103 protein-coding genes, 1 tRNA gene and 1 riboswitch (2 of these 105 only partly in view) are annotated in these 109497 nt (G+C 67.8%); of the genes, 54 read left to right on the top strand and 50 right to left on the bottom strand.

Annotated elements, in window-relative coordinates:
- Window positions 1–1196, bottom strand: partial view of an aromatic amino acid transaminase gene (locus ACRSCF_RS22660; protein ID WP_198818677.1) — the 5' portion only. 10 nt of this gene lie to the left of the window's left edge; only the first 1196 of its 1206 coding nucleotides appear in the window; the start codon lies at window positions 1194–1196; its stop codon lies beyond the left edge, outside the window.
- Window positions 1197–1271: 75 nt separating this feature from the next.
- The gene (locus ACRSCF_RS22655) at window positions 1272–2705 is read right to left on the bottom strand and encodes an amino acid permease (RefSeq protein ID WP_034365342.1); all 1434 of its coding nucleotides are present in this window, start codon (window positions 2703–2705) and stop codon (window positions 1272–1274) included.
- 138 nt (window positions 2706–2843) lie between these two features.
- On the opposite strand from ACRSCF_RS22655, the gene ACRSCF_RS22650 reads away from it, so the two are divergent.
- A complete protein-coding gene (locus tag ACRSCF_RS22650) occupies window positions 2844–3314 on the top strand; it encodes an Lrp/AsnC family transcriptional regulator (RefSeq protein ID WP_016448991.1) in 471 nt (156 codons plus the stop codon).
- 24 nt (window positions 3315–3338) lie between these two features.
- Here the strand turns inward: ACRSCF_RS22650 and ACRSCF_RS22645 are convergent, their stop codons facing one another.
- Window positions 3339–3659, bottom strand: coding sequence for a YkgJ family cysteine cluster protein (locus ACRSCF_RS22645; protein WP_026062772.1), 321 nt, complete (start codon window positions 3657–3659; stop codon window positions 3339–3341).
- A gap of 195 nt (window positions 3660–3854) precedes the next feature.
- On the opposite strand from ACRSCF_RS22645, the gene ACRSCF_RS22640 reads away from it, so the two are divergent.
- From ACRSCF_RS22640 to ACRSCF_RS22630, 3 genes are read left to right on the top strand one after another with little or no spacing between them, the layout of a single operon-like run.
- Complete coding sequence (locus ACRSCF_RS22640) at window positions 3855–4211, top strand: FeoA family protein (protein ID WP_034365345.1); 357 nt, start codon at window positions 3855–3857, stop codon at window positions 4209–4211.
- Window positions 4208–6151, top strand: a complete 1944-nt coding sequence (gene feoB / locus ACRSCF_RS22635; protein ID WP_016448988.1) for a ferrous iron transporter B — start codon at window positions 4208–4210, stop codon at window positions 6149–6151. Before ACRSCF_RS22640 ends, feoB begins: the two co-directional genes overlap by 4 nt.
- Before the next feature lie 14 nt (window positions 6152–6165).
- Window positions 6166–6360, top strand: a complete 195-nt coding sequence (locus ACRSCF_RS22630; RefSeq protein WP_034365348.1) for a hypothetical protein — start codon at window positions 6166–6168, stop codon at window positions 6358–6360.
- 38 nt (window positions 6361–6398) lie between these two features.
- On the opposite strand, the gene ACRSCF_RS22625 is transcribed toward ACRSCF_RS22630, so the two are convergent.
- From ACRSCF_RS22625 to ACRSCF_RS22610, 4 genes are all read right to left on the bottom strand, one after another.
- On the bottom strand, window positions 6399–6746 hold the full coding sequence (locus tag ACRSCF_RS22625; protein ID WP_034365357.1) for a YkgJ family cysteine cluster protein: 348 nt from the start codon (window positions 6744–6746) through the stop codon (window positions 6399–6401).
- A 94-nt stretch (window positions 6747–6840) separates the two neighbouring features.
- Complete coding sequence (locus ACRSCF_RS22620) at window positions 6841–7059, bottom strand: hypothetical protein (protein ID WP_016448985.1); 219 nt, start codon at window positions 7057–7059, stop codon at window positions 6841–6843.
- A 41-nt stretch (window positions 7060–7100) separates the two neighbouring features.
- The gene (gene argF / locus ACRSCF_RS22615) at window positions 7101–8033 is read right to left on the bottom strand and encodes an ornithine carbamoyltransferase (RefSeq protein ID WP_016448984.1); all 933 of its coding nucleotides are present in this window, start codon (window positions 8031–8033) and stop codon (window positions 7101–7103) included.
- Between the two features lie 10 nt (window positions 8034–8043).
- The gene (locus ACRSCF_RS22610) at window positions 8044–9240 is read right to left on the bottom strand and encodes an aspartate aminotransferase family protein (protein ID WP_034365360.1); all 1197 of its coding nucleotides are present in this window, start codon (window positions 9238–9240) and stop codon (window positions 8044–8046) included.
- 349 nt (window positions 9241–9589) lie between these two features.
- On the opposite strand from ACRSCF_RS22610, the gene ACRSCF_RS22605 reads away from it, so the two are divergent.
- Complete coding sequence (locus ACRSCF_RS22605) at window positions 9590–9907, top strand: DUF3579 domain-containing protein (RefSeq protein ID WP_012204103.1); 318 nt, start codon at window positions 9590–9592, stop codon at window positions 9905–9907.
- Window positions 9908–10142: 235 nt separating this feature from the next.
- On the opposite strand, the gene rpsT is transcribed toward ACRSCF_RS22605, so the two are convergent.
- Window positions 10143–10442: a 30S ribosomal protein S20 gene (rpsT, locus tag ACRSCF_RS22600; RefSeq protein WP_016448982.1), complete on the bottom strand. Its 300-nt coding sequence runs from the start codon at window positions 10440–10442 to the stop codon at window positions 10143–10145.
- 181 nt (window positions 10443–10623) lie between these two features.
- Between rpsT and murJ the strand changes: the two genes are divergently transcribed.
- A complete protein-coding gene (gene murJ, locus ACRSCF_RS22595; protein WP_016452589.1) occupies window positions 10624–12189 on the top strand; it encodes a murein biosynthesis integral membrane protein MurJ in 1566 nt (521 codons plus the stop codon).
- Window positions 12190–12239: 50 nt separating this feature from the next.
- Window positions 12240–13085, top strand: a complete 846-nt coding sequence (locus ACRSCF_RS22590; RefSeq protein WP_016448980.1) for a SirB1 family protein — start codon at window positions 12240–12242, stop codon at window positions 13083–13085.
- Between the two features lie 19 nt (window positions 13086–13104).
- On the opposite strand, the gene ACRSCF_RS22585 is transcribed toward ACRSCF_RS22590, so the two are convergent.
- Together ACRSCF_RS22585 and purM are read right to left on the bottom strand one after the other, a co-directional pair.
- Window positions 13105–14163, bottom strand: a complete 1059-nt coding sequence (locus ACRSCF_RS22585; protein WP_016448979.1) for an AI-2E family transporter — start codon at window positions 14161–14163, stop codon at window positions 13105–13107.
- A gap of 17 nt (window positions 14164–14180) precedes the next feature.
- Complete coding sequence (purM, locus tag ACRSCF_RS22580) at window positions 14181–15233, bottom strand: phosphoribosylformylglycinamidine cyclo-ligase (RefSeq protein WP_074921603.1); 1053 nt, start codon at window positions 15231–15233, stop codon at window positions 14181–14183.
- Between the two features lie 323 nt (window positions 15234–15556).
- Here purM and hda point away from each other — a divergent pair, with 323 nt between their 5' ends.
- From hda to folK, 4 genes are all read left to right on the top strand, one after another.
- Entirely contained in the window at window positions 15557–16255 is a 699-nt protein-coding gene (hda, locus tag ACRSCF_RS22575; RefSeq protein ID WP_026062235.1) for a DnaA regulatory inactivator Hda, read from the top strand.
- Window positions 16256–16343: 88 nt separating this feature from the next.
- Window positions 16344–17045, top strand: a complete 702-nt coding sequence (locus ACRSCF_RS22570; RefSeq protein WP_016448977.1) for an HAD family hydrolase — start codon at window positions 16344–16346, stop codon at window positions 17043–17045.
- On the top strand, window positions 17042–18625 hold the full coding sequence (pcnB, locus tag ACRSCF_RS22565) for a polynucleotide adenylyltransferase PcnB (RefSeq protein WP_034365363.1): 1584 nt from the start codon (window positions 17042–17044) through the stop codon (window positions 18623–18625). Before ACRSCF_RS22570 ends, pcnB begins: the two co-directional genes overlap by 4 nt.
- Window positions 18600–19115 carry a 2-amino-4-hydroxy-6-hydroxymethyldihydropteridine diphosphokinase gene (folK, locus tag ACRSCF_RS22560; protein ID WP_034365366.1) on the top strand — a complete coding sequence of 172 codons (516 nt, stop codon included), beginning with the start codon at window positions 18600–18602 and terminating at the stop codon, window positions 19113–19115. Before pcnB ends, folK begins: the two co-directional genes overlap by 26 nt.
- A gap of 84 nt (window positions 19116–19199) precedes the next feature.
- Here the strand turns inward: folK and ACRSCF_RS22555 are convergent, their stop codons facing one another.
- Window positions 19200–20168, bottom strand: coding sequence for a Bug family tripartite tricarboxylate transporter substrate binding protein (locus ACRSCF_RS22555; RefSeq protein WP_026062233.1), 969 nt, complete (start codon window positions 20166–20168; stop codon window positions 19200–19202).
- A gap of 100 nt (window positions 20169–20268) precedes the next feature.
- On the bottom strand, window positions 20269–21321 hold the full coding sequence (locus tag ACRSCF_RS22550; protein WP_016448973.1) for a CDP-6-deoxy-delta-3,4-glucoseen reductase: 1053 nt from the start codon (window positions 21319–21321) through the stop codon (window positions 20269–20271).
- Between the two features lie 68 nt (window positions 21322–21389).
- Between ACRSCF_RS22550 and ACRSCF_RS22545 the strand changes: the two genes are divergently transcribed.
- Entirely contained in the window at window positions 21390–22409 is a 1020-nt protein-coding gene (locus tag ACRSCF_RS22545) for an SDR family oxidoreductase (RefSeq protein ID WP_016448972.1), read from the top strand.
- A 1-nt stretch (window position 22410) separates the two neighbouring features.
- Here ACRSCF_RS22545 and ACRSCF_RS22540 read toward each other — a convergent pair whose 3' ends face one another.
- Complete coding sequence (locus ACRSCF_RS22540) at window positions 22411–23109, bottom strand: DUF4124 domain-containing protein (protein ID WP_034365410.1); 699 nt, start codon at window positions 23107–23109, stop codon at window positions 22411–22413.
- Here ACRSCF_RS22540 and ACRSCF_RS22535 point away from each other — a divergent pair.
- From ACRSCF_RS22535 to ACRSCF_RS22525, 3 genes are all read left to right on the top strand, one after another.
- A complete protein-coding gene (locus ACRSCF_RS22535; RefSeq protein ID WP_432675088.1) occupies window positions 23083–23673 on the top strand; it encodes a hypothetical protein in 591 nt (196 codons plus the stop codon). The two genes, ACRSCF_RS22540 and ACRSCF_RS22535, sit on opposite strands and share 27 nt — an antisense overlap.
- Before the next feature lie 421 nt (window positions 23674–24094).
- Window positions 24095–24263, top strand: a riboswitch (FMN riboswitch).
- A gap of 109 nt (window positions 24264–24372) precedes the next feature.
- Window positions 24373–24915, top strand: coding sequence for a 6,7-dimethyl-8-ribityllumazine synthase (locus tag ACRSCF_RS22530; RefSeq protein ID WP_016448969.1), 543 nt, complete (start codon window positions 24373–24375; stop codon window positions 24913–24915).
- A gap of 158 nt (window positions 24916–25073) precedes the next feature.
- Window positions 25074–26204 carry a branched-chain amino acid ABC transporter substrate-binding protein gene (locus ACRSCF_RS22525; RefSeq protein ID WP_016448968.1) on the top strand — a complete coding sequence of 377 codons (1131 nt, stop codon included), beginning with the start codon at window positions 25074–25076 and terminating at the stop codon, window positions 26202–26204.
- Window positions 26205–26251: 47 nt separating this feature from the next.
- Here ACRSCF_RS22525 and ACRSCF_RS22520 read toward each other — a convergent pair whose 3' ends face one another.
- Window positions 26252–27208 carry a LysR family transcriptional regulator gene (locus ACRSCF_RS22520; protein ID WP_016448967.1) on the bottom strand — a complete coding sequence of 319 codons (957 nt, stop codon included), beginning with the start codon at window positions 27206–27208 and terminating at the stop codon, window positions 26252–26254.
- 123 nt (window positions 27209–27331) lie between these two features.
- Between ACRSCF_RS22520 and ACRSCF_RS22515 the strand changes: the two genes are divergently transcribed.
- The 3 genes from ACRSCF_RS22515 to ACRSCF_RS22505 all read left to right on the top strand — a co-directional run bounded on the left by ACRSCF_RS22515 (window position 27332) and on the right by ACRSCF_RS22505 (window position 29781).
- Window positions 27332–27985: an NAD(P)-dependent oxidoreductase gene (locus ACRSCF_RS22515; protein WP_244386649.1), complete on the top strand. Its 654-nt coding sequence runs from the start codon at window positions 27332–27334 to the stop codon at window positions 27983–27985.
- 79 nt (window positions 27986–28064) lie between these two features.
- Window positions 28065–28454, top strand: a complete 390-nt coding sequence (locus tag ACRSCF_RS22510; RefSeq protein ID WP_016448965.1) for a VOC family protein — start codon at window positions 28065–28067, stop codon at window positions 28452–28454.
- A 100-nt stretch (window positions 28455–28554) separates the two neighbouring features.
- Window positions 28555–29781, top strand: a complete 1227-nt coding sequence (locus tag ACRSCF_RS22505; protein WP_016452582.1) for a sugar transporter — start codon at window positions 28555–28557, stop codon at window positions 29779–29781.
- A gap of 6 nt (window positions 29782–29787) precedes the next feature.
- Here the strand turns inward: ACRSCF_RS22505 and ACRSCF_RS22500 are convergent, their stop codons facing one another.
- Complete coding sequence (locus ACRSCF_RS22500; RefSeq protein WP_244386647.1) at window positions 29788–31026, bottom strand: cyanate transporter; 1239 nt, start codon at window positions 31024–31026, stop codon at window positions 29788–29790.
- 4 nt (window positions 31027–31030) lie between these two features.
- Window positions 31031–31492 (bottom strand): nucleoside deaminase, encoded by a 462-nt coding sequence (locus ACRSCF_RS22495; RefSeq protein ID WP_047217797.1) that lies wholly within the window; start codon window positions 31490–31492, stop codon window positions 31031–31033.
- A gap of 117 nt (window positions 31493–31609) precedes the next feature.
- On the opposite strand from ACRSCF_RS22495, the gene ACRSCF_RS22490 reads away from it, so the two are divergent.
- Window positions 31610–32488, top strand: coding sequence for a LysR family transcriptional regulator (locus ACRSCF_RS22490; protein ID WP_034365374.1), 879 nt, complete (start codon window positions 31610–31612; stop codon window positions 32486–32488).
- Between the two features lie 47 nt (window positions 32489–32535).
- On the opposite strand, the gene ACRSCF_RS22485 is transcribed toward ACRSCF_RS22490, so the two are convergent.
- From ACRSCF_RS22485 to ACRSCF_RS22475, 3 genes are all read right to left on the bottom strand, one after another.
- Window positions 32536–33510, bottom strand: coding sequence for a tripartite tricarboxylate transporter substrate binding protein BugE (locus ACRSCF_RS22485; RefSeq protein ID WP_016452578.1), 975 nt, complete (start codon window positions 33508–33510; stop codon window positions 32536–32538).
- A 141-nt stretch (window positions 33511–33651) separates the two neighbouring features.
- A complete protein-coding gene (locus tag ACRSCF_RS22480) occupies window positions 33652–34899 on the bottom strand; it encodes a CaiB/BaiF CoA transferase family protein (protein ID WP_034365377.1) in 1248 nt (415 codons plus the stop codon).
- Window positions 34900–35088: 189 nt separating this feature from the next.
- Complete coding sequence (locus ACRSCF_RS22475) at window positions 35089–36285, bottom strand: acyl-CoA dehydrogenase (protein WP_016448959.1); 1197 nt, start codon at window positions 36283–36285, stop codon at window positions 35089–35091.
- Between the two features lie 229 nt (window positions 36286–36514).
- On the opposite strand from ACRSCF_RS22475, the gene ACRSCF_RS22470 reads away from it, so the two are divergent.
- Window positions 36515–37462: a LysR substrate-binding domain-containing protein gene (locus tag ACRSCF_RS22470; RefSeq protein WP_012204131.1), complete on the top strand. Its 948-nt coding sequence runs from the start codon at window positions 36515–36517 to the stop codon at window positions 37460–37462.
- Window positions 37463–37582: 120 nt separating this feature from the next.
- Here the strand turns inward: ACRSCF_RS22470 and ACRSCF_RS22465 are convergent, their stop codons facing one another.
- Window positions 37583–38329, bottom strand: coding sequence for an LrgB family protein (locus ACRSCF_RS22465; RefSeq protein WP_016448958.1), 747 nt, complete (start codon window positions 38327–38329; stop codon window positions 37583–37585).
- Window positions 38326–38703: a CidA/LrgA family protein gene (locus tag ACRSCF_RS22460; RefSeq protein ID WP_017407068.1), complete on the bottom strand. Its 378-nt coding sequence runs from the start codon at window positions 38701–38703 to the stop codon at window positions 38326–38328. The genes ACRSCF_RS22465 and ACRSCF_RS22460 overlap by 4 nt, the downstream gene beginning before the upstream one ends.
- A 252-nt stretch (window positions 38704–38955) precedes the next feature.
- Between ACRSCF_RS22460 and ACRSCF_RS22455 the strand changes: the two genes are divergently transcribed.
- Complete coding sequence (locus tag ACRSCF_RS22455; protein ID WP_016452574.1) at window positions 38956–39177, top strand: hypothetical protein; 222 nt, start codon at window positions 38956–38958, stop codon at window positions 39175–39177.
- 638 nt (window positions 39178–39815) lie between these two features.
- Here the strand turns inward: ACRSCF_RS22455 and ACRSCF_RS22450 are convergent.
- Window positions 39816–39900, bottom strand: a tRNA-Leu gene (locus ACRSCF_RS22450).
- Between the two features lie 39 nt (window positions 39901–39939).
- Between ACRSCF_RS22450 and cysM the strand changes: the two genes are divergently transcribed.
- From cysM to ACRSCF_RS22435, 3 genes are all read left to right on the top strand, one after another.
- A complete protein-coding gene (gene cysM, locus ACRSCF_RS22445; protein WP_017407070.1) occupies window positions 39940–40845 on the top strand; it encodes a cysteine synthase CysM in 906 nt (301 codons plus the stop codon).
- 77 nt (window positions 40846–40922) lie between these two features.
- Entirely contained in the window at window positions 40923–41525 is a 603-nt protein-coding gene (locus tag ACRSCF_RS22440; protein ID WP_034365382.1) for an NUDIX hydrolase, read from the top strand.
- A 26-nt stretch (window positions 41526–41551) separates the two neighbouring features.
- Window positions 41552–41779, top strand: coding sequence for a sulfurtransferase TusA family protein (locus ACRSCF_RS22435; RefSeq protein WP_012204137.1), 228 nt, complete (start codon window positions 41552–41554; stop codon window positions 41777–41779).
- An 85-nt stretch (window positions 41780–41864) separates the two neighbouring features.
- Here ACRSCF_RS22435 and galU read toward each other — a convergent pair whose 3' ends face one another.
- From galU to ACRSCF_RS22420, 3 genes are all read right to left on the bottom strand, one after another.
- Entirely contained in the window at window positions 41865–42752 is an 888-nt protein-coding gene (galU, locus tag ACRSCF_RS22430; RefSeq protein WP_016448953.1) for a UTP--glucose-1-phosphate uridylyltransferase GalU, read from the bottom strand.
- A gap of 11 nt (window positions 42753–42763) precedes the next feature.
- Window positions 42764–45676, bottom strand: coding sequence for a valine--tRNA ligase (locus tag ACRSCF_RS22425; protein WP_244386644.1), 2913 nt, complete (start codon window positions 45674–45676; stop codon window positions 42764–42766).
- 146 nt (window positions 45677–45822) lie between these two features.
- Entirely contained in the window at window positions 45823–46452 is a 630-nt protein-coding gene (locus ACRSCF_RS22420) for a VOC family protein (RefSeq protein WP_012204140.1), read from the bottom strand.
- 248 nt (window positions 46453–46700) lie between these two features.
- Here ACRSCF_RS22420 and ACRSCF_RS22415 point away from each other — a divergent pair, with 248 nt between their 5' ends.
- Genes ACRSCF_RS22415 through ACRSCF_RS22405 form a run of 3 tightly spaced genes read left to right on the top strand, consistent with a single transcriptional unit; the run spans window position 46701 to window position 48253 of the window.
- A complete protein-coding gene (locus ACRSCF_RS22415; protein WP_016452504.1) occupies window positions 46701–47594 on the top strand; it encodes a cation diffusion facilitator family transporter in 894 nt (297 codons plus the stop codon).
- Window positions 47595–47631: 37 nt separating this feature from the next.
- Window positions 47632–47880, top strand: coding sequence for a DUF1272 domain-containing protein (locus ACRSCF_RS22410; RefSeq protein ID WP_012204142.1), 249 nt, complete (start codon window positions 47632–47634; stop codon window positions 47878–47880).
- A gap of 43 nt (window positions 47881–47923) precedes the next feature.
- Window positions 47924–48253, top strand: a complete 330-nt coding sequence (locus ACRSCF_RS22405; protein WP_237426677.1) for a hypothetical protein — start codon at window positions 47924–47926, stop codon at window positions 48251–48253.
- A 15-nt stretch (window positions 48254–48268) separates the two neighbouring features.
- Here ACRSCF_RS22405 and ACRSCF_RS22400 read toward each other — a convergent pair whose 3' ends face one another.
- The 3 genes from ACRSCF_RS22400 to ACRSCF_RS22390 are packed head-to-tail and all read right to left on the bottom strand — an operon-like array spanning window position 48269 to window position 49708.
- Entirely contained in the window at window positions 48269–48676 is a 408-nt protein-coding gene (locus tag ACRSCF_RS22400; protein ID WP_154835077.1) for a DUF2809 domain-containing protein, read from the bottom strand.
- Window positions 48677–48696: 20 nt separating this feature from the next.
- Entirely contained in the window at window positions 48697–49044 is a 348-nt protein-coding gene (locus ACRSCF_RS22395) for an antibiotic biosynthesis monooxygenase family protein (protein WP_016452503.1), read from the bottom strand.
- Between the two features lie 34 nt (window positions 49045–49078).
- Window positions 49079–49708 (bottom strand): FMN-binding negative transcriptional regulator, encoded by a 630-nt coding sequence (locus tag ACRSCF_RS22390; RefSeq protein WP_203399819.1) that lies wholly within the window; start codon window positions 49706–49708, stop codon window positions 49079–49081.
- A 100-nt stretch (window positions 49709–49808) separates the two neighbouring features.
- Here ACRSCF_RS22390 and ACRSCF_RS22385 point away from each other — a divergent pair, with 100 nt between their 5' ends.
- The gene (locus ACRSCF_RS22385; protein WP_244386643.1) at window positions 49809–51314 is read left to right on the top strand and encodes a PLP-dependent aminotransferase family protein; all 1506 of its coding nucleotides are present in this window, start codon (window positions 49809–49811) and stop codon (window positions 51312–51314) included.
- Window positions 51315–51378: 64 nt separating this feature from the next.
- On the opposite strand, the gene ACRSCF_RS22380 is transcribed toward ACRSCF_RS22385, so the two are convergent.
- The 7 genes from ACRSCF_RS22380 to hemC form a co-directional block, all read right to left on the bottom strand.
- Window positions 51379–51957, bottom strand: a complete 579-nt coding sequence (locus ACRSCF_RS22380) for a YceI family protein (protein WP_016448945.1) — start codon at window positions 51955–51957, stop codon at window positions 51379–51381.
- 69 nt (window positions 51958–52026) lie between these two features.
- Entirely contained in the window at window positions 52027–52599 is a 573-nt protein-coding gene (locus tag ACRSCF_RS22375; protein ID WP_016448944.1) for a YceI family protein, read from the bottom strand.
- A 92-nt stretch (window positions 52600–52691) separates the two neighbouring features.
- Window positions 52692–53285, bottom strand: a complete 594-nt coding sequence (locus tag ACRSCF_RS22370) for a cytochrome b (protein ID WP_034365387.1) — start codon at window positions 53283–53285, stop codon at window positions 52692–52694.
- Window positions 53286–53483: 198 nt separating this feature from the next.
- Window positions 53484–54791: a heme biosynthesis HemY N-terminal domain-containing protein gene (locus ACRSCF_RS22365; protein WP_034365389.1), complete on the bottom strand. Its 1308-nt coding sequence runs from the start codon at window positions 54789–54791 to the stop codon at window positions 53484–53486.
- A 19-nt stretch (window positions 54792–54810) separates the two neighbouring features.
- Window positions 54811–55953, bottom strand: coding sequence for a uroporphyrinogen-III C-methyltransferase (locus tag ACRSCF_RS22360; protein WP_034348890.1), 1143 nt, complete (start codon window positions 55951–55953; stop codon window positions 54811–54813).
- Window positions 55950–56759 (bottom strand): uroporphyrinogen-III synthase, encoded by an 810-nt coding sequence (locus ACRSCF_RS22355; protein ID WP_034365390.1) that lies wholly within the window; start codon window positions 56757–56759, stop codon window positions 55950–55952. Before ACRSCF_RS22355 ends, ACRSCF_RS22360 begins: the two co-directional genes overlap by 4 nt.
- A 13-nt stretch (window positions 56760–56772) precedes the next feature.
- Entirely contained in the window at window positions 56773–57711 is a 939-nt protein-coding gene (gene hemC / locus ACRSCF_RS22350) for a hydroxymethylbilane synthase (protein WP_074921588.1), read from the bottom strand.
- Window positions 57712–57823: 112 nt separating this feature from the next.
- On the opposite strand from hemC, the gene ppc reads away from it, so the two are divergent.
- Together ppc and ACRSCF_RS22340 are read left to right on the top strand one after the other, a co-directional pair.
- The gene (ppc, locus tag ACRSCF_RS22345; RefSeq protein WP_017406380.1) at window positions 57824–60673 is read left to right on the top strand and encodes a phosphoenolpyruvate carboxylase; all 2850 of its coding nucleotides are present in this window, start codon (window positions 57824–57826) and stop codon (window positions 60671–60673) included.
- Between the two features lie 126 nt (window positions 60674–60799).
- Window positions 60800–62908 carry an EAL domain-containing protein gene (locus tag ACRSCF_RS22340; RefSeq protein WP_016448937.1) on the top strand — a complete coding sequence of 703 codons (2109 nt, stop codon included), beginning with the start codon at window positions 60800–60802 and terminating at the stop codon, window positions 62906–62908.
- Window positions 62909–62944: 36 nt separating this feature from the next.
- Here ACRSCF_RS22340 and flhC read toward each other — a convergent pair whose 3' ends face one another.
- The 5 genes from flhC to ACRSCF_RS22315 all read right to left on the bottom strand — a co-directional run bounded on the left by flhC (window position 62945) and on the right by ACRSCF_RS22315 (window position 67558).
- Complete coding sequence (gene flhC, locus ACRSCF_RS22335; RefSeq protein WP_016448936.1) at window positions 62945–63487, bottom strand: flagellar transcriptional regulator FlhC; 543 nt, start codon at window positions 63485–63487, stop codon at window positions 62945–62947.
- 27 nt (window positions 63488–63514) lie between these two features.
- Window positions 63515–63841 carry a flagellar transcriptional regulator FlhD gene (gene flhD / locus ACRSCF_RS22330; RefSeq protein WP_012204159.1) on the bottom strand — a complete coding sequence of 109 codons (327 nt, stop codon included), beginning with the start codon at window positions 63839–63841 and terminating at the stop codon, window positions 63515–63517.
- Window positions 63842–64160: 319 nt separating this feature from the next.
- Window positions 64161–65069 carry a sulfurtransferase gene (locus ACRSCF_RS22325; protein WP_046986506.1) on the bottom strand — a complete coding sequence of 303 codons (909 nt, stop codon included), beginning with the start codon at window positions 65067–65069 and terminating at the stop codon, window positions 64161–64163.
- A gap of 93 nt (window positions 65070–65162) precedes the next feature.
- Window positions 65163–66068: a DMT family transporter gene (locus ACRSCF_RS22320; protein WP_016452492.1), complete on the bottom strand. Its 906-nt coding sequence runs from the start codon at window positions 66066–66068 to the stop codon at window positions 65163–65165.
- Window positions 66069–66418: 350 nt separating this feature from the next.
- Window positions 66419–67558 carry an aromatic ring-hydroxylating oxygenase subunit alpha gene (locus ACRSCF_RS22315; RefSeq protein WP_016448933.1) on the bottom strand — a complete coding sequence of 380 codons (1140 nt, stop codon included), beginning with the start codon at window positions 67556–67558 and terminating at the stop codon, window positions 66419–66421.
- A 340-nt stretch (window positions 67559–67898) separates the two neighbouring features.
- Between ACRSCF_RS22315 and xseB the strand changes: the two genes are divergently transcribed.
- The 5 genes from xseB to ACRSCF_RS22290 all read left to right on the top strand — a co-directional run bounded on the left by xseB (window position 67899) and on the right by ACRSCF_RS22290 (window position 73800).
- Window positions 67899–68135 (top strand): exodeoxyribonuclease VII small subunit, encoded by a 237-nt coding sequence (gene xseB, locus ACRSCF_RS22310; protein ID WP_016448932.1) that lies wholly within the window; start codon window positions 67899–67901, stop codon window positions 68133–68135.
- Window positions 68136–68143: 8 nt separating this feature from the next.
- Window positions 68144–69094, top strand: coding sequence for a polyprenyl synthetase family protein (locus tag ACRSCF_RS22305; RefSeq protein ID WP_034365416.1), 951 nt, complete (start codon window positions 68144–68146; stop codon window positions 69092–69094).
- Between the two features lie 203 nt (window positions 69095–69297).
- On the top strand, window positions 69298–71178 hold the full coding sequence (gene dxs, locus ACRSCF_RS22300) for a 1-deoxy-D-xylulose-5-phosphate synthase (protein ID WP_017405740.1): 1881 nt from the start codon (window positions 69298–69300) through the stop codon (window positions 71176–71178).
- A 264-nt stretch (window positions 71179–71442) separates the two neighbouring features.
- Window positions 71443–72525 (top strand): TRAP transporter substrate-binding protein, encoded by a 1083-nt coding sequence (locus ACRSCF_RS22295; RefSeq protein WP_034365392.1) that lies wholly within the window; start codon window positions 71443–71445, stop codon window positions 72523–72525.
- Between the two features lie 195 nt (window positions 72526–72720).
- A complete protein-coding gene (locus tag ACRSCF_RS22290; protein ID WP_016448928.1) occupies window positions 72721–73800 on the top strand; it encodes a TRAP transporter substrate-binding protein in 1080 nt (359 codons plus the stop codon).
- A 150-nt stretch (window positions 73801–73950) separates the two neighbouring features.
- Here ACRSCF_RS22290 and ACRSCF_RS22285 read toward each other — a convergent pair whose 3' ends face one another.
- The 3 genes from ACRSCF_RS22285 to ACRSCF_RS22275 form a co-directional block, all read right to left on the bottom strand.
- The gene (locus ACRSCF_RS22285; protein ID WP_016448927.1) at window positions 73951–75783 is read right to left on the bottom strand and encodes a TRAP transporter large permease; all 1833 of its coding nucleotides are present in this window, start codon (window positions 75781–75783) and stop codon (window positions 73951–73953) included.
- A gap of 17 nt (window positions 75784–75800) precedes the next feature.
- The gene (locus ACRSCF_RS22280) at window positions 75801–76409 is read right to left on the bottom strand and encodes a TRAP transporter small permease subunit (RefSeq protein ID WP_016452488.1); all 609 of its coding nucleotides are present in this window, start codon (window positions 76407–76409) and stop codon (window positions 75801–75803) included.
- Between the two features lie 176 nt (window positions 76410–76585).
- The gene (locus ACRSCF_RS22275; protein WP_016448925.1) at window positions 76586–77776 is read right to left on the bottom strand and encodes a helix-turn-helix domain-containing protein; all 1191 of its coding nucleotides are present in this window, start codon (window positions 77774–77776) and stop codon (window positions 76586–76588) included.
- A gap of 267 nt (window positions 77777–78043) precedes the next feature.
- On the opposite strand from ACRSCF_RS22275, the gene ACRSCF_RS22270 reads away from it, so the two are divergent.
- The 10 genes from ACRSCF_RS22270 (at window position 78044) to ACRSCF_RS22225 (ending at window position 89052) form a co-directional block, all read left to right on the top strand.
- Entirely contained in the window at window positions 78044–78520 is a 477-nt protein-coding gene (locus ACRSCF_RS22270; RefSeq protein ID WP_013803615.1) for a (2Fe-2S)-binding protein, read from the top strand.
- Window positions 78521–78549: 29 nt separating this feature from the next.
- Window positions 78550–80940, top strand: a complete 2391-nt coding sequence (locus ACRSCF_RS22265; RefSeq protein ID WP_046988109.1) for a xanthine dehydrogenase family protein molybdopterin-binding subunit — start codon at window positions 78550–78552, stop codon at window positions 80938–80940.
- A 10-nt stretch (window positions 80941–80950) separates the two neighbouring features.
- Window positions 80951–81742: an FAD binding domain-containing protein gene (locus ACRSCF_RS22260; protein WP_244386642.1), complete on the top strand. Its 792-nt coding sequence runs from the start codon at window positions 80951–80953 to the stop codon at window positions 81740–81742.
- 8 nt (window positions 81743–81750) lie between these two features.
- Window positions 81751–82689 (top strand): AAA family ATPase, encoded by a 939-nt coding sequence (locus tag ACRSCF_RS22255; RefSeq protein WP_244386641.1) that lies wholly within the window; start codon window positions 81751–81753, stop codon window positions 82687–82689.
- Window positions 82686–83951 (top strand): vWA domain-containing protein, encoded by a 1266-nt coding sequence (locus ACRSCF_RS22250; RefSeq protein WP_244386639.1) that lies wholly within the window; start codon window positions 82686–82688, stop codon window positions 83949–83951. The genes ACRSCF_RS22255 and ACRSCF_RS22250 overlap by 4 nt, the downstream gene beginning before the upstream one ends.
- A gap of 38 nt (window positions 83952–83989) precedes the next feature.
- Window positions 83990–84721, top strand: a complete 732-nt coding sequence (locus ACRSCF_RS22245; protein WP_016448920.1) for a CoxG family protein — start codon at window positions 83990–83992, stop codon at window positions 84719–84721.
- A gap of 129 nt (window positions 84722–84850) precedes the next feature.
- Window positions 84851–85918 carry an XdhC family protein gene (locus tag ACRSCF_RS22240; protein WP_034365394.1) on the top strand — a complete coding sequence of 356 codons (1068 nt, stop codon included), beginning with the start codon at window positions 84851–84853 and terminating at the stop codon, window positions 85916–85918.
- 106 nt (window positions 85919–86024) lie between these two features.
- Window positions 86025–88010 carry a helix-turn-helix domain-containing protein gene (locus ACRSCF_RS22235; protein ID WP_082254153.1) on the top strand — a complete coding sequence of 662 codons (1986 nt, stop codon included), beginning with the start codon at window positions 86025–86027 and terminating at the stop codon, window positions 88008–88010.
- 5 nt (window positions 88011–88015) lie between these two features.
- The gene (locus ACRSCF_RS22230) at window positions 88016–88708 is read left to right on the top strand and encodes an AzlC family ABC transporter permease (protein WP_034365397.1); all 693 of its coding nucleotides are present in this window, start codon (window positions 88016–88018) and stop codon (window positions 88706–88708) included.
- Window positions 88709–88713: 5 nt separating this feature from the next.
- Complete coding sequence (locus tag ACRSCF_RS22225) at window positions 88714–89052, top strand: AzlD domain-containing protein (RefSeq protein ID WP_034365400.1); 339 nt, start codon at window positions 88714–88716, stop codon at window positions 89050–89052.
- 2 nt (window positions 89053–89054) lie between these two features.
- Here the strand turns inward: ACRSCF_RS22225 and ACRSCF_RS22220 are convergent, their stop codons facing one another.
- Window positions 89055–89444 (bottom strand): nuclear transport factor 2 family protein, encoded by a 390-nt coding sequence (locus ACRSCF_RS22220; RefSeq protein WP_013803605.1) that lies wholly within the window; start codon window positions 89442–89444, stop codon window positions 89055–89057.
- Between the two features lie 422 nt (window positions 89445–89866).
- Between ACRSCF_RS22220 and ACRSCF_RS22215 the strand changes: the two genes are divergently transcribed.
- The 4 genes from ACRSCF_RS22215 to ACRSCF_RS22200 all read left to right on the top strand — a co-directional run bounded on the left by ACRSCF_RS22215 (window position 89867) and on the right by ACRSCF_RS22200 (window position 99700).
- Window positions 89867–91483, top strand: coding sequence for an efflux RND transporter periplasmic adaptor subunit (locus tag ACRSCF_RS22215; protein ID WP_133072819.1), 1617 nt, complete (start codon window positions 89867–89869; stop codon window positions 91481–91483).
- 46 nt (window positions 91484–91529) lie between these two features.
- Window positions 91530–94667, top strand: a complete 3138-nt coding sequence (locus tag ACRSCF_RS22210) for an MdtB/MuxB family multidrug efflux RND transporter permease subunit (RefSeq protein ID WP_432675087.1) — start codon at window positions 91530–91532, stop codon at window positions 94665–94667.
- 348 nt (window positions 94668–95015) lie between these two features.
- A complete protein-coding gene (locus ACRSCF_RS22205; RefSeq protein WP_034368301.1) occupies window positions 95016–98177 on the top strand; it encodes a multidrug efflux RND transporter permease subunit in 3162 nt (1053 codons plus the stop codon).
- A gap of 23 nt (window positions 98178–98200) precedes the next feature.
- On the top strand, window positions 98201–99700 hold the full coding sequence (locus tag ACRSCF_RS22200) for an efflux transporter outer membrane subunit (RefSeq protein ID WP_244451712.1): 1500 nt from the start codon (window positions 98201–98203) through the stop codon (window positions 99698–99700).
- 3 nt (window positions 99701–99703) lie between these two features.
- Here ACRSCF_RS22200 and ACRSCF_RS22195 read toward each other — a convergent pair whose 3' ends face one another.
- The gene (locus ACRSCF_RS22195; protein ID WP_034368314.1) at window positions 99704–100069 is read right to left on the bottom strand and encodes a hypothetical protein; all 366 of its coding nucleotides are present in this window, start codon (window positions 100067–100069) and stop codon (window positions 99704–99706) included.
- 13 nt (window positions 100070–100082) lie between these two features.
- On the opposite strand from ACRSCF_RS22195, the gene ACRSCF_RS22190 reads away from it, so the two are divergent.
- Window positions 100083–100856 (top strand): ABC transporter ATP-binding protein, encoded by a 774-nt coding sequence (locus ACRSCF_RS22190; protein WP_034368304.1) that lies wholly within the window; start codon window positions 100083–100085, stop codon window positions 100854–100856.
- Between the two features lie 36 nt (window positions 100857–100892).
- Here the strand turns inward: ACRSCF_RS22190 and ACRSCF_RS22185 are convergent, their stop codons facing one another.
- The 4 genes from ACRSCF_RS22185 to ACRSCF_RS22170 form a co-directional block, all read right to left on the bottom strand.
- The gene (locus tag ACRSCF_RS22185) at window positions 100893–101711 is read right to left on the bottom strand and encodes a LytR/AlgR family response regulator transcription factor (protein ID WP_244386636.1); all 819 of its coding nucleotides are present in this window, start codon (window positions 101709–101711) and stop codon (window positions 100893–100895) included.
- Between the two features lie 144 nt (window positions 101712–101855).
- On the bottom strand, window positions 101856–102944 hold the full coding sequence (locus tag ACRSCF_RS22180) for a sensor histidine kinase (RefSeq protein ID WP_034368306.1): 1089 nt from the start codon (window positions 102942–102944) through the stop codon (window positions 101856–101858).
- 29 nt (window positions 102945–102973) lie between these two features.
- Window positions 102974–103309: a 2TM domain-containing protein gene (locus ACRSCF_RS22175; protein WP_244386634.1), complete on the bottom strand. Its 336-nt coding sequence runs from the start codon at window positions 103307–103309 to the stop codon at window positions 102974–102976.
- Window positions 103310–103343: 34 nt separating this feature from the next.
- The gene (locus ACRSCF_RS22170) at window positions 103344–103754 is read right to left on the bottom strand and encodes a DUF2306 domain-containing protein (RefSeq protein ID WP_016454691.1); all 411 of its coding nucleotides are present in this window, start codon (window positions 103752–103754) and stop codon (window positions 103344–103346) included.
- Window positions 103755–104090: 336 nt separating this feature from the next.
- Between ACRSCF_RS22170 and ACRSCF_RS22165 the strand changes: the two genes are divergently transcribed.
- Entirely contained in the window at window positions 104091–106256 is a 2166-nt protein-coding gene (locus ACRSCF_RS22165) for a TonB-dependent receptor (RefSeq protein ID WP_324622693.1), read from the top strand.
- An 18-nt stretch (window positions 106257–106274) separates the two neighbouring features.
- Window positions 106275–107504, top strand: coding sequence for a PepSY-associated TM helix domain-containing protein (locus ACRSCF_RS22160; RefSeq protein WP_244386631.1), 1230 nt, complete (start codon window positions 106275–106277; stop codon window positions 107502–107504).
- Between the two features lie 328 nt (window positions 107505–107832).
- On the opposite strand, the gene ACRSCF_RS22155 is transcribed toward ACRSCF_RS22160, so the two are convergent.
- Entirely contained in the window at window positions 107833–108111 is a 279-nt protein-coding gene (locus ACRSCF_RS22155; protein ID WP_016454694.1) for a PsiF family protein, read from the bottom strand.
- Between the two features lie 193 nt (window positions 108112–108304).
- Between ACRSCF_RS22155 and ACRSCF_RS22150 the strand changes: the two genes are divergently transcribed.
- Window positions 108305–109132 carry an undecaprenyl-diphosphate phosphatase gene (locus ACRSCF_RS22150; protein ID WP_034368307.1) on the top strand — a complete coding sequence of 276 codons (828 nt, stop codon included), beginning with the start codon at window positions 108305–108307 and terminating at the stop codon, window positions 109130–109132.
- A gap of 183 nt (window positions 109133–109315) precedes the next feature.
- On the top strand, window positions 109316–109497 hold the beginning of the coding sequence (locus ACRSCF_RS22145; RefSeq protein WP_244386630.1) for an acetoacetate--CoA ligase. It continues 1807 nt past the right edge of the window; 182 of the gene's 1989 nt are visible here — the first part of the coding sequence; its start codon is at window positions 109316–109318; its stop codon lies beyond the right edge, outside the window.

Here is a 109497-nt window from a genome sequence, read left to right as displayed (position 1 = left end):
GACTCCAGCACCGTGGCAATGGCGTCGGCCACGTACTGCACGTTGGCGCCGGACAGGCCCGACATGCACATGCGGCCCGAGCGGATCAGGTACACGCCGTGCTCGTCGCGCAGGCGGTGGACCTGGGGCTCGGTGATGCCGGTGTAGCTGAACATGCCGCGCTGGGTCAGCAGGAAGCCGAAGTCGCGCCGCTCGCCAAAGCGTTCATGCAGCGCGCCGTGCAGCTGGGCGCGCATGTCCTTGATGCGCCCGCGCATCTGCGCCAGCTCCTGCGCCCATTGGGCGCTCAGCTCGGGCGATGCCAGCACCTGCTGCACCAGGCGTGCGCCACGGGTGGGTGGCGAGGAATAGTTGCTGCGCACCGTGGCCTTGAGCTGGCCCAGCACATTGCCGGCCGTGGACGCGTCGTTGCAGACCACGCTGAGGCCGCCCACGCGTTCGCCATACAGCGAGAAGTTCTTGGAAAACGAATTGGCCACGAAGGCCTGGGCGCCCGCGTCGGCCAGGGCGCGCACGGACCAGGCGTCTTCATCGAGCCCATCGCCAAAGCCCTGGTAGGCCATGTCCACAAAGGGGATCAGGCCGCGCTCCACGATCACCGGGATCAGTTGCTGCCACTGCTCGCGCGACAGGTCCACGCCCGTGGGGTTGTGGCAGCTGGCATGCAGCAGCACCACGCTGCCCGAGGGCAGTTCGCGTAGCGTCTGCAGCATGGCGTCGAAGCGCAGGCTGCCCGTGGCAGCGTCGTAGTAGGGATAGCTGTGGGTGCGCAGTCCCGCGCCCTGGAAGATGGCCAGGTGGTTGTCCCAGGTGGGATCGCTGAGCCAGACCTCGGCGCCGGGGAAATAGTGCTGGATGAAGTCCGCGCCCAGCTTGAGCGCGCCCGAGCCGCCCAGGGTCTGCACGGTGGCGATGCGCTGACTGCGCACGGCCTCATGACCAGCGCCGAACACCAGGTCCTGCACCAGCTGGCGGTAGGGAGCAATGCCTTCGATGGGCAGGTAGCCGCTGGGGCTTTGCTCGCGGGCCAGGGCATCGCCGGCCTGGCGCACGCAGTCCAGCACGGGCAGGCGGCCGGCCTCGTCGAAATACAGGCCGATGCTCAGGCTGACCTTGTCGGCGCGTGGGTCCTGCTGGAAGGCCTCCATCAGCGACAGGATGGGATCTCCGGGGTAGGGCGGGACGTGGCTGAACATCGAGGCGCGGGCGGTATCGAGGGGGGCAAGAGTCGTCATGTGTCTAAGGCAGAGAGAGAAACGGGAGGCCGGATGTCACCGGGCGGGAACCTGGGCTTGGGTGGATGTTGGGGTCTGGGTTGGGGTCTGAGGGGAGGGCTGGCCGGCCGGCCGGCGATACCAGATGGCGTAGACGGCGGCCAGCAGCAGCAAAAAGGGCAGGCCCGTGAGCACGGTCAGGCGGAACACGTCGGTGAACAGCGTGGACACCAGGGCGGCCAGCATCAGCGCCGCGCCCAGCAGCGTCAGCACCGGAAAGCCCCACATGCGAAAGGCCAGCGGCTTGTTGCCCTGGCGCACCCAGTGGATGCGGAAGAACAGGTGGGTCACGAAAATCATGAACCACGTGAACATGGCGCCGAACATGGCCACGGCCATCATCAGCATGAAGGACTGCTCGGGATTGATGATGTTGAACAGCGTGGCCACGGCAATGCCCAGGCAGGACAGCAGCAGCGCCGGCAGCGGCACGCCGCGCGAGTTCACGCGGCCCAGCACGGCGGGCGCATGGCCGGCGCGCGAGAGGCTGAACATCATGCGGGTGGTGATGTACAGCTGGCTGTTCATGGCCGACAGGGCAGCCACCAGCACCACGAAATTGACCACGCTGGCCGCGCCGGGCAGGCCGATGATCTCCATCACCTTGACGAAGGGGCTGCCCTCCTTGCCGGCGGCCGACCACGGCACGATGGCCAGCATCAGCGCGATCGTGGCCAGGTAGAACACCACCAGGCGCACCATGGTGGAGCGGAAGGCGCTGGTGACGGCGCGCTGCGGGTCCTTGGCCTCGCCGGCGGCCACCGCGATCATCTCGATGCTCAGGTAGCTGAAGATGGCGATGATCACGCCCACCCAGGTTCCCCACAGGCCGTTGGGGAAGAAGCCGCCGTTGTTGACGTAGTTGGCAAAGCCCACGCCGTCCGGACGGGCGCCGAACACCACCCAGGCGCCGACCACGATAAAGGCCGCGATGGCGATGATCTTGATCATGGAGAAGCTGTACTCCACGGCGCCGAAGGCCTTGACGCTCATCATGTTCACGCCGATGAGCGCGCCCGAGAAGATCACCACCCAGGCCCAGCGCGGCACCTCGGGGAACCAGTAGCCCATGTACAGGCCCACGGCCGTCACCTCGGTGCCCACGGCCAGCACCACGCAGGCCCAGTAGGCATAGCGGACCATGAAGCCGGCCATCGGGCTGATGTAGTGCTCGGCATAGGCGCCGAACGAGCCCGAGGTCGGGTGGGCCACCGTCATCTCGGCCAGGCAGCCCATGAGCAGCAGCGAGATCACTGCGCCGATGGCATAGCTGATCAGCACGCTGGGCCCGGCAAAGCCGATGGCAAAGCCGCTGCCCAGGAACAGGCCGGTGCCGACGGCACCGCCGATGGCGATCATGGTCATCTGTCCGGCGGACAGCTGCTGTTTGAGTCCGGCTTCGCGCTGGACGATGTCTTCGAAGGCTGGCATGGGTTGTTGTCTCCGTTGCTGTGGGGGGCTTCGGAGGCGGATGCTATGGACGGCCTTCGCGGGGCGTTTAGTAGTTATCCCTAAATCGACTTGATCTTGGATAAGTTATTCTGTGAAACATGAATTCATAGGTGGTTTATGCCAATCGACATCGACAGAACGGACCGGCTGCTGATCCGCGCCCTGCAGGACAACGCGCGGCTGACCTCGGGTGAGCTGGCGCAGCGTGTGCATTTGTCGCAGTCACCGTCATGGCGGCGCATCAAGCGGCTGGAGGACGAGGGCGTGATCACCGGCTACCACGCCGCGCTGAGCCGGCGCGCCATAGGCTTTGGCGTGCTGGCCTTCGTGATGGTGGGCATAGACCACCAGAACGAGGAGTCCTCGCGCCATTTCCAGGAAGCGGTCTGCGCCATTCCCGAGGTCGTGATGTTCCACGGCATCTCGGGGCCGGAGGACTTCCTGCTGGTCGTCGTGGCGCGCGATCTCGACGCCTATTCCGATCTGCTGCTCAGCCGCCTGCACCGGCTGCCCGGCGTGCGCCAGGTGCACACGCATTTCTCGCTGCAGGAATTCAAGGGACAGCTGGCGGGGCTGCCGGTGGAATGACGGCTGGTGGCGCCTGGCAGGCTGCTACAGCAGGCCGCTGTCCAGCGCCTGCATGCCATGGCGCACGCGCACGCGGTTGCAGGCATCGCTGCCGGCGGCGAACTCGCGGCAGGGCGAGGGGCGCCATTCATAGATGCCGCAATGGGCCTTCTCGCCCACCTTGCCGACCAGGGCCGCGCAGCGGGGACGCGCCCAGTCGGTTCCGCGCATGCGGCAGGTGTGGTCGGTGACTTCCTCGGCCAGCCCGGCTGGCACGCGGCCGCCCTGCGCCTGCGACTCGTGCACGGAAAAGTCCACGCGAAACGATGCGCAGCAGGCGCCGCAGCTCAGGCAGGGATGGGTCATGGCGTGGGGAGGGGAGTGCGCAAAGGCCGTGTCGGCGTCGGCCGCCATTGTGCCGCGCGCCGCCCGCCTGGGCCCGCCAGGGGGCAAAGCCGGGAACGCAAAACCCTGTCCCGCACTCCGATACCATGCGCGGTCCCGCCGCCCGGGTTCGATCAAAATCAAAATGAGAATAAAAATCAATTGATACAACACGCCATGCATTCGATGAACCCCGCGACGGACGCTGCGGCTCCGTCCACGCTGTCCGCGCCTCCCATGTCCTCCTCTGCTGCCGTTGCCGCCGTTGCTGCCACCACGGCCATCACCCTTGATGCCCTGCCCCGCCAGGTATCGGCGCGCGTGGTCGAGTTCCATGCCGCACGCGATGCCAGCGAGCAGGAACTGCTGCTGCGGCTCATGGAGATCGGCTTTCTGCCCGGCGAGCCCGTGCGCATCCTGGCCGCGGGCTTTCCGGGCGACGACCCGCTGGCCGTGCGCGTGGGCCAGACCACGTTCGCTTTGCGCCGCCATGAGGCGGCCCTGGTGCGCGTGGCGCCGGAGGCGGTGGCATGAGCGCGTCGTCCTCTCCCAAACTCATCCAGCCGCTGCAGCCTGCCCAGGGCGGCGGCGGCAGCGGTGATTCCGCACTGCGCCTGGCCTTGCTGGGCAACCCCAACTGCGGCAAGACGGCGCTGTTCAACCTGCTGACCGGCGCACGCCAGAAGGTGGCCAACTACGCGGGCGTGACCGTGGAGCGCAAGGAAGGCTGGCTGAGCACGGCCAGCGGCCGGCGCGTGCGCGTGCTGGACCTGCCGGGCACCTACAGCCTGCATGCGCACAGCGAGGATGAGCGCATCACGCGCGACATCGTCTCGGGTCGCCATGCGCGCGAGGCGCCGCCCGAACTGCTGGTCTGCGTCACCGACGCCACCCATCTGCGCCTGAACCTGCGCCTGGTGCTGGAGGCCCAGCGCCTGGGCCTGCCCATGCTGCTGGTGCTCAACATGAGCGACATGGCCAGGCGCCAGGGCATCGATATCGACCGCGAGGCGCTGTCACGCGCCCTGGGCATGCCCGTGCTGTCCACGGTGGGCGTGCGCCAGGACGGCGCGCGCGAACTGCTGCAATGGCTGGACGGCCCCGAAGCCCGCGCCCTGGCGGCGCCGCAGCTGCAGGCCCCGGCCCGCCCGGGCGATGCGCGCGAGCAGGTGCTGGCCCTGCACCAGCAGGTGGCCCGCATCATGGCCGACTGCGTCAAGGAGCCCGTGGTGGATACCCGGCGCGACGACCGCATCGATGCCGTGGTGCTGCACCCGCTGTGGGGCATGCTGCTGCTGGCGGCCACGCTGTTCCTGATGTTCCAGGCCGTGTTCAGCTGGGCGCAGCCGCTGATGGATGGCATCGAGGGCGGCGTTTCGGCCGTCTCGGCCCTGGTCAACGAGCACATGCCCGAAGGCGCGCTGCGCAGCCTGCTGGCCGATGGCGTGATCGCCGGCACGGGCGCCGTGCTGGTCTTCCTGCCGCAGATCCTGATCCTGTTCCTGTTCATCCTTGCACTCGAGGATTCGGGCTACCTGCCGCGTGCCGCCTTTTTGCTGGACCGCATCATGGGCAAGGTCGGCCTGTCGGGCCGCTCCTTCATTCCGCTGCTGTCCAGCTTCGCCTGCGCCGTGCCCGGCATCATGGCCACGCGCTCCATCACCAGCTGGCGCGACCGCCTGGTGACCATCATGATCGCGCCGCTGATGACCTGCTCGGCGCGCCTGCCGGTCTATGCGCTGCTGATCAGCGCCTTCATTCCCGAGCGCACGGTGGGCGGCATCTTCAACCTGCAGGGCCTGGTGCTGTTCGCGCTGTACGTGGCCGGCATCGCCAGCGCCATGGCCGTGGCCGGCGTGGCCAAGCTGGTGGGCCGCAGCGCCGGCCCCACGCCGCTGCTGATGGAGCTGCCCTCCTACCGCTGGCCCAGCCCGCGCAGCCTGGCCCTGGGCCTGTACGAGCGCGCCATGATCTTCCTGCGCCGCGTCGGCGGCATCATCCTGACCGTGAGCATCGTGCTGTGGTTCCTGGCCAGCTACCCGGCGCCGCCCGATGGCGTCACCGAAGCGGCCATCCGCTACAGCTTTGCAGGCCGCATCGGCGGCTGGCTGGAGGTGGTGCTGGCGCCGATCGGCTTCAACTGGCAGATCGCCATCGCCCTGGTGCCCGGCATGGCCGCGCGCGAAGTGGCCGTCAGTGCCATGGGCACGGTCTATGCACTGTCCGCTGCCAGCGACGAGGCCATGGCCGAGCAGCTGGGGCCGCTGATCGCCCATACCTGGTCCCTGGCCACGGCGCTGTCGCTGCTGGCCTGGTTCGTGTTCGCGCCCCAGTGCATTTCCACGCTGGCGGCCGTGCGGCGCGAGACCAATGGCTGGCGCTATCCGCTGCTGATGACGGGCTACCTGTTCGCGCTGGCCTACCTGGCCAGCTTCATCACCTACCGCGTGGCCCTCGCGCTGGGCGCGGGCTGAGGAGGGCCTTGAGCATGTGGCAAAACATCATCGTGGGCGTGATCGTGGTGGTGGCGGCCGTGTCCCTGGTCTGGCGCTACCTGCCGGCAAGTTGGCGGCTGAAGGCCGGTCAGCTGCATCCGTCGCTGGCGCCCAAGGACGGGGGAGGCTGTGGCGGCTGCAGCGCCTGCGGCGGAGACAGCTGCGCACCGGACAGGCGCCAGCCATAGCGCCAGGCCGGTCGCCGGGCCGCCGGCCGGTTGCACGCTCAGGCAGCGGCCAGCCAGATGCGGGTGCCGTCATCCAGCGCAGGCAGGCCATGCGCCAGGCGCGCAGCGTTGCAGCGGTCCGTGCCCATCTCGAATTCCCGGCAGGTCGATGAGCGCTGCTCGTAGATGCTGCATGCCACCTGTTCGCCGCAGCGGCCCGTGAGGGCCGTGCAGCGCACGGGGCGGCGCTCGGTGCCGTTCATGCGCCAGCGGTTGCCGTGGACCTCATGGGCCAGTTCATCGGGAACGGTGCCGCCCATGGAGCGCAGCTCGTAGACGGAAAATTCGACACGGAAGTGTTCGCAGCAGACGCCGCAGTTCAGGCAGGGATGCAGGGCTTCGGACATGGAAGTTCTTCTTCGGGAGACAGCAGGGCACGCACAGGCTTGCCGCGCCCGGTGCCCGGGGCGGCGCATAAGGCTGGGAAGAGGGGGTGCGGCCCTAGGTATGGCCCTGGAGGAACTTCAGATAGAAGGTGTGGATGCGCACGAACAGCGCACGCACCCGGGCCGCGAAATGCCGGCGCGGCCCGAAGAACGAGGGCACGCGCGTATGGCGTGCAATGTGCGGATGGCGCAATGCGCAGCCGCCCAACGGAAACACCGCCTGGGGGCGCTTGGCCTGCAGGCGGTGTCTGGAGTGTTCGTGGCTCAGGTGCATGGGTGTGAGGGAATGCGCCTGGGCCAAAGGAGTGGGCGTGATCAGCCCGGCTGGCGGCCCAGCAGCAGGTACTCCATCAGTGCCTTTTGCACGTGCATCCGGTTCTCTGCCTCATCCCAGACCACGGACTGCGGCCCGTCGATGACCTCGGCCTGCACTTCCTCGCCACGGTGGGCGGGCAGGCAGTGCATGAACAGGGCGTCGGCACGCGCGGCGGCCATCATCTCGGCATCCACGCACCAGTCGGCGAAGGCCTTCTTGCGGGCCTCGTTCTCGGCCTCGTAGCCCATGCTGGTCCACACGTCGGTGGTCACCAGGTCGGCGCCCTTGCAGGCATCCAGCGGGTCCTTGAAGACCTTGTAGCAGCCCTCGCGCGGCGCCTTGCCGCCAAAGGCCAGCTTCTCGTCCACTTCATAGCCGCCCGGCGTGCTGACGTGGACGGTGAAGCCCAGCAGGTCGGCAGCCTGCAGCCAGGTGTTGGCCATGTTGTTGCCGTCGCCGACCCAGGCGACAGTCTTGCCCTGGATCGAGCCGCGGTGCTCGATGAAGGTGAAGATGTCGGCCAGGATCTGGCAGGGGTGGAACTCGTTGGTCAGGCCGTTGATGACGGGCACGCGCGAGTACTCGGCAAAGCGCACGATCTTGTCCTGGCCGTAGGTGCGGATCATCACCAGGTCGGTCATGCGGCTGATGACGCGCGCGCTGTCCTCGATGGGCTCGGCGCGGCCCAGTTGGCTGTCGCCCGTGGTCAGGTGGACCACCGAGCCGCCGAGCTGGTACATGCCGGCCTCGAAGCTCACGCGGGTGCGCGTGCTGGCCTTCTCGAAGATCATGGCCAGCGTGCGGTCGCTGAGCGTGTGGTGCTTTTCGTAGTTCTTGAACTTCTTCTTGATCAGGGCCGCGCGCTCGAGCACATAGGCGTACTCGTCGGCCGTGAAGTCGGAAAACTGCAGATAGTGCTTGATGGCAGTCATAGGCAGGTCCTCATTCGGACAGGAATTGCACGATCAGGGGCTTGAGCTTGGCGACCACTTCGTCGGCCTCGGCCTCGGTCATGATCAGCGGCGGCACCAGGCGCACCACGGTGTCGGCGGTCACGCTGAACAGCAGGCCGGCTTCGGCGCCACGGCCCAGCAGGGCGCCGCAGGGCTTGTTCAGCTCGATGCCGATGATCAGGCCCTGGCCGCGAACATCGACCACGCCCTTGACGTCGGCCAGCTCCTTTTGCAGCGTGGACTTCAGGCGGTCTCCCACCTTGGTGGCATGGGCCAGCAGGCCGTCTTCTTCCATGATGCGGATGGTTTCGATGCCCGCACGCATGGCCAGCGGATTGCCGCCGAAGGTGGAGCCGTGGTTCCCCGGCTGCAGCACGGTGGCCGCCTTGCCATGGGCGACGACGGCGCCGATGGGCACGCCCGAGCCCAGGCCCTTGGCCAGGGTCATCACGTCGGGGATGATGCCGGCCCACTGGTGGGCGAACCACTTGCCCGTCCGGCCCATGCCCGCCTGGACTTCGTCGAACATCATCAGCCAGCCGTTGGCATCGCATAGTGCGCGCACCTGCTGCATGTACTCGATGCGCATGGGGTGCAGGCCGCCTTCGCCCTGGATGGGCTCCATCATCACGGCCACCACGTCGGGGTTGCCGGCCGTGGCCTGCTGCAGCGCTTCGAAGTCATTGACCGGCACGCGCAGGAAGCCGTCGAGCAGCGGGCCGAAGCCGTCGCGCACCTTGGGGTTGCCCGTGGCCGTCATGGTGGCGATGGAGCGGCCGTGGAAGGCATGCTCGTAGACCACGATCACCGGCTTGGCGATGCCCTTGTCCACGCCGTACTTGCGCGCGATCTTGATGGCGGCCTCGTTGGCCTCCAGGCCCGTGCTGCAGAAGAAGACATTGGTCATCTTCGCGCGCTCGGTCAGCAGCTTGGCCAGCGTTTCCTGGCCAGGCACATGGTAGTAGTTGGAGGTGTGGATCAGCTTGGCCACCTGGTCCTGCAGCGCAGGCACCAGCTTGGGGTGGTTGTGGCCCAGCGTGTTCACTGCAATGCCGCCCAGCGCATCGAGGTACTGCTTGCCGTTGACGTCCCACACGCGGCAGCCCTGGCCTCGCTCCAGAGCGATCGGTACGCGGCCATAGGTGTTCATCACGTGGGGCGAGGCAGCCTCGATGAAAGCGGTCATTGCAAAAATCTCCTGAGCTGGAAAGTAAACGGCATCCGGGCGTTGCCGCCGCAGATGCCTGAAAAACAGCGAAGCCCGATTCTAGGGGCCGCGCAATGGCCTACCGTTGCGGTTTGCGCATCACAGCCATGCAATGAACCTACGCCACACTTGGTTAGTGCACTGCACAACGGTCCAGCTCTTATATAAGAGATAAAATGCCTGCTTGGCCTGCCGGCAGCGATCCTGTCTGCGGGCTCTGACTTTTTTGAAGGACTTGCGCAAACAGGAAGTGGCAAGGTGCTGGGCCCCTTGGCAAGCCGCCTGTTTTGCTCCTTGTTGCGCAAGTCGTATTTTGGTGCGCATCCTGATGGTCTCTCCCTCCAGCAAAGAACTGTTCATCCAGGGCATCACCCACGAAGGCAAGACTTTCCGGCCCAGCGACTGGGCCGAGCGGCTGGCGGGCGTCATGAGCCAGTTCCGCCCCGGTGGTGCCCAGCGCGGCAGCCACCTGAGCTACTCGCCCTGGTGTGTTCCCACAACGCTCAACGGCGTCAAGTGCGTGGTCGTGCATCGCGACCTGCGCGACTACGAGCCCATGGCCTGGGATTTCTGCCTGAATTTCGCCAAGGACAACAACCTGCAGGTTGCCGAAGCCTGCCTGATACCGGACGAGCCGGCCCGCTGAGGCCGGCTTCTTTTTTTGCGGGGCCGGTTCCCGCCCGATGTGAAGCGCGCCTGGGGTGCGTTTTTTTTCGGCTGCGCTTTGCTGGAGCCGGGCTTTTCCTTCGGTGCGATTGCCGATGGCGGCGCTTTTGTCCAGGCACAAAAAAACCGCCCGAAGGCGGTTTTCTCGTTCGCTGACAGCGCACCCGTTACAAACGGCAGATGGCCGGGGCCATCCGTGCGGTTGCCTAAGTGGATTAGGCGGCGGGGGCTGCCAGGGCCTTGACCTTGGCGGACAGGCGGCTCTTGTCGCGAGCGGCCTTGTTCTTGTGGAAGATGCCCTTGTCGGCGATCGTGTCCAGAACGGATTGGGCTGCGGCAAACAGTTCGGTTGCCTTGGCCTTGTCGCCAGTCAGAACGGCCTTCTCGACCTTCTTGACGGCGGTGCGGTACTTGGAACGCAGCGAAGTGTTGGCTGCGTTGAGCTTGACGTCCTGGCGGGCGCGCTTGCGGCCGGATGCCAGGCGGGGGTTCTTCTTTACGGGCTTGGATGCCATGATATGTATTCCTAGTGTCTGAGGATGTTGTCGGCGAAGCGCGGGATTATAGCATGCAGTCCCTCCAGGGCCTGTGGGCCCCAGGCCGCGCAATCGGGCCTGTTGCAACGGAGTGCAAGAGCCGTCCGGCCCGCCCGGGCACGCAACTGCGGTGGCCGTGCCAGCGCATACACTCCCCACGGTGTCACTGTTCAAAGCCGCCTCCACCGTTTCCCTGCTGACGCTGGCCTCCCGTATCACCGGGCTGGTGCGCGATCTGCTCATGGCCTCCATGTTCGGAGCCAATGCGCTGACCGATGCGTTCAATGTCGCGTTCAGGATTCCCAATCTCTTCCGGCGCCTGTTCGCCGAAGGCGCCTTCAGCCAGGCCTTTGTGCCGGTGCTGGCCGCCAGCAAGGCCAAGGAGGGGGAGGAGGCCACGCGCAGGCTGATCTCCCATGTGGCCACGCTGCTGTTCTGGGTGCTGCTCGTGACCTGCGTGCTGGGCGTGGTCGGCGCGCCACTGCTGGTCTGGCTGCTGGCCAGCGGCCTGCGCCAGTCGCCCGAAGGCTATGACGCAGCCGTGCTGATGACGCGCTGGATGTTCCCCTACATCGGCTTCATGTCGCTGGTGGCGCTGTCGTCCGGCGTGCTCAATACCTGGCGGCGCTTTGCCGTCTCGGCCGCCACGCCCGTGCTGCTGAACCTGGCCATGATTGCCGCCGCCTTCTGGGGTGCACCCTGGCTGCAGGCGCGCGGCATAGAGCCCATCTATGCAATGGCCGGCGGTGTGATGCTGGGCGGCGTGCTGCAGCTGGCGGTACAGCTGCCGGCGCTGGCAGGCCTGGGCCTGCTGCCGCGCATCGGGTTTTCTCCAGCCGCCTTGCGCCAGGCCTGGCAAGAGGCCGGCGTGCGCCGCATCCTCAGGCTGATGGCGCCGGCGCTGCTGGGCGTGGGCGTGGCCCAGGTCTCGCTGATGATCAACACCCAGATCGCCTCCTATCTGCAGCCGGGCAGCGTGACCTGGCTGTTCTATGCCGACCGGCTCATGGAATTTCCGACGGCGCTGCTGGGCGTGGCGCTGGGCGTGGTGCTCACGCCCCAGCTGGCCGCGGCCAAGGCGGCCGACGACTCGGAGCGCTACTCGGCCATGCTGGACTGGGGGCTGCGCCTGGTGGTGCTGTTTTCCGTGCCCTGCGCGGTGGGGCTGCTCACTTTCGCCGAGCCGCTCGTGGCCACGCTGTTCCACCGTGGCGCGCTGCAGGACAGCGATGTGGGCCAGATCGCGCTGGCGCTGGTGGGCTACGGCGCCGGCCTGGTGGGCCTGGTGGCCATCAAGGTGCTGGCGCCCGGCTACTACGCAAGCCAGGACATCCGCACTCCCGTCAAGATCGCCATCGTGGTGCTGATCATCACCCAGCTGCTCAACCTGGTGCTGGTGCCCTTCATGGCGCATACGGGTCTGGCGCTGTCCATCGGCCTGGCGGCCCTGGTCAATGCGGGCTGGCTGCTGTGGGGGCTGCTGCGCCGGGGCGTCTACCGTCCCAAGCCCGGCTGGGGGCGGCTGGCCTTGCAGGTGATTGCGGCCAGCAGTCTGCTGGCCGTGCTGCTGACCTGGGGAAGCCAGCATTTCGACTGGATTGCGCTGCGTGCCAACGGATGGCAGCGCGTGGGCCTGCTTGCCGGCCTGATGGCGGCCTCGGCCCTGCTGTACTTTGGCGCGCTGTGGGCAGCCGGGCTCAAGCTGCGGGCACTGCTGCGGCGCTAGCCCGAACCCGCATAATTGCAGGCCTGGGCGCTGCAAATTCACAAGGCATCATGAGCTGGAGCTACGACGACACGCCAACGGCCCTGCAATACTTTGCAGCGCTGGTGCAAAGCGATGAACACCTGCCGCTGATGGAGGCGGCAATCAGCATCGCCCAGGATGCCGTGCCCGATCTCGACCTGCAGGCGGCCAGCGCCGAACTGGACCGGCTGCAGGTGCGCCTGGTCCAGCGCCTGGCTGGCGAAACCGATCCGCTGCAGTGCCTGCGCGGACTCAACCAGTTCTTCTACGGCGAGCTGGGCTTTGGCGGCAATCTCAACGACTACTACGACCCCGCCAACAGCTACATCCACCATGTGCTGCAGACGCGGCGCGGCATTCCCATCAGTGTGGCGCTGATCTGGCTGGAGCTGGCTGCGGCCATCGATCTGCCGGCGCAGGGCGTGAGCTTTCCCGGCCATTTCCTGGTCAAGATGCGCCTGCCCCAGGGGCAGGTGGTGATGGACCCGTTGAGTGGCGAGTCCTTTTCGGCCAACAGCCTGGCCGAGCGGCTGGAGCCCTTCTGGCAGAGCGCGGGCCTGTCGGCCGAAGAGGCCGCTCCGCTGGGCATGTACCTGCAGGGCGCCTCGCCGCGCGACGTTCTGGAGCGCATGCTGCGCAACCTGCAGGAAATCCACCATGCCCGGCGCGACTGGCCGCTGCTGGTGGCCGTGCTCAACCGGCTGGCCGTGCTGCGGCCCGACATGCCCGAGATCCTGCGGGACCGGGGGCTGGCCTATGCGCAATGGGGGGTGACCGAGCGTGCGCTTGAAGACCTGGAGCGCTTCCTGCAGTCCCAGCAGGGCGCGCAGGCCGTGGCCGTGCGCGAGGTGATCCGGCGGCTGAGAGGGCTGTAGCCGCCCGCGCGTGGGCTGATCAGACCAGCCGGACGGCTTCCAGCTCTTTCTTGAGATAGGCGTAGAACAGCGGAGCCGCCACCAGGCCTGCAGGGCCGAACACCGATTCGGCCACGAACATCACCGCCAGCAGCTCCCATACGCCCATGTGCGTGCGCTGGCCCACGACCTTGGCGTTGATCACGTACTCGGCCTTGTGGATCAGGATCAGAAAGCCCAGGCAGGCGGCGGCGGCCACAGGGGACACCGACAGGCCCACGATGGTGATCACCGCATTGCACAGCAGGTTGCCCACGATGGGCACCAGGCCTGCAATGAAGGTCAGCGTGATCAGGGCTGGCGTGTAGGGCAGGGTCAGGTTCCAGTGCGGCAGCACGCCCAGAAGGAAGATGGCCGTGAGAAAGGTATTGAAGGCCGCAATCCAGAACTGGGCCGCCACGATCTGGCGGAAGGCCAGTCCCATGAGCCGGATGCGCTCGCGCAGCGCTGCCACCAGGGGCGGGCGGCGCGTGACCATGGGACGCACGGCGGCCAGGGCGCCGATGATCAGGCCCACGTAGGCATAGAGCAGGCCGGTGAGCCAGGCGCGGCCCGCATGGGCCAGGGCGCCGGCCTTGGCGGCCAGGTAGCTGGCCAGCAGGTGCTGGATTTCCTGTGCGCCGTCCGGCAGCTGGTCGGCCATGTCGGCCGGCAGCTTGTCACGCAGCTCCAGCACCGTGTGCGCCAGATAGTCGAGCAGCTCGCGGTACTGCTGCGGCGCGTCGGTGATGTAGGTGCGCGTGTGCGACAGCGCGCCGCTGAGCAGGGCCAGCGGCGCAAGAATGACGATGGTGGCTGCCACCAGTTGCGTCCAGCGCGGCAGCGAGCCGCGCCGGGACTTGGGCTGGGCGCGTGACAGCAGCCCGGCAAGCGCGCGCGTGACCAGAAAGCCCACGCAGACGCACAGCATGCCCGGCAGCAGCCCCTGCCACATGATCAGCAGCAGGGCGCCGGCCATCAGCACATAGCTGGACAGCGTCACGCCGCGCGTGGGCGCGGGCTGCGGGGAGATGATGGGCGAGGGCAGGTGCTGGGTCATGCGCTGCGGGCCCGTGGTCAGCGGACCTCGACAGGCTCGCCCTCGCCGCGTGCGGCGATGCGTCCGATGGTGTGGACCGTCTCGCCCAGCTTCGCGAGCGTGGCGGCCGTGGCTTCGGCAGCCTCGGCGGGCACGACAACGACCATGCCGATGCCGTTGTTGAAGGTGCGGTTCATTTCCACGGCATCGATGCCGGCCGTCTTCTGCAGCCAGGCGAACAGCTCGGTCTGGGGCCAGCTGCCGGCATCCAGGTGGGCGGCCAGGCCTTCGGGCAGCACGCGGGGGATGTTCTCCAGCAGGCCGCCGCCCGTGATGTGGGCCAGCGCCTTGATGGGGTGCTGCTCCAGCGCCGCCAGCACGTTCTTCACGTACAGGCGCGTGGGTTCCATGATGGCCTGCTTGAACGGCTTGCCGTCCAGCGTGTCGGGCAGGCTGCCCTGGCTTTCGGCGCGCTCGATGCACTTGCGCACCAGGGAGAAACCGTTGGAGTGCACGCCGGCCGAGGCCAGTCCCAGCACCACGTCGCCAGCAGCCACGCTCTGGCCCGTGAGGATCTTGGACTTTTCGACGGCGCCGACGGCAAAGCCGGCCAGATCGTATTCGCCGGCCGGGTACATGCCGGGCATTTCGGCGGTTTCACCGCCGATCAGTGCGCAGCCCGACAGCTCGCAGCCGCGCGCAATGCCGCCTACCACGGCAGCGGCCGTGTCCACGTCCAGCTTGCCGCAGGCGAAGTAGTCGAGGAAGAACAGGGGCTCGGCGCCCTGGACCAGCACGTCGTTGACGCTCATGGCCACCAGGTCGATGCCGACGGTGTCGTGCATGTTCCACTCGAAGGCCAGCTTGAGCTTGGTGCCCACGCCGTCGGTGCCCGAGACCAGCACGGGCTCCTTGTAGCGCTTGGGCACCTCGAACAGGGCGCCGAAGCCTCCGATGCCGGCCATCACGCCTTCGCGCATGGTCTTCTTGGCCAGCGGCTTGATGCGCTCGACCAGCGCGTCGCCAGCGACGATGTCGACGCCGGCGTCTTTGTAGGAGATCGGGGTAGAGGAGGGGGCAGAAGAGCTCATGGATGGGTACGGTGCGGTAGGCCCGAGGCCGGGCTGGAACCCCGGGATTCTACGGCGCCGGCCGCCGGCAGGCGCGCGCGCCAGTGGGCTTCGAGGGGGCTTTCGTTGCACAAGCGGGCCGGCTGCCGCCGTGCCGTGCGCCGCGCAGACTAAAATCCCTGTTGCGCCCGGGAACGCCCCGGCGTCGCCCGCCTTGCCGCAGCGCTGCGGCAGGGCGGGCCTGTCTTTGCTATCAACCCAATGCCGTTGCCGATTCCTTTGCCTGCTTTTGCCGCATGGACCCGCCTGGACACAGGAAAGGGGGCGCTGCGCGTATGTCGCAGATGAAGCAGCTGGCTCTGGATATCAGCATGGCGTCGAGCCCGACGCTGTCGCGCTTTTTCGTCGGCCCCAATGCCGCGGTGATCGATCATTTGCGCCATTGGGTGGGCGATGGCCGCATGCAGACGGCCCGCACGCCAGTGCCCACTTATCTTTGGGGCGAATCGGGCTCGGGCAAGACCCATCTGCTCAAGGCCGTGCGCGAGGCCCTGCGCGAGCAGGGTGCCATGGTGGGCTGGATGGATGCCTCCACCCTGTTCCCGCCGCCCTTCGACGAGCGCTGGGCGGCGGTGCTGATGGACGATGTGGACATCTACACTCCGCTGCAGCAGGCGCGGGCCTTCAACTGGTTTGTGAATGCGACGAGCCCGGCCACGGGCTCGCCGCGCTGGGTGCTGGGGGCCGGCCCGCTGCCGCCGGCAGACCTCAAGCTGCGCGAGGATCTGCGCACGCGGCTGGGCTGGGGCCATGTGTTCCAGCTGCAGCTGCTCGACGAAACCGCGCGCCGCGCGGTGCTGCGCCAGGAGGCCGATGCCCGTGGCGTTTTTCTGGGCGACGATGTGATGGACTACATGCTCAAGCGCTTCTCGCGTGACCTGGGCAGCCTGATGCAGCTGCTCGACATGCTCGACGGCTTTGCGCTGCGCAACAAGCGCGCCATCACCATTCCGTTGCTCAAGACGATGCTGGAAACCGAATGAGCCCGCATTTTCTTGTGGGCAGGGACTGCGGGAGCCGGCGGAGCCTGCGTTGCAAGGGCAGCGCGGGACCCATTTTTTTAGGATATGCATGACCTCTGATCAGAAGCAACTCCGGCCCCGGCTGGCGTTGTTCGACCTGGACCACACGCTGCTGCCGCTCGATTCGGACTATGAGTGGGGCGAGTTCACGACGCGCATCGGCTGGACCGATCCGGTCGAGTTCGGCCGCCGCAATGCCGAGTTCTTCGCGCACTACCAGGCGGGCACGCTCGACGTGCACGACTATGTGCGCTTTGCCACCGAGGCCTTCTGCGCCCGTGGCGCGCAGCAGGCCGCCGAGGCGCACGAGCGCTTCATGCGCGAGGTGATCACCCCCGCCATCCGTCCCCAGGCACTGGAGCTGCTGCGCACGCACCAGCAGGCGGGCGACCAGATCATCATCGTCACGGCCACCAACGAGTTCGTGACGCGCCCCATCGCCGCCGCCCTCGGCGTGCAGGAATTGATCGCGGTGGAACTGGAGCGCGACGCGCAGGGCTGGTTCACGGGCGAGATCCGTGGCACGCCCAGCATGCGCGGCGGCAAGGTGCAGCGCATGCAGCAGTGGCTGGATGCGCGCGGCCTGCAGTGGAGCGGCGTGGAGACCTTCTTCTACAGCGACTCCTGGAACGACGTTCCCCTGCTCGAGCGCGTGGACCACCCCGTGGCCACCAACCCCGACACTCGGCTGCGCGCCCTGGCCCAGGAACGTGGCTGGCGCATTCTGGACCTGTTTGGCGAAGCACCATGATCAAGAACATCATCGACAAGCTGCTGGGCAAGGCCTCGGCCGCCCCACGGGCGCGCAAGTCGCCCTTCGGCAAGCGCCAGGAGGTGCCCGTGCAGGTGCACGGCATCGATCCCAACCTGGTGGACCGGCGTGCCCTCGACGTGGTCGAGACGCTGCAGGACGCGGGCTACGAGGCCTACATCGTCGGCGGCGCCGTGCGCGACCTGCTGCTGGGCCTGCGCCCCAAGGACTTCGACGTGGCCACCAATGCCACGCCCGAGCAGGTCAAGGGCCTGTTCCGCCGCGCCTTCATCATCGGCAAGCGCTTTCGCATCGTGCACGTGGTCTATGGCCGCGGGCGCGAGAACGAGGTCATCGAAGTCTCCACCTTCCGCGCCTTCCTGGACAACAGCGCGGCCGAGGCCGTGAGCGGCAACGAGCGCACCAGCAAGGCCCAGCTCGCCGGCATGCACCATGCGGTGGACGCCAGCGGCCGCGTGCTGCGCGACAACGTCTGGGGTCCGCAGGACCAGGATGCCACGCGCCGCGACTTCACGATCAACGCCATGTACTACGACCCGCGCACGCAGATCGTGGTCGACTATCACAAGGGCATTGACGACGCCAAGAAGCGCATGCTGCGCATGATTGGCGACCCGGCCACGCGCTACCGTGAAGATCCGGTGCGCATCATCCGCGCCGTGCGCTTCGCCGCCAAGCTGGCGGGCAAGGGCTTCAAGCTCGAGCCCAAGACGGCCAAGCCCCTGGTGGAGTGCGAGCCGCTGCTGGCCGATGTGCCGCAAAGCCGCCTGTTCGATGAAATGCTCAAGCTGCTGCAGACCGGCCATGCGCTGGCTTCGGTGGAGCAATTGCGCGGCCTGGGCCTGGCGCGCGGCATCTACTCGCTGCTGGATGTGGTGGTCGAGCGTGCCGAGCAGCCCTTCGTGCAGGCCGCTCTGACCGATACCGATCGCCGTGTCGAGGAAGGCAAGCCCGTGGCGCCCAGCTTCCTGCTGGCCTGCGTGCTGTGGCATGACGTGAAGACCGGCTGGGAGCGCCGCCTGAACCAGCGCCAGCACCCGTTTCCCGCGCTGCAGGAATCCATCGACGAAGTGTTCGACCAGCGCATCGGCGATGTCTCGGGCCGCGGCAAGCTGGCCGCCGACATGCGCGAGATCTGGGTCATGCAGCCGCGCTTCGACAAGCGCACGGGCGCCACGCCGTTCAGCCTGGTGGCCCAGCCGCGCTTTCGCGCGGGTTTCGATTTCATGCGGCTGCGCGCCGACATCGGCGAGGTCGAGGAAAGCCTGGCCAGCTGGTGGCAGGAGTTCCAGAATGCCGACGACGCGCGCCGCGACGACCTGATCGCCCAGGCGCGCGACGAGCAGCGCGCCCGCCAGCGCAGCGCCGAACCCAAGGTGCACCGCGTGCCCAAGGTCCGCCAGCCGCGCGATGGCGTGAACCTGGCGGAAGGCGTGCAGCCTGAGGATCCCGCACCGGCACAGGCTGGCGGCGAGGAGGCTGCAGCGCCCAAGAAGCGGCGGCGCCGCCGCCGCAAGCCCCAGGGCGGGGGCGATGGCGGCATGGGCTGCGATGAATGAGCCAGGCCACTGGGTCGCCATCGGCCTGGGCGCCAACCTCGGTGACTGCGGCCAGGCCCTGGGCCAGGCCTTGAAGGCCATCGGCGGCCTGACGGGCACGCGCCTGCTGGCCGTCTCCTCGCTCTACAGCACGGCGCCCATCGATTCCAGCGGTCCCGACTATCTGAACGCCGTGGCCGCTGTGCGCACCACGCTGCAGCCGCTGGCGCTGCTCGATGCGCTGCAGGCCATCGAACTGGCGGCCGGGCGCGAGCGCCCCTACCGCAATGCGCCGCGCACGCTGGACCTGGACATCGAGCTGTGGGGCGACGAGCGCATCGCACTGCCGCGCCTGAGCGTGCCGCACCCGCGCATGCACGAGCGCGCCTTCGTGCTCGTGCCGCTGGCCGAGATCGCGCCTGAGCGCGTCACGCCCGCGCAGCTGCAGGCCGTGGCGGGGCAGGGCATCTGCCTGGCGCACAAGCCTGGCTGGCATCTCCGGCAAGCCTGAATCCCGACAGTGGCCTGAATGAAAAAGCCGCAGCGCCCTGAGGGCGGCTGCGGCTTTTTGCCAGGCGGGACGCGATGGATCGGCTCAGTCCACCTTCGCTCCGGAGGCCTTGACGATGGCCTGGTACTTGGCGCGCTCGGCCGCCATGAACCTGTCGAACTCGGCGGGCGTGGAGGACACGGGCTCGGCCATCAGGGTCTCGAAGCGGGTCTTGGTCTCGGGCGCGGCCAGTGCGTCGGCAAAGGCCCGGCTCAGCTTGTCCAGCACGGGCTTGGGCGTGCCGGCCGGGGCGACCAGGCCCCACCAGGTATCGATGGCAAAGCCGGGGAAGGTCTTGGACAGCGCGGGCACGCCGGGCAGCAGCGTGGTGGGGTTCAGCGAGGTCACGGCCAGCGCCTTGAGCTTGCCCGAGCGGATATTGGGCGCAGCGGCAGCCAGGTTGTCGATGTTGAAGTCCACCTCGCCCGACAGCAGGGCCAGCTGGGCCGGGTTGGCGCCACGGTAGGGCACGTGCAGGGCGAAGATGCCGGCTTTTTGCTTGAGCATTTCGCCGGCCAGGTGGCCTGCGCTGCCGTTGCCGCCGCTGCCGTAGTTGAGCTTGCCGGGGTGGGACTTGGCGTAGGCGATCAGGTCGGCCACGCTGTGGATCTTGAGCTGCTCGGCACGGGCCGCATTCATCACCAGCACGTTGGGCACGCGCACCATCTGGGTGATGCCCGCGAAGTCCTTGCCCGCGTCGTAGGGCATCTTGGTGTACAGCCAGGGATTGACGGCATGGGTGGCCGTGGCGGCCAGGCCGATGGTCATGCCGTCCGGCGTGGCGCGGGCAATGGCGTCGGCGCCGATGTTGCCGCCGGCGCCGGCCTTGTTGTCGATGATCACCACTCCCAGGGAGTCACGCACCCGCTCGGCCAGCGCGCGCGCGGTGATGTCCAGCGGACCGCCGGGCGCATAGGGCACGATCAGGCGGATGGGCTCTTGCGCCAGGGCAAGCGGGGAGGCCAGGGCAGCAGCGGCCGCCATGACCGAGAGAAGGCTGTTTCTACGGTTCATAGGGGCGCTATTGTGCAAAAAAATTGCGACACCTGGCTGCGCGCAGGTATGGGAAGCAGTTTTTCTGCGTATTGCTTGATCCGTGCCACCTTCTGCGCACTCAGGAAGCCTTGTCGGCCTCGGAGGTGAACGCGTCCGCGTAGAACTCTTCCGCCGGCAGGCCGCGTTGCTCCACATAGGCATGGCGTGCCGAATCGACCACGATGGGCGCACCGCAGGCATAGACCTGATGGCCAGACAAGTTGGCAAAGTCGTCCAGCACGGCCTGGTGCACGAAGCCCGTGCGGCCGGTCCAGCCGTCTTCCGGCAGCGCGTCGGAGACCACGGGCACATAGCACAGCTGGGGCATGGCCTCGGCCTGCTCGCGCACCCAGGCGTCGAGGTAGAGGTCCTCGGGCCGGCGTCCTCCCCAGTACAGGGTGACGGAGCGGGTGATGCCCTTGTGGCGGATGTGCTCCAGCAGCGCCTTGATGGGGGCGAAGCCCGTTCCCGAAGCCAGGAAGATGAGGGGCTTGTCGCTGTCCTCGCGCAGGAAGAAGCTGCCGAACGGGCCCTCCACGCGCAGGATTTCCTTTTCCTTCATGGCGCCGAACACGTGGTCGGTGAACTTGCCGCCCGGCATGTGGCGGATGTGCAGCTCCAGCCCCGGTGCCGTGTCCTGCACATGGGGGGCCGTGGCCATGGAGTAGGCGCGGCGGGCGCCGTCGCGCAGGATGAATTCCACGTACTGGCCTGCGTGGTAGCGGAACTTGTCTGCAGCGGGCAGCTGCAGGCGCACCTGCATCACGTCGTGCGACTTCTTCTCCAGCGTGGCCACGCGCACGGGCATCTTCTTGATCGGGAAGGCGCTGGCATCGGTCACCTGGCGCGACTCCAGCACCACCGAGGTGCTGGGCGTGGCGCAGCAGGTCAGCACATAGCCGTCGGCCTCTTCCTGGGCGGTCAACGCTTTTTCCGAGTGGGCGCCATGGGTGACCTCGCCGAGCAGCTTCTTGCACTTGCAGGAGCCGCAGGCACCGTCCTTGCAGCCATAGGGCAGGCCCACGCCGCAGCGGATGGCGGCGGCCAGGATGGTCTCGCTGCCCTGCGTGGCGAAGGCGCGGCCGCTGGGCTGTACGGTGATTTCGTGGGAAGCGTTGGCTATCTCGGTCATGTTCTCGGTATCCTCGGGGGCGCTGGCGGCGTGTGGAGCGCGCCGGCGATCTTCTTTCCCGGACGGACATGCCGCTGCCGCGACCGGCGGCGCGCGGGTGGCCGCCCTCGCAACAGGCCAGGATTTTGCCCTCAAACCAAAACCCATTGGGCGCGCTGCCGGCGCGCTTTCGACGCGAACGCGTGCTCATCGTCGGCTGCGGCGACGTGGGGCTGCGCGTGGCTGGTGCATTGGCGGGCGCGCCCGTCGCCCGTTCGGGTGCCGCACGACGGGGCCCGCGCGTGCTGGCCCTGACGCGTGGCGCCGAGCGCCTGCAGGATCTGCGCGGGCGCGGCATCACGCCGCTGCTGGGCGATCTGGACGCGCCTGCCACGCTGCGCCGTCTGGCCGGCCTGGCCACGCGCGTCGTCCATTTGGCGCCGCCGCCCAATCCGCCTGCCGGCGAAGATGGCTGGTGGCTGGACCCGCGCACCACGGCTTTGCTGCGCGTGCTGCGCCTTCGCGGCCGGCCGGCCAGCCTGGTCTATGGCTCGACCTCCGGCGTCTATGGCAACTGCGAGGGCGCCTGGATCGACGAAAGCCGCCCGCCCGCACCGGCCACGGCGCGTGCCCAGCGCCGCGTGAACGCCGAGCGAGCCGTGCGCTTTGCCGGGCGCGGCGGCCTGCGCGCCAGCATTCTGCGCATCCCGGGCATCTATGCGCCGGACCGGGAAAACGGCACGCCGCGCGGGCGCCTGCTGCGAGGGACCCCCCTGCTGTGCGCCGCAGAGGATGTCTATACCAACCACATCCATGCCGACGACCTGGCCCGCGCCTGCGTGCGGGCGCTGTGGCTCGGCCGGCCGCAGCGCATCTACCACGCCAGCGACGATACGCAGCTGCGCATGGGCGACTACTTCGACCTTGCGGCCGATCTCTATGGACTGCCGCGCCCCGCACGCATCACGCGCGAGCAGGCGCAGCGCGAGCTGCCTGCCAGCCTGCTGAGCTTCATGGGGGAGTCACGCCGCCTGCGCAACCAGCGCCTGAAGGAGGAGCTGGGCCTGAGATTGCGCTACCCGACCGTGGAGCAGGGGCTGCGCGCCTGAATCAGCGCGGGTGGATGCCGCCGTTGGTGTCGTAGCAGCGGAACACGTTGCAGTGCGAGATAGGGGCCGAAGGCGGCAGCGGCTGCGGCGGCACGGGGCGCCCGACGATCCACGGCCGGTTGATGGCGTTGGGCTGCAATGCGCGCGATTGCTGCAGCTGTTCATAGGCCTTGGGGCCCAGGCAGGCCATCTCCATCTGCTGCTGGGCGGCCTGGCTGCGCGGGCCCCAGGTGGCGGGATCGGGATTGGCCTCGGCCAGGATGGTGTCCAGGCGGCGGCGCGCCTGCTGGCAGGCCGGGGAGTCGCCGCCGTCGCGCTGGGCCGAGTTCTCGCGCTCGCGCCGGCTGCGTGCCTCGCGCTCTTGCTGCTGGGCACGCGTGCGGCGCTCGGCCTCTTCGCGGGCCAGTTGCTGGTTCTTGCGCTCTATGGCGGCGGCGGACTGCGCGCGCTCGCGCTCCAGCTCTTCGGGGCTGGGGGCTTCCTGCACCTGCACGCGGTTTTCGCCGTCCTTGCAACTGCTGTTGGTGTAGGTGACGCGGCCGGTCTTGGCGTCCGTGCAGCGGATGACCTGGGCCGAGGCCGGGCCTGCAGTGAGCGCCAGCACCAGCGGTACAAACATCTGTACAAGCGCCGCCAGCGCCCAGCGCGCGGCCGCCGATGAACGGCGGCCGGTGTGGCCAAGGTCTTGGGTGCGGTGCATGGCGGTTTCCTTTCCCATCACAAGCGGCACAAGGATGTGGTGTATTGCCGATTATGGTGCGGCGCCCAGGGGCTGGAAATGCCGCCGGTCAGCCGTTCAGCGCCAGTGGCGCGGATCCTGGGTGGGGTAGGGGTTGCCACCGCCCTGGCTTTCGCGCTGCATGCGCTCGATGGCGCGTTGCTGCTGCTCGCGGTCACGCTGCTGCTGCTCCCGGTCCCGTTGCTGGCGTTCGCGCTCGCGCTGCTGCTGGCCCTGGTCGCGTTCGCGCTCCCGCTGCTGGCGCTCGGCTTCGCGGCGCTGCTGCTCCTGCATGCGCTCGCGCAACTGGCGGTCGCGGTCCTGGGCCTGGCGGTCACGGTCCCGGTCGCGCTCGCGCATTTCACGCTCACGTTGTTGGCGGTCACGCCAGGCATCGCGGTTGCGTTCCTGCTGGATGCGCTCGCGTTCGTATTGCAGGCGCTCACGTTCGCGCTGCAGGCGCTGGCGCTCGTACCAGCCGTTGTCCGGATAGGCGGGCTGCGTGGGATACGAGGGGTAGACGACGCCGCCCGACGGATGGGGTAGCCGGAGCCCATGTCCGAATAGCCATCGGGCGGCACGGCGCAGGCGGTGACCAGGGCTGCAAGGCCAAGGCCGGCCAGCAGGCGCAGGGGGCGCAGGCCAGGCTGCGGGCGCTGCTGCGTGGGGGAGGCGTTGGTTCGGGTCATGGTGTGGTGTCCGGGCAAAGACGTGTTTCCTGTCTGGATCTCTTCATATGACGTTTGACAGGCCTCAATGGTTGACCTGGATCGTCCTGACGAGGCAACGACGGCGACAGCGGGACTTCTATTTTGATAGCAATTGGTCCATGTGCTGTAGGTGCTTCCAGATGAAATCCGCAGGCACAGCGCGCAATGGCTGCGGTCGCCCCGATCGCCGCAATGGCATCTGCGCGGGACTAGAATGGCCGCTGTCTTTGGCGGCGCGCAGTCCGTGCGCCGCAAAGCAGCGTTCTCAGGGCGGGGTGAAATTCCCCACCGGCGGTATCTGGATCTGTCTTTCGGCATGTGTCCAGCAGCCCGCGAGCGCCCGGCTAGCCGCAAGGCCGGCCGGGGTCAGCAGATCTGGTGAGATGCCAGAGCCGACGGTCACAGTCCGGATGAAAGAGATCGCGCAGCACCTGCATGGCAGGCGCCATGCCCATGGTTGTCCCATGGGCTGTGCCGTGCCATGCGGCGCCATGGCGCGCGCCCTGATTCATTTGTCTCATCTCGAAAGAGCACCATGAATCAGACTCCTGTCTCCTTGAACTTCTCCGCACACGGCACGGCCTCGGGCACGCCGTGGAAGGCCGTCGCGGGCCGCAGCCGCGTGGCCGTGATCTGCGCGAGCTGGCATACCGATGTCGTGCATCAGGCGCGCGACTCCATGGCGGCCGAGCTGCAGGCCCAGGGAGTGGCCGCGCAGAACATCAGCCACTTCAACGTGCCCGGCGCCTTCGAGATCCCGCTGCTGGCCAAGAAGCTGGCCGACAGCGGCCGTTTCGACGCGGTCATCGCCTGCGCGCTGGTGGTCAACGGCGGCATCTATCGCCACGAGTTCGTGTCCTCGGCCGTGATCGACGGCCTGATGCGCGTGCAGCTCGATACCGAAGTGCCGGTGTTCTCGGCCGTGCTCACGCCGCGCGATTTCCACGAACATGGCGACCATGTGGAGTTCTTCCGTGCCCACTTCGTGAAGAAGGGCGTGGAAGTGGCGCATGCCTGCCTGGCGGCGCTGGACCAGCTGGCGCAGGTACAGGCACTGGGCCAGGCGCGCGCGGCGTGAGCCGGCCAGCCTCCCAGCACAGCTTTGGTTGGGGATGGATTCTCGTAAACACTGAGTTGGGGCCGAGTGTCGCGGTCCCGTCACGCGGCGTGACGCGCCATTGCCAAGCCGCGATGACGGGAATAACGTGACGGCCTGTTTCAACTGAGGAGTGCGCGATGAAGATGTCCCGGAAGTTGTGTATTGCGGCCGTCGTGGCCGGCATGGGTGGCGTGGCCATGGCCCAGGAGCAGGTGATCCGCATCGGCCACATCGGCCCCGTGTCCGGACCCCAGGCCAATTTCGGCAAGGACAACGAGAACGGCGTGCGCATGGCCATTGACGACCTCAATGCCAAGGGCATGGAGATCGCCGGCAAGAAGGTCAAGTTCCAGCTGGTGGCCGAAGACGATGTGGCCGATCCCAAGCAGGGCACGGCCGCTTCGCAGAAGCTGTGCGACGACAAGGTCGCCGGCGCCGTGGCCTTCCTCAACTCGGGCGTGGCCATTCCCTCGTCCAAGGTCTTCCAGGACTGCGGCATTCCCATGATCACGGGCGCGGCCACCAACCCCGACCTGACCAAGCCCGGCTGGAACACCACCTACCGCGTGATTGCCAATGACAACGCGCTGGGCGCGGCGCTGGCCAAGTACGCGGCCGAAACGCTCAAGCTCAAGACCGTGGCCATCATCGATGACCGCACGGCCTACGGCCAGGGCCTGGCCAATGTGTTCAAGAAGGATGCGGAAAAGCTGGGCGTGAAGGTCGTGGCCTCGGAGTTCACGAACGACAAGGCAACGGACTTCATGGCCATCCTGACCTCGATCAAGGCCAAGAAGCCCGAAGGCATCTTCTACGGCGGCATGTATGGCCAGGCCGGCCCCATGCTGCGCCAGATGGCCCAGCTGGGCATGAACGATGCCAAGTACTTCGGCGGCGACGGCCTGTGCGTGCCCGAGCTGGCCAAGGTGGCCGCCGGCGCCAAGCCGCTGGACAACGTGATCTGCGCCGACGGCGGCGCCTCGCTGGCCAAGATGCCTGGCGGCACGGAATGGAAGAAGCGCTACGACGCCAAGTACCCCGGCCAGTTCCAGGTCTACAGCCCGTACTTCTACGACGCCACCATGATGCTGGCCGACGCCATGAAGCGCGCCAACTCCTGGGACCCCAAGGTCTACATCCCCTTCCTGCAGAAGGCCGACTACTCGGGCGTGACCTCCAAGATCGCTTTCGAGAAGAACGGCGAGATGAAGAACCCTTCGTACACGCTGAGCGTGTTCAAGAACGGCCAGAAGACGGCCCTCGACTGAGAGCCTGTCCTCCCTTCGTTTTCATGCCCGCCTTGTGCGGGCTTTTTTTATCGGCCCGGGACCTCGGCCGGGGCCTGCGCCGGCGCATCGACCACGCCGGGCAACTGCGCCAGATAGGCCTGCAGCGCGGCAATGGCCTGGCGCACCTTGGCGGGCTGGGCCTGGCGCTGGGGGGTGACGGCCCAGATGTCCAGGCCGCCGAAGTCCCAGTCGGGCAGCAGGCGCACCAGGCGTCCTTCGGCCACCGCGTCGGCAACGTCCATGCTGCCCAGCAGGGCCAGGCCCAGGCCGGCCTCGCACATCTGCTGGAGGGACAGTTGGTTGTTGCTGGCCACATGGGGCTGCACCTGCAGGCTGTAGGTCTCGCCCGTGGCCGGGTGGCGTGCCTCGGCCCGCAGGGCCTGGCCCTGGCCTTCGCGCGCAAGGCCCAGCCAGCGCGCGCTGGCCAGCGGTGCCGGGTGGCGCCAGGCCGCGCCGCCGCCGTGCTCCTGTATCCATGCGGGCGAGGCGCACAGCCAGTTGCGCATGGCGCCCAGGCGCCGGGCCGCCCAGCCCGAGTCGGCCAGCCGGCCAAAGCGCAGCGCCAGGTCGATGCGGCTTTGGATGAGGTCGATGGGAGCATCGTCCACATCCAGGTGCAGGCGCAGTGCCGGATGCCGGGCCAGCCAGCTGCCCAGGGCCGGCGCGATGTGGCGCGCAAAGCCCACGGTGGCCGACAGGCGCAGTTCGCCGCCGGGCTCGTCGCGCGCAGCGGCCAGTTCGGCCCGCGCCTGGCTGGCGGCCTGTGCCATGGCGGCGCACTGCTGGTAGTAGCGCTCGCCCGTGTCGGTGAGGGCGATCTGCCGGGTGGAGCGGTGCAGCAGGGTGACGCCGCCGTCGCGCTCGAGCTGGCGCACCTGCTGGCTCACGGCCGAGGGGCTCATGCCCAGGGCGCGCGCGGCGGCGCTCATCGATCCGTGCTGCACCACGGCGGCGAAAACGGCCATGCGTTTGTAGTCGTCCATGGGCTGTATTGTGAAGTGGTGCTTCAAGCTGTTGGTGAAGACTGCCGTCTTCCGCAGCGATTGTGAACGGCGTAATCTCAATGCCATCGTGAACAGGCGCCCAGGCGCCGCAAAGGAATGAAGATGAAAGTGGCACTCATTGGCGCAACCGGCTTTGTGGGTTCGGCGGTATTGAAGGAGCTGCTGCAGCGCGGCCACGAGGTCGTGGCCCTGGTGCGCGACCCCGCCAGGCTGGCGGCCCAGCCGCATCTGCACGCCGTGCAGGCCGATGTGCTGGATGCCGCCGCCGTGCAGCGGGCCGTGGCAGGCGCGGACGCCGTGGTCAGCGCCTACAACGCGGGCTGGGGCAATCCCGACATCTATGAGGATTTCATGCGCGGCTCGCGCGCCATCGTGGCGGGCACGAAGGCGGCTGGCGTCAAGCGCTATCTGGTGGTGGGCGGTGCGGGCAGCCTCTACATCGCGCCCGGCAGGCAACTGGTGGACACGCCCGAGTTCCCGGCCGCCATCAAGCCCGGCGCCTCGGCTGCGCGCGATGCCCTCAACGATCTGCAAAAGGAGCAGGGCCTGGAATGGACGATGCTGAGCCCGCCGATTGCCCTGCACCTGGGTGACCATGGCGAGCGCACGGGCCAGTACCGCACGGGCAAGGATGAGCCGTTGATGCAGGCCGACGGCCAGCCCGGCACCATCTCCGCCGCCGATCTGGCCGTGGCCCTGGTCGATGCGCTGGACAAGGGCCTGCACCTGCGCGAGCGCTTTACCGTCGCTTACTGAGCACCGGGGGCTCCCGGCTGGTGCGCAGGCGGCCTCCATGGCATGCTGGTGCCTGTCACGAACAGGCAGGAGCGCCGCCATGATCGACCACACGGGAATCCTCGTATCGGACTTCGACCGCAGCCGGGAGTTTTATGCGCGGGCGCTGGCTCCCCTGGGCTACGAGATCCTGATGGAGCTGTCCGCCGAGCTCACCGGCCACGGCGACACGGCCGGCTTTGGCGAGCCGCCCAAGCCTGATTTCTGGATCACCGGCGGCGAGCCCAACCAGCCGCCCATCCATGTGGCCTTTCGCGTGGACAACCGCAACATGGTCGATGATTTCCACGCGGCCGCCCTGGCCGCAGGCGGGCGCTGCAATGGCGAGCCCGGCCTGCGACCGCACTACCACGACGACTATTACGCAGCCTTCGTGCTCGACCCCGACGGCCACAACATCGAGGCCGTCTGCCACCTGCCGCCCGCCTGAGTCTCCCTGGCGGCACTGGGGCCTGCGCGGCAGCTGACATCAGGCGGTCGCATGGCGCAGCACAATATTGCGCTGCAACAAAAAAGGCCCCACGTTCCCCATGCCCCCTTCCGTTTCCGCTGCGGCCGGCTCCGTTTCCGCGTCATCCACACCCACGGCCGCCCAGGCCTGGCTCAGCGTGATCGCGCTGGCGCTGGGCGCCTTCGTCTTCAATACCACCGAGTTCGTGCCCGTGGGCCTGCTCAGCAGCATTGGCGCGAGCTTTGGCATGCCCACCGAGCAGGTCGGGCTGATGCTGACCATCTACGCCTGGATCGTGGCCCTGGCCTCGCTGCCCTTCATGCTGCTCACGCGCAATGTGGAGCGGCGCAAGCTGCTGATGGGCGTGTTCGCGCTGTTCGTGGCCAGCCATGTGCTGTCGGGCGTGGCCTGGAGCTTTGCCTCGCTCATGGTCAGCCGCATCGGCATCGCGCTGTCGCATGCGGTGTTCTGGTCCATCACGGCCTCGCTGGCCGTGCGCGTGGCGCCGCCCGGAAGGAAGGCCGTGGCGCTGAGCCTGCTGGCCACCGGCACCTCCATGGCCATGGTGCTGGGCATTCCGCTGGGCCGGATCGTGGGCGAATGGCTGGGCTGGCGCACGACGTTCCTGGCCGTGGGCGGGGTGGCCGCCATCGTCATGGTGGCCCTGGCCCGGCTGCTGCCGCGTCTGCCCAGCGAGAACGCGGGCAACCTGGCCAGCGTGCCCATGCTGCTGCGCCGTCCGGCGCTGCTGTCCATCTACATCCTGCTGGTGGTCGTGATCACCGGGCAGTTCACGGCCTACAGCTATATCGAGCCCTTCGTGCAGGACATCGCGGGCTTCGAGGGCAAGGTGACCACGGCCGTGCTGCTGCTGTACGGCGGCATGGGCATCGTGGGCAGCGTGATGTTCAGCTGGTGGGGCCTGCGCCATCCGCGCGGCTTTCTGCTGGCCGCCATTGGCGTGCTGTCGGCCAGCCTGCTGATGCTGGTGCCGGCCTCGGGCCATGAGGCCTCGCTCTATGTGATGAGCTCGGTCTGGGGTGTCGCCATGATCTGCTTCGCCCTGGCCATGCAGTCCCAGGTGCTCAAGCTGGCAGCCGACGCCACCGATGTGGGCATGTCCATGTTCTCGGGCATCTTCAACATCGGCATTGGCGGCGGCGCGTTGCTGGGCAGTCAGGTCAGCATGCATGCGGGCATGCAGAACATCGGCTGGATCGGCGGCGGCCTGGTGGCGCTGGGCCTGGCCTGGTGCGTCTGGGCCTTCGTGCGCTGGTCTGCCGGCTTCCAGGCAACGGCGCACTGAAGCGGGTCAGCCGCCGGGTGCCCGCATGGCCTGGGCGTAGCGCTGCGGTGCCAGGCGGGACACCAGTACGCAGACCACGAGCACGGCGGCCATCTGTGCCAGCCAGCCGGCGCCGAATCCGCCCGTGAACTGGTGCAGCCGGGCGATCACATAGGGCGCCAGCGCCGCAATCAGAAAGCCGCCGCCCTGCATCAGCGCATTGAGCGCCCCGGCCTGCGTGGGGTGGGGAAGATGGTCGAGCGCCACCACCATCATCAGCGCGAAGCAGCCACCCAGGCCGATGCCGAGGATGACGATGTTGAGCAGCGGCGCCGCATCAGGCCACCAGGCCAGCGCGGCCAGACCGATGATCTGGCACAGCAGCGTGAACCCCAGCCATGGCCGCCGGTCGGCATGGCGCGCGGCCAGCACGGGCAGTCCCAGCGCGGCGCCGGCCTGTGCCACCGACAGCAGGGCGACCAGGCCGCCGCTTTGCGCGGGGCTCCAGCCGTGCGTCTGGTAGAAGGGTGCAAGCCAGGCCACCATGGCCGCATAGCCGCCGTTGATGAGGCCGAAGCAGGCCATCAGCATCCAGGTGCGCGGGCGCCGGCGCAGCCAGTCGGTGTCTTGCGTGGCGTTGGCCCCTGCCATGGGCGCCGGAGCCGGCAACGCACGCAGCGCATGCCGCGCCAGCGCCAATGCCAGCAGGGCGGGCGCAGTCCACAGCGCCAGCGCAAGGCGCCAGTCCAGTCCCCATTGCACGGCCAGCGGCGAAATCTGGGCGCCCAGGGCGCCGCCGCCCATGAGCGCGGCCGAGTACAGCCCCATCATCTGCGCCATGCGTGCGGGCGACTGGCGCTTGATCAGGCCCGGCAGCACGCCTTGCACCAGGGCCACGCCAGCGCCGCACAGCGCGGCCGTGGCCAGCAGGGTGGCCGCACTGGAGCCCGCCACGCGCAGCGCGCAGCCCAGCGCAATCACCGCCAAGGACCCGACCACGGCGCGGCGCGGACCCAGGCGCTGAAGCGCGGCCGGGGCCAGCCAGGCGCCCAGGCCCATCAACGCCATGGGCAGCAGGGTCAGCCAGGACAGCGTGGACAGATCCATGCCGGTGGCGGACTGGATCTGCGGTCCCAGCGGGCCGATGGCCGTGAGAAACGGGCGCAGGTTCAGCGTGACCAGCACGACGGTGGCCAGCCACAGCGCCGTTGGAATGGCGTGTGCCGCGGCAGGGGTCTCGGTGTGCGCAGGCGCAATGGACGACATGGCTTCAGGCCCAGGGGGCGTTGCCGTACAGCTGGGCCGCCGTGATGCCCGTGTCCAGCCGCCTCAGGGGCAGCGGTGGCGGCTGCAGCGGCATGCGCAGCCGCTGGTAGGCGCCCTCGCTGGACAGGCCATACGGCTGTGCATCCGCGTTGTCGAAGGCGAAGAAGACCTGCTCGGCCCCGGCCATCACCAGCGCCGCCAGGCACATGGGGCAAGGGTGGCCGCTGGCGTAGATGGTGCAGCCGGCCAGGCTGGCGTTGGCCTGGGCGCGCGTGCCCGCGCGCAGCGCCTGCATTTCTGCGTGGGCGCTGGGGTCATGGCTTTGCACGATCTCGTTGACGCCCGTGGACAGGATCTGCCCCTCGCGCGCGAGCAGGGCGCCGAAGGGCCGGCCGCCCCGCAGGCGGTTGTCGTGCGCCAGCTGCACGGCATGGCGCAGCAGGCGGATGTGTTCTTGTTCTTGCATGGGGATAGCTGGGCAATCGGGAGCTGAGGCCGCAGTCTAGGACGGGGGCCATCAATTGGAAAATTAAATGATCAAATGCCAGGCAGTGACAAAGCCACTGAAATTCGCCCAAGCCCCATGCAGCCCTCTTCCATAGACCCCACCCTGCTGCGCAGCTTCTGCGCCGTGGCCGAAACCGGCAGCTTCACGCGCGCGGCGCAGGGCGTGCACCTGACCCAGTCCACGGTCAGCCAGCAGATCCGCAGGCTGGAGGAGCAAATGGGCTGCACGCTGCTGGACCGCAGCGGGCGCCATGTGGAATGCACGCTGGAAGGAGAGCGCCTGCTGGCCTATGCGCAACGCATCCTCGCGCTCATGGACGAGGCCGTGGAGCAGCTGGCTGGCGCCACCGAGGCCGTGCTGCGCATCGGCGTTCCCGAAGACTTTGCGGCCGGCGCCGTGATGCCCGCCTTTGCGGCGCTGGCACGCAGCCAGCCGCAGTTGCGGCTGGAGCTGAGCAGCGGGCTGTCGCAGGCGATATGGCAGCAGTTCCAGTCCGGCGAGCTGGACCTGGCCATCGTCAAGCAGCGCAGCGGCAGCACGCCCGGCATGGCGCGCTGGCCTGAACCGCTGGCCTGGATAGACAGTGCGCGGCATCCCTGCCACGGGATGGATCCCTTGCCTTTGGTGGTGTTTCCACAGGGCGGCCTGTACCGCAGCGAGATGACGCATGCGCTGGATGCCGCAGGCCGGCGCTGGCGCCTGGCCTATGTGAGCGCCAGCCTGGCCAGCCTGGAAGCCGCCGTGGAGCAGGGCCTGGGCATCAGCCTGCTGCCGCGCCGGCTGGTCGGGCCCGGCCACCGCCTGCTCGACGGCATGGCCGGCTTCGCCCCCGTGCCTGATGTGGAAGTGGCACTGCACGTGCGGGCCCAGTTGTCTGCGCCGGGCCGGCGTCTGGCTGAGCGCCTGTGCGAGGTGTGCGAGGCGTTGCTGTCGCCTGCCGCTGGCGAAGCCTGAAAAAAATCCCCGCCGTGGCGGGGATGGTCAGTGGGTGACGCGCAGGCTCAATCCATCGTCAGGTTCTGCTTTTGCACCACGTCCTTGTAGACCGCCAGTTCGGCCTTGATCTCTTCAAAGAAATGCTCGGGCGTGTCGGCCACGATCAGCGAGCCGGTTTCCTCGATGCGCTTCTTGATGGCGGGGTCCTGCAGCACCTTGCGCGTGGCGGCATTGACCTTGTCCACGATGTCGCGCGGCAGGTTCTTGGGGCCGACGATGCCGTAGTAGGCCATGCGGTTGACGGGGGCCAGGCCCACTTCCTTGAAGGTGGGCACATCGGGCAGCGCTGCCAGGCGCTGGGGCGCGGCCACCACGATGGGCACCAGGCGCTTTTCCTTGACGAAGCCCAGGGCGGAGGGCAGGTTGTCGAAGATCAGCGGAACCTGGCCGGCCACGGCGTCGTTCAGCGCGGGGCCGCTGCCACGGTAGGGCACGTGGGTGATGTCGGTGCCCGTGGACAGCTTGAACATCTCCATCATCAGATGGGTGATGCTGCCGTTGCCGGGCGAGGCGTAGGAGTACTTGCCGGGGTTCTTCTTCACCTCGGCCAGGAACTCCTGGTAGTTCTTGCCCGCGAACTTGGGGTGGGCCGCAATGATGTTGGGCGTGGCCGCGATGTTCACGATGGGCGTGAAGTCGGTCAGCACGTTGTACGGGATCTTGGGGTTGATCGCCGGGTTGGTGGCCGTGGTGGACACGGTGGCAATGCCCAGGCTGTAGCCGTCGGGCTGGGAGCGCGCCGTCTCGGCCGCGCCGATGCTGCCGCCGCCGCCGCCCTTGTTCTCGACCACCACGGGCTGGCCCAGGGCGCGGCCCAGCGGCTCGGCCACGATGCGCGCGATCAGGTCGGTGGTGCCGCCGGCCGCGAAGGGCACGAGCAGCTTGATGGGTTTGGCAGGGTAGCCCTGGGCATGGGCTGCGCCCGACAGCGCGAGGGCGCCGAGGATGCCGGCGAGCGCGATGCGAGTGGTGTGAGTCATGGTGTTGTCTCCTTGAATGGATGTTGTGAGCGTTTGTTGTGAGGCACCGACGGGTGGGAAGGCTGGGATTTTTTAAGACATTCGTATGGCGGTGCTTGAGGAAAAAGATTTGGAGGAGGCGGTGTTGCCTGGCGCAGGCGATCAGACCACGCCGCGCGAGCGCAGCGCCTGGATGGCCATGGGCGCAATGCCCAGCTCGCCCAGTACTTCATCGGTGTGCTGGCCCAGGGAGGGCGGTGCGCTGCGCAGCACGGGCGGGGTGTCGCTCAGCCGCATGGGGCTGGCCACGCCGGCGATGCGCGAGATGCCGTCGCCGGCCGCGCGCGGCAGCTCGACGCGTATGCCGCGTGCGCGCACCTGCGGGTCGTTGAAGGCCTGGGCGATGGTGTTGATGGGGCCGCAGGGCACGGCCTTGTCTTCCAGCAGCGCAATCCATTCGGCCGTGCCGCGTGTCTTCATGAGGGGCACCATCCGCTCCAGCAGCGCCTGGCGATTGCGCACGCGCGCGGTGTTGGTGGCAAAGCGCTCGTCCTGCGCCCAGCCGGCTTCGCCGACGGCGGCGCAAAAGCGCGCGAACTGGCCGTCGTTGCCAATGGCCAGCAGCACGTTGCCGTTGGCCGTGGCGAAGTCCTGGTAGGGCGCCAGGCTGGGGTGGATGTTGCCGGCGCGGCCCGGCGATTCGCCCGTGGCCAGAAAGCCGGCGGCCTGGTTGGCCAGCACGGCCATGCCCACGTCGAGCAGGGCCATGTCGATGTACTGGCCCCGGCCCGAGGCCTGGCGCGCATGCAGCGCGGCCAGGATGGCATTGCTGGCATACAGGCCCGTGAACACGTCGATCACGGCCACGCCCACCTTGAGCGGGCCGCCTCCGGGCGCCTCGTCGGCATGGCCGGTGATGCTCATCAGCCCGCACATGGCCTGCACCATGAGGTCGTAGCCCGCGCGCTCGGCATACGGGCCGGTCTGGCCGAAACCCGTGACCGAGCAATAGATCAGGCGCGGGTTGAGCGCCTTGAGGCTTTCGTAGTCCAGCCCGTACTGGGCCAGGCCACCGACCTTGAAGTTCTCCACCAGCACATCGGCCCCGGCCGCCATCTGGCGAATCAGCTGCTGCCCATCGGGGGTGGACATGTCGATGGTGACCGAGCGCTTGTTGCGGTTGCAGGCCGTGAAATAACTGGCCTCCTGCGTGGCCTGCCCATCGTCGCGCGGCAGGAACGGAGGCCCCCAGTGGCGCGTGTCATCGCCGGCCACGGGCCGCTCGACCTTGATCACATCGGCGCCCAGGTCGGCCAGTGTCTGCGTGCACCAGGGCCCGGCCAGCACGCGGGAAAGATCAAGCACCTTGATGCCAGCCAATGCGGCCGGCGCGGAGGATGTGGAGGACATGAGAGGGAAGAAATATGAGCGCGCCCGATGCCGCTGGTAGTTCAGCTCAGGGCTTGAGCTTCCATCACCCATAGCGTGTGACATGGGCGTGGAGCAGGCCAGGGACGCCGAGCAAGAGCCGCCTCGCGGCGAGGGCGTCGTCCCCCTCCGCGAAGCGAGAAGGGGGAAGGCGCGAAGCGCCTCAGGGGGTCAGTTGGCAAAAGCTGCGATGCCGGTCTGGGCACGGCCCAGGATCAGCGCATGCACATCGTGCGTGCCTTCGTAGGTGTTGACCACTTCCAGGTTGACCAGATGGCGGGCCACGCCGAACTCGTCGCTGATGCCGTTGCCGCCCATCATGTCGCGCGCCATGCGGGCAATGTCCAGCGACTTGCCGCAGTTGTTGCGCTTGATCAGCGAGGTGATCTCGATCACGTTCTGGTGCTCGTCCTTCATACGGCCCACGCGCAGCGCGGCCTGCAGGCCCAGGGTGATCTCGGTCTGCATGTCGGCCAGCTTCTTCTGCACCAGCTGGTTGGCGGCCAGGGGGCGGCCGAACTGCTTGCGGTCCAGCGTGTACTGGCGCGCCGTGTGCCAGCAGAACTCGGCTGCGCCCAGGGCGCCCCAGGCAATGCCGAAGCGTGCGCTGTTCAGGCAGGTGAATGGGCCCTTGAGGCCGCGCACCTCGGGGAAGGCGTTTTCCTCGGGAACGAAGACATCGTCCATCACGATCTCGCCCGTGATGGAGGCGCGCAGGCCCACCTTGCCGTGGATGGCCGGGGCCGACAGGCCCTTCATGCCCTTGTCCAGGATGAAGCCGCGGATCTCGCCCACATGGCCGTCCTCGGTCACTTCCTTGGCCCAGACCACGAACACGTCGGCCACGGGGCTGTTGGTGATCCACATCTTGTTGCCCTTGAGGCGGTAGCCGCCGTCCACCTTGTAGGCGCGGCTGGACATGCTGCCGGGGTCGGAGCCGTGGTCGGGTTCGGTCAGGCCGAAGCAGCCGATGAACTCGCCGCTGGCCAGCTTGGGCAGGTACCTGTTCTTCTGGTCTTCGGTGCCGAATTCATTGATGGGCACCATCACCAGCGAGCTTTGCACGCTGGCCATGGAGCGGTAGCCCGAGTCCACGCGCTCGATCTCGCGCGCCACCAGGCCGTAGCTGACATAGTTCAGGCCCGCGCCGCCGTACTGCGTGGGGATGGTGGGGCCCAGCAGGCCCAGCTCGCCCATCTCGCGGAAGATGCTCACGTCGGTCTTTTCATGGCGGAACATTTCCAGCACGCGGGGCGCCAGCTTCTCCTGGCAGTAGGCATGGGCCGCGTCGCGGATCATGCGCTCGTCTTCACTCAGTTGCTGGTCGAGCTGGAAGGGGTCATCCCATTGGAAGCTGTTGCGGGCCATGGCGTGGTTTCTCCAAAAAACAAAGAGGTCAAGGGCGGGTCGCTGCCATATGCCAAAGCCGGGCAGGCTGTGACCATGGAGCGTTGTTGCGACGCATCTTAGAAGCGGGCCTGCGCGTGGCGCAAACGATGTTTGTTCATCCATGAATGCGTAAAGCGCATGTATGAATGGGTTGTTGCGGGTTATTCCCTATGATGTGATGCTCTGAAGTGCATTGAATTCATGAGATATGCGTAGAGCCCTGCCATCCACCCAAGCCCTGGCCTGCTTCGAGTCGGCCGCCCGCCACATCAGCTACACGCGTGCGGCGCAGGAGCTGTCGCTCACGCAAAGCGCGGTATCGCGCCAGATCATTGCGCTGGAGGAGTTCCTGGGCGTGCAGCTGTTCCGGCGCACGCGCCACGGCGTGCTGCTGACGGAGGCCGGCACGCAGTACGCCCAGCAGGTCTCGCGCTGGCTGCACGGCCTGGAGCGCGACACGCTGGACATCATGGCCCACCAGGGCGAGGGAGGCCCGCTCAACCTGGCGGCCGTGCCCACCTTCGCCACGCGCTGGCTGCTGCCGCGCCTGCCGCAGCTGGCGCGCGAGCATCCCGAGGTCACCGTGCACATCGATGTGCAGACGCGGCCCTTCCTGTTTGCCGATACCGTGTTCGACGCTGCGCTCTATGCAGGCACGCCCGAGCAGGTGGCACGCTGGCCCGGTGTGCAGGCGCAATGGCTGATGGACGAAGAGGTGGTGCCCGTGTGCAGCCCGCAACTGCTGGCCACGGCCCAGGCGCGCGAGCCGGGCCGGGCCTGGCTGCCTGTGGGGGCGGACATCGTGGCCCGGATGCCGCTGCTGCAGCAAAGCACGCGGCCCTACGGCTGGCAGCAGTGGTTCGATGCCATGGGCGTGGCCGCGCCGCGCGCGCTGGACGGCATGCGGCTGGAGCTGTTTTCCATGCTGGCCGTGGCCGCCAGCCAGGGCCTGGGCGTGGCGCTGATGCCGCCCATGCTGATCGAGCAGGAGCTGGCGCGCGGCGACCTCATCATTGCCTGCCCCCAGCCGCTGCGCGGCAACCGCGCCTACTACCTGGTCACCCCGGCCCTGGCGCCCGATGCCCAGCCCGCGCCCGCCCTGCGCGTGTTCTCTTCATGGCTGCAGCAGCGCGCCAGGGAGCACCGGCCTGCCTGAAAATTAAGCAGGCCTTGGATTGTTCAACGATGACAGTCACTTAACTGACTTATCCTTGCTGCTGGCGGCGCTTGTCCACAGGCTTGTGGGGGTGTCTCTGGGGAAAACCCGTAATCGCGCTCAAAACCAGGGCAGCACGGCCAGGCACAGCGGCATGACCACGGCCGTGGCCACGCCGTTCAGGCCCATGGCCAGGGCCGAGAAGGCGCCCATGGTCGGATTCACCTGCAGCGCGCGTGCCGTGCCGATGGCGTGGGCCGTAAGTCCCAGGGCAAAACCCTGCACGGCCGGGTCATCGCTGCGCACCAAGCGGATCAGCAGCGGCGCCATCATCGTGCCCGCAATGCCGGTGATGGCCACGGCCACGGCCGCCAGCGAGGCCGGCCCGCCAAAGCGCTCGGCCATGGGCAGGGCGATGGGAATGGTGGCCGACTTGGGCGCCAGCGCCACCAGCGTCTGCACCGTCGCTCCCAGGCTCCAGCCGATCAGCAGTGCCGACAGCAACGCCACCACGCAGCCCACGGCCAGCGCCACGCTGATGGGCAGCCACAGCGCGCGGATGCGCTCGCGCTGGGCGTACAGCGGAATTGCCAGCGCGACGGTGGCCGGGCCGATCAGCAGTCCCAGCAGCGAGACGCCGCTGCGGTAGCTGGCATAGGAGGTGCCCGTGGCCAGCAGCACGCCCACGATGACGACGACGGCCGTGAACACGGGAATCAGGAGCGGATGGTTGCCGCTTCGGCGGTACAGCGCCATGGCCGCCAGGTAGACGGCCATGGTCAGCACCAGCCAGGGCAGGTGGGCGGTGGAGGCATTGCCGGACAGCGACTGCCAGGCGCTGTGCCAGTGGGTGGTGAGCGCGTTCATGCCTTGTCTCCCTGGCTGGCGGCCGCCTCGCGGGCGCGCTGGCGCTCCAGGCACCAGCGGAAGGTGAAGGCCGTGGCCAGGAAGGTAATGGCTGCACCCGCCACGCAGGCGATCACGAAGGGCTGCCATTCGCGCGACAGCCGGTCGAACTCCAGCATCACGCCTGCAATGACGGGAATGAACAGCAGCATCATGTTCTGCAGCAGCACGCCGGCGGCCTTCTCCAGCGACTCGGGCAGGCGGCCGTGCAGCAGCAGCGCCGCCAGCAGCAGCAGCGTGCCCATAAGCGCTCCCGGAAGCGGCAGCCCCGTGAGCTGGACGATGGCCTCTCCCAGCAACTGGAAGGCGAACAAGGCGGTGATGGCGTACAACATGAAAACCTGAATCCCTGGAGCAGATGGCAAGAGCGGAGAGCAGAGGGCGGCGGCAAGAGAGCGGGATGCCCGTTTCCCGGACAGGGCAGTGCCCTGGCACCTGTGGGACGCCGCCGCAAAGCGTGCCATCATCGCCCACATCGCGAAAAAAGGTGCGGACACCGATTGCGCGGCGTCCCGGCCAACGCTATGTTGGGACCCATGCCTTGGGCAGTGCCGGGGCATGAGACTTTGAATAGCGAAGGAGTAGCGATGGCCGAAACCACATATCACGCACCCGTGTACGAGCCGACGGTGGATGAACTCGAAGTGCTCAAGAAGCTGGAAATGGGCGAGCCCGTGTCGCTGGAAAGCGCGGCGCGCGAGCATCTGTCCAAGAGGCTGCGCGAGCGTGGACTGGTCGAAGTGGACAGCAGCCATCAATGGCACATCACGGCGGCGGGCCGCGCCCAGATCCGCCGCTCCGATGCCTGAGGCGCGGCGCGGCAGGTGACCCCGGTTTCAAGGGTTTTCCCTTGGATTCAGGGGCTGCCTGATTTGCAGGCAGCCTAGCTTGCGGCCAGTGAATGCAAGCACTTGGACGCCTCGTTCACTTGCTGTTCACTGAATATCCACAGGGTTGTTCAAGGGTTCTGTGGAGAAATAAAGCCACCCCAGGGTGGCTTTTTTCATGGGCATCACCAGGCCTTTGCAGCGGGCGCACCGGGCTGGTGCCCGCGCCGGAAATTGGCTGCATGGCGATGGTGCAGATACCGGTTTTCAGAGGGAGGGTGCCGGATTCAGCGCACTGGGCAAGGCTTGGGGGCAGGCCGCGGTGGGGGCGATTCGGGGCGGGCTGGACATGCGCCTGATTGCAGTCCGTTTCCGCCTTGGCGGTGGCTTGATGCCAAAGTTGTACACAGGTTGGGCGGTATGCGGGTGAAAGCGCGCAGGGGCTATCCCGCCCAAGGCATGAGGACGCAGGATCTGGTCAGGCTGGAGGCCTTGAATTGCAGTGCAGCCGCTTAAAAGGGCTGGTGCAGGAAGGAGGGGTGTGCGGACACTGTGAAGACAGCGGCCGGAAAAGAAATAGCCGAAAAAGCAGCGGACTGCTTTTTCGGCTACGTAATCTCTGGTGCCCGGGGCCGGAATCGAACCGGCACGCCTTGCGGCGGGGGATTTTGAGTCCCCTGCGTCTACCAATTTCACCACCCGGGCTACTTAGCGCAGGGGCGAATTATGGCACAGTGTGAGGCTATGAAAATTTATCCGACCATCGAAGACGCCATCGGCCGCACGCCCCTGGTGGCATTGCAGCGCATCGGTGCGCAGTCTCGCCAGGAACGTGGCAACGTGGTGCTGGGCAAGCTGGAAGGCAACAATCCGGCCGGTTCGGTCAAGGACAGGCCGGCCCTGTCGATGATCCGCCGCGCCGAAGAGCGCGGCGACATCAAGCCCGGCGACACGCTGATCGAGGCCACCTCGGGCAATACCGGCATTGCGCTGGCCATGGCCGCCACGATCAAGGGCTACCGGATGGTGCTGATCATGCCCGAGGACCTGTCCATCGAGCGTGCCCAGACGATGAAGGCCTATGGCGCCGAGCTGATCCTCACGCCCAAGAGCGGCGGCATGGAATACGCGCGCGACCTGGCCGACCAGATGGTGGCCCAGGGCAAGGGCGTGGTGCTCGACCAGTTCGGCAACCCCGACAATCCGCGCATCCACTACGAGACCACGGGCCCCGAGCTGTGGGAGCAGACCGGCGGCGAGATCACGCATTTCGTGAGCGCCATGGGCACCACGGGCACGATCACCGGCGTGGCGAAGTTCCTCAAGGAAAAGAACCCTGCCATCCGCATCGTGGGCGCCCAGCCGGCCGAGGGCTCGCGCATCCCCGGCATCCGCAAGTGGCCCGAGGAATACATGCCCAAGATCTACGACGCCTCGCTGATCGACGAGACCGTGCTCGTGGGCCAGGACGATGCCGAGGACATGGCGCGCCGCCTGGCGCGCGAGGAAGGCATCTTTGCCGGCATCTCGGCGGCGGGCGCCTGCTGGGTGGCCCAGCAGATTGCCGAGCGCGAGAACAACGCCACCATCGTCTTCGTGGTCTGCGACCGCGGCGACCGCTATCTGTCCACGGGCGTCTTCCCCGCCTGATACAGCGACAGGCCCGCCTTCCGGCGGGCCTTCCTGTTTGCATTGAGCCAGGACAGCAAAAAACCAGGAACAGTCCCATGCACTATGAAACCCGCTATTGCACGCACTGCGCCACCCCCCTGCAGTGGGTGATCCAGGCCGAGGACGGCGGCGATGTATCGCGCCTGCGCTGCCCCGAGTGCGGCTGGACGCACTGGAACAATCCCACGCCCGTGCTGGCCGCCATCGTGGAGCTGGACGGCAAGGTGCTGCTGGCGCGCAATGCGGCCTGGCCCGAGAAGGTCTTCGGGCTGATCACGGGCTTCATGGAGGCCGGCGAGTCGCCCGAGGAGGGCGTGGCGCGCGAGGTGGCGGAGGAAACCGGCCTGAAGGCCGAGTCGCTGGAGCTGATCAGCGTGCATGAGTTCCTGCGCATGAACCAGGTGATCATCGCCTTCCATGTGCGCGCCAGCGGCCAGGTCCGGCTGTCGCCCGAGCTGCTGGAATACCGCCTGCTGGAGCCCGAGAAGGTCCAGGCCTGGCCTTCGGGCACCGGCATGGCGCTGGCCAAGTGGCTGCGCAGCCGGGGGCATGATCCTGTGATCCGTGACTTCTGGAAGCGTGCCGAGCAGGCCCAGGAGGCTGAAGCGAGTCGCGCCGATCAAGACACTGCTGCCGGCCTCCGCCGCGATGCCGCCTAGAATCCCAGGCTCAAGAGGTGCATCCGATGGAAATTCACAAGGAAATCGACACGCGCGGGCTCAACTGCCCGCTGCCCATTCTCAAGGCCAAGAAGGCGCTGGCCGAACTGGACAGCGGCCAGTTGCTCAAGGTGGTGGCCACGGATACCGGATCGCTGCGCGACTTCCAGGCCTTCGCCAAGCAGACCGGCAATGAACTGGTGGAGCAGCAGACCGTGGGCGCGGAGTTCATCCACATCCTGCGCCGGCGCTGAGCGGCTGCACGCGGCTCGCTCCAAAGAAAAAGGCCTGCTTTCGCAGGCCTTTTGCATGGGGCAGGGGCGGCCCTGGGGCCCGGCCTCAGATGCTCAGGCCCTGCAGGTATTCGCGGAAGCTCGCGCCCACGTCCTCATGCTGCAGCGCCAGCTCCACCGTGGCCTGCAAAAAGCCTTCCTTGCTGCCGCAGTCGTAGCGCTTGCCCTGGTACTGGAAGGCGTAGACGGCTTCATGGGCCATCAGGCGTTCGATGGCGTCGGTCAGCTGGATCTCGCCGCCCACGCCCTTGGGCTGGTTGCGGATCTCCTCGAAGATGGCCGGTGTCAGCACGTAGCGGCCAGCCACGCCCATGCGCGAGGGCGCCTTCTCGGGCGCGGGCTTTTCCACGATCTTCTCGATGCGCATCAGCGCGCCGCCAGCCGGCTCGCCAGCCACGATGCCGTAGCGCTTGGTCTGCTCCAGCGGCACTTCCTGCACGGCCAGCAGGGAGCGGCCCTGTTTCTGGAAAGCCGAGGTCATCTGGGCCATCACGCCCGGGCCGCCGGACTCGCCCACCATCAGGTCGTCGGCCAGCAGCACGGCAAAGGGCTCGTTGCCCACCAGCGGCTCGGCGCACAGCACGGCGTGGCCCAGGCCCAGGGAGCGCGGCTGGCGCACGAACAGGCAGTTCATGTCGGCGGGGCTGATGCTGCGCACCAGCTCCAGCATGGCCTGCTTGCCGGCGTTCTCCAGCTCGTTTTCCAGCTCGTAGGCGGTGTCGAAATGGTCCTCGATGGCGCGCTTGCTGCGGCCGGTGACGAAGATCATGTCGCGGATGCCGGCCTCGTAGGCCTCTTCCACGGCGTACTGGATCAGCGGCTTGTCCACCACGGGCAGCATCTCCTTGGGAGAGGCCTTGGTGGCGGGCAGAAAGCGCGTGCCGAGCCCGGCAACGGGAAACACGGCTTTGCGGACACGGGTCTGGGTGCTCATAAACGGATCTTTCAACCCAGGCGGGCGAGTTGTTCCTGGATGCGAATCAGCGTTGCTCCGAAGTCGGCCACGCGCTTCTTTTCCTGGTCGATGACGGCCGGGGGTGCCTTGGCCACGAAGGCCTCGTTGCCCAGCTTGGCATTGGCCTTGGTGATCTCGCCTTCCAGACGTGCGGCCTCCTTGGACAGGCGGGCCTTTTCGGCCGCCACGTCGATCTCCACGAACAGCGCCAGACGCGCCTCGCCCACCACGCAGACGGGCGCGGCCTGGGCGGCCTCGGCCCAGGCGGCTTCGTCGTCGAACACCTTGACTTCGCTGAGCTTGGCCAGGTTCTGAAGCACGGCGGCGTTGGTGCGCAGGAACTGCGCCTCGTCGGCCGAGCTGGCCACGGCCAGCAGCGGCAGGCGCTGTGCGGGCGACACGCCCATCTCGCCGCGCAGCGTGCGGCAGGCGTCGATCATCTGCTTGATGCGGCCCACGTAGGCGATGGCGGCTTCGTCGATCTTCTCGGGCTGGGCCTCGGGGTAGCGGGCCACGGCCACGGACTCGCCGGGCAGGCCGGCGACCGGGGCGACCTTCTGCCACAGGGCTTCGGTCACGAACGGGATGATGGGGTGGGCCAGGCGCAGGATGGCCTCCAGCGTGCGGATCAGCGTGCGGCGCGTGGCGCGCTGCTGGGCCTCGCTGCCGGTCTGGATTTGCACCTTGGCGATTTCCAGATACCAGTCGCAGAACTCGTTCCAGACGAAGTCGTACAGCGCGTTGGCCACGTTGTCCAGGCGGAATTCGGCAAAGCCCTTGGCCACTTCGGCCTCGACCTTCTGCAGCTGCGAGGTGATCCAGCGGTCGGGCTGGCTGAACTGCATGTAGCCCGCGAACTCGCCGCCGGCCTGGCATTGCTCCTTGGTGTGGGGCAGCAGGCCGCAGTCATGGCCTTCGCAGTTCATCAGCACGAAGCGGCTGGCGTTCCACAGTTTGTTGCAGAAGTTGCGGTAGCCCTCGCAGCGCTTACTGTCGAAGTTGATGGAGCGGCCCAGCGAGGCCAGGGCCGCGAAGGTGAAGCGCAGCGCATCGGCGCCGTAGGCGGGAATGCCCTCGGGGAATTCCTTTTGCGTGTTCTTGCGCACCTGGGGGGCGGTCTCGGGGCGGCGCAGGCCCTGGGTGCGCTTGTCCAGCAGGGTGTCCAGGTCGATGCCGTCGATCAGGTCCACGGGGTCGAGCACGTTGCCCTCGGACTTGCTCATCTTCTTGCCCTGGGCGTCACGCACCAGGCCATGCATGTAGACATGGCGGAAGGGCACGCGGCCCGTGAAGTGCGTGGTCATCATGATCATCCGGGCGACCCAGAAGAAGATGATGTCGTAGCCCGTGACCAGCACCGAGCTGGGCAGGTAGAGGTTGTAGTCATCGTCGGCCGCCTCGGTCTGGTTCGGCCAGCCCATGGTGGAGAACGGCACCAGGGCCGAGGAGTACCAGGTGTCCAGCACGTCCTCGTCGCGCGTGAGCGTCTTGCCGGGGGCCTGGGCGCGGGCTTCTTCCTCGGTGCGGGCCACGTAGACCTTGCCGTCCTCGTCGTACCAGGCGGGAATCTGGTGGCCCCACCACAGCTGGCGCGAGATGCACCAGTCCTGGATGTTGTTCATCCACTGGTTGTAGGTGTTGACCCAGTTCTCGGGCACGAACTGCACCTGGCCGCTGGAGACGGCGTCGATGGCCTTCTGTGCGATGGACTTGCCCGTGGCATCGCCTTCGCCCACCTTGTTCATGGCCACGAACCACTGGTCGGTCAGCATGGGCTCGATCACCTGGCCCGTGCGCGTGCAGATGGGCACCATGAGCTTGTGCTTCTTGGTCTCGACCAGCAGTCCGGCCGCGTCCAGGTCGGCCACGATGGCCTTGCGCGCCACGAAGCGGTCCATGCCGCGGTACTTCTCGGGCGCCTCGTCGTTGATGGTGGCCGTCAGCGTCAGCACGCAGATCATCGGCAGGCCGTGGCGCTGGCCCACGGCGTAGTCGTTGTTGTCATGCGCAGGCGTGACCTTGACCACGCCCGTGCCGAACTCGCGGTCCACGTAGTCGTCGGCAATGATGGGGATCTCGCGGCCCACCAGGGGCAGGATCACGGTCTTGCCGATCAGCGCCTGGTAGCGCTCGTCCTCGGGGTGCACCATCAGGGCTGCGTCGCCCAGCATGGTTTCCGGGCGCGTGGTGGCCACCACGAGCTGGCCCGAGCCGTCGGCCAGCGGGTAGGCGATGTGCCACAGCGAGCCGTCCTTTTCCTCGTTCTCGACCTCGAGGTCGGAGACGGCGGACATCAGCTTGGGGTCCCAGTTCACCAGGCGCTTGCCACGGTAGATCAGGCCCTGCTGGTACAGGCGCACGAAGGTCTCGTTGACGATGGACGACAGCTTGTCGTCCATGGTGAAGTACTCGCGGCTCCAGTCCACGCTGTCGCCCATGCGGCGCATCTGGCCGGTGATGGTGTTGCCGCTCTGGTTCTTCCACTCCCAGACCTTGCTCACGAAGTTCTTGCGCGCCTCGGGAGGCGTCGCGCCCATGTCGTGGCGGCTGGCGATGCCCTGCTCCTGCAGCTGGCGCTCCACCACGATCTGGGTGGCGATGCCCGCGTGGTCGGTGCCGGGCACCCAGACCGTGTTGTGGCCCTTCATGCGGTGGTAGCGCGTGAGGCTGTCCATGATGGTCTGGTTGAACGCATGGCCCATGTGCAGCGTGCCCGTCACATTGGGCGGCGGCAGCTGGACGGAGAACGAGGGCTGGGATGCATCTGCCTGGCCCGTGCCGCGCACGCCGGCTGCGCCGTAGCCGCGCTTTTCCCATTCAGGGCCCCATTGGGCCTCGATGGCTGCGGGTTCAAACGATTTGGACAGGCTGTCGAGGCCTGGCTGGGCAATGGTGTCGCTCATGGCTTGCTTGCGGGGAATTGTGCGAATGGCGTTTGGCAAATGAAAACGGCATCCGTTGAAGGGATGCCGTCTGCATATGCGAAATGGATGACGGTTTGACGGGGATTCTACCGACCCCGTCCGTCTGCCTGTTCGCCGGGTTTTATTCAGGCCGCCGCATCGGGCACGAACTCGGGCCGGTCGTTGCTCTGGGGCTTGAGCGGCTGGGCGGCCTTGCCTTCGGCGCGTTCCTTGCGCCATTGCTCCTTGCGTGCCGTCCATTCGTTCAGGCGGGCGTGGGCGGTGGTGCTTTCGCGCGCCATCTGCACTTCGTCGGCCAGCTGGGCCGACAGCTCCAGGCGGATGCCGTTGGGATCGAAGAAATAGATGCTCTTGAAGATGTGGTGGTCGGTCACGCCCAGCACCTCGATGCCATGCGCCACCAGGCGGGCCTTGGTGTTCTCCAGTTCCTCGACGGTGTCCACGCGGAAGGCGATGTGGTTGATCCACAGCGGCGTGTTGGGCGAGGGCAGGGCCTTTTCGTCGTCGCCGATGTCGAAGAAGGCGATGAACGACCCATCCTTCAGGCGGAAGAAGAAGTGCGTGTAGGGGCAGTACTCGCCCGTGCTGGGCACGTAGTCGCTCTGGATGATGTGATAGAGCGGCAGGCCCAGGATGTCCTCGTAGAAGTGGCGGGTCTCCTCGGCATCGCGGGCCTTGTAGGCGTAGTGGTGCAGCTGCTGCACGGCGGCGGGCGGTGGCAGTGTGGACAGGTCGGGACGGGCGCTTGTGTTCATCGAATGTCTCCTTGGTGGATGTCTTGATTCTACTATTCGTAATCAATTTACCTAAATGAAATGTTGCGATGGATGCAGGGATATGCGCGCTGCGGTGTCCGGGCCACCTGCGGTGCCGAGTTGCCGCCAGCACTTGACCTTCAAGTCACTTCACGCTTTCTCATCGAGGTCCGATCCCCCCGCTTGCCATGGTCGCCATGGATGCGGGGGCCCTCTGTTCACAACCGTTTTTCAAGTCAAGGAACCTCATGAGCGACAGCCATCAGCACGGCGACGTGCGCGCCCTGCCGGAATCCCGTCTCTGGTTTGCCTTCGGATTGACCGGCACCTTCATGGTGGTGGAGATCATCGGCGGCATGGTCACGGGCAGCCTGGCCCTGATCTCCGATGCCATGCACATGCTGACCGACGCGATGGCGCTGCTGCTGGCCCTGGTGGCCATACGCGCCGGCCGCAAGGCAGCCGACCTGCTGCGCACCTACGGCTATGCGCGCTTCGAGATCCTGGCCGCCGCCGTCAACGCACTGGTGCTGCTGGGCGTGGCCTTCTACATCCTGTATGAGGCCTACCGCCGCCTGTCGGCGCCCGCGGAAATCCAGTCGCTGGGGATGATGGCGGTGGCGGCCGTGGGCCTGGTGATCAACCTGATCTCCATGCGCCTGCTGTCGGGCGGCAAGGACGAGAGCCTGAACGTGAAGGGCGCGTACCTGGAGGTGTGGGCTGACATGCTGGGCTCGATCGGCGTGCTCGCCGGTGCCGCGCTGATCTGGCTGACGGGCTGGCGGTGGATCGACTCGGCGGTGGCCGTGGGCATCGGCTTCATGGTGTTCCCGCGGACCTGGACCCTGCTGCGCGAGTGCATCAATATCCTGCTGGAAGGCGTGCCCTCCGGGATGAGCCTGCAGGCAGTGCGCGAGACGATTGCGGGCACGGCGGGCGTGGCAGCAATCCACGATGTCCACCTGTGGGCGGTCACGCAGAGCAAGCCCATGCTGACCGGCCATGTGGTGCTGCTGCCCGGCGCGGACGGCGAGCAGGTGCGTCGCGATATCGAAGACAGGCTGCAGGCCGGCTTCGACCTGCACCATACGACGCTGCAGATGGAGCGCGAGGACCGCTCCCCGGCAGAGCACATCCACTAGGATGCCAGTCTTCATGGACCACACCCGGAGTGCACCGATGCTTGAGCTTCGACCCAACTGCGAATGCTGCGACAAGGACCTGCCGCCAGAGTCTGCCGAGGCCCGCATCTGCACCTTCGAGTGCACGTTCTGTGCCGGCTGTGCGGATCATGTGCTGCACGGCGCCTGCCCCAACTGCGGTGGCGAGCTGGTGGCCAGGCCGCGCCGGCCGGCGGACAAGCTGGAGCGGTATCCGGCCTCGACGAAGCGGGTGCTCAAGGCCGGTGGCTGCGCTGTACGGGCCTGATCGGGCGCGGAGCCATCGATTGCAGTACCCGTACCACGATGGATTGCTGGAGCAGGTGCGCCTGGATGTGGCGGCCCGGAGCGTGGAACTGCGTTTCTTTCTCTATGCCGTGTTCGACAGGCCGCAGGCCAGGGTAGCCATCCGCCTTGAACGGATCGTCAACTTTCCTGCCGTGCAGGCGTACTTTGCCGACGTCCAGCGCGACGCAGCCGCAGAGATGGATGACTGCCTGGACCGCTGCGAAGTGCTGCAGCGGGATACGAAGAGGCCTTCGTCAGCAATGGCGCAGCATCTGTTCTTGCAGCTGTCCCACTACGGGCGGCTGAAAATCCACTGCGAATCCGTTGTCGAGGAGCTTGTTCCAGAGCCGTAGCGGACCGCTGCGGGTTTATGCCGTGAAGACGGGGCGCCTGCGGCCACGGAACGCAGCCTCCACCACCAGCACGGCTGCAAAACCCATCACATAGGCCAGCACATCCCACCAGTCGGCCGTGCTGCCCAGCACGATGCGCAAAGCGCGGTTGGGAATGTGCAACTGGAAGGTCGATGCCAGGAACTGGCCCAGCTCCACCAGCAGGCCCACGCACAGTGCGGCCGATGCCAGCGTCAGCACGCGCGCGGCGATCACGGTCTTGAACACGGCATAGACCCAGGCCACGGCCAACACGTCGCCGAAGAAGCTGCGCACCCAGCCCCAGCGCGCGCCGACGGTGGCCAGCAGCACGAGCAGGACAAACAGGGCCACCGCCCACACCAGGGAAACAGGATCAAAACGCCATCGCATGGCCGCCATCATCGGGCCAAAAGCGGGTCCGGTCAGCGAGCCGGGTGCGCAGTGCCTTGCGCAGCGGTGGCCAGCGGGTGCGCTATCCCGCCATCGCCGTAGCTGCCCACCACGTGGGCGATCACCACCTGGTAGCCCTTGAGCCAGCGCGCCTGCTGCCGCTTGGCCTCTATATGCGCAGGGTGGCGCATCAGCTCTTGCAGCGCCTCCCAGGTCTGCCAGTAGTAGACGTTGGAGACCAGGCCTGTGGCGGGGTTCTCCCAGGCCTCTTCGCCCAGGTAGCCGGGGATGGCGCGGGCGATCGCGGCGATCCGGCCGTCAAGGGCATGGAACTGCGCGTCGTATTCGCCCGGCGCGAAGGTGAAGGTGGATGTGTACATCGGTGGTTGGCAACCTGTGTGAGGGTGGCTGGCGCTAGATGCGCGGCGCCGCATCCATGGTGCGGGCCAGCGGCTCCTGTCCGCGCTCGCGCAGCGCGCCGATGGCGCCGTCCAGGTCGCGGGCCTGCCGGTTCTGGCTGAGCTTGGCCTTGCCCTCCAGGCGGGTGATGCGGATCTGCAGGCCGACGATGGCCTGCAGCATGCCGTCGATGAATTCACGCGGCGAGTCGGACATCTTCCAGGGCTGGGCCTGCGATGCCTCATGGACCCGGGTGAGCCGGCCGACCAGGCCGCGCACGAATCTCTCGTCGTCATGGATGCTGATTTGCCCGTGCACATGCACGGCCTCGTAGTTCCAGGTGGGCACCAGGCGGTGCGTCTCGTGCTTGCTTGGATACCAGCTGGGCGAGATATAGCCTTCGGCACCACGGAAGATGACCAGCACCTCGGCGCCGTCGCGGCACTGCTGCCAGATGGGATTGGCGCGGGCCACATGGGCGCTCAGCGTGCCCATCTCCCCTGGGGCCGCATCCAGCAGGAACGGCAGGTGGTTGGCGTCCAGCACGCCGTTGGCCTGGGTGACGAGCGTGCCCAGGGGGTGGCTGCGGATCAGGCCGTGCAGGCTGTCGGAATCGGTGAGGGAGAAATGGGCGGGCGTGTACATGGAGCTTGGTGCAACGGTGGACCGGCATCGGGGGAAACCGGACTATCCACCATCCCTGGCACAATGAAAAATCCAGTTTCGTGATTTTTTGGAAGACCAGTTGAAGTCCCATTTCGCTGCCGATACCGGGGCTGCGCCCGGCGCCCGCCGCATCCACGAATGGCTGAAATCCCAGATGGCCGACGGCAGCCTGGCCGTGGGAGCGCGCCTGCCTTCCACCCGCGCGCTGGCGCTGGACCTGGGTGTGTCGCGCACCACCATCACGGCGGCCTACGAGCAGCTTGCGGCCGAGGGCTATCTGGAGACTGCACAGGGCGCCCGGGCGCGCGTGGCAGCTGGCGCGGAGCAGCGCAGCCGCGCGCCCCGCATTGCGGCTGCGGCGCAGGATTGCCGTTCCCGCCTGTCTTCCTATGGACGGCGCGTGGATGCGCTGGCGCAGGCCCAGCCCGCTCGCGCCGGGGATGAAGGGCCTGCCGTGATCGACTTTCTGTACGGCGCCCTGGCCTTTGATGACTTTCCCACGCTGGCCTGGCGGCGCGCCTACAACCGCGCCATCGTGCAGCGCCAGTCCTCCCTGTCCTACGACGCGCCCGAAGGCGAGCCGGCGCTGCGCATGGCGCTGCAAGGCTATCTGCGAAGGGCGCGGGGGCTTGTCTGTTCGGCCGATCAGATCGTGGTGGTGCAGGGCTCGCAGCAGGCCATCGACCTGTGCGCGCGCGTGCTGGTCGATCCGGGCGAGACCGTGCTGATGGAAGAGCCCTGCTACCTGATGGCGCGCCGCGTGTTCGAGGCCCAGGGCGCATGCCTGCAGGAAATGGCCGTCGATGAACAGGGCCTGGATACCTCGGCGCTGGTCGGGCGCCAGGCGCGTCTGGCCTATGTCACGCCCTCGCACCAGTTTCCGCTGGGCGGCGTGCTGCCCATAGGCCGCAGGCAGCAGTTGCTGGCCTGGGCGCGCGCCACGGGTGCCTGGATTCTGGAGGACGACTACGACGGCGAGTTCCGCTACGGGCTGCGTCCCATCGACGCCCTGCAGTCCATTGACGAGGTGGGTTGCGTCATCCATGTCGGCACTTTCTCCAAGGCCTTGTCCCCGCAGATGCGCATGGGCTACCTGGTGCTGCCGCCGTCCCTGGTGCCCGTGTTCCGGGAAGCCCGTCGGCTGGCCGACCGGCATGCGCCGCGCCTGGACCAGCTGGTGCTGGCCGCGCTGATCGAGGACGGCAGCTACGAGCGCCATGTGCGCGCCGTCCGCCGCCGCAACGAAGGCCGCAGGGCGGCATTGCTGCAGGCGCTGGAGCGGCACCTGCCGGGCGCGGTGCAGGTCGAAGGTTCGGCCTCCGGCCTGCATGTGGTGGCCTGGGTGCCTGCCGTGCACCAGCGCGATGAAATTGCCCTGGTGCGTCTGGCGCGAGAGCGCGGCGTGGGCGTGCGCCCCATCTCGCCGCTCTATGCGGCCGGTGACGCCCATCGCCGCCAGTCCTGCGCCGGGCTGGTCCTGGGCTATGCGAGCCTGCAGCCTCAGGCCATCGAGCAAGGGGTGCGCAGGCTGGCGGGCGTGGTCAGTCAGTGGCAGACCCAATCCGCAACGCAAAAAAGCCCGTGACCGGGGTGCCGGTTCACGGGCCTTGGGTGCCGACGCCTCTAAAGGCGCTTTGCCCAGCGCGGTCTTACTGCTGCTTGACCGCTTCGATGGACATCACCAGGCGCACTTGCTTGGGGAAGCCGTAGTCCACGCCGTAGTTCACGCCGAAGGCGGTGCGGTCGATCACGGCCTCGAAGTCGCCGCCGCAGGTCTCGCGCTTTTGCAGCATGGCGTTGGGGTAGCAGGTGAACTTGTTGGCCTTGATGGTCACGGGCTGGGTCTTGTCCAGGATGGTCAGCTGGCCGGTGACTTCCTTGAGCTTGTCGCCGTCGAAGACGAACTTGTCGGAGACGAACTTGGCCTGGGGGAACTTGGCCACGTTGAAGATGTCGGCGCTCTTGAGGTGCTTGTCGAAGGCGGCGGTGCCCGAGCTCAGCGAGTCCATTTCCAGCACGACTTCGACCTTGCCGGCCTTGGCGTCACGGTCGAATTCCACGGTGCCGCTCTTCTTGTCGAAGCGCACGCGGTTGGTCGAGGCACCGTTGTGGTCGATCTCGAACGTGGCGAAGGTGTGCGTCGGGTCGATGGCGTAGGTTGCGGGAGCCGCCTGGGCAGCGGTGGCGAACAGGCCGGCAATGGCCAGGGCAAACACGGAAGTGCGCATGAAAGAACTCCTAGGTTGGGGTTGCACGAAACGGAAAAGAAAACGGCCAATCCTGGGCAAGAGTGCCGCTTACAGCTTGCCCACGCCGGTCAGGGCCAGCTTGAATTGCACCTGGACCTCGTCGGCCACCATGGAGGTATCGCCCCATTCGCCTTCGCCGATCTTGAACTGCAGGCGCTTGAGCGGCAGAGTGCCGGTGGCCGTGGTCGTGGTGCCGGACTGTGCCAGTTGCACGGGAATGCTCACGTTCTGGACCTGGCCCTTGATGCTGAGCTTGCCGTCCACCTGGTACTTGCCGCCGCCCAGCGCCTTGACGGCCGTGGAGTCGAAGACGGCCTGGGGGAATTTGGCGACATTGAACCAATCGGCCTTGGGCAGCTCGGCATCGGTTTCCTTGGCGCCCATGGTGGCGCTGCCGGTGTCCACGGTGAAGCGGATCTTGCTGGTGTCAGGCTTGGCCGTGTCGAACTGGACCTGGGCGTCGAATTTCTTGAAGTGGCCCTGCAGGGGCACGCCCATCTGCTTGGCCGTGAAGTTCACGGCGCTCTGGGCGGGAACGAGCTTTTGCTCGGCCAGGGCCGCCTGGGAGGTCAGGGCCGCAGCGGCCAGGGCAATGGTGGTCAGCGTGGCGGAAAAGCGCATGGCAGGACTCCTTTGGGGGGCGGGAAACATTCGATCGGGGATGGCTGGGGCGCGCGCAGCGCGGTGCGCAGGCCCTGGCTGGGGGAGAAAACTCAGGCGCGGCCCGGCAGCATGCGGGAGATGAGGCCGTCGCGGTCGATGAACTGGTGCTTGAGGGCGGCGCCCACATGCATGGCGATCAGCGCGACCAGGGCCCAGGCCGCCCAGCCGTGCAGGGGCTTGAGGGTTTCGGCCAGCTCGGGGCTTGCGCTCACGAAGTCGGGCAGGGGCAGCACGCCGAGGAAGACGATGGGAAAGCCGGCCGCCGAGCTGTAGGCCCAGCCCAGCAGGGGCACGGCAAAGAACAGCAGGTACATGGCGTGGTGGGTGCCGTTGTGGGCCCAGTGCTGCCATTGGGGCATGGCGCGGGCCACGGCGGCGGGCAGCTCGGGCGGGCGATGGGTGATGCGCCAGACCAGGCGCAGCAGGCTCAGCGTCAACAGCGTGACGCCCAGCCACTTGTGCCAGTTGTAGAGCTTCAGGCGCGAGGGCGAGAACGGCAGGCCTGTCATGTACCAGCCCAGGGCCAGGGCGGCGATCAGGCCCAGGGCCAGCAGCCAGTGGGCAGCCATGGCCACGCCGTTGTAGCGCGTGGCTTTGGGGGAGGATTTTGCTGGCGCGTTGGCGCGGGCTGAGGACTCTGTCATGGATGGCGGCAGGCTTTGGAACCGTTCAGGGCCCCTGCAAAGGGGCCCTGGATGGCAAGAAAGGGTGCGGTGCGCTCTGCGTGGACTTCGTGCACTGCGGACAACGTGCAGTGTAGGAAGCGGCAAATCCAAAAGAGTTCAGCGGTATTGACGGCTCGATTCAAAAAAGATGAAGGCTCGCCGTGCCGCGCGGAGGGCTCAGGGCCGGGTCGGATCGGCAGGCAGCACGACCACGGACTGCGCTGCCTGCTTCCAGGCGGCAGCCGCTGCATCGGCATCGCCGCGGTGCTCGGCCATCAGGGCCAGGCGCTGCCAGGCGCGGGTGCGCAGTGCGCTTTCCTGCAGGTGGGGGGCTGCGCGCAGCAACAGCTGCTGGGCCTTGCCCCAGAGCTGGCGCTGCACGCATGCCATGCCGGCCAGGTATTGCAGGCGGGCTTCGCGCGGATGGGCATTGCTGGCCGCCTCGATGCGAGCCAGCCAGGCGCCGTCCAGGCCGTCCAGGCAGGGCTCCAGCACCTGGACCAGGCGCGGCAGGTGGGATTCGCTGCGCGGGCCTGCGTGGGACAGCAGGCGCTCCCACACGGGCAGCAGCCAGGCACGGGCCTGCGCGGCCTCGCCGCCCAGGGCCATGAGGCGCGATGCGGCCGGCAGCGCAATCTCGGGCATGGCGCGCTCTTCCGTGTCCAGCGACAGCCAGAAGTGCTGCAGCTGCGTGGTGTCGCGTGCCTCGTTGATGCTCTCCAGCACCAGGCCGCGCACCACGCTGGCGGCGGCCGCGGGCGAGAAGGCGCGGTGCTTGGCCAGCAGGCGCGCCGTGTCCAGCGCCGTCGATGTCTGGCCTGCCAGGCGCGAGGCCTTCAGGCGGATGCGCAGCGCGATCGTGCGGCGTGCCGCGCCCTGGGGCAGTTCGGCCAGGCGGCGCAGCGCATCAGCTGCGTCGCGGTCGTCCAGGGCCCAGCGCGCGGCGCGCATCTGTGCGCCTTCGCGCATTTCCTGCTCCTGGGCGTTGCCCTGGGCCGGTGCGTTGGCCAGGACCTCACGCCAATGGTGGTCGCGCTGCTGGCGGTCCTGCAGTGCATGGGAGGCATCGGCGGCCACCATGTGGGCGGCGGCGCGCAGCCGCATGCCGTGCGGCACGGCGGCATGGGTCTCGGCCAGGGACTCTTCCATGGCCAGGGCCGCCAGCGCGGACTTGCGTGCGCGCAGGAAGCGGCCGGCCTGCTGGTGCGACAGGGCTTCCAGCAGGCTGTGGTGCATGGCGCGCTCTTTCTGCTGGCTGCGCCAGCGCCGCGCCTGGTGCGGCATCTGCAGCAGCGCGGCCAGCGCGCGCAGCGCGGCATACAGCAGCACGAAGGCCAGCACGATGATGGCAATGGCCAGGTTCAGTGACAGGTCCAGGCGGTAGGGCGCCCAGAACAGGGTCACCGTGCCCTGGTTGGAGCCCGCGAACAAGGCGGCCGCAACGGCCATGCCGAACAAACCGATCAACCACAGTGCAGCGCGCATTCGTCTGTCTCCCGGCTGCTCAGCGGCCTGCGGCGGCTGTTGCCAGCGCCGCCAGGGTTTCTTGCAACGCCGGCTGTTCGGTGGTGCGCAGATTGGCCTGGATCTGTTGCAACTGGGCCTGCACGATCTGGGTGCGCCGCGCGGCAGGATCAAAGTACTTGTTCACGGCCATCCCGGAAGCTGCCAGGTCGGCCCGCGCCGCATCCCACTGGCGCGACAGCAGGGCCAGGCGCGAGTTCAGCAGCTTGAGCTTGAGGTTCTCGCGCAGGAAATAGGCCTGTTCCGGCGCCAGCAGGATGGCGTCCGGGTGGTCTATGCGGCTGACGCGCAGCAGGTCCTGGGCTTCTTCGCGCACGGCCGTCCAGCCGCGCTCGCCCCAGGATTGCCACCAGCGCCATTCGGTGGGGCTGCCCTCGATGGGGGCGGGCTCGGGCTGGCGGGCCGCCTGGCCGGCCACGCCGCGATGGCGGCTGGCGCGTGGCTGGGCCACGGCGTTGAGCAGGGGCATTTCGTCGACCAGGCGCACCAGGTCCTCGATGCGCGTGAGCAGGCCGGCGGTGTCGGTCACGCTCATGCGGGCCAGCCGTTCCAGATCGCGGTCCAGCGCGCGCATGACCGGGGCCAGCCGGGGCTGGGCGGCGCGTTCAATGCGCTGGCGGGCGTTCTTGAGCGTGGCCACCAGCGGCTGCAGGCTGCCGGACAGCTCGGCCTGCTGCTGTGCCAGGCGGATGGAGGATTCGATGTCCACCACCAGGTTTTCGTCGCGCGAGCGCGACATGCTTTGCAGGAGTTCGTCGAGCTGCGTGCGCTGCAGAGACAGCTCGGCAATGCGCGCCTCCATGACCGAGGTGCGCGCCGCGCTATCGCGGGCCAGGTCCTGGGCATCGCGCGCCAGGGTGCGGGCCTCGACCGACTGGGAGCCGGACTGCGCGGACTGGCGCGCCAGCTGTTCCTGGATATTGCCCAGGCGCTGCCACAGCATGCCGCAGGCAATGAGCGCCGCGACGGCCACGGCGCCCACGCCGTAGACCAGGGCCGAGGAGCCGCCGCGCAGTTCTGCAGCGGGGCTGCTTTGGGCGGAGCCGGCTGCGAAGGCTGCTGCGGAGGATGCGGGCGTTAGGTCCTGCGGGGTGGGGCGGTCTTGCGCTGCGTCGGAACTCATGGCGACGATTCTATCGACGCAACCACGTCCTCCAGAGCGGGCCGGCATTGCTTGACATCTCCGAATCCCATGTGTCTTGCCTGGGCAGCGATTCGCTCGTGCGTAGCGAGCGCTCGCGCTTTTTGCCACGATTGGCCCGGCAGGAGCTGTTGCAGGTTGGCAACGGATTCGGCGCTGCTGAGCAGCCACAGCGTGCCATCTTCGGCCGCCAGGCGTGCCAGTGCCGTCTGGGCTGCATCCCAGGCAGGCAGTTCGCGCTGGTAGACGGCCAGCATTTCGACCTGGGCACCTGCCTCGCGCAGTCGGGCGGCCAGCCAATCGCGGCCGGCGCCTGCCGTGGCCGGCACGGTCCTGGGCGCTCCTGCCTGGCTGTCGCCACGCACGATGAGCACGCGGTCGCCCGCATGGATCTGGTCATGCACGCGCTGCCATAGCGTTTCGGATTCGAACTGGGCGGCGTCCGGTGGCGGGCCGTCGATCTGTGCTGGCGCAATGCCCAGGGCCAGCAGCGCCTGGGCGGTGCCGGGGCCGGGCGTCCAGGCGCGGGTGGAGGCCGGAAGCCGTGCGGGGTCGGTGCCGAAGAAATGCTGGACGGCGTTGCCGCTGACGAACATCACGGCGCGGTAGCCCGGGCCTTCGCGCAGCGCGTTGCGGGCGGCCTGCAAGGCCTGTTGCGTGGCCGCATCGCGGCAGGGGCCTATGGCCATCAGCGCCAGCGGCTGGGCCGGAAGGCCCCGGGCCTGCAGCGCATCCACCCACGCGGCCGCGTCATGGGCCGGGCGGGTGACGAGTATGCGCGGTGGCATGTGGGCGTGCCGTCTAGAGCTTGGGGACCGGCTGGGCGCCCGCCGCCTGCAGCAGCGCAGCCACGTGCTGGCCCAGTGCGTCGGCACTGGCGAAGTCGGTGACGGTGGCATCGGCGTGCACCTGCACCAGCGGCAGCCGGCCTTCCGGGTCTCCCCAGGCTGCGTCCAGGCGCAGTTGCTGGCCGTCGAAGGTGCCGTGCGCCGCCAGCGGCATGGAGCAGCTGCCGCCCATGCAGCGGCTGACGGCGCGCTCGGCGGTCACGGTCAGCCAGGTGGTCTGGTGGGCCAGCGGGGCCAGGGCGTCGATCAGGTCCTGGCGGTCGGCGCGCACCTCGATGCCCAGCGCGCCCTGGCCTGCGGCAGGCAGCATGCCGGCGGGCTCGAACCTGGCGCGGATGCGGTCAGCCAGGCCCAGGCGCATCAGGCCGGCAGCGGCCAGCACGATGGCGTCGTAGTGGCCTTCGTCCAGCTTGCGCAGGCGGGTGTTCACGTTGCCGCGCAGCGGCTCTATCCTCAGGTCGGGGCGCAGGGCCTGCAGCAGTGCCTGGCGGCGCAGGCTCGATGTGCCGACGACGGCGCCCTGCGGCAACTCGGCCAGCGCGGCGTAGCGATTGGAGACAAAAGCGTCGCGCGGGTCTTCGCGTTCCATCACGCAGGCCAGCACAAAGCCTTCGGGCAGCTCCATGGGCACGTCCTTGAGCGAGTGCACGGCGATGTGGGCGCGTCCTTCTTCCAGCGCCACTTCCAGCTCCTTGACGAACAGGCCCTTGCCGCCCACCTTGGACAGCGTGCGGTCCAGGATCTGGTCGCCCTTGGTGGTCATGCCCAGCAATTCCACTTCATGCCCCCGGGCGCGCAGCAGTGCCTGGACATGCTCGGCCTGCCACAGTGCCAGCTGGCTCTCGCGCGTGGCGATCACGATGGAGTGGGGGATCAGTGGTTTGGTATTCATCAGGAGCCTCGAGGGGAGCGCGGGATGCTAGCATGCTGCGCCGCAGTAAACCCGGCACCAGGACCGAAGCCCAAGCAAACCGATACGCTGACCGATTCCAGGAGATTCGTTGATGGCCACCGCCCCCCGCAAGAGCAATGCGCGAGATGACAGGCGTGATGACAAGCCTGTCCGCAAGACGGACAAGGACCTGCCGCTGATCGAGGACATACGCCTGCTGGGGCGCATTCTGGGCGATGTGATCCGCGAGCAGGAAGGCGTGGCGGCCTTCGAGCTGATCGAGCAGGTGCGCCAGCTGTCGGTGACCTTCCGTCGCGATGCCGACGAGACCGCCGACCGCGCGCTCAAGCGCCTGCTCAAGGGCCTGACCACGGACCAGACGGTGAGCGTGATCCGCGCCTTCACCTATTTCAGCCATCTGGCCAACCTGGCCGAGGACCGCCACCACATCCGCCGCCGCGCCGTGCACGAGCGCGCGGGCAACACGCAGGAAGGCAGCATCGAAGTGGCGCTGGCGCGGCTGCGCTGGGCCGGCATCTCGGCCGGTACCGTGGCGCAGACGCTGGCCAGGAGCTATGTGGCGCCCGTGCTCACGGCCCACCCCACGGAAGTGCAGCGCCAGAGCATCCTGGTGGCCGAGCGCGACATCTCCCAACTGCTGGCCGCGCGCGAGGACATCGTGGCCCGCGCCCAGCTGTACAACAGCGCCAAGGACGCGCTCACCCCGCGCGAACTCGAACGCAACGAGGCCCAGCTGCGCGCCCGCGTCAGCCAGCTGTGGCAGACACGCCTGCTGCGCTACTCCAAGCTCACCGTGGCCGACGAGATCGAAAACGCGCTGTCCTACTACGAAGCCACCTTCTTGCGCGAGATTCCCAAGCTGTATGCGCAACTGGAGCAGGAGCTGGGCAACACCCTGCCCGTGCACAGCTTCCTGCGCATGGGCCACTGGATCGGCGGCGACCGCGACGGCAACCCCAATGTCACGGCCCAGAGCCTGGAGCTGGCGCTGTCGCGCCAGGCCGACGTGGCGCTGCGCCACTATCTGCGCGAGGTGCACTACCTGGGCGGCGAGCTGTCGCTGTCCCAGCGCCTGGCCGATGTCACGCCCGAGATGCAGGCGCTGGCAGAGCGCTCGCCCGACACCAACGAGCACCGCTCCGACGAACCCTACCGCCGCGCGCTCACCGGCATCTACGCGCGCCTGGCCGCCACGCTCAAGGTGCTGACCGGCGGCGAGGCCGCGCGCCATGCCGTGGCGCCGCAGAACGCCTATGCCTCGCCCGAGGAGTTCCTGGCCGACCTGCGCGTCATCGACGACTCGCTCAGCCGCAACCATGGCGAGGTGCTGGCGCCCCAGCGCCTGCGTCCGCTGATGCGCGCCGTGCAGGTTTTCGGCTTCCACCTGGCCACCGTGGATCTGCGCCAAAGTTCGGACAAGCATGAGGAGGTGGTGGCCGAGCTGCTGGCCACCGCGCGCCTGGAGCCCGACTATTCGGGCCTGCAGGAAGACGCCAAGTGCGCCCTGCTGGTGCGCCTGCTGGAAGAGGCGCGGCCGCTGCGCGTGGTGGGCGCCGACTATTCCGAGCATGCGCGCGGTGAACTGGCCATCTTCGAGGCCGCGCGCCGCCTGCGCGCGACCCTGGGCGCCGAGGCGATACGCCACTGCATCATCAGCCACACCGAGTCGGTCAGCGACCTGCTGGAAGTGCTGCTGCTGCAAAAGGAGGCGGGGCTGCTGCGCGGCACGCTGGACGACGGCGCCGTCTGCGACGTGATCGTCGTGCCGCTGTTCGAGACCATCGGCGACCTGCGCAGCGCCGCGCCCATCATGCGGCGCTACTTCCAGCTGCCCGGCGTGGCGGCCATGGTGCAGCGCAGCGGCGGCGAGCAGGACATCATGCTGGGCTACAGCGACAGCAACAAGGATGGCGGCATCTTCACCAGCAACTGGGAGCTGTACCGCGCCGAGATCTCGCTGGTCGAGCTGTTCGACGATCTGGCCGACAGCCATGGCATCAGCCTGCGCATGTTCCATGGCCGCGGCGGCACGGTGGGCCGTGGCGGCGGCCCCAGCTACCAGGCCATCCTGGCGCAGCCCCCGGGCACCGTGCGCGGCCAGATCCGGCTGACCGAGCAGGGCGAGGTCATCGCCTCCAAGTACGCCAACCCCGAGATTGGCCGGCGCAACCTGGAGACCCTGGTGGCCGCCACGCTGGAGGCCACGCTGCTGCAGCCGACCAAGCCGGCCACGCGCGCCTTCCTGGACGCGGCGGCGTTTCTGTCCGAGGCCAGCATGGGTGCCTACCGCGCCCTGGTGTACGAGACTCCCGGCTTCACCAGCTACTTCTTCAGCAGCACGCCCATCCGCGAGATTGCCGAGCTGAACATCGGATCGCGCCCGGCTTCGCGCAAGCCCTCGCAGAAGATCGAGGACCTGCGCGCGATTCCCTGGGGCTTCAGCTGGGGCCAGTGTCGGCTCACGCTGCCGGGCTGGTACGGCTTCGGCGCGGCGGTGCAGGCCTTCATCGGGCAGCCGGGCAAGGATGGCAAGGCCCAGCTGGCCCTGCTGCAGAAGATGTACCGCCAGTGGCCGTTCTTCCGCACCCTGCTGTCCAACATGGACATGGTGCTGGCCAAGAGCGACCTGAACCTGGCCTCGCGCTATGCCGACCTGGTGCCGGACGCACGCCTGCGCCGCCGCATCTTCAGCGCCATCGAGGCCGAGTGGCACAGCACCGTCGATGCGCTGGCGCGCATCACGGGCGACAAGCAGCGCCTGGCCCACAACGAGGCGCTGGCGCGCTCCATCCGCCACCGCTTTCCCTACATCGATCCGCTGCACCATCTGCAGGTGGAGCTGGTGCGCCGCTGGCGCGGCGGCCAGACCGATGAGCGCATCAAGACCGGCATCCACCTGTCGATCAATGGCATTGCGGCCGGCGTGCGCAATACCGGCTGATCGAGGGCGCGAGCGGGCCGGGAGGCCCCTCGCGCCGCCATGCGCAGGGCGCCGGCCGGCCGCCGTGTAGGATGTGCTTCGGACAGGGGCGCATGACTCCTGCCGGGAAGTGAAGGGTGGGAGCTTATGGGCAACAAGACGCCATGGCCGGGGTTCCCGGACATGCAACTGTTCCTGACGCAGCGCCTGGCCAGGCTGGCCGGTGCCAACTCCATGCGGGCCATACGCGAAGGCCTGCTCTGGCTGGTCCCATGCCTGCTGGTCTCGGCCCTGTTTCTCATACTGTCGGCGCTGGCGCAAATGTCCGGCCAGCCCGAGCCCGTGGTGCAGCTTCTTGCGGGCCTGCATGCGCAGATCGGCAGCATCCTGCCGCTGCTGGTGGCCGCCTCCATCGGCTACATGCTCTCCATACGCCACAGGCTGCCGCGCCTGCCGGTGACCTTTCTGTGCTTTGCCCATGTGCAGATGGCCATCTTCCTGCTGCGCGAGCATCCGCGCGCGGCCGCCACGCTGGTGCTGTTCATCGCCATAGCCTCGCCCCTGATCACCGTGCCGCTGATGGCCAGGCTCAGCGCCATGCGCTGGACGCGCATTGCGCGCACGGGCTTTGTGGGCGAGAACGTACGCGAGGTGATGAACCTGGTCGTGCCCGGCTCCATCGTCGCGCTGCTGCTGGTGGTGCTGCTGCTGGGCCTGCAGCAGGTGCTGCCCGATATCACCCAGGCCGAACTGCCGCTGGCCATCGCCACCCCCGAGAGCCCCTATCGCAGCGGGCTGACGCTGACGCTGCTCAATTCCGTGCTCTGGTTCTTTGGCGTGCAGGGCTACTACGCCATGCAACCCTTCTTCCAGGTGCTGGACCAGGCCGTGCTGGCCAACGCCGCCGCCGTGGCCAAGGGGCTGGTGGCGCCCTGGGCGCTCAACGGCGGCCTGATGGGGTCCTTCGTCTTCATCGGCGGCTCGGGGGCCACGCTGTCACTGGCGCTGGCCGTGCTGCTGTTTTGCAAGGGGCGCGGCCTGCGCATGCTGGCGTTGGCCGCGTTGCCCATCTCCCTGCTCAACGTCAACGAGATCCTGCTGTTCGGCCTGCCGGTCATCCTGAACCTGCGCCTGCTCGTGCCTTTTCTGGCGGTGCCCGCCATCAACCTGGTCGTGGCCGTCACGGTGGTGCAGGCCGGCTGGGTGGCTCCGGCCTCGATGGTGCTGCCCCTGACCGCGCCCGTGGTCTTCAATGCCTACGTGAGCACGGGCGGCGACATGGGCGCCGTGGTGCTGCAACTGGCGCTGACGGTGTTGGGGGCGCTGGTCTATGCGCCTTATGTGCGCTCCATCGACCGGCTGGGCCAGGACGATGGCGCCATCGTGCTGCGCGCGCTGGACACCACGTTCTCCCGGCTGCCCGAGGAGGCAGGCCTGGTCACGCGCGATCCGCTGGTGCTGGCGCACGAGACCCAGGCCCGGCGCGAGACCATGCTGTCCCATATCCGCCGCATCAGCGAGTACGAATTCCACCTGGAATTCCAGCCCCAGGTCTCGCACCGCAGCGGCTTGTGCCTGGGCTGCGAGGCCCTGTTGCGCGCCCACGATTCGCAGGGCAGGCTGCAGCAGCCCGGCGGCTTTCTGCGCTGGCTGGGTGATGCCGGCCTGATGCGCGAGGTCGATCTGTGGGTGGCGGGCGCTGCCGTGCGCCAATGCCGGCTGTGGCGCCAGCACGGTTTTTCCCTGCCGATCAGCATCAATGTCACGGGCGCCACGCTGACATCGCCCGAGTACTGCTCGCGCCTGCTGATGCTGCTGGCGCAGGCCAGGGGCCAGGTGGGCGTGGAGATCACGGAGGAAGCGCTGGTGGGCGATGTGGAGGCGATCCGCAAGGCCATAGGCCAGATCCACGCGCTGGGCGCCAAGGTGGCCATAGACGACTTCGGCACCGGCTTCTCGTCCATGAGCTACCTGCACCAGTTCGACGTGGATGCCATCAAGATCGACCGCAGCTTCGTCGTGGCCAGCGGTCACGCCAAGGGCGCGCTGGTGCTGGACGGCCTGCTGCGCTTTTGCGAGGCGCTGCAGTTGAACGTGGTGGCCGAAGGCGTGGAGACCCAGGCGCAGCTGCAGGCCCTGGGCTTCGAGGGCGAGCTGCTGGTGCAGGGCTGGTACTTCAGCCGGGCCCTGCCGGGAGAGCAGTTGCCGCAGTTCGCCAGCGACTGCGCCGCCAGGGCAGGCGGCGAGACGGTCTGAATCCGTGCTGGTGCATCGCTGCGGCGATGCAGGGGCTCAATGCAGCATCAGGGAGCCGGCGCTCTTGCTCTTGCCGGCGCGTGCGGGCGGATTGCACAGGCCGCACTGGTAGTGGCGCTCGTTCTCGTAGGGCTCGGTCACGAACTGGCCCTTGCACACGGAGCACTGGGTGCGGGTCAGCATCTGCGCATCGACAAACTTCACCAGGCGCCATGCGCGTGTGAAGGACAGCAGCGCCTCCAGCTCGGCGGCCTGGATCTGCTCGGTATAGAGACGGTAGGCCTTGGTCAGTTGTTCAACGGCATCCAGCTCGGCGCCCTTGGACAGGTATTCGTAGATATTCAGGAACAGCGAACTGTGGATGTTCTCCTGCCAGGTCAGGAACCAGTCGGTCGAGAACGGCAGCTGGCCCTTGGATGGCGACTTGCCGGCGATCTCCTTGTACAGGCGGATCAGGCGCTCGTAGGACAGCGTGGTCTCGGATTCGAGCACCTGCATGCGTGCACCCATCTCGATGAGCATGGCGGCACGCTCGATCTGCTTGGACTCGTTCAGGACACTTTTGACGGCGGTGGACATGGCGGGCTCCAGAGTTCTTCGGGCGGATCAGAGGACTTCGGAAACGCGGCTGGCCATCAGGATGTTGGCGTGCAGCGTATTGGTCGCACCGTTGCCGATCTTGTTGCTGCTGTGGTTGGTCAGCAAGCTCCAGACCATTTCGTCGTCCACGCGGAAGCTGGCGAGCAGGGTATTGCGCGAGGCCAGCTTCAGCACCTGGGCTGCCGACAGCGCGGCCAGCAGGTCGCAGGATTCTTCGTTCAGTCCCAGGCGGAACACCGCTTCCGCCTTGTCCTGGCGGATCAGGGTCTGGGCCAGCATCAGGTAAGTGAGGTTGGCTTCGCGGATTTCGGCAAGCAGCTGTTCATTGTTCATAGGACCATCCTTTGCATCTCGGCAGCCGCAACACCGGGGTAGAAACAAGATGTTCAACCTGTTGCGATCTGTTGGGATGGATTGTGGAGGAGGGTCCCTGGCCGTTGAAGTCGGGGCAGGTCTGCGCCGGATGTCTGGTTGTGAGACGGCGTTTGTAAGATTTACCTTACACCTGTAGCAAGGTTTGGATGACTCGATTTCGCCCGGCCTCTGCCGTCCGGGGGCCTGGGAGCAGGCCGCTGCAGTGGTGTTGTTGCATGTCGGCCTTTTGACACAGTGCTGTCATTGTGCAGCCTCCCAGGGGCGGGCATAAGCCGAATTAGCCGCGCTCCACCGGCCTCTTCGGGTCACTGCACCACTCGCTCCAGCTGCCCGCGAAAAGCCGTGCCGGCGGCAGTCCTGCAATGCGCATGGCCAGCAGGTTGGGCAGGGCGCTCACGCCGCTGCCGCACTGGTGGACCACGCTGGCCGGATCGCGGCCGGCCAGCAGCCGGTCGAACTCGGCGCGCAGCAGGGCGGCGGGCTTGAAGCGGCCGTCGGCCGCAATGTTTTCGGTGAAGGGCCTGTTCAGTGCGCCCGGGATATGGCCGGCCACGGGGTCCAGCGGCTCGACTTCGCCGCGATAGCGTGCCGGCGCGCGCGCATCGACCACGGTCTGGCCTGCGCTGCCCAGTGCATCTAGCACCTGCTGTGCCGTCGCCAGCTGCTGCAGCGGCTCGTGCAGCTCGAAGTTGGACTGAAAGCGCGCGCTTTCCTCGCCCGATGCCACAGGCTGGCCTGCGGCCTGCCAGGCCTGGAGACCTCCGTCGAGCACGGCCACATCGCCATGGCCGGCCCATTGCAGCATCCACCACAGGCGCCCGCAGTAGTTGGCGCCGTTGCGGTCATAGACCACGGCCTGCATGTCGTTGGAAAAACCGATCTCCGACAGCCACATGGCAAACAGCTCGCGGCTGGGCAGCGGGTGGCGGCCGCCCGAGGCGGCCTGCTCGCTGGCCGCCACGCTGCCATGTGCGCCGGGCACGCCGTGTTTTGCGCTGAGGTCATGGTCCAGGTCGGCGAAGACGGCGCCGGGAATATGCGCCTGCAGGTACTGCGCCTTGCCGGCCGTGGGTTGGGCCAGGTCGAAGCTGCAGTCAAAGACCATCAGCGGACGGCCGCCGGACTGCAGCGCGGCCAGTTCCTGGACGGAGATCAGGGTCTGGTAGGAGGAGGTGTTGGATGTCATGGATGCGGAACTCCGAAAGCCAGCGCAGGCGGCGGTGCGCCTGCGGCAGAAGGTCCGATCCATTATGCGACGGCCCCAGGCGGGCCGTCGCCGTCAGCCGCGTGAACGCAGGGCCGTGGCCAGTGCGCCGCTGGCCACGATCAGCACGATGCCGGCCCAGCCGATCAGCGGCACGCTTTCGCCGAACAGCGCCAGGCTCAGCAGGGCGGCAAAGACGATGCCCGAGTACTGCAGATTGGCCACCACCAGGGTATTGCGGCTGTTGCCGGCCGAAGCGTAGGCCGCCGTCATGCAGACCTGGGCCACGGCAGCCAGCACGCCCACGGGCAGCAGCCACAGCGCGCGCCAGCCCGGCCAGGCGGACACGCCCGTGAAGCACATGGCCAGGGCGCCGGCCACGGCCGAGCCCAGTGCGAAGTAGAAGACCACGCGCGCCTCGGGCTCGCCCATGCGCGACAGCGTGGCCACCTGCATATAGGCCATGGCGGCGAACACCCCGCCGATCAGGCCGCCCGCGCTGGCCACGAATTCCTGCGGCGCCGCGCTGGGGCGCAGCACCAGGATCACGCCCACGAAGCCCAGGGCCACGGTGGCGACCAGGCTCCAGGGAAACGGCGGCAGTGCGCGCAGCGCATGCGATTCGGGCTGGCGGCGCAGCTGGTGGCGCAGCAGCAGGCCCTGGCCGATCAGAAACACCGCCATCCAGATGCTGCTCATGGAGTTGAAGGTGGCGGCCGTGGCCAGCGGCAGGTGGCCGATGGAGTAGAACCAGGCGCCCATGGAAGTCACGCCCACGAAGCTGCGCCAGGCATGCTCGCGCGGGTAGCGCGTGGCCAGCGAAATGCCCTGGTGGCGCGCCAGCCACCACAGCGCCACCATGCTGACCAGCCCGCGGTAGAAGACGATCTCCGCCGCGTTGAAATCCTGGGAGGCGAACTTCACACACACACTCATGACCGCAAAGACGAATGCGGCCGCCACCATCCACAGGGCTTGCATATTAATGACCGGATAGAGCCGCACAAGGACCGCGGCGCTGGACGAGAAAGGGTTGGGTTTTGTTTTTGGCGCATGCCGCCTGGCTGTCTACGGCCCGGGGCCGCGGCAGGGACACGCGCAAGGCACTGTATTGCATAAGCCAAGACATTGGGTCTGCCTCGGGATGCATTGCAGTCGCCAGCCCTGCCCATTGGGCACACCAGGGCGCTTGCATGCAGAGGAGCTGTGCGGCGGGCCTGCCGCTCGATGAAGGCGGCCCGATGCAGGAGGCCCAATGCAGGAGGCCCAATGCCGGAGGCCCAATGCAGACGGCCCGCACGAATGCGGGCCGTCGGAAGAGCCGGAGCCGATCAGCGTGCGGGGACTGCGTCGCCCATCACGCCGCGATACCACTCATGGAAGTGCTGCATGCCGTCTTCCATGGGGCTCTGGTAGGGGCCGACCTCGTTGTCGCCGCGCTCGTACAGCGCCCTGCGGCCGGCGTCCATGCGCTCGCCGATCTCGTCGTCCTCGATGCAGGTCTCCATGTAGGCGGCCTTTTGCGCCTGCACGAATTCGGGCTCGAAGGCGGCGATCTCTTCGGGGTAGTAGAACTCGACCACGTTCAGTGTCCGGTCCACGGCCAGCGGGTGCAGGGTCGAGACCGTGAGCACGTGCGGATACCACTCCACCATGATGTGCGGGTAGTAGGTCAGCCAGATCGCTCCGCGTTCGGGCAGCTCGCCGTTGCGGTAGGCCAGCAGCACGTCGTGCCACTTCCTGTAGGTGTCCGAGCCGGGCCGGGCAAAGCCGGGCGCCACGCCCACGGTCTGCACCGAGTACTCCCTGGAAAACTCCCACTGCAGGTCATCGCAGGTCACGAAGTTGCCCAGGCCCGGATGGAACGGGCCCACGTGGTAGTCCTCGAGGTAGACCTCGATGAAGGTCTTCCAGTTGTAGTTGCACTCGTGCATCTCGACATGGTCGAGCACGAAGCCCTCGAAGCTCAGCTGCTCGCGCAGCTTCATGCCGGCGAGGTCGGCCTCGATGTCGCGGCCGTTGTCCTCGAACAGCAGGCCGTTCCACTCGCGCAGACGGTAGTTGTTCAGGTTCAGGCAGGGATCGTGGCTGAAGTGCGGTGCGCCCAGCAGCTCGCCGCTGGTGCTGTAGGTCCAGCGGTGCAGCGGGCAGACGATGTTGCCCCCCGCATGGCCCTTGCCTTCGGTCATCAGGTTGCCCCTGCCCTTGAGCATCACGGCCTGGCGGTGGCGGCAGACGTTGGAGATCAGCTCCACCTGCCCCCTGGCGTTGCGCACCAGCGCACGGCCTTCCTTTTCCTGGGGCAGGGCGTAGTAGTCGCCTATCTCGGGAACGGCCAGTTGATGGCCCACGTAGCGCGGGCCGCGTTGAAAGATGGTCTCCAACTCACGCTGGAACAGCGCAGGGTCGAAGTAGCTGGAAACTGGTAGTTGGCTTGCGGCCTGCTGCAGTTGAAGACTTAAATCAGACATGGGTGACCTGACCTAAAGACTCCCCACAGGGAGGGTGCGCGTGCGCACGGGATTGGAAAAAGCAAAACCGGCCGTTCCTGGACATGGAGACAGGCTTCACGACTTGAAAACAAGCGGCGCCCGAGGCGTCCTGTCTTGTCGGTGAGCCCGACCGCATGCCTAGGCAAGGGGCCGGTTTGGCGGGGAATGGGATTATAGCCCGTGGGGTTATTTCCGGATGCCCGGTACGTGTATTGCAAGCGGCCGATGGCGCCTGTCAAGGGCTGTCCGGTTATTGGCGGCGCGGTCGCGGAGGGACGCCTAGAATCGTCGGTTCCCCACAACGCACTGCCAACGCCACATGCCCAAGGCTGCCCCCAAGGCTCCCGCCGAGCCCACCAGTTACGAATCCGCGCTGCAGGAGCTGGAGCAGCTCATCGCGCAGATCGAGTCGGGCCAGCTGCCTCTGGAGCAGATGCTGGCCGGCTACCAGCGCGCGGCGCAGCTGCTCGGCTACTGCCGTGGCCAGCTCGACGCGGTGCAGGAGCAGGTCAAGGTGCTAGACGAGGGGACCCTGGCCCCTTGGAGCCAGGATTGAAGATTGCCATGAGTGCCCTGATGACTTCCGCTTCCGATGTTTCCCAGGCGCCGGGCCTTGGCGCGCTGGATTTTCCCTGCTGGATGAACGACCGCCTGGCGCGCACCGAAAGCGCGCTGTCCCAATGGGTGGGCGTGGATGCGCCGGCCGGCCTGGGCGAAGCCATGCGATACGCCGTGCTCGATGGCGGCAAGCGCCTGCGCCCGCTGCTGGTCTGGGCTGCGGCCGAGGCCGTGGCCGGCCTGCCGTCGGCCGCCGTGCGTGCCGGCTGCGCCGTGGAACTGATCCATGCCTATTCGCTGGTGCACGACGACATGCCCTGCATGGACAACGACGTGCTGCGCCGTGGCAAGCCCACGGTCCATGTGCAGTTCGGCGAGGCCTCGGCCCTGCTGGCCGGCGACGCGCTGCAGGCACTGGCCTTCGAGCTGCTCGTGCCCGCGCCCGACGAGGCTGACGGCATGCCCGATGCGCTGCAGGCACGGCTGTGCCGGCTGCTGGGCCGTGCCGCAGGCGCGCAGGGCATGGCCGGTGGCCAGGCCATCGACCTGGCCAGCGTGGGCCTGCAACTGAGCGAGGCCCAACTGCGCGAGATGCACCGCCTCAAGACCGGCGCCCTGCTGCATGCCAGCGTGCTCATGGGCGCAGCCTGCAAGGAGGGCGTGGATGCCCAGGCCTGGCAGGCGCTGTCCGACTACGGGCAGGCGCTGGGCGTGGCCTTCCAGGTGGTGGATGACATCCTCGACGTGGTGGCCGACTCGGCCACCCTGGGCAAGACGGCCGGCAAGGACGCGGCCAACGACAAGCCGACCTATGTCTCGCTGCTGGGCCTGGACCAGGCCCGCGCCCATGCCGACGAGCTGTGCACCCTGGCGCACGCGGCGCTGGCGCGCAGCGGCCTGCCGGACACGCGGGCCCTGGCGGCACTGGCCGACATGGTCGTGAGCCGCACTCACTGACAATGAAGCACCCCCTGAGTCGCTTCGCGCCTTCCCCCTCTCTACCCGCTTCGCGGGGGAGGGGGACGACACCCTCGCTGCGGGGCGGCCCTTGCTCGGTGTCCCTTGGTGGGGGCGCGCTACTTGCAAGGGTGGCGTTCGATGCCACAGGCAACTGATACGAAAATATGGGCGATGGTCTTGCGGCCATCAAGATATCTAGCATGACCACGAACACCTACTCCCTGCTGCAGACCATCGACGATCCCGCGGATCTGAGGCGTCTGTCGCGTGCCGAACTCAAGACCCTGGCCCAGCAGCTGCGTGCCTATGTGCTCGACAGCGTCTCCAAGACCGGCGGGCATCTGAGTTCCAACCTGGGCACGGTGGAGCTGACGGTGGCGCTGCATGCGGTGTTCGACACGCCCTACGACCGCGTGGTCTGGGACGTGGGCCACCAGACCTATCCGCACAAGATCCTCACGGGCCGGCGCGAGCGCATGGCGTCGCTGCGCCAGTTCGGCGGCCTGTCGGGCTTTCCGCAGCGCGCCGAGAGCGAGTACGACACCTTCGGCACGGCCCACTCCTCCACCAGCATCTCGGCCGCCCTGGGCATGGCCCTGGCCGCCAAGCAAAAGGGCGAGGACCGCCGCGCCATCGCCGTCATCGGCGACGGCGCCATGACGGCCGGCATGGCCTTCGAGGCGCTGAACAACGCCGGCGTGACCGATGCCAACCTGCTGGTCATCCTCAACGACAACGACATGAGCATCAGCCCGCCCGTGGGCGCGCTCAACCGCTACCTGGCCCAGCTCATGAGCGGGCAGTTCTATGCCAAGGCGCGCGACATGGGCAAGAGCGTGCTCAAGCAGGTGCCTCCGCTGCTGGAGCTGGCCAAGCGGCTGGAGCAGCAGGCCAAGGGCATGGTCGTGCCGGCCACGCTGTTCGAGAACTTCGGCTTCAACTACATCGGCCCCATCGACGGGCATGACCTCGATTCGCTGATCCCCACGCTGGAGAACATCAAGAGCCTCAAGGGCCCGCAGTTCCTGCACGTGGTCACGAAGAAGGGCCAGGGCTACAAGCTGGCCGAGGCCGACCCCGTGGCCTACCACGGCCCCGGCAAGTTCGACCCCAGCGTGGGCCTGGTCAAGCCGGCCACGCCCCCGAAGCAGACCTTCACCCAGGTCTTCGGCCAGTGGCTGTGCGACATGGCGGACAAGGACCAGCGCCTGGTGGGCATCACGCCGGCCATGCGCGAGGGCTCGGGCATGGTGGAATTCCACAAGCGCTTTCCGGGCCGCTACTACGACGTGGGCATTGCCGAGCAGCATGCCGTCACCTTCGCGGCCGGCATGGCCTGCGAGGGGCTCAAGCCCGTGGTCGCCATCTACTCGACCTTCCTGCAGCGCGCCTACGACCAGCTGATCCATGACGTGGCGCTGCAAAAACTGCCCGTGGTCTTTGCGCTGGACCGTGCGGGCCTGGTCGGCGCCGACGGCGCCACGCATGCCGGTGCCTACGACATCGCCTTCGTGCGCTGCGTCCCGCACATGAGCATGGCCTGCCCGGCCGACGAGCGCGAATGCCGCCAACTGCTCACCACGGCCTACGAGCAGGACCATCCGGTGGCCGTGCGCTACCCGCGTGGGGCGGGCGTGGGCGTGGCCCCGCTGGAGAGCCTGCAGGGCCTGCCCTTCGGCAAGGGCGAGGTGCGCCGCGAATCGGCGGCGAAGAAGGTCGCCATCCTGGCCTTCGGCACCTTGCTGTATCCCGCGCTGACCGCAGCCGAGGCGCTGGACGCCACCGTGGTCAACATGCGCTGGGCCAAGCCGCTGGACGAGGAACTGCTGCGCCAGGTGGCCTCCACGCACGAGCTCATCGTCACCGTGGAAGAGGGCTGCATCATGGGTGGCGCAGGCAGCGCCGTGGCCGAGTCGCTGCAGGCTGCCGGCATCACGCGACAGCTGCTGCAGCTGGGCCTGCCCGACGAGTTCATCGAGCACGGCGATCCCGCCAGGCTGCTGGCCCTGCAGGGGCTGGACGCGGCCGGCATCGAGGCGTCGGTGCGCGCCCACCTGGCGCCCGAGCGCGCCGTGGCCTGAAGATGGGACGGGCCTGTGCCCCGCGATGGGGCGCATCGTGCATGCCGAGCAGGACTACGCGGGGGAAAACCCCGTCCGCGCTTGCTTTGCGGCGTTTTTAGAATCGATACCACCTGATACAGTGTGAATGCACGTGCGAACGTGCGTTTTTTTTGCCGCCGGGCCCCCAAGGCAGAAGCGGCCCCTCGGAGGGGCAGCGGACCTTGCGCAGCAAGGGGTGGTGGTGGCTTTTTCTGACTGACAACACATCGCGGAGAGACATTCATGGACCGTCGTTCGATCATCAAACATGCGGGAATCGCCGGCGTGCTGGCTGTGGGAGCCGCACCCGCAGTCCACGCCCAGGAGGCGGTCCGCTGGCGTCTGGCCGCGAGCTTTCCCAAGTCGCTGGACACCATCTTCGGCTCGGCCGAAATGTTCTCCAAGACGCTCAAGGCGATGTCGGGCGGCAAGTTCGAAGTCTCGGTGCATGCGGCCGGTGAGCTGATGCCCGCCTTCGGCGTGGTCGATGGCATCCAGAACGGCACCATCGAGATGGCGCTGACGGCGCCCTACTACTTCACCGGCAAGGACTACATCTTCGCCTTCGGCTGCGCCGTGCCCTTCGGCCTGACGGCGCGCCAGATGGATGCATGGATGGAGCACGGCGGCGGCCGCAAGCTCATGGACGAGTTCTATGCCCAGTACAACATCAAGAGCCAGAGCGCAGGCAACACGGGCACCCAGATGGGCGGCTGGTTCCGCAAGGAGATCAAGTCGGTGGCCGATCTCAAGGGCCTGAAGATGCGCCTGGGCGGCGGCCTGTTCGGCGACGCCATGCTCAAGCTCGGCGTGGTCGCGCAGAACATGCCCGTGGGCGAGGTCTACCAGGCGCTTGAAAAGGGCACGCTGGATGCCGTGGAGTTCGTGGGTCCGTACGACGACCAGAAGCTGGGCTTCAACAAGGTCGCTCCCTACTACTACTACCCCGGCTGGTGGGAAGGCGGCGCCGAGCTGGAGTTCTTCATCAACACCAAGGCGTATACGGCCCTGTCGCCCGAGTACAAGGCCATGGTCGATGCGGCCTGCAACGTGGCGGCACGCGACATGACGGCCAAGTACGACGCCAACAACCCCGTGGCGCTCAAGAAGCTGGTGGCCGACAAGACCCAGCTCAAGGCCTTCCCCAAGGACTTCATGGATGCCGGCTACAAGGCCGTCATGGAGATCATGGCCGAGCATGACGCCAAGTCGCCCATGTTCAAGAAGATCAACCAGAGCCTGCGCACCTTCCAGCGCGACCAGCTGCTGTGGGAGCGCTTCTCGGAGTTCCGCTACAACAGCTACATGACCACGGCCAAGCTGTAAGCAGGTCTGCAGCCAGCAGCACGCACAAGGACGGTCCATGCCTTCCACGCCTGCAGGCCAAGCCCGCGTCCCCTCTGCGAAATGCAGCGGGGACGCGGGCTTTTTTGTTCCGATGATGTATGTGGGCCGAGCTGCCAAGAGCAGTCCGGCCTTTTTTGAATGCTCTCAAGCAGAGCGAATCAGGAGGAGACAGAGATGGACAGAAGAAAAGCACTCAAGCACGCCGGTCTGGCCGGCGTATTGACTGCCGCAGCGGCGCCAGCCGTTCATGCGCAGGCGGCGGTGCGCTGGCGCCTGGCGTCCAGCTTTCCGCGTTCGCTGGACACCATCTACGGCTCTGCCGAGGTGTTTTCCAAGGCGATCAAGGAAATGTCGGGCGGCAAGTTCGAGGTGTCGGTGCATGCGGCCGGCGAGCTGATGCCCGCCTTCGGCGTGGTCGATGGCGTGCAAAACGGCACGGTGGAGATCGCGCACACGGCGCCCTACTACTTCTTCGGCAAGAACGAGGCCTTTGCCATCGGCGGCGCCATTCCGTTCGGCATGAACTCGCGCCAGCTCACGGCCTGGAACGTGGACGGCAACGGCGGCAAGCTGATGCGCGAGTTCTATGCCGAATACGGCATCGTCAACTTCCTGGGCGGCAACACCGGCGCCCAGATGGGAGGCTGGTTCCGCAAGGAGGTCAAGACGACCGAGGACATCAAGGGCCTGAAGTTCCGCATCGGCGGCTTCGCGGGCCGGATCATCGAGCGCATGGGCGGCGTGCCCCAGAACATCCCGGGTGGCGAAATCTACCAGGCGCTGGAAAAGGGCACCATCGATGCGGCCGAATGGATCGGCCCCTATGACGACCTCAAGCTGGGCTTCAACAAGGTCGCGCCGTTCTACTACTACCCCGGCTGGTGGGAAGGCAGCCTGAACCTCGAGTTCTACGTGAACCAGAAGGCGCTGGCCGCGCTGACGCCCGAGCAGCGCGCCATGGTGCAGGCCGCCTCGCACGAGGCCCATGTGGTCACCCAGGCCCGCTATGACGCGCGCAATCCCGGCGCGCTCAAGCAACTGGTGGCCAGCAAGGCCAAGGTGCTGGCCTTCCCGCAGACCGTGCTCGATGCTTCCTACAAGACCACCATGGCGGTCTATGCGGAGCTGGCCGAGAAAAACCCTGCATGGAAGAAGATCTACAGCGACTACCGCAACTTCCAGCGCGACGAGGTGCTGTGGTTCCGCTTCGCCGAGGCGCGCTACGACGCCTTCATGTCGGCGCAGAAGCTGTGAAGTCGCGGCGCCCTCGGGCGTCATGCGCGAAAGAAAGCCGGGCACTGCCCGGCTTTTTTCATGCGCGCAGGGGACCGGCGCACGCCGGGGTCCGAACGAAAAAAGGCCCCGCGGTTGCGGGGCCTTTGCTGTCCTTGAGGGAGCCTGCGATCAGCTGCCGGACTTGCTCTCGCCCGGCGTGGCCGGCTGCTCGCGCTGCAGCTGGTCCTGCAGCGCCTTGAGCGCATCGTCCTCACCGCCCGCCGGGGCCGAGGGCTCGCCAGGGGTGCCCTCGGGTGCGGGGGGCTGGTTCGCGCCGTCGCCGTTGAACATGGGGTCGTTGAAGTCGATGGCCTCGGGCATGGATGCCTCCATCTCCTGGCGCACCTTGTCCAGGTCGTACTCCACCTTCTTGTCCAGCCCGCTGGAGACGATGCCGGGGAAGATGATGATCAGGGCCACCATGACCAGCTGGATCAGCAGGAAGGGGATGGCGCCCGCATAGATCTGCATGGTGGTCACGGGCTCGGTCATCTTCTTGGTGACCTTGTCCACGTAGGCCTTGGCCGGGGCCACGCTGCGCAGGAAGAACAGCGCGAAGCCGAAGGGCGGGTGCATGAACGAGGTCTGCATGTTCACGGCCAGCAGCACGCCGAACCAGACCAGGTCGATGCCCAGCTTGTCGGCCACGGGGGCCAGCAGCGGCACGACGATGAAGGACAGCTCGAAGAAGTCCAGGAAGAAGGCCAGCACGAAGATCATGATGTTGACCACGATCAGGAAGCCGATCTCGCCGCCGGGCAGGGACACCAGCAGCTCCTCCACCCACTTGGGGCCGTCCACGCCCTGGAAGGTCAGGCCGAACATGGTCGCGCCGATCAGGATGAACATCACGAAGCACGACAGCTTGGTGGTGGACATCAGCGCCTGCTTGAGCAGGTCCATGCTCAGGCGGCCGCGCACGAAGGCCATGACGGCCGCGCCCAGTGCGCCCATGGCGCCGCCTTCGGTGGGGGTTGCCACGCCCAGGAAGATGGTGCCCAGCACCAGGAAGATCAGCAGCAGCGGCGGGATCAGCACGAAGGTCACGCGCTCGGCCATGCGGCTGAGCAGGTGCAGGCCCGTGAGCTTGTTGAACATGGCGGCGATGAAGGCCAGCGCCACGCCGAAGCACATGGACACCACGATGGTCTCGTCCAGAGCGACCTTCTCCACCACATCGCCGGACCACCAGGTGTGCAGCTGGGGCATGTACTGGGCGACCACCATCGAGGCCGCCACGCACAGCACGGTCAGCACCAGGGTGGAGGGCAGGCCGGAGTTGCCATTGGGCTCGCGCAGCGTGCGCGCCTCGGGCGGCAGGGCGGGCACCATGGCGGGCTTGAAGATGGCCAGCACGACGATGAACAGCGCATAGAAGCCCGTCAGCATCAGGCCAGGCAGGAAGGCGCCCTTGTACATGTCGCCCACGCTGCGGCCCAGCTGGTCGGCCAGCACGATCAGCACCAGGGATGGCGGAATGATCTGCGCCAGCGTGCCCGAGGCCGCGATCACGCCCGAGGCCACCCGGCGGTCATAGCCGTAGCGCATCATGATGGGCAGGGAGATCAGGCCCATGGAGATCACCGATGCCGCGACCACGCCCGTGGTCGCCGCCAGCAGCGCGCCCACGAAGATCACCGCAAAGGCCACGCCGCCGCGCACGGGGCCGAAGAGCTGGCCCACGGTCTCCAGCAGGTCCTCGGCCATGCCGCTTCGCTCCAGTATCAGCCCCATGAGGGTGAAGAACGGTATGGCCAGCATCGTCTCGTTCTGCATGATGCCGAAGATGCGCAGCGGAAGGGCCTGCAGCAGGGCTTCGGGCAGCACGCCCAGTTCGATGCCGACAAAGGCGAAGAACAGTCCGCAGGCGCCCAGGCTGAATGCCACGGGAAATCCCACGAGCAGGAAAAGTATCAGCCCCGCGAACATGATCGGGGCCAGGTTGTGGATCACGAATTCCATGATGTCTGTTTCCCCGATCAGGCGCCTTGCCCGCTTTTGTCCTTGGCTCCTGCCAGCCCGCGCAGGGCTTCGGCCAGGTCTTGCTCTGCGGTCTTCTCGCCCTTCTTGGCCGTGGGATCGTCGATCAGGCCCTTCAGGAAGGCGATGCGCTTGATCAGCTCCGACATGCCCTGCAGCAGCAGCAGCCCGAAGCCCAGGGGAATCATCAGGTAGACGGGCCAGCGCACCAGGCCGCCTGCATTGCCCGACATCTCGCCGGTCTGCATGGCCTGGATCACGAACGGCGTGCCGAACCACAGGATGGCCAGCGCCATGGGGGTCAGGAAAAAGACGAAGCCGAAGATGTCGATCCAGATCTGCGTGCGCTTGGACAGACGGCTGGCGATCACATCCACCTTCACGTGCTCGCCCTGCAGCAGCGTATATCCGGCGGCCAGCAGGAAGGAGGCGGCGAACAGGTACCACTGCACTTCGAGGTAGGCGTTCGAGCTGGTGTGCAACACCTTGCGCACGATGGCATTGATGCCGCTGATGACCGTCGAGGCCAGGATCAGCCAGATAAGGCATCGCCCGACCAGGCTGTTGAGCCAGTCGACCCCTCTTGAGAATTTGAGCAAAGCCTGCATGGTGTCTCCAAAAAGTAGGCTGTATTGGGTCCGTCGCCGTACGCCGGCCTGTAGGCCGGCGCGCAGCGCTCTTGTCGGCGCATGGACCAAAGCCGTCGATTCTACGGAGACCCGAACGCCGCAGGCGGCCTGCTCCCCCTAAAAGAAATCCGTGTGAACCCGAGGAAACGTCCCGTTCAGGTTGTCGCACGGGGCCTGCGGGCTCCCAGTTTTCGGTACATCGTGGCCCGGCTGATGCCCAGCGCGCGGGCGGCCCGCGTCACATTGCCCTGGGCATCCTGCAGGGCCTGCTCGATCAGCACGCCCTCGCTGGCGCGCAGCGGGCTGGCCTGGGCGGCGGCAGCGAGTGCCGCCGTGCCCAGCGCAGGCAGCAGCTGGCGCAGCTGGGGGCCGGGCTGCACCAGTGCCTGCAGCCGCAGGCCCGACCACAGCGGCAGGCGCAGCGGTTCGTTGGGGCGCTGGCGCGCATGCTCCACCAGCGCCGTCCAGGGCATGGCCAGCAGTTCGCTGCAGTGCAGCGGCTGGCCCGGCTGCGCCAGCGGCTGGGGCACCAGCTGGCGCGCCAGGGTATTGCTGCCCGCCACATGCCCTTCGGCGTCCACGGCCAGCAGGCCTTCGCCCTCCTGACCCAGAGGCCCGCCGGGCCAGTTCAGGTGCAGCAGCAGCGCGTGGGGCAGGGCGCGCAGCAGCCGGTCCTCGATGGCGCGGGCGCAGCGCAGCGCCAGGTGCATCAGCTCGGGCCGCTCGGGCACGTCCACGCCCGTGATGTCCAGCATGCCCAGGCAGCGGCCGTCCGGGGCGTACAGCGGTGCGCCCGCGCAGCTGTAGTGGCGGTTGGCCTCGAAGAAATGCTCGGCCCGGTGCAGCCAGACGGGGCCGTGCTCGGCCAGGGCCGCACCGATGGCGGTGGTGCCCACGCCCTGCTCGGACAGGTCCACGCCCACACGGGCGATGGCCTGCACGCGGATGTCGCTGCGGTCCAGCGGCCCCTGCACGTCCAGCACGGTGCCGTGCGCATCGGTCAGCAGGCTGAAGTAGCGCATGGCGCCCACGGCGCCCACCAGCTGGGTCATCACAGGGTGCGCCGCCTGCAGCAGCGCCTCGTGGCCGTCACGTGCCTGGCGCAGCGCATGCGGCCCCAGTGCTTCGTAGACCACGCGCTCGCCCGGGCGGCGGCCTGCCGCCAGGCAGCGCTGCCAGGAGCGCCACAGCCAGGGCGCGATGCCGGCAGGGGGGGCGGGCAGAGTGGCAGGCGGCATGCCGGCCAGCGCCTGCTCGCCGAAGGCCAGGCTGCGGGCCCGGGCGATCTGCGCGTGGCGCGGATCGGCGGGGCAGGGCTGCGCGGCGTCGGGGCTCAGGGCGAACATGGGGCGGGGACTCCTGTGGCTGGCTGGCAAGGGATTGCGAACGGGCTGGCAGGCGGGCACGGTCGAAGCCGGGGGCGCAGGCGCAAGCGGTGCGGGCTGCGGCTGCGGTGACGACTGTGTCATTTTGAGAATATCCGCGCCGCCCGGCCCGGGCTTGCGGGTCAACCCTAGAACGGGCGCCTGCGGGCAGGGCGACCATGGCAGGCGAGGTTTCCGGCGTTCCCCCACGTTCCAAATCACCGCCGAACACAGGCAGGAGACAGCACGATGAATGTCCAGCTCACCGTCAACGGGCGCGCGCAGCGCATCGACGTTCCACCCAACACCTTGCTCGTGCATGCGCTGCGCGAGCACCTGCGCCTGACCGGCACGCATGTGGGCTGCGACACCAGCCAGTGCGGGGCCTGCACCGTCATCGTCGACGGCCACGCCGTCAAGTCCTGCGCCATGCTGGCCGTGCAGGCCGAGGGCTGCGAGGTGCGCACCATCGAAGGGCTGGCGGATATCGACGGCGGCCTGCACCCCATGCAGGCGGCCTTCAAGGAGTGCCACGGCCTGCAATGCGGCTTTTGCACGCCGGGCATGGTCATGAGCGCCGTGGACCTGTGCCAGCGCCAGCCGTGCGCGGGCGATCGCGAGATCCGCGAGGCGCTGGAGGGCAACCTGTGCCGCTGCACGGGCTACCAGAACATCGTGGCTGCCGTGAAAAAGGGCAGCCAGGCCATGGCAGGGCCTGCGGCCTGAGCGCCGCAGGTCACCACAAGGAGACAGCCATGGGTGCATCCGACTTTTCCAAGCTCCCCCACATCGGCGAGCCCGTCAAGCGCAAGGAGGACTACCGCTTCCTCACGGGCGCGGGCCAGTACACCGACGACATCGCGCTGGCCGCCCAGGCCCATGCGGTGTTCGTGCGCTCGCCGCACGCGCATGCGCGTGTGCGCTCCGTTTCCACCGATGCGGCCAGGGCCGCGCCCGGCGTCATCGGCGTGCTCACGGGCGCCGACGTGGCGGCCGACAAGATCAACGGCCTGCCCTGCGGCTGGCTGATCACCAGCACCAACGGCGAGCCCATGAAGGAGCCGCCGCATCCCATCCTGGCGCTGGACACCGTGCGCTACGTGGGCGACCAGGTCGCCATGGTCGTGGCCGAGACGCTGGAGCAGGCGCGCGACGCGGCCGAGCTGGTGGAGGTGGACTACGACCCGCTGCCCGCCGTGGTGCTGGTGGCCGACGCGGCGGCCGGCAGCGTGCCCGGCGCGGTGGTGCACGACATCGCCCCCGACAACCACTGCTACAAATGGGCCATCGGCGACAAGGCCGCCGTGGATGCCGTGTTCGCCGGTGCCGCCCACATCGCCCAGCTGGACCTGGTCAACAACCGCCTGGTTCCCAACGCCATGGAGCCGCGCGCGGCCATCGGCAGCTACAGCCGCGCCAATGACGAGTACACGCTGTACGTGGCCAACCAGAACCCGCACGTCGAGCGGCTGCTGATGACGGCCTTCGTCATGGGCCTGCCCGAGCACAAGGTGCGCGTGATCGCGCCCGACGTGGGCGGCGGCTTCGGCTCCAAGATCTTCCTGTATGCCGAGGATGTCTGCCTGACCTGGGGTGCGCGAAAGCTCAACCGCAACATCAAGTGGACGGCCGACCGCAGCGAGTCCTTCCTCACCGACGCCCATGGCCGCGACCACGTCAGCCATGCCGAGATGGCCATGGACGCCAGCGGCAAGTTCCTGGCCATGCGCGTGCACACGGATGCCAACCTGGGCGCCTACCTGAGCACCTTCGCCAGCGCCGTGCCCACCATCCTCTATGCCACCTTGCTGGCCGGCCAGTACGCCACGCCCCAGGTCTATGTGGAAGTCGATGCCTGGTTCACCCACACCGCGCCCGTCGATGCCTACCGGGGCGCGGGCCGGCCAGAGGCCACCTACCTGCTGGAGCGCCTGGTCAGCCGCTGCGCCTGGCAGCTGAACCTGTCCCAGGCCGAGATACGGCGGCGCAACTTCGTCACCAGCTTCCCCTACCAGACGCCCGTGGCCCTGCAGTACGACGTGGGCGACTACGGCGCCTGCATGGACAAGGCCGAGGCCCTGGCCGACGTGGCCGGCTTTGCCGCGCGCCGTGCCGACAGCGAGGCGCGGGGCCTCAGGCGCGGCCTGGGCTACAGCAGCTACATCGAGGCCTGCGGCCTGGCGCCCAGCAACATCGCAGGCGCCCTGGGCGCGCGGGCCGGCCTCTTCGAATGCGGCGAGGTGCGCGTGCACCCCACGGGCAGCGTCACCGTGTTCACGGGCTCGCACAGCCATGGCCAGGGGCACGAGACCACCTTCGCCCAGGTGGTGGCCGCGCGCCTGGGGATACCCGTGGAGAACGTGGACATCGTCCACGGCGACACGGGCCGTGTGCCGTTCGGCATGGGCACCTATGGCTCGCGCTCCATCAGCGTGGGCGGCGCGGCCATCATGAAGGCGCTGGACAAGATCGAGGCCAAGGCCAAGAAGATCGCGGCCCACCTGATGGAGGCCAGTGACGCCGACATCGACTTCGCAGGCGGCGAGTTCACGGTGCGTGGCACCGACAAGAAAATCCCCTTCGCCCAGATCGCGCTCACCGCCTATGTGCCGCACAACTACCCGCTGGACAAGCTGGAGCCCGGCCTCAACGAAACCGCCTTCTACGACCCCACCAACTTCACCTTCCCCGCAGGCACCTACATCTGCGAGGTCGAGGTGGACCCGGCCACGGGCGTGGTGCGCGTGGACCGCTTCAGCGCCGTGGACGACTTCGGCACCATCATCAATCCCATGATCGTCGAGGGCCAGGTGCACGGCGGCGTGGCCCAGGGCATAGGCCAGGCGCTGCTGGAAAACTGCGTCTACGACCGCGAGACCGGCCAGCTGCTCACCGGCAGCTTCATGGACTACGCCATGCCGCGCGCCGACGATTTCCCCGAATTCAAGCTCGGCACCGTCTGCACGCCCTGCACGCACAACCCGCTGGGCACCAAGGGCTGCGGCGAGGCGGGGGCCATAGGCTCGCCGCCCGCCGTCATCAATGCCGTGCTTGACGCACTGCATCCCCTGGGTGTCAGGGACCTGGACATGCCGGCCAGCCCGCACCGTGTCTGGTCGGCCATCGACGCCGCAGCCACCTCCTGAGGAGAGCGCCATGTACGCATTCACCTATGAAGCCCCTGGCAACACGGCCGACGCCGCTGCCCTGGCCGCCCAGGGCGGCCAGTACCTGGCCGGCGGGCAAAGCCTGCTGCCATCGATGCGCCTGCGCCTGGCGCGGCCCGAACAGATCGTGGACCTGAACCGCGTCCAGGGCCTGGCCGGCATCGCCGTCAACGGCCAGACCGTGGAAATCCGCGCCATGACACGCCACGCCGACGTGGCCGCCAACCCGCAGGTCCAGGCCGCCATCCCGGCCCTGGCCGAGCTGGCCGGCGGCATCGGCGACCGCCAGGTGCGTGCGCGCGGCACCATCGGCGGCTCGCTGGCCAACAACGACCCCGCTGCCTGCTACCCCAGCGCCGTGCTGGGCCTGGGCGCCACTGTCGTCACCGACCGGCGCGAGATCGCGGCCGACGACTTCTTCCAAGGCATGTACACCACGGCGCTGGGCAGCGGCGAGCTGATCACGGCCGTGCGCTTTCCCGTGCCGAGGAAGGCCGCCTACCTCAAGTTCAAGCAGCCCGCCTCGCGCTTCGCCCTGGTGGGCGTCTTCGTCGCCCAGACCGACAGCGGCGTGCGCGTGGCCATCACGGGCGCCGGGCTCAGCGTGTTCCGCCACACGGGGCTGGAGGCCGCGCTCAACCAGAGCTTCACGCCCGACGCGGCCGCCCAGGTGCTGATCGACCATGCCGACCTCAACAGCGACCTGCATGCCAGCGCGCGCTACCGGGCGCAGTTGATCAGCGTGCAGACGCAGCGTGCGGTATCGCAGATGCTGGGGTGACACGGCGGATGCCTTTCGAGCAAGCCATTGCCTCCATAGACGCCCTGGTCGCCGCGCTGCAGGCCGAAGGCTATTTCGCCGACCGGCGCCTGGCCACGGCCGTCTTCCTGGCCCTGCGGCTGCAGCGGCCGCTGCTGCTGGAGGGCGAGCCCGGCGTGGGCAAGACCGCGCTGGCCCAGGCGCTGGCACGCGTGCTGGAGCGCCGCCTGATCCGGCTGCAGTGCTATGACGGCATGGAGCAGCGCGAGGCGCTGTATGAATGGAACTACGCGGCCCAGCTGCTGCACCTGCGTGCGGCCGAGCTGGCCTCGGCGCAGCCCGCGGCTGCACCGCAGCACGACCGCATGCAGCGCGCCGAGCAGGAGGTCTACCAGGAGCGCTACCTGGTAAGCCGCCCGCTGCTGCAGGCCCTGCAGCAGCCCGAGCCCGGCGCCGTGCTGCTGATCGACGAGATCGACCGCGCCGACGAGCCCTTCGAGGCCTTCCTGCTGGAGTACCTGGGCGAGTACCAGGTCAGCATTCCCGAGTTGGGCACGGTGGCGGCACGCGTGCCGCCCGTGACCGTGCTCACCAGCAACCGCACGCGCGACCTGCACGACGCCGTCAAGCGCCGCTGCCTCTACCACTGGCTGGACTATCCCGGGCGCGAGCGCGAGCTGGCCATCGTGCGCGCCCTGGTGCCCGGGGCCGGGCAGGCCCTGACCGCCCAGGTGGCGAGCTTCGTGGGACGGCTGCGCAGCCAGCCCTTTGCCGACGCCTTCCAGCGCGTGCCCGGCATTGCCGAAAGCGTGGAATGGGCCAAGGCCCTGGTGGCGCTGGACACCCTGGTGGTCGATCCCGAAGTCGTGCACGACACGGCCGGCATCCTCTTCAAGCAGCGCGAGGACGTGGCCGCGCTCACACCCGAGCGGCTGCAGCAACTGCTGGCGCCGGAGCCCGCGCCGTGACGGCTGGGGCAGCCGGTGCCGCCGGTGCCGCCGGTGCCGCCGATAGGGGCGAGCGCACCAGCTGGCTGGGCGATGCGCGCAGCGGCAAGCTCGCCGGCAACCTGGTCGGCTTTGCGCGTGCGCTGCGCCGCGCGGGCGTGCCCGTGGATGGCGGGCGCATGGCGCTGGCCCAGCAGGCCCTGTCCCTGGTCGGCCTGGCGCGCGAGGACATGGCCGCCGCGCTGGAGGCCGTATTTGTGAGCAACGTCCAGGACCGCGCCGTGTTCCGCGAACTGTTCGACGCCTACTTCCGCAATCCCGACGTGGCCCGGCAACTGCTGGCCCAGTTGCTGCCGCAGGCGCCCCGGCCGTCCGCGCCGCGCCACCGCCCGCGCGTGCAGGAAGCCCTGTCGCCCCGCCAGGCAGGCGAGGGCAGGGCCGCCGTCGATGAAGAGCTGAAGCTGGACGCCGCCATGACGGCCAGCGAGCGCCACCGCCTGCGCCATGCCGACTTCAACCAGCTCAGCGCCAGCGAATACCTGCTGGTGCAGCGCCTGGCCAGGGACATTGCCCTTTCCTTGCCCCGCTACCGCAGCCGCCGCACGCGCACCGGCCAGCGCGGCGCGGTGCCCGACTGGGCTGCCAGCCTGCGCGCGGCATCGCACCACGGCGGCGAAATGCTGCAGCTGCTGCGGCGCGAACGGCGGCGCCTGCCGCTGCCCTGGCTGGCCCTGGTCGATGTCTCGGGCTCCATGGAGCGCTATGCGCGGCTGCTGCTGGCCTTCCTGCACGCGGCCACCGGCACGCAGCGCCATGCGGGCCTGCGCCGCCAGGTCTTCAGCTTCGGCACCGAGCTGCGCGACCTGGGCCCGGCCTTTGCCCAGGCCGATACAGACGCCATGCTCGAGCGCGCCAACGCCGCCATTGCCGACTTTGGCGGCGGCACGCGCCTGGGCAGCAGCCTGGGCGAACTGCGCCGCCTGCATGCGCGCCACCAGGTTTCAGGCCTGGTGGGCCGGCGCACCCTGGTGCTCATCATCAGCGACGGCCTGGACACCGGCGATGCCGCCGAGCTGGACCGCGAACTGGCCTGGCTGCGCCGCCACAGCGCGCGGCTGCTGTGGCTCAACCCGCTGCTGCGCTTTGACGGGTATGCCCCACTGGCCCAGGGGGCGGCCGTGCTGCATCGTCATGCCCATGCCATGCTTGCGGTACACAACCTGGAATCGCTGCAGCAACTGGCCGGTCACCTGGCGCGGCTGCTGGCGGCGCCAGGCCGCTGAGCCGCTTGCGGCCACCCCCATCGCAGAAAGGAATTGCCATGGAAATGCAAGCCAGCCGTTCCCTCGCCGTCAGCCAGCAGCAGGCCTGGGAGGCGCTCAACGATCCCGAAACGCTCAAGGCCTGCCTGGCCGGCTGCGACCGCTTCGAACCCCAGGGCGATGACCAGTACGCCGTGGGCATGGCGGTCAAGGTGGGGCCGGTATCGGCCAAGTTCAGCGGCAAGGTCACGCTGTCCGACATCACGCCGCCCGAGCGCTACCGCATCGCCTTTGAAGGCCAGGGCGGCGTGGCCGGCTTCGGCAAGGGCGAGGCCGACGTCACCCTCACCCCCGAGCCCGCTGACGCCGCAGGCCAGCCGCGCTGCCTGCTCAGCTACAGCGTGCAGGCCCAGGTCGGCGGCAAGATCGCCCAACTGGGCCAGCGGCTGATCGACGGCGCCGCGCGCAACATGGCCGACGACTTCTTCGCACGATTCGACACGCTGATGCAGCAGCGCCACCCGCGTGCGCCCGCAGCGCCTGCCGATGCAGGCGACACCGCCGACCTGTCCCACCTGCCTGCCGGCCTGGCCGATGAAACCGGCCACATCGAGCCCACCGTGGACGCCCAGGCCTGGGAGCACGACGCCGCAGCCGGCGTGGCCACGCCGCTGGATGCCGCACCGGCCACCGAGGCCGAGGAACGCTCGCGCCGCGCCATCCCGCTGTGGTGCTGGGGGCTGGCCATCGTCGTCGTCCTGGGTGCCGGCTGGCTGCTTTCGCGGTACTGAGTCCTTGCGCCGACCCACGGCTTTTTCCACCCACCCTGAACGATGCGCGCTGGCGCAGCACAATAGCCGCCGAAAAGCGCCAGGCGCCCAGCTGCACAGGCAAGCCAGGTGCCGGCGTGGAGATTTGCAATGGAAAACCTGGATGTTCATGTTCTGCGCCACCTCGCGCAATGGCGCGCTCAGGGCGAGCGCGCGCTGCTGGCCACGGTGGTGCGTACCTGGGGCTCGTCGCCCCGGCCCATCGGCTCCATCATGGCGCTGGGGGCCTCGGGCGCCGTGGTCGGCTCCGTGTCCGGCGGCTGCATCGAGGATGACCTGATCGCCCGCTACAGCCACGCCTCGGACGCCGACGCCCTGCGTGACGGCGCGCCCCGGCTGCTGCGCTACGGCGTCAGCGCCGACGAGGCCCACCGCTTCGGCCTGCCCTGCGGCGGCACGCTGGAGCTGCTGCTCGAATTCAATCCCGACGCTGCTGCGCTGCAGCAACTCGTGCAATGGCTGGACGAAGGCCGCATGGTGCGGCGCACCGTGGACAAGGCCACCGGCCAGGTCGCCCAGCAGGTCAGCGATGCGCCCGAGCCGCTGGTGCATGACGGGCAGCAGGTCGCCAACAGCTTCGGCCCCGAGTACCGCATGCTGCTCATCGGCGCAGGCCAGCTGTCCGAATACCTGGCCACCATGGCGCTGTTCAACGGCTTTGCGGTCACCGTCTGCGACCCGCGCGAGGAATACAGCCGCCACTGGAGCGTGGCCGGCGTGCAGCTGTCGCGCGAGATGCCCGACGACCTCGTGCGCACCATGCGCGCCGATGCGCGCACCTGCATCATCGGCCTCACGCACGACCCCAAGCTCGACGACCTGGCCCTCATGGAAGCCCTGGAATCCCCGGCCTTCTACGTCGGCGCCATCGGCTCGCGCCGCAACACCGCGCTGCGCCTGCAGCGCCTGAGCGAGCACTTCGGCCTGGGCGACGCGCAGCTCGCGCGCCTGCGCGGCCCCATCGGCCTGTACATAGGCAGCAAGACGCCCCCCGAAATCGCCGTCAGCATCATGGCCGAGGTCCTGGCCGCCAAGAACGGCGTGGCCCTGCCGCGCGGCATGACCGTGGAAGAAGGCAAGCTCGCCGCCGCCCAGCCCCCGCAGCCGCTGGAGGATGACGGGCCCGAGGGCATCACGCCCCTGGTGTGCGGGGTATAACCTGCCCCGCCTGGGCTATGTGGTGCCCATTGCCAATAGTGAAAACTTTCAATTGATCGATTTGTGATTTATATTGAACATTCGTTCTTTATAGCCAGGATCGATCATGCAGATTCTCGACACTCTAGCCCGAAATCTGGGCCAATTGCGTGAACAGCGTGGGCTGACTCTTTCAGGGCTTTCCCAACGTTGCGGGATTGCCAAGTCCACCTTGTCAGGACTGGAGTCTGCTCAGGGTAATCCCAAAATAGAGACGCTGTGGGCGATTGCCAATGCGCTCGATACACCTTTTGGTCAATTGGTGTCTGGGACCAGTCTAGGTCCGGTTCATATCGGCGACGGCCAGGTCGCCGTTCGTTTTATTGAACGAACTGACGATGAAAGTGGTTCTTCCATCGAGTCCTACCGCATGCACTTGGCGGCGGGCTACACCAAGCAATCTGCTGCACATCCCCCAGGCGTGAGGGAGAAAGTAGTTGTGACCAGTGGTCCCATGTTGGTCGGAGACCTGCTGGCTCCCAGGGTGCTCAACTCTGGCGAAGTTCATTCTTTTCCCGCTGATGTTCCTCATGTTTATGGCGCTATGGGAAAGCCAGCACAGGCCGTTGTGTTCGTCGAGTACCCAGCATCGGCGGCACCGGCAGGCGCTGACCTTTTCTGTGCTCTTGAATGGCCCGCCACCGCTGCTGCATGGGAAGGTGTGGAATGCATGCTGATGCGTGTGTTCATCGAAGTGGCCAATGGGTTTGGCGCCATGATGCTCCGGTTTAGAGGTTGCCGGCTGCAGTCGGCAGCCGCGCTTGCACTATTGCGGGACAAACTGCTTTCGATGGATTCTGCGAGCTATCGTTGGCCGCAGTCGGTGCTCATGGGTGTCGATGTCGAAGGGCCTTTCCTGGTAGTTCTGCCTCGGTATTTCGCACAGGCCTTTGCCGAGACGGATCATCCCTTGGGCCGAACGGCATTGGGTTGCCGAGCGCTGGTACTGGCCCGAGAGGCTGAGGCTGATCTGATCTCCGAGTCAAGGTTCGTTGAGGATGATCTTGTCAGTGAGCACAAGGTGCTACAGGCACTGGGCGGAGAGTGTGCTTTGAAATCGGGCCAATTGATACTGCCTAAGACTTTGAAATTGCTTGATCGACAGGCTGTTGTATCTGTGGAGCCATCCACTGAAGCAGGTGCGTTCTCGAGCCGGATTCAGGTCGAGCACTACGACGCATTCGAGTTGCTTCATCCTGCGTATGCAAGACAGGTCGTTGCCATGGCCCAGGATATTGTTGACTTCACGCCAGCGCGACAGACCGTGGATATCGGAACTGGGCCTGGTCTTCCTCTGCTGATGCTGCAGGAGCTTTTGCCGGACTTGAAGGCGCTGGCTGTGGAACCAGATCCTGTGGCGTATGCGTGTCTGCGCATCAATGTAGAAGGGCGAGAAGGAATTTCTCTACATCAGGGTGGATTCCTGGAGTTGAATCTCTCCGATGGTCAATCTAAATTGATCACATCCGTGGGGGCGTCGCACCACTTCAACACAGCCTTCATGCTGCAAAAAGCCCGGATGCTGCTCAAGCCTGGAGGTGTTTTGTCTGTGGCCGATGAGTTTTTGCCCTCGTTCCGTGATGTTGAATCGCGCAATGCTGCGCTGGTTCGCCATCACAGTGCCTACATCCTCCACGTTGCCGCCGCGATGGAATGCTGTGATCTCCCCCGTATGGACGATCTGGACTACAGCTTGTATCGCGCGTTTCAGCAATATCTCGGTCAAGCGGTCTTTTTAGCCGAGCAAGGTCAGTCATTGGCTGCTGTGCGGCTATGTCGAGACTTGTTTGCACAGGTCCGACAGGCATCGTTGGACAAGCGGCCTGCCCACGCGGTCGGAGCATATGTGCGTTTTTTCTGGCTGGAGTTGCAGGCCATGGTGGCGGGGTTCGACTATGAAGTCGAATGCAAGACCCATGTCCGCCGATTTCTGGAACTGGCCGCAGGCACCGGCCTGGAACTGCTTCGGCACAGACGCGTGTACGCCACTTGCGGTGACCAAGCGCACGATGGTGGCACTCATGTAGTGACGTTTCGTAGGCGGGGCGCATGAGCGGCATGACACGAGGCCGTGTCATGTTGGCCGGCCTGACGGCCAGCCTCTCCGTGGCGACGGGCTATCTGCCGATTGCTTTTTCCTTTGGCGTGGCGGCCGTTCAGGCGGGTCTTGCTCCATCCATTGCCGTGCTGGCATCCGTGCTGGTCTATGCCGGAGCCAGCCAGTTCCTGCTGATTTCGTTGCTGGCTTCGGGAGCCGGGCTGTGGACCGCTTTGCCCACGGTGCTGTTGATGAATGCGCGGCATGTGCTGTATGGCCCGGCCCTGCAGGTGGTGCTGGGGCCGCGGCAGCGCCTGGCCACGCCCTGGTTGGCCTTTGGCCTGACCGACGAGGTGTTTGCCACCGCCATGAGCAAGATGCAGGGCGTGCCAGAGGCCGAGCGCGAGCACTGGTTTCTGGGCTTGCAACTTGGCGCCTACGCGGCCTGGGTGGGCGGCACGGTGATGGGGGTGACGCTGGTGGGCGAGGTAGATCGGTGGCCGGCAGCCGTCCGCGAGGGGCTGGCCTTTGTTCTGCCCGCGTTGTTCTTTGCGCTGCTGCTGGAGGCGGGTGTGCTTCGCTGGTGGCGTGCGGTGCTCACGGCCGCCGTGGTCGCTGCGGTGCTGATTTGCTTCATTCCGGGCTACCACGCCCTGGCGCTGGCGATCCTGTGCGGTGCGCTGGCGCATGCGGCCACGGCCGATAGGGGCTGATCACCATGTCGTACACATTCTGGATCTTGCTGTTGTGCGGTGCCGGCACCTTTGGCCTGCGCTGGTTGCCGCTGTGGCAGGCACGCCGCAGAGGGCACTCTGCACGGGCGTCCCGGAAGGTGCAGAGGTGGCTGGCGGGTGTCGGGCCCGCCGCCATCGCTGCCCTGTTCGTGGTGTCAACCTGGGGGCTGTTGGTCAGCGATGTCCGCTGGGGGCGGGTGGCCGTGATCTCCGTGGCTTTGCTGGCCATCTGCCTCGCACGCCTGGTGCGGGGAGGCATTGCCATGCCGACCTTGGCTGGTGCGCTGACCTACGGCCTGCTGGCCCATTTCAAGCCCTGGTGATGTCAGTGCGGCTGGGCATGGAAGGCCTTGTTGGCAATCTTCCAGCCGGCCTCGGTCTTGAGCAGCACGAAGTAGTCGATGAAGGTGATGGCGCCGTGCACCAGGGTGATCTTGGCGCTGGCCGCCGTGCCGCCGATGTCGATGGCGTCGATGCTGCGGCGGCGCGTGGCCTCGTCGGCGGCGGGCTGGCCCTTGAAGCGGGCGCAGTAGGTGTCGATGTCCCAGGAGGTCAGCGGGCCTTCGCGCACGCTTTCGATGCGGGCGGTGGGCATGAAGGCGGCGCGCATGTGGGCGCTGTTGTCCTCGGCATGGCCGCGCATGTACAGCTCCAGCGGCACGCGCACGGCGGCTTCTTCGGGATGGTCGGTCAGGCGTGGGTTGGCAGTCGTCATGGTGTTCTCCTGGGACGGATGGATGGCGGCCTGCGCCTGCAGGCCGGCGGCCGCGCATGGTAGCCACAAGCGCGGGGTGCAGTCCAACGGGGTGACAGGCGCGACCTGCGCCGGGCTGGGGTGCAATGCCTTGTTTTCAATGGACTTTCGGGCTGATGCGCCCCGCATTGGCCGTACCTGGGTCAACAGTGTTGTGAGCGCCGTGCCCTGTCTGAGGCCCTGCCGACGGGTGGCCGACCTGTTTCCGAAAACGCTCTGGCCAGGGCGGGTAAAGCCGGGGTAAAGCGGGGGTAATGCCTGCGTAAAACGGCGATCTGCCTCGTTTTGGAGAGCATGGGACTGGCTACCATAGCCGCATCCGCCGCCGTGCCCCGTTCCGGGGCCGGGCCCACGGCTTCCTCCCACGATTTCCCGCAGTGACCATGAAACGCCTGTCCAGCAGCCCCCTTGTTGCAGATGCCCACGGCGTACGCCAATGTGGCCGGATACGGCCTGCCCTGATGTGGGGCGTGGTGGCATTGGCCCTGGTCGCGGGGGGCGGGCTGTGGTGGTGGAACAAGCGGGCGCCGGCGCAGGGCGAGCAGGCCTCGGCCGGTGCGCCCGGCCCGGGGGGCGGGCGTGCGGGAGGCGGCCGGCGCGGCCCCGGCGGCCCGGGTGGACCTGGCGGCCCCGGCGCCATGGGTGCCCAGGCGCAGCCGGTGTCCGTGGGCGTGGTGGAGCGGCGCGACATGCGCGTGCTGATCAGCGCCATCGGCACCATGAACCCGCGCGCCACGGCCGTGGTGCGCGCCAAGGTGTCGGGCGAGTTGCTGCGCCTGCATTTCAAGGAAGGCGACGAGGTCAAGGCCGGCCAGCTGCTGGCCGAGATCGATCCGCGCAGCTTCCAGGCCAGCTTCAACCAGATCCAGGGCACGCTGCAGCGCGACCAGGCGCTGCTCAAGAACGCCCAGCTGGACCTGCAGCGCTACAAGGAGCTGCAGGCCCAGGATTCCATTGCCGGCCAGCAGGTCGATACCCAGGCTGCGCTGGTGCGCCAGTACCAGGGCACGGTGGCCGCCGACCAGGCCCAGGCCGATGCGGCCAGGCTGCAACTGAGCTACACGCGCATCACGGCGCCCATTGCGGGCCGGCTGGGCCTGCGCCAGGCCGACCGGGGCAATGTGGTCAACCCTTCGGATGCCAACGGCATCGTCACCATCACGCAGGTCAAGCCCATCGATGCGGTGTTCTCCGTGCCCGAGGCGCATGTGGGCACGCTGGCGCGGCGCCTGGCCGAGGGCCGCGAGCTGCCCGTGGAGCTGTGGGACCGGGACCTGAAGCAGCAATTGGGGCGCGGCCGCCTGAATGCGGTGGACAACAGCATCGACATCGCCACCGGCACCATCAAGGCCAAGGCCGCCTTCGACAATGCCGAGGGCCGGCTGTTCGCCAACCAGTTCGTCAACGTCAGGCTGGAAGTGGACCGGCTGGAGCAGGCGCTGACCGTGCCGACCACGGCCGTGCAGAACAACTACGTCTATCTGGTCCAGGAGGATGGCACGGTGACGCAGCGGCGCATCACCGTGGGCGTGACCGATGGCGACCGGGTGAGCGTGAAGGGCGAACTCAAGCCTGGCGAGCAGGTGGTGGTCGATGGCATTGACCGCCTGCGCGAAGGCGCCAAGGTCACGGTGATCGAGCCCGACAAGGTGCAGAAGGTGGACCAGGCCGTGCAGGACGCCTCCAGCCAGCCGCGCGGCATGCGCAATCTGCCGCCCGATGTGCGCGCCAAGCTGGCGACCATGAACCCCGACGAGCGCAAGGCCTACCTGCAGAAGCTGCGCGCCGAGCGCGGTGGGCAGCGCAATGGCGGTAACGGTGGCAGTGGTGGTAACGGTGGCAGTGGCGGCAACGTGCCCGCGCCGGCGGCCGAAGGCTCCGCGCCCGCAGGCCAGTCGCCGGCACCGTCGCCCGGATCGCCCCAGCCTTCGCCCGGCCCGGCACCTGCCGCGCCCTCTGCGCCTGCTGCCCCGGCGGCTCCCGCTCCGGCCGGGCGCTGAGCAGCGCCCCGGCACCTGAAGACTGCAAGCCCTTCCAGGCGGCCCCATGAATCTTTCCCGCATCTTCATCCTGCGACCCGTCGCCACCTCGCTGCTGATGGTGGCGGTGCTGATCGCCGGCCTGCTGGCCTACCGGCTGTTGCCGATTTCGGCCCTGCCCGAGGTGGACTACCCCACCATCCAGGTCACCACGCTGTACCCCGGTGCCAGCCCGGACGTGATGACCTCCAACGTCACCGCGCCGCTGGAGCGCCAGCTCGGCCAGATGCCGGGGCTGTCGCAGATGTCGTCCACCAGTTCGGGCGGTGCCTCGGTGATCACGCTGCGCTTTGCGCTGGACATGGCCATGGACGTGGCCGAGCAGCAGGTGCAGGCCGCCATCAACGCGGGTGCCAACCTGCTGCCCAGCGACCTGCCCATGCCCCCGCTGTACAGCAAGGTCAATCCGGCGGATGCGCCCATCCTCACGCTGGCCATCACCTCGCCCTCGCTGCCGGTGATCCGCGTCAATGACCTGGTGGAAAACCGCCTGGCGCCCAAGCTCTCGCAGGTCAACGGCGTGGGACTGGTGGCGATTGCCGGCGGGCGCCGGCCTGCCGTGCGCATCCAGGCCAACCCGACGGCGCTGGCCGGCCTGGGCATGACGCTGGACGATGTGCGCACCGCCATCGCCGCCGCCAACGTCAAGCAGGCCAAGGGCGGCTTCGACGGGCCGGCGCGTGCCTCCACCATCGATGCCAACGACCAGCTGCAGTCGGCGGCCGAGTACCGCAACCTCATCATCGCCTTCAAGAACGGCCTGCCCGTGCGCCTGTCCGACATCGCCCAGACCGTGGACGATGCCGAGAACACGCGCCTGGCCGCCTGGGCCGGCACGCCCGAGGGTGGCTCGCGCGCGGGCGTGATCCTCAACATCCGGCGCCAGCCCGGCGCCAACGTGATCGAGACGGTGGACCGCATCAAGGCGCTGCTGCCCCAGCTCAAGGAGACCCTGCCGGCCTCGCTGGACGTGCAGGTGCTGACCGACCGCACGGTGACCATCCGCGCCTCGGTCAACGACATGCAGCTGGAGCTGATGCTGGCCATCGCCCTGGTGGTGGCGGTGATCTTCGTCTTCCTGCGCAGCGCCTCGGCCACGCTGATACCGAGCTTTGCCGTGCCGCTGTCGCTGATCGGCACCTTCGGCGTGATGTACCTGGCCGGTTTTTCCCTCAACAACCTCACGCTGATGGCGCTGACGATCGCCACCGGCTTCGTGGTGGACGATGCGATCGTGATGATCGAGAACATCGCGCGCTTCGTGGAACAGGGCGAGCCGCCCATGCAGGCCGCGCTCAAGGGCGCCAGGCAGATCGGCTTCACCATCATCTCGCTGACGATTTCGCTGATCGCCGTGCTGATCCCGCTGCTGTTCATGGGCGACGTGGTGGGGCGGCTGTTCCACGAGTTCGCCATCACCATGGCGGTGGCCATCCTGATCTCGGCCGTGGTCTCGCTGACGCTCACGCCGATGCTGTGCGCGCGGCTGCTGCGCCACCAGCCCGAAGGGGCCCAGGAAGAACGGCATGGCCGCCTGTACCACGCCACGGGCCGTTTCTTCGACCGCACCATCGCCGGCTACGGCCGCATCCTCACCTGGGTGCTGGACCGCCGGCGCCTGACATGGATCGTCTTCCTGGCCACGCTGGCCGTGACCGTGCTGCTGTACTTTGCCGTGCCCAAGGGCTTCTTCCCGGACCAGGACACGGGCAGCATCCAGGCCACGACCGAGGCCGACCAGTCCATCTCCTTTGCCGCCATGGCCGAGCGCCAGCAGGCCCTGGCCGAGCTGCTGCTCAAGGACCCGGCCGTGCAGAGCATCTCGTCCTTCATCGGCGTCGATGGCAGCAACACCACGCTGAACACGGGCCGGCTGCTGATCGACCTCAAGCCCCATGGCCAGCGCGATGGCGTGCCCGCCGTGCTGCGCCGCCTGTCCGACGATGCGCTGCAGATCCCGGGCATCCGCCTGTACGCCCAGCCCGTGCAGGACCTGACCATCGAGGACCGCGTGGCGCGCACCCAGTACCAGCTGCTGATGTCCTCGCCCGACATGGCGCAGCTGGCCATGAGCACCCAGGCCCTGGTCGAGCGCATGCACGACCTGCCCGAGCTGGTCGACGTGGGCAGCGACCTGCAGGACCAGGGCCTGCAGGCCTTCGTGCAGATCGACCGGGCCAAGGCCAGCCGGCTGGGCGTGACGGTCTCGGCCATCGACACGGCGCTGTACAACGCCTTCGGCCAGCGCCAGATCTCCACCATCTTCACGCAGTCCAACCAGTACCGCGTGGTGCTGGAGGTGGCGCCGCAGTTCAAGGTCGGGCCCGAGGCGCTGCAGTCCATCTACGTGGCCTCCAGCGCGGGCGCGCCCGTGCCGCTGTCCTCGGTGGCCACGGTCAGCGAGCGGCCCATGGCCCTGGCCGTGAACCATGTGGGCCAGCTGCCCGCCGCCACCATCTCGTTCAACACCGCGCCCGGCGTGTCGCTGGGCCATGCCGTCAAGGCCGTGCAGGACCTGATGGCCCAGCTGCGCACCGAGGGCCATATGCCGCTGTCGGTGGACGCTGCCTTCCAGGGCGCGGCCCTGGCCTTCCAGGCCTCGCTGTCCAACACGCTGCTGCTGGTGCTGGCGGCGGTGATCACCATGTACATCGTGCTGGGCGTGCTCTATGAGAGCACCATCCACCCGGTGACCATCCTGTCCACGCTGCCCTCGGCCGGCGTGGGCGCGCTGCTGGCCCTGCTGCTGGCGGGGCTGGACCTGGACATCATCGCCATCATCGGCATCGTGCTGCTGATCGGCATCGTCAAGAAGAACGCGATCATGATGATCGACTTCGCGCTGGAGGCGCAGCGCGAGGAGGGGCATACGCCGCGCGAGGCCATCTACCAGGCCTGCCTGCTGCGGTTCCGGCCTATCCTGATGACGACTTTGGCGGCTTTGCTGGGGGCCTTGCCGTTGATGCTGGGGACGGGGGTGGGCAGTGAGTTGCGGCATCCGTTGGGGGTGACGTTGGTGGGGGGCTTGCTGGTGAGTCAGTTGTTGACTCTGTTCACTACGCCTGTGATTTATTTGACGTTTGAGGGGTGGGCGCAGAGGTGGCGGGATCGTCGGGGTGCTTCTTCGGAGCAGGCCCATGCTTGAGCTTGATCTGCGCTTTTGGCTGGCGCCGCTGGCCGGGGTTCGGCCCGGCGGCCGACCTACTTTCTTGCCTCGCAGCAAGAAAGTAGGCAAAGAAATGCGCCCCCACTGCCCACGACCCTTCGCTTCGCTGCGGGCAACCTGCGTTGGGCACGATGCGGGGTGTGCCGCAGAACTCGCTTTGCGCTTCGCGCGCCGCTCAGACAACTGCGGCAAGTCAGATGACGAAGCAAGCCTGTCCTTCGGCAGGCTTGCCACCCCGCATCGCGCCCAACGCAGGCGTGGGCAGAGGGGGGAAGGCGGGGGGATGGGCCATCGCTTCGCTCGGCCTGAGGTTTTTGGGGCTGGGTCATGAGCCAGCTTTCCAATCTCTCGGCGCCGTTCATCTTCCGGCCCATTGCCACCATGCTGATGACCATCGGCCTGGCGCTGGCGGGGGCGGTGTCGTATTTCCTGCTGCCGGTGGCGCCGCTGCCGCAGGTGGACTATCCGACGATTTCGGTGTCCGCCAGCCTGCCGGGTGCAAGCCCCGACACCATGGCGGCGACGGTGGCGACGCCGCTGGAGCGGGCGCTGGGGGCGATTGCGGGGGTCAATGAGATCACGTCCAGCTCCAGCCTGGGCAGTACGCGCATCACGCTGCAGTTCGATCTGTCGCGCACGGTGGACAGCGCGGCGCGCGATGTGCAGGCCGCCATCAATGCGGCGCGCACGCTGCTGCCTTCGGGCATGCCGGGCAATCCTACGTATCGCAAGGTGAATCCGGCCGATGCGCCGATCATGATCCTGGCACTCACGTCCAGCGCGCTGACGCGCGGGCAGATGTATGACGCGGCGTCCACCGTGCTGGCGCAGAAGCTCTCGCAGGTGGAGGGCGTGGGCCAGGCGTCCATCAGCGGGGGGGCGCTGCCGGCCGTGCGCGTGGAGCTGGACCCGGTGAAGCTGGCGGCCAATGGCGTGTCGCTGGACCAGGTGCGTACCGCCATTTCGGCCACGAATGCCAACCGGCCGCTGGGCGCGGTGGAGCGCGAGGACCATTACTGGCAGGTGACCGCCAATGACCAGGCCCGCGTGGCGGCCGACTATGCGCCGCTTGTGCTGCGCTGGAGCAATGGCAATGCGATCCGGCTGCAGGACGTGGCCGATGTCACGGATTCGGTGCAGGACGTGCGCAACTACGGCGTGGCCAATGGCAAGCCCGCCATCCTGCTGCAGATCTTCAAGCAGCCCGATGCCAACATCCTGGAGGCCGTGGCGCGCGTGCGCTCTTTGCTGCCGCAGCTCAAGGCGTCCATCCCCGAGGCGATCGATCTGACCATCGTGTCCGACCGCACGCCCACGCTGCGCGCCTCGGTGGTGGAGGTGGAACGGGCGCTGTTGATCGCCGTGGCGCTGGTGATCCTGGTGGTGTTCCTGTTCCTGCGCAATGGCCGGGCCACGCTGATTCCGGCCGTGGCCGTGCCGGTGTCGCTGGCGGGCACGTTCGGCGTGATGTACCTGGCCGGCTATACGCTGGACAACCTGTCGCTGATGGCGCTGACCGTGGCCACGGGCTTTGTGGTGGACGATGCCATCGTGGTGCTGGAGAACGTGATGCGCCACATGGAGCGCGGCAAGACCGCGCTGCGCGCGGCGCTGGACGGGGCGCGCGAGATCGGGTTCACCGTGGTGTCCATGAGCCTGTCGCTGATCGCGGTGTTCGTGCCCATCCTGTTCATGGGCGGCATCGTGGGGCGGTTCTTCCGCGAGTTCGCGGTGGTGATGTCGGCGGCGATTCTGATCTCGATGGTGGTGTCGCTGACCACCACGCCCATGATGTGCGCGGCGCTGCTGCGGCCGCAGCGGCCTGCTGCACAGGCGCGTCCGCGCGGGCCAATGGGCCGCGCCTGGGACCGCTTCGGCGCCTGGGTGGGCCGGGCCGAGCGGCGTGCCATGTCCGGCTACCGCGCAAGCCTGGCCTGGTGCCTGCGCCACCAGCCGCTGGTGCTGCTGGTGCTGGCCGGCGTGGTGGCGCTGAACGTGCACCTGTACATGGCCATCGACAAGGGCTTCATGCCCAGCCAGGACACGGGCCGCGTGATGGGCTTCATCCGGGCCGACCAGTCCACCTCCTACCAGGCCATGGAGCAGCGGCTCAAGCGCTTCCTGTCCATCGTGCAGGAAGACCCGGCCGTGGAGTACGTGACGGGCTTCACGGGCGGCGGCCAGCGCAATGCGGCCAACATGTTCATGTCGCTCAAGCCGCTGGCCGAGCGCAAGGTGTCTTCCGACGAGGTGATCAACCGCCTGCGCGACAAGCTCAAGAACGAGCCCGGCGCGCGGCTGTTCATGGTCACGCAAAGCGATATCCGCATCGGCGGGCGGCAAAGCTCGGGCTCGTACGACTACACGCTGCAGGCCGACGACATCCAGGACCTGCGCACCTGGGAGCCGCGCATCCGCCAGGTGCTGTCGCAGCTGCCCCAGCTCACGGACGTCAACAGCGATGTCTCCGACTTCGGCCTGCAGACATCGCTGGTGATCGACCGCGACGCGGCCACGCGCCTGGGGCTGACGGTGGCGCAGATCGACGGCACGCTCAACAACGCCTTCGGCCAGCGCCAGGTGGGCGTGATCTACAACCCGCTCAACCAGTACCGCGTGGTGATGGAGGCCGCGCCGCGCTACCTGCAAAGCCCCGAGACGCTGCGCGGCTTCTTCTTCGTGAACAACCAGGGCGAGCAGGTGCCGCTGACCTCGTTTGCGCGCATCACCACCACCAACACGCCGCTGTCCGTGAACCACGACCGGGGCACGCCGGCCAGCACCATCAGCTTCAGCCTGGCCGAAGGCGTGGCGCTGTCGGATGCCAGCGACGCCATCCGCGCGGCCGTGGCCGAGCTGGGCGTGCCCGTGTCGGTGCGCGGCAGCTTCAGCGGCACGGCAGGGGCCTTCCAGCAGGCGCTGTCGGGGCAGCCGCTGCTGATCCTGGCGGCCATCATCACCATCTACCTGGTGCTGGGCGTGCTCTATGAGAGCCTGGTGCACCCGCTGACCATCCTGTCCACGCTGCCTTCGGCCGGCGTGGGTGCGCTGATGGCGCTGATGCTGTTCAAGACGGAGTTCTCGCTGATCGCGCTGATCGGGGTGATTTTGCTGATCGGCATCGTCAAGAAGAACGCGATCATGATGATCGACTTCGCGCTGGAGCGGCAGCGCGGCGGCCATGCGACGGCCGCCCAGGCCATCTACCGCGCCTGCGAGCTGCGGCTGCGCCCCATCCTCATGACCAGCCTGGCGGCCATCTGCGGCGCACTGCCGCTGGCCCTGGGCCGGGGCGACGGCGCCGAGCTGCGCCAGCCGCTGGGCATTGCCATCGTGGGCGGCCTGATGCTGAGCCAGCTGCTCACGCTCTACACCACGCCCGTGGTCTATGTGCTGCTGGACAGGCTGCGCCAGCGTGTCATGGGCCTGCGTTGCCGCGTGCAGGGCAAGGACCGCGGCACCCCTGTGCCCGCCGCATCACCCCAGTGAACCGAATCCGAAAGCCCAAGGCCATGCAGCTGAAGACACTCCAAACCCCGGCGATCTGGCTGGCCGCCGCGCTGCTGGCCGGCTGCTCCACGCAGAGCGCCTACCAGCGCCCCGCACTCGAGGTGCCGGCCCAGTTCAAGGAAGCCACGCCCGAGGCGGCCGAGGCCGGCATCTGGCGGCCCGCGGACCCGTCGCGTGCGCAAGTGCCCGACAACTGGTGGGAGCTGTTCGGCGACGAGCAGCTCAACCGCCTGCAGCAGCAGGCCGCCACCGGCAACCAGAGCATTGCCCAGGCCGCCGCGCGCCTGCGTGCCGCGCAGGCGGCCGTGGCCAGCAGCCAGGCCGGGCTGTTGCCCACGCTGGGCAGCACGGCCGGCGCCACGCGCTCGCGCAGCGGCGGGGCCTCCGGTGCATCGGGTGCATCAGGCACGGGCGGCAACACCGGCAGTAGCGGCAACATCTCGACCAACTACTCGCTGGGCCTGAACGCCAGCTGGGAGCTGGACCTGTGGGGCCGCGTGTCGGGCACGGTCAGCGCCAGCCAGGCCAGCGCCCAGGCCAGCAGCGACGACCTGGCCGCCGCGCGCCTGTCGGCCCAGGCATCGATCACGCAGACCTATTTCTCGCTGCGCGCGGCCGATGCCAGCGTGCGGCTGCTGCAGGAAACGCTGCAGAGCTACGAGCAAAGCCTCAAGCTCACCAACAACCGCTACCGCGCGGGCGTGGCCTCGTCGGCCGACGTGGCCCAGGCCGAGGCGCAGTACAAAAGCACCCAGGCCCAGCTCATCGAGGCGCAGACCAGCCGCGCCCAGCTGGAGCACGCCCTGGCCGCGCTGCTGGGCCTGCCTCCGGCCGCCTTCAGCCTGGAGGCCGGCGCCGAGCTGCCGCTGCCGCCCGAGGTGCCGGCCATGCTCTCGTCCCAACTGCTGGAGCAGCGCCCCGACATTGCTGCGGCCGAGCGCCGCGTGGCCGCCGCCAATGCCCAGGTGGGCGTGGCGCGCGCGGCCTTCTTCCCGGCGCTCACGCTGTCGGCCACGGCCGGCTACCGGGGTGCATCGCTGTCCAACCTGGTGAGTGCGCCCAACCTGTTCTGGTCGCTGGGCCCGTCGCTGGCGTTGGCGCTGTTCGACGGCGGCGCGCGCACGGCGGCCGTGGAGTCGGCGCGTGCCTCGCTGGACCTGGCCGCTGCCACCTACCGCCAGACCGTGCTGACGGCGTTGCAGGAGGTGGAGGACAACCTGGTCACCGCATCCGCCCTGGCGCGCGAGCAGCAGGTGCAGATCGAGGCCGTGGCCGCCGCGCAGAAGGCGCTGGATGTCGTCAACAACCAGTACCGCGCGGGCACGGTGGCCTATCTGAATGTGCTCAGCGCCCAGACCACGGTGCTGTCGGCGCGGCGCAGCCTGATCGATGTGCGCAACCGGCGGCTGGCCGCCGTCAACACCTTGCTCAAGAACGTGGCCGGGCGCTGGGAGCCGCTGGGACCGGCCTCCGTGCAGGGGCCGCAGGCTGTCGCGCGCTGATGTTCAGTCCTGCAGCTCGAAGGCCTGGCGCAGTGCTTCGCCGAAAGCCGCGCTGCCGCTGATCGACAGGTTCACCGTGGTGCGGCCATCCCCGGCCGCCACGGATTGCAGGCGCGCCGTGGCTGCGTCAAAGCGCCAGTCCAGCGGCTGGCCGCCGTCGTCCTGGGCCTGCAGCTCGTAGTCCCAGTCGCCGCCTTCCTCGATGGGGCCGCGCCGGCCCTTGAAGCGGCGGTGCGCCCAGGCCAGCAATTGCTCCACCTCGGCCGCCAGCGCCGGCACGCGCGCGGCGGGCACGCTGGCCATGGCGTCCCAGCAGCCCGTGCCTTCGTCGTCTTCGCTGTAGTCGAAATCCAGGTAGTCGAGGGTCATGGTGGCGGTCCGCATGCGTAGTGCGTGGTTGGAAAAGGGAAAGCCCGGCATTGTGCCGCGTGCACAATCGCCCGCATCGCAGAACCGGAAAGACATTCAGATGGACACCGCACAGCAATCGATGGCGCCGCCGATGGTGAGCGCGCAGGCCCTGCGCTTCGGGCAGCCGGGCCTGCTGCTGTGGGATGGTGCCTCGCACGACTGGCCCGTGGGCCTGTGCCTGGTGCGCGGCGGCGAGGGCTGCGGCAAGACCAGCCTGCTGCAGGCGCTGGCCGGCCATTTGCCCTTGCAGGGCGGGCGCCTGGTATATCCGCAGCAGCCGGACCCGTCGCAGCGCCCTGCATTGTTCTGGCGCGACCCGCGCGCCGAACTGTCCAATGCCGAGCGTGCCCGGCCCGCGCAGGAATGGGTGCAGGCACAGCGGCAGCTGCATCCGGCCTGGAGCGAGGCGGCCTGGCAGGCCCATGCCGACGGCCTGGGCCTGGAGCCCCATCTGCACAAGCCCCTGCTGGCCTTGTCCACGGGCAGCCTGCGCAAGCTGTGGATGGCGGCGGGCTGGTCCAGCGGCGTGCCGCTGCTGCTGATCGACGAGCCGCTGGCCGCGCTGGACCGGGGATCGATCGACCATGTGCAGCGCACGCTGGCGGGGCTGAACCGGGCCGGCCAGCAATCTGCGCCCGTGGCCGGGCACGGGCCGCGCTGCGTGATCGTCGCCCATTGGGACGAGATGCAGGGCGTGGCCTGGGACGACGTGCTGGACCTGCCCGATCAGCCGCCGCTGCGCTGACGGAGCCGGCGTCTACATCGCCACCTACATCGCCGCCTACATCGCCTTGAACCGCTGCGCGTAGAGGCGGCTCACGGCCAGTTTCTCCGCTCGCTCGCGCAGCTGCAGCCACAGCCGGCCGGCCTCGTCGCGCTGGGCGCTGGCAATGGCGGCTGCGCGCACCACGGTGCCGCGGTGCACCTGCCAGAATTCCTCGGCGTCCAGCCGGGGCAGCAGCTCCTTGAGCGGCGTGCGCACCAGGTATTCATGCGAGGCCGTGAGCACACGCACGTACTTGTCGGCGGCCTCGAAGTAGACGACGTCCTGCACGGGCACCATCTGGATCTGCGTGCCCACGCCAGCCTGGATCATCTGCAGCGGCGGCTCGGTGGCGGTGGCGGTGGCGGCGGGGGCCGTGGCACCGGCCAGATGCCGCAATTGCTCCAGCGCCTGCGCCAGGGCAGCGCCAGCCGGGGCCACCGTGCGCTGGGCCAGCAGCTCGCGCAGGCGCTGCACGCTGCGCGCCAGCCGCTCGGGCTGCACGGGCTTGAGCAGGTAGTCCACGGCCTGGGCCTCGAAGGCGTCCATGGCGTACTGGTCATAGGCGGTCACGAAGACCAGGATGGGAAACGGCTGCGCCTCGGGCCAGGCGTCGGCCAGTTCGGCAGCGGCCTCCAGGCCGCTCTGGCCCGGCATGCGGATGTCGAAGAACAGCACATCGGGCTGCAGCGCCAGCGCCTGCCGGGCGGCACTCAGGCCGTCGCCCACCATGGCGGCAATCTGCAGCTCGGGCCAGGCGCGGGCCAGGGCCTGGCGCAGGTCCTCGGCCAGCAGGGGTTCGTCTTCGGCGATCAGGGCGCGGGGGGAGTGGGTCATTTCAGTCTTCTATTTCACTTGCGCATTGCCGACAGCGTATGAAACTGGCGCGGCCCAACTCAGGGGCACCGAGGAAGGGCCGCCCCGCACCGAGGGTGTCGTTCCCCTCCCGCGAAGCGAGAGAGGGGGAAGGCGCGAAGCGACTCAGGGGTTGCATTTGAGGGTGATTCTGGCCAGAGTGCCGCCTTCGGGCAGGGCGGCCAGTTCGAAGTGCGCGGCGTCGCCATAGCGGCTGGCCAGGCGCTCGCGCAGCTGGGCCGTGCCGAAGCGGCTGCCGGGCAGGGCGGGCGCACCGGTGTCCAGGCCCATGCCGTTGTCGGCCACGGTCAGCTCCAACGGGCCGCCGTCCATGCGGCGCGCGCGCACGGCGATATGCCCGCCTTCCAGCTTGGGCTCCAGTCCGTGGCGTATGCAGTTTTCCACCAGGGGCTGCAGCAGCAGCGGCGGCACGGGCACCTGGCCCAGGTCCTCGGGCAGGTCCAGCGTGTATTGCAGGCGCGGGCCCATGCGGATGGACATCAGCGCCAGGTAGTCGCGCAGGCGCGCGAATTCCTCGGCCAGCGCATGCTCGGTGCTGCGCGAGCCGCCCAGCGTGGCGCGCAGGTAGGCGATCAGATGGTCCAGCATGGCCTGGGCGCGCTGCGGGTCGCTGGCCACCAGCACGCGCAGGTTGGCCAGGGTGTTGAACAGCATGTGTGGCTCCAGCTGGGCCTGCAGCAGGGTCAGTCGCGCCTCGGCCGCCTGGCGGCGGGCCTGCTCGGCCTGCATCTGCAGGTGGCGCGAGTAGCCCAGCAGGAAGAAGGCCAGCGACATCACCGTGCTGGCGACGATGGTGACGGCCAGCGGTATCCACAGCCGGTGCATCAGGGCCGTGCTGGCGTCGGGATCGGCCCACTGCCTGTAGGCCGTGCCGATCAGCGACCCGATCACGAACCCCGTCACGATGCCAGCCACCACCAGCGCGGCGCCGCGCCAGCCGCCGGGCCAGGGAATGTCCTGGCCCCGCGTCAGGCGCCAGCGGCCCAGTTCGATGGTGAGCCAGCTGGTCAGGCCGATCGACAGCGAGTAGATGAGGTTCACGTCCCAGCGGCCATGGTTGCTCAGGCTGAATGCGGCGGCAATCAGGGCGCAGGCCGAGGTCGTCGCGATGCCGTGGCGCAGCAGCGTGGTCCGTTCCACGATGTGGCCAGGGGCGGCCGGCTGGCGTGTGGCGTTGGATGCGAGGTCGGGCATGGAGGGCAATGGTAGTCCCATGGCGTGTTTCAGCGGGCGCGGCCCTGGCGTGACTGCAGCGCCTGCCGCTCGCGCTCCACCATGCGCCCGTGCCAGCCGTTGCCCGGCAGTGCCAGCCAGACCACGGCCCCGTGGATGGCCAGTCCCAGGCCCCAGCCCAGGGCCGGGAAGATGGCCCAGTGCCTGCCCTGGGACAGCGACAGCGCCGCCAGCCCGAGGTTGACCAGCACATAGACGCTGGCGTGGATCATCCAGCCCAGCTTGGCGCCTGCGCGGCGGCGCGCCATGCGCTCCAGGGCATCGTCGTCGTGGCGGGCAGAGGGATCGAGGGGATCGAGGGGATCAAGGGGATCAAGGGTGCGCATGGGGAGTTCTCCGTCAGGGGGAAGGAAAGCGGCGTCAGGCCAGGCCCAGCTGCTGCCACAACAGGTCGCCCAGATAGCGGCCGGGCAGCAGGGTGAACAGGCCCGCCACGACGCAGGCGCCGATGTAGACGCTGCGCATGATCTTGCGGTGGCCGGCGATGTTGCCGTGGTACAGGTGCCAGAACGACCGGCCCAGGCCGGCAAAGGTCAGCGGCACCAGCAGGTGGACGGGCGTGTAGCCGCCCCAGTTGGGCAGGCGGTAGTCGCGGATGAAGCAGGCGGACACCGCCGCGCAGACCATGAGCGTGACGAAGGCATGGCCGGCCGCGCGGTGCAGGCGGGGATGGGCGGCGGCCTGACGGCGTGCCAGCAGGGCGATGGCGCCCGTGGCCGTGGCCCCGAGGGCGGCGCTCATGTGGATGGCGATCAGCGGTGTCATTTGCATGGCGGTGTCCTGGCGTGCGGCCCGGGTTGGCGGGCCTGTATGGGACAGGACTGTCGCTGCCGGGCGCCGCCGGGGCCAGCGCCATGCGACGGACGGACGAGGGCAGGGTGCCAGCTGCATCCTGGCGCCGCGAACGGCAGGCACGTCCACGGCATCTGGAGGACGCAGTCCGCAGGGTGGGGGTCAGGGTGAGTGCGCACGGACTATCGATCAGGGCCTTTGAAACCAATCACCCCCAGGATTGCTTCGATGCAACAGATTGAGAAAACTCATAGTTGCGTGCCCAGGTGGTTTGTAAGCTAACGGGTTGTGCAAATCATTCTCAATCCCATCCCCATGCCTTCCATTCGCCCCATATCCCTGGCCGTTCTTTGCCTGTGCAGCCATCAGGCGCTGATTGCCCAGACCCGGGGCGGTGACACCGTGCTGGAGGCCGTGACGGTGGAGGCCAGCGCCGACGCATCGGCCCAGGGCCTGTCCAAGCCCTTCGCAGGCGGCCAGGTGGCCACGGGGGCGCGCAACGGCGTGCTGGGCACGCTGGACTGGAAGAACTCCTCGTTCTCCACCACCAGCTACACCCAGCAGCTGATCGAGGACACCCAGTCCAAGAGCGTGGGCGACGTGCTGCTCAACGACCCGGGCGTGCGCCAGGCGCGCGGCTTCGGCAACTTCCAGGAGCTGTATGTGCTGCGCGGCTTCCCGGTGTACTCGGACGACATCGCCTACAACGGCCTGTACGGCCTGCTGCCGCGCCAGTACATCGCCTCGGAATTCTTCGAGCGCGTGGAGGTGCTGCGCGGCGCCAACGCCTTCCTCAATGGCGCGGCACCGGGCGGCAGCGGCATTGGCGGCACCATCAGCCTGCTACCCAAGCGCGCCGGCAACGATGCACTGACGCGCGTGGGCGCCGGCATACAGACGGGCGGCCAGGCCTTTGTCTCCACCGACATCTCGCGCCGCTTCGGCCCTGACCGGAGCACCGGCATCCGCCTGAACGCCGTGCGCCGCGACGGCGGCACGGGCGTGGATGGCGAAGACCGCTCGCTCACCGCCCTGGGCCTGGGCCTGGACTGGCGCAGCCGCAACGTGCGCCTGTCGGGCGACGTGGGCTACCAGCGCAACAGCTACAACGGCGGCCGCCCCAGCGTGACGCCGGGCAGCTTCATCCCGGCCGTGCCCGACAACCAGACCAACTACGGCCAGAACTGGTCGTACTCCACCGAGCGCGACCTGTTCGCCACGCTGCGCGCCGAATGGGACATCAACGACACCACCACGGCCTGGGCTGCGGGCGGCCTGCGCCGAGGCAAGGAGGACAACTCCCTGAGCGGCGTGACCGTCACGAATGCGGCCGGCGACACCACGGGCACGCGCTTCGACAACAAGCGCAAGGACAGCGTGGGCACGGGCGAGGTCGGCATCCGCACGCGCCTGGCCACGGGCAGCGTGGGCCATGAGCTGGTGGCCACGGCCAGCACCTACTCGGCCACCGAGCGCAATGCCTGGGGCATGGGCTTTGGCGTGGTCAACAACATCTACAACCCCTGGAGCAGCGCGCGCCCGGAGATGACGCTGTTCGGCGGCAACCTGGCCGATCCCACGCGCGTGGGTGAAACCCGGCTCAACAGCTTCGCCATCGGCGACACGCTGACGATGCTGGACGAGCGCCTGCGCCTGACCGTGGGCGTGCGCCGCCAGAGCATCGAGCAAAGCAGCTACGACTACAACACGGGCGCGCAGACCGACCACTACAAGAAGTCGGCCACCACGCCCATGCTGGGCCTGGTGTTCAAGACCAGCGAGAACACCTCGGTCTACGCCAACTACATCGAAGGCCTGACCAAGGGCGCCGTGGCGCCGCAGACAGCCAACGACCTGCCCGTGTCCAACGGCGGCCAGGTGTTCGCGCCCTACAAGTCGCGCCAGAAGGAAATCGGCTTCAAGTGGCAGGGCCGGCAGCTGGGCGCCACGGTGGCGCTGTACACCACGGACATGCCTTCGGCCTATGTGGCCAACCAGGTCTTCGGCCAGTACGGCAAGCAGCGCAACAGCGGCCTGGAGGCCACGGTCTTCGGCGAACCCGTCAAGGGCCTGCGCGTGCTGGGCGGCGTGACCTTCAGCGAGGCCAAGATCCGCGAGGCCGCCGATGCCACCACCATCGGCAACTACGCCATCGGCGTGCCCAAGCGCCTGCTCAACCTGGGCGTGGACTGGGATGTGCCCGGCGTCTCGGGCCTGGCCCTCAATGCGCGCGTGATGCACACCTCCAGCCAGTACGCCAACGGCGCCAACACGCTGAAAGTGGCCTCGTGGACGCGCACCGACATCGGCGCGCGTTATCTCATGGACATCGGCAACAACCGCCTGCTGACCCTGCGCGCGCGCATCGACAACCTGTTCGACAAGGGCTACTGGTCGTCCGTGGGCGGCTACCCGGGCGCCAACTACCTGGTGCAGTCCATGCCGCGCACCTTCTCGCTGAGCGCATCGGTGGACTTCTGAGCCGGAGCGATCTGAAGCATGCGCGCGTTGTGGACGGTGGTGCACCGCTGGATAGGCCTGCTGCTGGCCGGCTTCCTCATCATGGCCGGCCTCACGGGGGCCGTGCTGTCCTGGGACCATGAAATCGACGAATGGCTCAACGCCGACATGCTGGAGACCCCGGCACGCGGCCCGCTGAAGACCCCGCTGGAGCTGGCCGCCGTGGTGCAGGCCAGCGAGCCGCGCGCCGAGATCAGCTATATGACCCTGGGCCTGGTCGAGGGCGAGGCCGCCATGTTCATGGTGCGCCCCCGGCCCGACCCGGCCACGGGCCAGGCGCCTGCGCTGGGCTATGACACGGTCTTCGTCGATCCTGTCAGCGGCCACATCACGGGCCAGCGCAACGGGCGCAGCTTTGCGCTCAGCCAGCGCAACCTCATGCCCTGGCTGCGCCACCTGCACGAAAGCCTGCTGGCCCCGCGCTTTTGGGGCACGGACCGCTGGGGCTACTGGTTCATGGGCAGCCTGGCCCTGCTGTGGGTGGCCGACAGCTTTGTCGCGCTGCTGCTGACCTTTCCCGTCAAGCTCAGGAAAAGCGCCCCGCGCCTGACGGCGGCCATGGGATCGTGGTGGCGGCGCTGGCTGCCCTCATGGCGCGTGCGCTGGGGCGGCGGCGCCTACAAGCTCAACTTCGACCTGCACCGTGCGGGCGGCCTGTGGGTCTGGGCCGTCATCGTCATCGTGGCCTTCACCTCGTTCTCGCTGAACCTGTACCGCGAAGTCTTCTACCCGGTGATGAGCACCGTCTCCACCACCACGCCCGGCCCCTACGAAACCCTCAAGCCCGCACCCCAGGGCACGCTCCTCGAGCCCAAGGTCACGTTCGCCCAGGCCATCGCCATCGCCCAGAGCGAGGCCAAGCGCCTGGGCTTCGCCCAGCCCGCAGGCGGCATCTGGTGGGGCGGGGACTTCCCGTTCTACAACATCTCCTTCTTCGACCCGCACGACGAAACCGGCGCCATGGGCATGGGCCTGTCCAACATCTACGTCAGCTCGGACAACGGCGAAGTCCTGGGCACCTACCGCCCCTGGCACGGCACGGCCGCCGACGTCTTCGTCCAGCTGCAGCTGCCCCTGCACAGCGGCCGCATCCTCGGCACCCCCGGCCGCGTGCTCATGTCCTTCGTCGGCGTGCTCGTCGCCGTCCTGTCGATCACCGGCGTCATCATCTGGTGGCGCAAACGCAGAGCCAGGAAGATGACCCCCTGAGCGGCTGCGCCGCTTCCCCCTTCCCGCTTCGCGGAGGGGGACGCAGCCCTCACTGCGGGGCAGCCCTTGCTCGGCTGCCCGCGCTTGAGCCCTGCGAGTTTGAACGGCTGTCGGTAGTACACGGCTCCATTGATAGCCAAATCAGAAAACTATCCGCCTAAACAGCAAAGCCACCGAAAACGGTGGCTTTTGGCAATGCTTGACGGGCTCAAGGCCATCCCGACTGGCGCGCCCCAAAGCGAGGGACACCGAGCAAGGGCCGCCCCGCAGCGAGGGTGTCGTCCCCCCCGCGCAGCGAGAGGGGGAAGGCGCGCAGCGCCTCAGGGGGTCAGTCCTTCTTCAAGCATTCACTCATGAACGCCTTGCGCTCGTCGCCCTTCTTGCCGGTGGCGTCGGCATTGCAGGTCTTCATGCGTTCCTGCTGGCGCTTCTTGCCGTCGGACAGGCAGGACTTCATGAACTCCTTGCGCTCGTCGCCCTTCTTGCCGGCGGCTTCGGTGTTGCAGGTGCCCATCAGCTTTTGCTGGGCCGTGGGAGCCTTGTCTCCGGCGGCCATGCCGATGCTGCAGGCCAGGGAGACAACTGCCAGAACAACGATTTTTTTCATGATGGAATGGTTTTGAAGGCGCGCCGAAATCCAGCGCCCCCACATTGCAGCACAGCGCCGGGCGCACAGCAACGTCACGCGCCGGCCGTTGTAAAAGTTTGCGATTGCCGCCGGCGGGCCGGCAGGCGTCCATCGGCAGGCCATGGCCAGCGCAGATAATGGCGCACTTTTGCATTGCGACAGGACGCTTGCCGTGGACATTCTTTTGCTGGTCAAGGCCGCCATCATGGGCATCGTGGAAGGGCTGACGGAGTTCCTTCCCATCTCCTCCACCGGCCACCTCATCCTGGCCGGTTCGCTGCTGGGCTTCGACGATGCCAAGGCCAAGGTCTTCGACATCGCCATCCAGACCGGTGCCATCTTCGCCGTGGTGCTGGTGTACTGGCAGAAGATCCGCTCCACCGTGGTCGACCTGCCCACCAGCCGCCACGCGCAGCGGCTCACGCTGAACGTCATCATCGGCTTCCTGCCGGCCGTGGTGCTGGCGCTGATCTTCGGCAAGTTCATCAAGGCGCACCTGTTCACGCCCACCGTGGTGGCCACCACCTTCATCCTGGGCGGCTTCGTCATCCTGTGGGCCGAGCGCCGGCCCGCCTCGGCCATGCGCGTGCAGACCGTGGACGAGATGACGCCGCTCGATGCCCTCAAGGTCGGCCTGGTGCAGTGCCTGGCCATGATCCCTGGCACCAGCCGCAGCGGCGCCACCATCATCGGCGGCATGCTCATGGGCCTGTCGCGCAAGGCGGCGACCGATTTTTCGTTCTTCCTGGCCATTCCCACGCTGATCGGGGCCGGCGTCTACAGCCTCTACAAGGAGCGCGCCCTGCTGTCGGTGGACGACATCCCCATGTTCGCCGTGGGCCTGGTGTTCTCCTTCATCAGCGCCTGGCTGTGCGTGCGCTGGCTGCTGCGCTACATCTCCACCAACAGCTTCGTGCCGTTTGCCTGGTACCGCATCGCCTTCGGCATCATCGTGCTGGTCACGGCCTTCACGGGCCTGGTCAACTGGAGCGGCGGCTGAGCAGGGCCGGGCCATCGATGGGGACAAGCCACCTTCGGGTGGCTTTTTTGCGTCATGTGCCCGGGGGAGCAACCGCATGACGAGCGCGTGGTTGCCCCATGAAAACCCCTGTACTTCTGAGAATGATGATGTTCTATGGTTATAAAAAATATGTTTTTTTTATAACTTTTTCCGAGGGTTGCCATGGCCATCGAACAAGGGCAGTTGATGTGGCGTCCCAGCCCGCAGCAGGTCGCGCAAAGCGGCCTGGCGCGCTACATGGATTGGCTGGCTGCGGCAAGGGATAGGCGCTTCGATGGCTACCAGGCGCTGTGGCATTGGTCGGTCACGGATCTCGATGGCTTCTGGCGCTCGATCTGGGACTA

Origin of the sequence: Delftia sp. 11MD (assembly GCF_050907895.1) — a bacterium.
Lineage (GTDB): Bacteria > Pseudomonadota > Gammaproteobacteria > Burkholderiales > Burkholderiaceae_C > Comamonas > Comamonas tsuruhatensis.
Note: the sequence above shows the minus strand (reverse complement) of the source record. Positions and strands in the feature narration are given on the sequence as shown.

What these genes read in the sequence shown, in the direction of transcription:
- ACRSCF_RS22180 (WP_034368306.1), bottom strand. Translation starts at nt 102,944, where the DNA reads ATGCCCGACCTCGCATCCAACGCCACACGCCAGCCGGCCGCCCCTGGC.
- ACRSCF_RS22510 (WP_016448965.1), top strand. Translation starts at nt 28,065, where the DNA reads ATGATCGACCACACGGGAATCCTCGTATCGGACTTCGACCGCAGCCGG.
- ACRSCF_RS22605 (WP_012204103.1), top strand. Translation starts at nt 9,590, where the DNA reads ATGGTCTCTCCCTCCAGCAAAGAACTGTTCATCCAGGGCATCACCCAC.
- rpsT (WP_016448982.1), bottom strand. Translation starts at nt 10,442, where the DNA reads ATGGCATCCAAGCCCGTAAAGAAGAACCCCCGCCTGGCATCCGGCCGC.
- ACRSCF_RS22305 (WP_034365416.1), top strand. Translation starts at nt 68,144, where the DNA reads ATGAGTGCCCTGATGACTTCCGCTTCCGATGTTTCCCAGGCGCCGGGC.
- ACRSCF_RS22495 (WP_047217797.1), bottom strand. Translation starts at nt 31,492, where the DNA reads ATGCAAGAACAAGAACACATCCGCCTGCTGCGCCATGCCGTGCAGCTG.
- ACRSCF_RS22380 (WP_016448945.1), bottom strand. Translation starts at nt 51,957, where the DNA reads ATGCGCACTTCCGTGTTTGCCCTGGCCATTGCCGGCCTGTTCGCCACC.
- ACRSCF_RS22570 (WP_016448977.1), top strand. Translation starts at nt 16,344, where the DNA reads ATGACCTCTGATCAGAAGCAACTCCGGCCCCGGCTGGCGTTGTTCGAC.
- ACRSCF_RS22420 (WP_012204140.1), bottom strand. Translation starts at nt 46,452, where the DNA reads ATGAACACAAGCGCCCGTCCCGACCTGTCCACACTGCCACCGCCCGCC.
- ACRSCF_RS22630 (WP_034365348.1), top strand. Translation starts at nt 6,166, where the DNA reads ATGTGGCAAAACATCATCGTGGGCGTGATCGTGGTGGTGGCGGCCGTG.
- ACRSCF_RS22555 (WP_026062233.1), bottom strand. Translation starts at nt 20,168, where the DNA reads ATGAACCGTAGAAACAGCCTTCTCTCGGTCATGGCGGCCGCTGCTGCC.
- ACRSCF_RS22415 (WP_016452504.1), top strand. Translation starts at nt 46,701, where the DNA reads ATGAGCGACAGCCATCAGCACGGCGACGTGCGCGCCCTGCCGGAATCC.
- ACRSCF_RS22265 (WP_046988109.1), top strand. Translation starts at nt 78,550, where the DNA reads ATGGGTGCATCCGACTTTTCCAAGCTCCCCCACATCGGCGAGCCCGTC.
- ACRSCF_RS22240 (WP_034365394.1), top strand. Translation starts at nt 84,851, where the DNA reads ATGGAAAACCTGGATGTTCATGTTCTGCGCCACCTCGCGCAATGGCGC.
- ACRSCF_RS22470 (WP_012204131.1), top strand. Translation starts at nt 36,515, where the DNA reads ATGCGTAGAGCCCTGCCATCCACCCAAGCCCTGGCCTGCTTCGAGTCG.
- ACRSCF_RS22585 (WP_016448979.1), bottom strand. Translation starts at nt 14,163, where the DNA reads ATGACCCAGCACCTGCCCTCGCCCATCATCTCCCCGCAGCCCGCGCCC.
- pcnB (WP_034365363.1), top strand. Translation starts at nt 17,042, where the DNA reads ATGATCAAGAACATCATCGACAAGCTGCTGGGCAAGGCCTCGGCCGCC.
- hemC (WP_074921588.1), bottom strand. Translation starts at nt 57,711, where the DNA reads ATGAATACCAAACCACTGATCCCCCACTCCATCGTGATCGCCACGCGC.
- ACRSCF_RS22400 (WP_154835077.1), bottom strand. Translation starts at nt 48,676, where the DNA reads ATGATGGCGGCCATGCGATGGCGTTTTGATCCTGTTTCCCTGGTGTGG.
- ACRSCF_RS22205 (WP_034368301.1), top strand. Translation starts at nt 95,016, where the DNA reads ATGAGCCAGCTTTCCAATCTCTCGGCGCCGTTCATCTTCCGGCCCATT.
- ACRSCF_RS22195 (WP_034368314.1), bottom strand. Translation starts at nt 100,069, where the DNA reads ATGACCCTCGACTACCTGGATTTCGACTACAGCGAAGACGACGAAGGC.
- ACRSCF_RS22490 (WP_034365374.1), top strand. Translation starts at nt 31,610, where the DNA reads ATGCAGCCCTCTTCCATAGACCCCACCCTGCTGCGCAGCTTCTGCGCC.
- ACRSCF_RS22315 (WP_016448933.1), bottom strand. Translation starts at nt 67,558, where the DNA reads ATGTCTGATTTAAGTCTTCAACTGCAGCAGGCCGCAAGCCAACTACCA.
- ACRSCF_RS22360 (WP_034348890.1), bottom strand. Translation starts at nt 55,953, where the DNA reads ATGAGTTCCGACGCAGCGCAAGACCGCCCCACCCCGCAGGACCTAACG.
- ACRSCF_RS22455 (WP_016452574.1), top strand. Translation starts at nt 38,956, where the DNA reads ATGGCCGAAACCACATATCACGCACCCGTGTACGAGCCGACGGTGGAT.
- ACRSCF_RS22475 (WP_016448959.1), bottom strand. Translation starts at nt 36,285, where the DNA reads ATGGCCCGCAACAGCTTCCAATGGGATGACCCCTTCCAGCTCGACCAG.
- ACRSCF_RS22165 (WP_324622693.1), top strand. Translation starts at nt 104,091, where the DNA reads ATGCCTTCCATTCGCCCCATATCCCTGGCCGTTCTTTGCCTGTGCAGC.
- ACRSCF_RS22620 (WP_016448985.1), bottom strand. Translation starts at nt 7,059, where the DNA reads ATGCACCTGAGCCACGAACACTCCAGACACCGCCTGCAGGCCAAGCGC.
- ACRSCF_RS22325 (WP_046986506.1), bottom strand. Translation starts at nt 65,069, where the DNA reads ATGACATCCAACACCTCCTCCTACCAGACCCTGATCTCCGTCCAGGAA.
- ACRSCF_RS22235 (WP_082254153.1), top strand. Translation starts at nt 86,025, where the DNA reads ATGCAGATTCTCGACACTCTAGCCCGAAATCTGGGCCAATTGCGTGAA.
- ACRSCF_RS22160 (WP_244386631.1), top strand. Translation starts at nt 106,275, where the DNA reads ATGCGCGCGTTGTGGACGGTGGTGCACCGCTGGATAGGCCTGCTGCTG.
- ACRSCF_RS22520 (WP_016448967.1), bottom strand. Translation starts at nt 27,208, where the DNA reads ATGGACGACTACAAACGCATGGCCGTTTTCGCCGCCGTGGTGCAGCAC.
- ACRSCF_RS22365 (WP_034365389.1), bottom strand. Translation starts at nt 54,791, where the DNA reads ATGCGCGCTGCACTGTGGTTGATCGGTTTGTTCGGCATGGCCGTTGCG.
- ACRSCF_RS22190 (WP_034368304.1), top strand. Translation starts at nt 100,083, where the DNA reads ATGCGTAGTGCGTGGTTGGAAAAGGGAAAGCCCGGCATTGTGCCGCGT.
- ACRSCF_RS22485 (WP_016452578.1), bottom strand. Translation starts at nt 33,510, where the DNA reads ATGACTCACACCACTCGCATCGCGCTCGCCGGCATCCTCGGCGCCCTC.
- ACRSCF_RS22440 (WP_034365382.1), top strand. Translation starts at nt 40,923, where the DNA reads ATGCACTATGAAACCCGCTATTGCACGCACTGCGCCACCCCCCTGCAG.
- ACRSCF_RS22515 (WP_244386649.1), top strand. Translation starts at nt 27,332, where the DNA reads ATGAAAGTGGCACTCATTGGCGCAACCGGCTTTGTGGGTTCGGCGGTA.
- folK (WP_034365366.1), top strand. Translation starts at nt 18,600, where the DNA reads ATGGCGGCATGGGCTGCGATGAATGAGCCAGGCCACTGGGTCGCCATC.
- ACRSCF_RS22610 (WP_034365360.1), bottom strand. Translation starts at nt 9,240, where the DNA reads ATGACCGCTTTCATCGAGGCTGCCTCGCCCCACGTGATGAACACCTAT.
- ACRSCF_RS22355 (WP_034365390.1), bottom strand. Translation starts at nt 56,759, where the DNA reads ATGCCACCGCGCATACTCGTCACCCGCCCGGCCCATGACGCGGCCGCG.
- galU (WP_016448953.1), bottom strand. Translation starts at nt 42,752, where the DNA reads ATGAGCACCCAGACCCGTGTCCGCAAAGCCGTGTTTCCCGTTGCCGGG.
- ACRSCF_RS22210 (WP_432675087.1), top strand. Translation starts at nt 91,530, where the DNA reads ATGAATCTTTCCCGCATCTTCATCCTGCGACCCGTCGCCACCTCGCTG.
- ACRSCF_RS22280 (WP_016452488.1), bottom strand. Translation starts at nt 76,409, where the DNA reads ATGCAGGCTTTGCTCAAATTCTCAAGAGGGGTCGACTGGCTCAACAGC.
- ACRSCF_RS22435 (WP_012204137.1), top strand. Translation starts at nt 41,552, where the DNA reads ATGGAAATTCACAAGGAAATCGACACGCGCGGGCTCAACTGCCCGCTG.
- cysM (WP_017407070.1), top strand. Translation starts at nt 39,940, where the DNA reads ATGAAAATTTATCCGACCATCGAAGACGCCATCGGCCGCACGCCCCTG.
- flhD (WP_012204159.1), bottom strand. Translation starts at nt 63,841, where the DNA reads ATGAACAATGAACAGCTGCTTGCCGAAATCCGCGAAGCCAACCTCACT.
- xseB (WP_016448932.1), top strand. Translation starts at nt 67,899, where the DNA reads ATGCCCAAGGCTGCCCCCAAGGCTCCCGCCGAGCCCACCAGTTACGAA.
- ACRSCF_RS22460 (WP_017407068.1), bottom strand. Translation starts at nt 38,703, where the DNA reads ATGTTGTACGCCATCACCGCCTTGTTCGCCTTCCAGTTGCTGGGAGAG.
- ACRSCF_RS22175 (WP_244386634.1), bottom strand. Translation starts at nt 103,309, where the DNA reads ATGCGCACCCTTGATCCCCTTGATCCCCTCGATCCCCTCGATCCCTCT.
- ACRSCF_RS22655 (WP_034365342.1), bottom strand. Translation starts at nt 2,705, where the DNA reads ATGCCAGCCTTCGAAGACATCGTCCAGCGCGAAGCCGGACTCAAACAG.
- ACRSCF_RS22505 (WP_016452582.1), top strand. Translation starts at nt 28,555, where the DNA reads ATGCCCCCTTCCGTTTCCGCTGCGGCCGGCTCCGTTTCCGCGTCATCC.
- ACRSCF_RS22285 (WP_016448927.1), bottom strand. Translation starts at nt 75,783, where the DNA reads ATGGAATTCGTGATCCACAACCTGGCCCCGATCATGTTCGCGGGGCTG.
- ACRSCF_RS22290 (WP_016448928.1), top strand. Translation starts at nt 72,721, where the DNA reads ATGGACAGAAGAAAAGCACTCAAGCACGCCGGTCTGGCCGGCGTATTG.
- ACRSCF_RS22340 (WP_016448937.1), top strand. Translation starts at nt 60,800, where the DNA reads ATGGGCAACAAGACGCCATGGCCGGGGTTCCCGGACATGCAACTGTTC.
- ACRSCF_RS22170 (WP_016454691.1), bottom strand. Translation starts at nt 103,754, where the DNA reads ATGCAAATGACACCGCTGATCGCCATCCACATGAGCGCCGCCCTCGGG.
- ACRSCF_RS22245 (WP_016448920.1), top strand. Translation starts at nt 83,990, where the DNA reads ATGGAAATGCAAGCCAGCCGTTCCCTCGCCGTCAGCCAGCAGCAGGCC.
- ACRSCF_RS22425 (WP_244386644.1), bottom strand. Translation starts at nt 45,676, where the DNA reads ATGAGCGACACCATTGCCCAGCCAGGCCTCGACAGCCTGTCCAAATCG.
- ACRSCF_RS22215 (WP_133072819.1), top strand. Translation starts at nt 89,867, where the DNA reads ATGAAACGCCTGTCCAGCAGCCCCCTTGTTGCAGATGCCCACGGCGTA.
- feoB (WP_016448988.1), top strand. Translation starts at nt 4,208, where the DNA reads ATGAGCGCGTCGTCCTCTCCCAAACTCATCCAGCCGCTGCAGCCTGCC.
- dxs (WP_017405740.1), top strand. Translation starts at nt 69,298, where the DNA reads ATGACCACGAACACCTACTCCCTGCTGCAGACCATCGACGATCCCGCG.
- ACRSCF_RS22640 (WP_034365345.1), top strand. Translation starts at nt 3,855, where the DNA reads ATGCATTCGATGAACCCCGCGACGGACGCTGCGGCTCCGTCCACGCTG.
- ACRSCF_RS22540 (WP_034365410.1), bottom strand. Translation starts at nt 23,109, where the DNA reads ATGCACCGCACCCAAGACCTTGGCCACACCGGCCGCCGTTCATCGGCG.
- ACRSCF_RS22260 (WP_244386642.1), top strand. Translation starts at nt 80,951, where the DNA reads ATGTACGCATTCACCTATGAAGCCCCTGGCAACACGGCCGACGCCGCT.
- ACRSCF_RS22320 (WP_016452492.1), bottom strand. Translation starts at nt 66,068, where the DNA reads ATGCAAGCCCTGTGGATGGTGGCGGCCGCATTCGTCTTTGCGGTCATG.
- ACRSCF_RS22155 (WP_016454694.1), bottom strand. Translation starts at nt 108,111, where the DNA reads ATGAAAAAAATCGTTGTTCTGGCAGTTGTCTCCCTGGCCTGCAGCATC.
- ACRSCF_RS22295 (WP_034365392.1), top strand. Translation starts at nt 71,443, where the DNA reads ATGGACCGTCGTTCGATCATCAAACATGCGGGAATCGCCGGCGTGCTG.
- ACRSCF_RS22395 (WP_016452503.1), bottom strand. Translation starts at nt 49,044, where the DNA reads ATGTACACATCCACCTTCACCTTCGCGCCGGGCGAATACGACGCGCAG.
- purM (WP_074921603.1), bottom strand. Translation starts at nt 15,233, where the DNA reads ATGAGCTCTTCTGCCCCCTCCTCTACCCCGATCTCCTACAAAGACGCC.
- ACRSCF_RS22550 (WP_016448973.1), bottom strand. Translation starts at nt 21,321, where the DNA reads ATGACCGAGATAGCCAACGCTTCCCACGAAATCACCGTACAGCCCAGC.
- ACRSCF_RS22590 (WP_016448980.1), top strand. Translation starts at nt 12,240, where the DNA reads ATGAGCTGGAGCTACGACGACACGCCAACGGCCCTGCAATACTTTGCA.
- argF (WP_016448984.1), bottom strand. Translation starts at nt 8,033, where the DNA reads ATGACTGCCATCAAGCACTATCTGCAGTTTTCCGACTTCACGGCCGAC.
- ACRSCF_RS22625 (WP_034365357.1), bottom strand. Translation starts at nt 6,746, where the DNA reads ATGTCCGAAGCCCTGCATCCCTGCCTGAACTGCGGCGTCTGCTGCGAA.
- ACRSCF_RS22375 (WP_016448944.1), bottom strand. Translation starts at nt 52,599, where the DNA reads ATGCGCTTTTCCGCCACGCTGACCACCATTGCCCTGGCCGCTGCGGCC.
- ACRSCF_RS22200 (WP_244451712.1), top strand. Translation starts at nt 98,201, where the DNA reads ATGCAGCTGAAGACACTCCAAACCCCGGCGATCTGGCTGGCCGCCGCG.
- ACRSCF_RS22650 (WP_016448991.1), top strand. Translation starts at nt 2,844, where the DNA reads ATGCCAATCGACATCGACAGAACGGACCGGCTGCTGATCCGCGCCCTG.
- ACRSCF_RS22275 (WP_016448925.1), bottom strand. Translation starts at nt 77,776, where the DNA reads ATGTTCGCCCTGAGCCCCGACGCCGCGCAGCCCTGCCCCGCCGATCCG.
- ACRSCF_RS22500 (WP_244386647.1), bottom strand. Translation starts at nt 31,026, where the DNA reads ATGTCGTCCATTGCGCCTGCGCACACCGAGACCCCTGCCGCGGCACAC.
- ACRSCF_RS22225 (WP_034365400.1), top strand. Translation starts at nt 88,714, where the DNA reads ATGTCGTACACATTCTGGATCTTGCTGTTGTGCGGTGCCGGCACCTTT.
- ACRSCF_RS22270 (WP_013803615.1), top strand. Translation starts at nt 78,044, where the DNA reads ATGAATGTCCAGCTCACCGTCAACGGGCGCGCGCAGCGCATCGACGTT.
- ACRSCF_RS22410 (WP_012204142.1), top strand. Translation starts at nt 47,632, where the DNA reads ATGCTTGAGCTTCGACCCAACTGCGAATGCTGCGACAAGGACCTGCCG.
- ACRSCF_RS22645 (WP_026062772.1), bottom strand. Translation starts at nt 3,659, where the DNA reads ATGACCCATCCCTGCCTGAGCTGCGGCGCCTGCTGCGCATCGTTTCGC.
- ACRSCF_RS22370 (WP_034365387.1), bottom strand. Translation starts at nt 53,285, where the DNA reads ATGACAGAGTCCTCAGCCCGCGCCAACGCGCCAGCAAAATCCTCCCCC.
- hda (WP_026062235.1), top strand. Translation starts at nt 15,557, where the DNA reads ATGAAGCAGCTGGCTCTGGATATCAGCATGGCGTCGAGCCCGACGCTG.
- ACRSCF_RS22480 (WP_034365377.1), bottom strand. Translation starts at nt 34,899, where the DNA reads ATGTCCTCCACATCCTCCGCGCCGGCCGCATTGGCTGGCATCAAGGTG.
- ACRSCF_RS22530 (WP_016448969.1), top strand. Translation starts at nt 24,373, where the DNA reads ATGAATCAGACTCCTGTCTCCTTGAACTTCTCCGCACACGGCACGGCC.
- ACRSCF_RS22230 (WP_034365397.1), top strand. Translation starts at nt 88,016, where the DNA reads ATGACACGAGGCCGTGTCATGTTGGCCGGCCTGACGGCCAGCCTCTCC.
- ppc (WP_017406380.1), top strand. Translation starts at nt 57,824, where the DNA reads ATGGCCACCGCCCCCCGCAAGAGCAATGCGCGAGATGACAGGCGTGAT.
- ACRSCF_RS22525 (WP_016448968.1), top strand. Translation starts at nt 25,074, where the DNA reads ATGAAGATGTCCCGGAAGTTGTGTATTGCGGCCGTCGTGGCCGGCATG.
- ACRSCF_RS22185 (WP_244386636.1), bottom strand. Translation starts at nt 101,711, where the DNA reads ATGACCCACTCCCCCCGCGCCCTGATCGCCGAAGACGAACCCCTGCTG.
- ACRSCF_RS22220 (WP_013803605.1), bottom strand. Translation starts at nt 89,444, where the DNA reads ATGACGACTGCCAACCCACGCCTGACCGACCATCCCGAAGAAGCCGCC.
- ACRSCF_RS22255 (WP_244386641.1), top strand. Translation starts at nt 81,751, where the DNA reads ATGCCTTTCGAGCAAGCCATTGCCTCCATAGACGCCCTGGTCGCCGCG.
- ACRSCF_RS22465 (WP_016448958.1), bottom strand. Translation starts at nt 38,329, where the DNA reads ATGAACGCGCTCACCACCCACTGGCACAGCGCCTGGCAGTCGCTGTCC.
- ACRSCF_RS22390 (WP_203399819.1), bottom strand. Translation starts at nt 49,708, where the DNA reads ATGTACACGCCCGCCCATTTCTCCCTCACCGATTCCGACAGCCTGCAC.
- ACRSCF_RS22545 (WP_016448972.1), top strand. Translation starts at nt 21,390, where the DNA reads ATGCCGCTGCCGCGACCGGCGGCGCGCGGGTGGCCGCCCTCGCAACAG.
- flhC (WP_016448936.1), bottom strand. Translation starts at nt 63,487, where the DNA reads ATGTCCACCGCCGTCAAAAGTGTCCTGAACGAGTCCAAGCAGATCGAG.